Consider the following 104,031-nt stretch of genomic DNA (forward strand, 5'->3'; position numbering starts at 1 on the left):
ATTAACCCCTAGCGGTTCGATAAACCCCTCCCTTGGTCCGCGGATGACCTGCTCTGTGGCAGGCTGATCAATTGACCGCTTATCGATGCTGCGGGTATCAATGACAAAAGCTTCATCCAAGCCTTCGACCACGACAACAGATTGTCCACGGAGAATTCCCTTTATCATTTCAGAAAATTGACTTTCCATGGAACCCTCGCTGTGGTAAAGAGCATCACCGTAAAGAATCGATTTCAAATTTTTCAGGTCGATCTTCTCATCTTCAAGCTGAGGAGGCTTGTACATAAACGGCTTAAGAATATCCTCGTTGACAATGGTTTGATCAACCATTTGAGAAAAATGAAATAAAACGGCAGGAAATTGGCCGAATACATTAAACTTCCTAATAACAAAATCATCATTGTCACCTAAAATGCTCTGGATATATTGAATAGTCTCCTCCAGGTCAGGAGATAAGGCCATATCTTGTTGTTCGGTCTGCTGCGGACTTTCCGGTGCAGTCAGCCCTTTGTATTTTTGCTTATGATTTCTCATTAACCAATTAAAGAAGGACACCGGAAAAACACCTCGCTGCTGCTTAAGGATACCTTGCATTAAAATGAACCGTTAATCACGAAAATAACCAAAATAGATTATGCACCCACTCGTTTCTCGTACTTGTTAAGATGAACAATATACAGGAACATTATGCAAATCACTTATTTAAGAAAGTCTGCTTCCTTTGTCCTATAACCAAACTGCACTATTGATGGCTGCATAATAATTTGCTAACTTAGAGAAGCACAGAATGATAACGCTTGCAATGGCGTTCCCTCTGGCATACATTCTTAAGGAGGTAGAGTAGAATAAGATGCTAACTTTATCCGGAAGACAAAAGCTGTCATGGTTTACCGTTTGTCTCATGATCCTCCATTGCTTTCTGCTGGCCGTACCGGCCAGCGCCGATGCTTCAACCGAGGATAGCATTAAAGTGTTGACCTACAACATTAACGTTGGGGTAAGTGCCGATACCAGAGTTTTGGATCTGGAGCGTATTGCGAATACAATTCGCGATTCCGGCGCGGATGTCATTGGCTTGCAGCGTGTGGACAAGCATTACGGAGCTCGCAGTGAATGGAAAGATCAAGCTAAAGAAATTGCTGATCTGCTGGGAATGTATTATGTGTACGGGGCTAACATTGACAATAATCCTGCACAGGAAGGAGAGCCCCGCCGCCAGTATGGGAACGCCATATTAAGCAAATATCCGATCGTTTCCTCAGAGAACCATTTGCTGACTCGCGGCCGCGAACAGCGTGGTATGCTTGCAGCCGAAATCGACTGGAATGGAAAAACGCTATGGTTCAATTCCACGCACTTAGCAGGAATTTCAGCTGAGACTCTAGTTCAAATCCCGGAAATTGTTGCGGCAACTTCGCAGCAGACGGGCTACAAGGTGTTTAGCGGGTCGCTCAACCACTTGCCGGGTGCAGCCGAGCTTGAGCCGCTCAACGACACTTTCTATGATGTACGCACTGGCAGACTAGGCGGGGAAACTACTCCTTCAACCGATCCTCGTTCCCGTACTGACTATGTTTATGCGGATTATCAATTGGAGGTTGTGCATTCTGAAGTCATTCATTCCTTAGCCTCTACAGCTCGTCCTTTCCTGGCCGAATTAAAGGTTGCGGATCCGAGCAAGACTATCCGCAGCTTGTCGTTTGAAAAGCTGGTTGATTTTGCCGTTATCAGCGAGCCAACATCTTTTATACTATATGCTAACCATGCTGACCGCACGGCAACCCCGCTAACCTCTGGCGCTGCCTATTCCAGCTCCGATCCGGACATCGCAACCGTCGATTCAAACGGAATGGTTACCGGTTTAGCGACTGGTACAACCGTCATTACAGCTTCCTACCTTAATTTCATAGCCGAAATGCAGGTCAATGTAGTTGAAAGAATCCCCGGGACTAGCGCTGCTTTAAGCGAAATACGGGTAGACGGGACAGCTCTGGAGAGCTTTGACCCTGAGCAAACCGACTATACTGTTACGCTGCCGACCTTTGCAGCGATTCCGGCTATAACCGCAACACCTGAAGATGCTTACGCTCAGGTTGACGTTGCTCAAGCCGCTGGTCTGCCAGGCACCTCAATCATAACGGTGACATCCGAGGACGGTCTAACTGTCAAACGATATACAGTTAAGCTTGCTTTGACAGTACCTCAGGACCCTGGCAGCAAAACCTTTAAAGCTATGGCCTTTAACATTCATCATGGCGTTAATAATGCCAATGTTTTGGATTTGGAAGGAATAGCCCAAGTGATAGCGGAGCATGACATCGATATTGTTGGCCTTCAGGAAGTAGATAAGCATTACTCCAGCCGGAGCGACTTGAAGGATCAGGCGAAAGAGCTGGCTGATATGCTGGACATGTACTACGTGTTCGGAGCCAACCTGGATCGCGACCCGGTTGAAGGCCCGGAGCGCCGCCAATACGGAACTGCAATTTTAAGCAAGTATCCAATCGTTTCATGGGAAAATTATCACCTTGAAAGCTTTGGTCAGGAGCAAAGAGGCTTGTTAGAGGCGCAGATTGATATTGATGGAGACATCCTGCATTTTTACAGCACCCATCTCGGGCTTTCTACAGAGCAAAGAATCTCCCAGGCAAATGAGATTAAGGAAATTTTGCAGAATCGTACACGGCCGAAAATCGTTACCGGTGACTTTAACGCACAGGCGGGAACTCCTGAAATGGATGTGCTTTTGGGTGACGGAACCTTAATTGATTCCTTCCGGTACATGCCCGATGCACTCACCTTCCCTTCTAGCGGTGCGACTTCACGAATTGATTTTATTCTGTATAGTGATGAAGTTAAGATGTATGACGGTACGGTCGTGCAAACGGAGGCTTCCGACCATTTCCCCTTGTACGGCGTATATTCTATTACAGCGACTCCACAGCCGGCAGCCATGATGCAGCTGCTAGAGCAATTAGCGGATGAAGGGGAGTTTGCCAACCGCGGAGCTGCGCGTTCCTTAATCGCCCAGCTTAACACTGTAATCCGCTTCTACGATAGAGGTGAGCTCGATTTGGCGGAGCGCCACCTTAGCCATAACTTTCTGAGCTTGCTGGAAACGCATAGACAGGGAGAGCGTGTATCTGCCCGGGCCTACGAGGCTCTCACCCGGTATGCCGAAGCTCTGTTGAATGAGTGGCAATCAGTTTGATTAATTCCGCGGCACGAAGCCTGATCCATTGAAGGAAAGGGGCTATTCAGAAGAAGCTATCCAATAAGTTCAAAAAATAAAAAGTCGGGCGGAAAACGGGCACTTCCAGAGTGTTTTCCGTCCAACTTTTTTGTGCGGCTGCTTTTTGGAGAAAAGTAGTGAAGCGGATGCTTGCCGCTTTCAATATATTGTGGACCAATGCTACAAATCCCAAACCCGACATGAACCTAGAATTATCTCTTTGAACTTTCTCGACAGCTCCACTGACACCCCGTTTTTTTGTTGTATGGCAAAAATCAGGTTTAAGCGATATAGCGAATGAAATCAACTTTAAAGGCTAGGTTCTGATTCCTTCCAAAATCGCGTTAAGCACATCCATACTCTGCCGCATGGCTGCAGCAATATCTTCACTTTCTGCAATCCATAATGCGGATTCGTTGAGCGCACCCGAAAGAAAATGAGTTAGTGCATCCAGAGGCATCGGCTTAAGCAATCTCTGCTCCTGCATCATGGCAAGCTGTTCTCGAAGATGGCTCATCGAGTTCTGTTCATCTAATCTGCGCCATGTTTCCCAGCCGAGCACAGCAGGCCCATCAATTAAAACGATTCTCCGGTGATGGGGCTCCACGGCCGCCTCCAAGAACCCCCGGCAGCCCAAATGTAGCTGTTCCCAAGGATCATCGCTTTTCATGGCTTCCTTCTCGACGTGCTGTCCTATTATTACCTGAACGGCCTCGAGCACATGCTGAAAAAGGCCTTTTTTACTGCGGAAATGATGGTAGACCGCACCTCTGGTCATTCCGGCGGCTTGGGCAACTTCCTCCAGCACAACAGCGGAATATCCCCGCTTCGTGAAATGCTGCTGGGCTATCTGAAGCAGCGTGTGGATCGTTTCGTTTGTCTCTTCCCGGGATCTTCTCATCGTTTCAACCTACTCCTATACTATGACATTGATTCTGCATCTTTAAGAAAACTCCAGCTTCACTCTTGTTCAGCATACTATTCTCCGGAAACTGAGGCTAACCAACGCGAAGCGCCAGGGTCTCCTGATTTTATCAAAGTCCTTAACGCGTGACGAGCTACCCACAGTGAATTTTTCTCCTTACCTGTTCCTGTCTTCGTACTATCCGCTGGATTCTCGTTTGGACGAATACGGGCTGCGAGCCAATCCAGTGTGATATCCGGATAATCTTTGCTAAGATCATTCAAATGATTAGCAACAGATTTTCTTACATAGAAAGAAGAATCGTCAAGCAATACATCCAAGAGCGACAAATGTATGTTCGGATCACCGAGAATGACAGGCATACGTTTGGCCCACGGGAGTCTCGGCCTCGTCCCCTCGCTAACCAAACGGCGCACATGGGAATTGTCGTCTTTCGCCCACTGCTGAAGCTTGTTCAGACTCTGCTGGGGGTAAGCCGTCAGGTAAGGGCGTATAGCATACTCGGATGTATGGCGCTTCGTGATTTCGTAAATTGCATGCATGGAGAGCTCAAAGTGGTCTAACCCATAACGTTCAACAAAATAGGCTACTGGCATGAGGAAATAGCCGTTCGTGAACATCCCCTGTTCGCTCTCGTTTTCGGGACCTAGCAGCTTCAAGAGAAGTCTGACTGCTGCCGAGTAGTCTTTAGGAAGAGTACGGCGCAGCTGCTCGGCTATAACCGCAACACGGGCCTTCAGCTCCAGCCCGTCCACCCGGGATTGCACCTCCTGAATAAAATGTTGAGACGGAAAATCAGGTTCGAGCACACTGATCTCCTCAGAAAGCCTTACTGCCAGCTCCTTGCCAAAGTAATATTTGAGCGCCGAAGCCGATCCGCTCATTTATTATCACCTTTAGGAGCTTTTTCTGCGGCCGATGAAGGCGCTCCCTCCTGCCAAATCTGCTCTGCATAGTAGCTGCTTTCCTCCTCCGAAGGCGGGATGATCTGTATGACATCAATAAGAACTCCATTCGGGTCCTTAGTAATGAAGTGTCTCTGGCCAAACTCCTCATCACGCAGCGCCAATTCCAGTGGAAGCTTCTCCTGCACAATTAACCGCTCGTATTCGGCGTCTGCATCCTCGACTTCAAAATTCAGCAGCAAGCCTTGTACTGCGTTCCGAAAAGAAGCCGGGATTGTCGGATGAGAAGCATCCAGCACCGCCAATTCAAAAGGACTTGAGCCGTCTGCTGCCCTCAAACTGACATACCAGTCCGCTTCATACACAACCTCAAACCCGAAATGACGCGTATAAAACTCCCGACTTTCTGTTACTTTGCTGCTCATTAGAACCGGATAAAAGCTATTTATCCTCATCGTACATCTCTCCTTATAATTGTGAATACAAACTGCGAATGCTGTGTTCTGAAACCATTATTTAGCTAGTTTATTATTCTATGATGATTTTATCATACATACAGTATGTATGTAAATATTTTTAAATACAGGAATACAAAAAGCCACGAGCCTCTTCGTGACTTTTTGTTCTTTAGCATCCTTTACCTGGCTTTAAGCTTTGACCACTCTTCCCAGCAGCAGGAGAAATGCTCCCAATAGCATAAATATCCACCAGTCCCACTGTAAGCTCGTTCCCGGGTCCGGCATATAATAGGTGGATAGAAGAATGACAGTAAATACGCCTGCGCCGATTGAGCCCGCCTGCAAAAAGGTTTTAGCCGATGATTTGTTATTTTGGAATAACTCGGATCTAATCACCTTGAACAAAATCAGAACTGCAGCAGCCACCAAAAGGGCGGAAATGATTAATTGCACCAAAAGGGCGCCTGCAGTTAGAGCCGGAGCTGAAATTCCGAGGCTCATCACAATAAGGAGGGCCGTTCCATGTCCAAGTACGATAAACCCAAGAAGCTTAATTAATTGCATCGCAATAAACTGGACTACATTTCTTTTTTGTTCATTGGGCAGCTCATTGATCAGCTCATCTGCATAAACTTTTGGATCATCGCCTATTACTTCCCTTGCTGTTCTACCTTCCTCTTGAGCCTCCAGTAAATGATGCAGCAAATCTAGAAGCAGCTGTTCACTTTCCAGGCTAGCGACGCGCAGGTCTGTACGGATGTAAATTAGAATATCGCTATAAAGCTTCTCATTTTCAGGATTTAGTTGGGGCCGCAGCTCGTTGTTTTGTTCAATTAGCATTTGAGTCTCCGTTTTTCTCTTGGTGCTGATCATGTTGAATTCCTCCTTTAGTCATTAGCAATGAAGAAATAGGCCTTGCCAATTGATTCCACTCTTCAATCATTTCAGCCAACTCTTGTTTTCCTTCTTCTGTTAAATAATAATATTTGCGCTGCGGCCCCCCACTCATTGAAGGCTTCATTTCACTATAAATCAGCTTGTTTTTCTGAAGTCTTAACAAAATTGGATAAATGGTTCCGTCGCTAATATCCGGCAGACCGCTTTCCTTCAGTTTTTGTGCCAGCTCGTAGCCATAAACCGGTTTTTGTTGGATGAGTGCCAGCACACAGGCTTCGAGAATGCCCTTTAACAATTGGCTCCTCATTCTCATAGCCTCACCTCCGTTTATATCGAAGTCCGTGTGAATGACGGCCAACTATATTGCATTACAAGATAGCTGAAAATGAGAAAACCTCTATCGAGGACTTTCGAAGATGAAATCCGTATCTTGCATTACCAACTAGTTGAGCAAATGATAAGTACTTGGCAATGCCATGTACTTATACTAAGCATAATGCTCTCTGTTCAAGCTGTCAAGCGGCTCCTTGTAGATCGCAAGCTTCAATGACGCAGGCGGAATGAATCCATCTCCACCGGCTACGAGTTTCCCCGCTTCTTATCCCGCTTTCTCTATGGCTCCATCCTTAATTTCTTCAGGAACATCTTGTGAGGCACCGGGTACTACACGTGGTGAGTGCTGAATGGTTTCTGATGAGAAGATGGAGACGGTAACCATGCCCCCGTTAACCCACGTACGGATAAGAATAGGTTGATTATAGGGGTTGGAAAACACGAAATCTGGTCCACCCCAGCTAACTGTTGCATCTCTTCCCGGAGGTACGTATGCCACATGCCTGCTGTGTGAATACCGCTCTACGATCTTTAGACCCGCCCTGTCAATGGCATTGAACAAGGTAGAGGAAACTTGACAAATTCCCCCGCCTATTCCTTCGGACAACTCTCCACGAACAATGATCGGCGCCCGAACGTAACCTTTCTCCGCTGTTCGCATTCCTACCGTACCATTGAACGAAAAGCTTTCACCAGGGAACAGTACAGCATTATTGATTGCTTTGGCCGCAAGTACAATATTGTGAGCACGGTTCTTGTTTCGCGAGTTAAAATAGGTGACATAGGACCCGATAGGCTTCTCCATGATCGTTAATAAAAGCTCACTATCCACCTTTGGGTATAGGATAATGATCGGTATCTGAATCTCGGCTGACCCTCGGCTATAAAAGAAAGCCTTAATTTGTTCAGACATCCGTTCTTTGTCTAATCCTTGTCCATTTTCACCAGGCCTCAGCTCCCCGCCGGAGCCAATTGCTGCGTTTATCGGTTCCCGGTATACTTGATCATGAACATGCTGAAGCCACTGCTCTAATTTTTCCTCATCCAGTAAAGGAAAGGCTGTATAAGACAAATCGGATCGAGTTACGCTTGCGATAGTCTCTTCACCCTTTTTCAAGTTTAATCTATCCTCCGAAGAGTCATGATGCAGCATCCCGCCTGCTTGTATAATCAACAGGCCTATACTCAGCCATATTCCTGTTAACGAAATCCATTTCACGCAGCTGTCTCCCCTTATCCGGGCAAATGATGATTACTGAACTTCTTGAAAGTATTCCCAGACTAAGAAAAGCTCATTCCTTGCACTGTTGTGCCGCCTGTATGCTTTGGTTTCTGTCCCCTCTTTGGAAGAAACCCCGCTTTGAAATAGGATTCAATAAATGGAAGGAGCTCACTTGGCGGCCTGCCAATAAATCTGAATAGACAGGTGCAATCCGACCGGATTTAGCTTAAAATCAGAGAGGAAGCTTTAGGGTGCGAGAACATAAATAAAGGAAGAGACAGCGAATGGCATTGACATCGATCCAAACCTTTTTATTGCGTTTGCGAAAGCGGTACAGCATTACTGGCGTATGGTTTGCCTACCTTTTTTTCTGGGCTTCCCTCACCCCTTCGCTTATGCCCAGATCCTGGATTTTGCAGGGAGTGCTTAGCGGAGTGGTCATCGTAGCCGGCTATTTACTAGGGCGGTTAATTTCCGCCGTGGCTCGCAAGCTGGTATCGCGGCAGCTGCCGCAAAGCTGGGGATTAGCCGCATGGATCGTAATTGGCATCGGAGGAATGCTGCTTAGTATCGGGCAGCTCTATCTGAGGATAGAGTGGCAGCGGGAAGCATATACTTTGATGCAGATGGAGCATCCGAGAGACAATTTTATTACCAGCTCCGTATGCATACTGGCTTTGGCCCTTATGATCGCTTATGCACTTAAAATTATTCTCCGTTTTTTCTACAGAGCGAGCCGTAGGGCCTACCGGTATTTGCTTGGACGAAAGTGGCTGACCCGGATGCCCCCCTTCCTGTCACGATTGGCCGCTTTGCTATTAATCGGAGTTGTTGTTTTAACGTTAGTTACAGACCAGCTGCCTTCATACATGCTTTCGATAGCGGACCGGATCTCCCGCAGCTATAACGATACGTTCTCGGATGAATTTGTGCAGCCGGAGAGCCCGCTGCTTTCCGGAAGCAGCGCTTCTCTGGTTACCTGGGAGTCACTTGGCGCCAATGGCAGAGAATTCGTCTCGTCAGGTCCTACAGCAGAGCATATAGCCGACTTCAATATGGTGGATAGCGCACTTGATCCGATCCGGGTATATGTCGGAACGGATTTCTCCAACAATTTATCGGCCCAGGCCCGAATTGCCGTCCGGGAATTAGAGCGGGTAAACGCCTTCGAGCGGGAGGCCGTGCTTGTTGTAATTACAACAGGTTCAGGCTTGGTAGATCTTCAATCTACACGACCGCTTGAATATATGTTTAACGGGGATATTGCCACTGTGGCGATTCAATATTCTTATTTGCCCAGTTGGCTATCCTTTCTTAGCGATCAGGAACGGGCGCAGGAAGCTGCTCTGGAATTGATCAGCCAGGTCACTGCAGCTATCGAGGAAATACCTGAAGGGAACCGCCCTAAATTGTATTTGTTTGCCGAAAGTCTGGGAAGCTTTGGTGCAGAAGCCTCCTTTGAATCCTTGGAAGCACTGCTGGCCGCCAATGATGGCACGCTGCTGATCGGCACACCGGGCTTCAACCCGATTACCCGTGAGATTATCGCTAATCGCGATCCCGGCTCGCCGCAATATTTGCCTGTATACGATCAGGACAACCGAATCGTCAATTCGACCGGTACCGATTGGTCCCTCGATGAACTGATCGCGAAGAAGCCCCAGCTCATCTATCTCCGCAACCCAAGCGATCCGGTAGTTAAATGGAATTGGGAATTGTTCTGGAAGGAACCGCAATGGGTTAGTGAACAAAAACGCGATGGCTTGCTTCCAGATCGGTTTCATTGGTACCCGGCATTGACCTTCTTCCAGCTTTCCGCCGATATGCTGATTGCTAATCAAGTGCCTCCGGGCTACGGACACAACTATGGGACACATGCCATATATGCCTGGGCCGCTTTAACCGGACTCGAAGGATGGACGGAAGGTGAAGTCAAGCGGCTTCAGCGGGAGCTGGAGCGGTGGTAAGCCGGCTGTTGCATGTAATCTTCCTCCGATCAGCAAGCTCCTTATTTGCCGATCAGCAGCGAAAGCAGACCTGCAGCGATTAAAGGTCCGACCGGCACCCCTTTCAGCAGAGCCACTCCAATGATCGTTCCGATAACGAGGCCCGTCACAAGAGTAGGCTGGCTTACCATCAATTGAGCCCCGCGGCCGCCCAGGTAAGCCACTCCGATGCCGATCAGCACAGCAGCAATGGACTTCCAGTGCAGAAAGGACCGGTAGATGTCCTCTATGCTGATCCGTCCGCTGGCTAAGGGTGCCAATATGCCTATCGTTAAAATAACAATTCCTAGTGAGAGCCCATGCTTCTCAAGCCAAGGAAAGGCTTGATGAGCTTGGGTGATCCGCAGCAAAAGCAGGACGACAGCGGCAATCGTAATCGAATTATTTTTACTGATAATCCCCAAAAAAGCAAAGATTAATAACGTGATAGCCGGCATATCGAATTGTGACATTCTTCTCCCCTCCTTTATAGGGTTCATGTTGGCATCATGCCGATGCCTCCCCAGTAATGGGCGTCCCTCGTGAAACATAGATTCAAGGTCGACGCTATATCCGGATTATAGACTATTTTACCAGACTATACACAATTGAAGGTGTTCCTAATGAAGCTGTTAGCCTTTAACATCCGCCACGGCAGAGGGATGGACGGGCTCGTCAACCTGAACAGAATCGCTCAAGTTATTGAAGAAAGCCAAGCCGATGTCGTGGCATTGACAGAGGTTGATCGACATTTTTCACGCAGAAGCTCTTATGAGGATCAGCTTCGCAGGCTTGCCGATCGTTTAGATATGAATGGTGTATTTGGAGCCGCATTAACTTATTGGTCATTTTCGCGGAGAAAGGCGAAAGCAGCACAGTATGGCAACGCCATACTATCCCGCTTCCCTATCGAGGCTCATTATAACCATTTGCTCAATCCTTATCCGCTGACATTAGAAAGACGCGCTTTATTAGAAGCGCGTCTAAGAGTTAATGAGCGTGAGGTTACGGTTTACTGCACTCATTTGAGCCTGCTGCCTTATTATCAAATAAAACAGGCAGGACAGCTGCTGAGCTGCATCCGTAAATGCAACAATCCGCTAGTACTCATGGGAGATTTCAACGCACGGCCTCAATCTAGATTATGGAAATCCCTTACAAGGCACTTGATCGATGCCAGTCAGGCCGCTCCGGTAAATTCGTGCCGAACTTTCCCTTCTTTAAAGCCCGCCGTTCAATTAGATTATATATGGATGAATCCGGCTTGGCATATTCATTCCGTCTCTTCCTGGAATTCCTGCCCGGAAGCTTCTGATCATTTGCCGCTGCTGGCTGAAGCCACTCTCATGGACATCGGCTCGCCTTAACAGCAGGCGGCAGCCTTTGATAACTTAACTGACCCCAGCGCCGCAGGGTTATGTTCAATGAAAACCACTGAACTGATTTTACAAGATTGTCTAGTTACAGTTAACATTTATATTTATTATTGATAACTTTTCTATTCTATCAATCTGTCTGCCCGCCCTATTAAAAAATAATAATGAAGCTCGCACTCCCCTGCTCTGTACAGATCGGAGTAATGGGGGCTCTCAGTCGTTGTTTAGATGGTTTGTCTCTTCCATTACGGCGTATCATCGATCCATTCCAGTTCATTCAGCAAGCTGCTCAATTTTTCCCCGGAAAGCGAGCTTTTACTATCTAGACCAGATCTGTGCGAAAGGTTACTGCGCTGAGAGTGGTCTTGCTGATCATGGTGAGAAGTATGCGTTTCTGTAACCGCAGACCTGTGTGCATCAGTAAGTACGGAACGTGGCCTCGGTGAGGCTATCCTGCTGCTACGCTGCACGATTAATCTTCGGGACTGGCGCCGGCCTCCATTGTTACTGCCGGCCTTTTCTGCAATCAGAGTCGAACGCTTCTCTGTTTTTTGCTGATTCGTGACCGAAGATGATTTTTCCAGCTTTGCCTTGTACACTTTTTTCGGCTTATCCTGTACAGCTCCTGCATCCCATTGCGGTTTGACTATTCTTCTTCTCATTTGGCGTTTTAGAACCAAACCCGGATGTCTGTATACGGTCAAAGGGGCGGACTTGAAATAGGGCATAGAACGCTCCTTCTTGCTCATACGAGTTCCCCCCTCTCGGCTGTAAACTAGTAACGCTTAGTCTGGCTAGGCAATGGGACTAGCCTTTACCCGTGCGGGTTAACAAGAAGTTCAATTCTCTTAAGCCATTATATGGCGGAGTTATGGGAAAGTGAACGGCACAGACCCACGCGGTAAGAATCGGTAAAAAAACCAATAGCATTCCCGCGCTTGCCGGTAATGGATGCTCCTGCTTCCCTCGCAACCCTTTCGCTTTCTTACTACCGGGCATGCTTTTTTAATTTGTGTCTCTGTCTTTTTTAGCTTCCCTTTGCAGCCGTTCCTTCCCCCGGGTCACTTCCATGATAGCTTTTTCAAATGTGCCGCGGATTTGGCTGGTAAGTGATTCTACTTCTTTTACGTCCATGGCGTGAATATATAACGTTTTGTTATTCGAGGATACTTCCAGAGTAAGCGTCCCCGGAGTCAGCGAAATCAGGCAGGACGGCAGCGTGATTTCCCAATTCGTCTTCAGCGAAGTGCTGTATGCAAAAATGCCTGGTCGATTAGTCATGCGTGGCTGAAGGACCTGTTTAATGACAGTCCAGCAAGACAATATTAATTCACGGATAAACAGCAGAAGCAGCTTTAGAGCCGCCCATAGCCGGACCAAATATAGTTCACCCGGCCAAAAACGGCGAAGAATCCAAATGATGCCAATTCCGATTACATAGCCGACAACAAAGGTGGAAGAAGACCAATCATTGTGTAAAAACATCCATGTAAACGCGATAATAAAATTAATCAGTGCCTGTAGTGCCATGTTCAGATCTGCTCCTTGTCTTCTAACTGACTGGAAAATTATAGTGTGTGTGCATCATGCATAATTTATTTCATCCCAAGAGGTACCAAGATATAGAAAAAACTGCTTGATCTCTACACCTGTTGGATTAAAAACTTTACTGGGTCTATGCACAATGCTGATATTATGAATCCATTTTACAAATTTAAAACCGGTTCATGAAATGGATTCGTATAATGAAAAAAACACAAAAAAAGCCTGCAATGGCAGGCTCCTCCAGGTAAAGCTTATTCAATTGTCAGCGCACACGTTCAATAATATTAAATAATATACTGCTATTTTAGTTTCTTGTAAAGCCTTTCAATTTTATTTTTTTGTAAAATCCGGGACGATCGTTTTCCTTCTCCGATCCTCTCACGCTTTTTTGCGCTATTTTGTTCCCGTGATATTGCAGGTCTTTATCGAAAATGAAAGTCTGCATCATAAAGAAAACGGTGTACTCCATGAATTGTTAATGATACTCTTTAGATAACAGTTATAAACGAAAACACCTGGAGGTCTGCCGTATGCAAACCATAGAACATAAATATGCTCAGCTTGGCGAAATCCTAAATTCCATGGGAAAGGTGGTTGTTGCCTTTTCCGGTGGTGTAGATAGCACTTTTCTGTTAAAAGCCGCACTGGAGTTTCTCGGCAAAGACCGGGTGCTCGCTATCACAGCCGATTCTGAAACGTATCCAGAGAGAGAAAAGCATGAAGCGATACAGCTCGCCAAGGAATTGGGGGCTCACCACAGAGTTATTCATACTAGTGAGCTTGCTATTCCCGGCTATGCGGAGAATCCAACCAACCGCTGTTATTTCTGTAAAAATTCGCTGTTTGATCATTTGAAGCCGATCGCCAAGGACAGCGGATACGATCATGTCATCTTCGGTGCGATTGCCGATGATTTGGGGGATCATCGTCCGGGCCTGGTTGCAGCGCATGAGCAAGGAGTTCGGGCACCCTTAATGGAAGCCGGTATAAAAAAGTCTGAGATCAGGCATATGTCACGCCAGCTCGGCCTTCGCACCTGGGATAAACCTTCCTTTGCCTGTTTATCCTCGCGCATTCCCTATGGGGAAGCGATTACCGCCTATAAATTGTCGATGATCGACCAGGCAGAAGACTTCCTCATTCAGCTGGGTTTTCGCCAGGTACGCGTCAGGCAGCATGACCAATTAGCGCGGATTGAGGTTCCTCCTGCCGACCTTCCCGAGATTGTCGCTGTGGCAGAAACCATACATGCCAAGCTAAAAGAGATCGGTTATTCATATGTCACGATGGATTTGCAGGGATACCGCTCAGGCAGCTTGAATGAGGTGCTGACTCCCGAACAGCGAAACGCTTCTGCAATCCGCTCCTAACCAGGCCGATCCTTCTCCTAAGAGGCGCGGGCAGCTCAGGCAGCTCCCCGCGCCTCTTAGGAGTCTTTATAGCAAAGTATGCAGAAGCAATTATATACAAGTCACAAGCCATACACAATTATGCCGTTTATTATGTGATTTAATTCACATTATCAGTTCCCTCCTTCCTCTATACTTAAATTATAGAAGGGAGGATTTTATCATGAAAAAAGAGTGTCTGTTTTACTTCAAGCTGAACAAAGACGGCGAGATAAAGCTGCTGCGAGCCAATTTCATGCTGGATCAAAATGCTGAGCCCACCGTAGCTGACTTTATTCGCTGCTTCCGCCGTCTCGGCTATGACACCGAGCTTAGCGGTCGTCTCAGCTTAACCTTCAGGACAACAAATACCACTCCCGCCTATATCATTGAGGTTACTAAGGTGACAATCCGCGGGGAAACGGAAGAAACCCCTTTTATAGACTGGGAGCGGCAAGCGATCTTAAAAGAACTGCTGCAGCTGAACGCTTAATTTTCCTAATCAGGCATCGTGGAAGGCGAATAATTTATCACGTTATTTATTAATTCCATTAATTATTTCTGATATTAATTACATGCCCTCACCCCTTCCTCCTCCGCCTACAGCCTCCTTTTCACGGCTGCAGGCGTTTTTTTATTTATTCCGTTAGAGGTTCGAGGGATCATTGGCGTTTTCGCAGAAGATTTCGTAAGATAGAAGCATATTTAAAGCCTCGTTGAAGAACGCATTTTTTATTATCATCTAACGCTGAGGAGCTGGGGGTATGAGCCAAAAAACCGCTTTATTGCTTGGGGCTACCGGACTAGTCGGCGGTCATTTGCTGAAGCTTTTGCTGGAAAGCGAGCACTTCGGCCGCGTTGTTGTATTAAGCCGCAAATCTGGCGGAGCTAAGCATGAAAAGCTTCAAGAAATCATACTAGACTTTAACAGCCTGGACTCGGCTAAACCTCATTTTGCCGTTGATGTCCTGTTCTGCTGTCTCGGTACAACAATTAAAAAAGCAAAAACTAGAGAAGCCATGATCCGGGTAGACTACGAGTATCCGCTGGAAGCGGGCCGCCTGGCCAAGGAGATGGGAGTCGGGCATTATGCTGTCGTTAGCTCAATTGGCGCCAACGCGGACTCTCCGAACGCCTATCTGCGGACCAAAGGAAGGCTCGAAGCTGATTTGAAATCACTCGATTTCGCTGCCTTAAGCATCTTCCAGCCCTCACTTCTTCTTGGGAAGCGTCAGGAGTTCCGTTTTGGCGAAGGCCTGGCTTCTAAGCTGCTGCCCCTATTGTCCTTTGCTTTTGCAGGAAAGCTCAAAAAATATAAAGCTGTTGCCGCTTCTGATGTCGCGAAGGCCATGTATTCAGCAGCTTATCAGACTAAACCCGGTACAACGGTCTATCCTACCGATGAAATTATTAAATTGGCCGCTGCCGTCTCCGACTAGATCGTCTTGAAACGACCTAGCCGGAGACGGCCCTTTCATCGGCCTTGATGTTCTTAATGTATCGCAGCCTGTACGTCATGCAGGCGGCTGTATACACCTCCGGCAGAAATCAGCTCTTCATGCTTGCCCTGCTCCACGATCCCATGCTCATTCACAACAACGATTCTATCTGCATTTCTAATCGTGGACAAGCGATGGGCAATCACTAATGTCGTTCTGCCTTCTGAAAGCTCGGCCAGCGATTTCTGGATCGCCGCTTCGGTCTCGGTGTCTAGTGCGGAAGTCGCTTCATCCAGAATGAGGATTGGCGGGTTTTTCAGAAACATGCGGGCAATCGACAGCCTTTGCTTCTGTCCCCCCGACAGCTTAACCCCGCGTTCGCCAATAACCGTATCCATCCCTTCGGGCATGGAGCGAATCAGACCATCCAGCGCTGCTCTTCTTGCCGCCTCCCAAATTTGCTCTTCTGTTGCCTTCAAATTGCCGTAGGCTATATTCTCCCGAATCGTACCGGAAAACAGGAATACGTCCTGCTGTACAATTCCGATATGCTTGCGCAGTGATTGCAGCTTGATCTTGCGGGTATCCTTGCCATCGATCGTTATCCGTCCTTCATCCACCTCGTAAAAGCGGGGGAGCAGACTGCACAGGGTTGTTTTTCCGGCTCCAGATGGGCCAACGAAAGCTACCGTTTCTCCAGGCCGGATGGACAGATTAATGTTGTTCAAAATTTTGCGGTCTTTCTCATAGCCGAAAGATACGCCTTCAAAGCGAATATCCCCTTTTGGAGAAGCTAGATCAACGGCATCCGGGGCATCGGCAATGTCCGGCTCGGTATCGATAATTTCGATATACCGCTTGAATCCGGCGATTCCTTTCGGGTAACTTTCGATAACGGCATTTATTTTCTCAATAGGCCGGAAGAAAATGTTGGATAACAGCACAAACGCCATAAATTCGCCCATCTCGATTTTGCCTTCAATATAAAACCAAGCGCCGCAAATCATGACAAATACGGTAATAAGGCGCATCATCATGTAGCTGATGGAAATACTTTTAGCCATCGTTTTGTAGGCGAGCAGCTTCGTTTCCCGAAATTTCTGGTTTTCGACCGCAAACAGTTTGTTTTCATGCTCCTCATTGGCAAACGACTGGACTACACGGATGCCGCCCACATTGTCTTCAATTCGCGCATTGAAATTTCCGACATTGCCGAACAGTCTGCGGTACGTTCTTGTCATTCGCCGTCCGAAGAAGATCGTTACCCAGGCCATCAAAGGTACGATAACGAAAGTCAGCAGCGCCAGCTCCAGATTGATGTAGGCCATTAGAGTAAAGGAACCGACCAGCGTCATGATGGCAATGAACACATCCTCCGGCCCGTGATGGGCTACCTCACCGATATCGTTCAAATCATTAGTCACTCTGCCGATCAAATGTCCGGTCTTGTGGTTGTCGAAAAAACGAAACGACAGCTTCTGGATGTGATTGAACATTTTGCTTCGCATATCGGTCTCGATATTAATGCCCAGCATATGCCCCCAATAAGTCACCACGTAATTCAGCGCCGTATTCAAAGCGTAAATCGCCAGCAGCCCGAGGCACGCCATAACGATAATCGGCCAGTTCTGGCTGGGCAGCAGGTTGTCAATAAAGCCGCTCACCGCCATTGGAAAAGCAAGCTCAAGCAGTCCGGCAATCACGGCACAGCTGAAATCCAAAATAAATAGCCCCCTATAAGGGCGGTAATAAGAGAAAAAACGCCGCAGCAACCTAATCACTCTCCAAATCCATTCTGTCTGTCCTGGCTCTATGTCCCGGATTTCTGTCCTTTTTCCATATTAACTCATCTTTCGTACAAACAGGTAATAAAAAATACAGTTAACTGATTTTTTCTGTGACTAGGGCGGCCTAGCATTTTGGTAAAAAGCGTAACCTTTTACTGGGATCATGACATTTGTAACTATTAGCCCTTCAGACGCTTTGCCATAATGTTAATAGGCGGATCGGGATAACTCAAGCTGATTTTCGTCTGGATTGCATCCTGCTTTTATTACTGATAAGGTATACTTTCTCACTATTTAGTTAAAGAAATCGAACCTGTCCGTTTAGGAGGTTATAATTTTATGCTTGTTGCACAAATGAATAACATTGTAAAACGCTATGGCTCGCACCTGGCTCTCGATCACGTCGATCTGGACATCCGGGAAGGTGAAATTGTCGGCCTGCTCGGACCGAACGGCGCCGGGAAAACGACTCTGATTCATGCCTTGGCCGGCTTGAATCGGATCGACTCCGGTTCGATCCATTGTTTCGGCAAACCGCAAACGGCAAATCTAATGGAAATCAAGCGCAATCTGGGACTTGTCACCCAGGACATAACGATATTTGAAGATCTGACCGTTTGGGAGAACCTTGCTTTTTTCGGAGGAATTTACGGGTTAAAGGGCAGTGGCCTGAAAAAGAGAATCGAGGAAACACTCGAATTCGTCGGTTTGACCGACTGTGCCAACAAAAGACCGGGCATCTTCTCCGGCGGGATGAAGCGCCGTTTGAATATCGCCTGCGCTCTTACACATAAACCGAAGCTGTTAATTATGGATGAGCCTACCGTAGGCATTGATCCGCAGTCGCGCAACCATATTCTCGAATCGGTACGCGAGCTGCAGCGCTCGGGTACAACGATTCTGTACACAACCCACTATATGGAGGAGGTTCAATCCATCGCTTCCCGCATCGTCATAATGGATCAAGGGCATGTCATTGCCCAGGGCACTCTCGATGATCTGATCGATAATATTCAGCATGAAGAAAAAATCAAGATCGAACTGGTTGAGGTTACCGGGCAATTACTGGAGCAGCTCCGCCAGCTGGCCGGCGTCAAATCCGTCACTCAGGAGGGCAACAAACTTACTATTATTTCCACTGTCGGTTCAGGAAATTTGGACCGGGCGCTGGCCCTTGCCCGCCATGCCGGGGGCATTCGTTCCATTAATGCAGAGAAGCCCACTCTCGAGGATGTGTTTTTTACCTTGACCGGTAAGCAGCTTCGCGACGGAAAGGAGACTTCCTAATATGGCGCGGATGATTTATTTTTCTATTCTGCGAATGCTGCGCGGCTACAGCGCGATTATTCTGCTGTTCGTTGTCCCTCTTGCCATTATTACTTTACTAAGCCTGATCGTTGGCAATGAGTACAGTGTCGAGGGGCTCTCCTCCAGACAGTATATTGCAATGACCATGGTGATTGTATTCCAGCTTTTCAGCGGCAATTACGCCATGTTCTATATTCATGCCGACCTGGTCAAATTAAGGAGGTGGAAAATCCAATCGCTCCCTGTTTCCCTTTTCAAATACTCCGCGGCCATACTGTTCGCCAGCACTTTTTTTAGCACGCTGCAAGGCTTGCTCCTTGTTCTGTACACCCGGTTGCTATTCGGTGTCGAATGGGGCAATTACGCGTGGCTGCTTCTTATTATCGTGACCCTCTCACTGCTGTCGCAGTTTGTACATTTGACGATGGTCTTTTCCACAAGCACGATATCAATGGCCGAACGATTTACAGAAATCTATGGAATCGGGTTTATTCTGCTTGCGGGCATTATTTTTCCGATGCCGGTCTGGCCTGTGATCGAATGGATCAATGGTTTCCTTAATCCAATCACGCTCGCTCAATCAGCATTAATGGGGCCAGTTGCCCAAATCGATTACGGAAATCCTTATGCCAGCCTGCTGCTGCTTATCGTCCAATTGCTGTTGTTTGCCGTGCTTTCCGCAGTACTTGGGAGGAGGAGACTGTCATGACCATTTTCCGCTACTCTTTGTTAAGAAGCGTGCGCAATAAAGGCACTCTGCTGCTGCTAATTGCGGTACCCTTGCTGGCCATCTTTATGCCCTCCATCGATTGGCCTGCACTGCCTCTCGGTTACCACTATTTCGGCGTGTTTCTGCTCTTTGTCGCAGCCAAGCTCGTCCACCTGATGATCGCGGACCGCTCCAGCGGTGTTATTATCCGCATCAGCACGGCGCCTGTAAGCCATCTCTCTTATTTATGGCAAAATCTGCTGGCTTTCTCCATTTTGCTTATCAGTCAGTGCGTCATTGTAGCAGCCAGCGGGCAGTTCGTTCATAGCGGTCAGCTGCCGCCTGTGATTCCATTGCTGCTCGTCTACAGTGTGTTCACCTTCTCTGCCATCGCTTTTTCTCTAGCCTGGTGCTCTTTCTTCCGCAGCAGGGAAACGTCTTTAGCTATCTTGTTCAGCGTTATCCTGCTTTTAGCGATGCTCGGGGGAATCATGTGGCCGACTCAAATCATGCCTCCTGCTTTACAAAAAGCAGCCATGCTGCTGCCTACATACTGGTATATGGAAGCCCTGCAGCTTACTCTGCATAAAGCGCCTCTTTGGGAACTGATTGTTCCCCTGCTGAACTTAATTTTATTTACTCTGGTCTTTCTCCTTCTCGGCAGCCGGCGCAAGCTGTATTGAACCAGTTTTTCTGTGCTTTAGGGCGGCCGCCCGTCCAGGCTCATCCGAGCTATTTGGGAGAAAAATAATTGGCAAAGCCCTGGATTGGACTAGCTACCGGTTTATGATACGATAAAAAAAAGCTTGTGCTTTCACGACAAAAAACAGCTTGTGCTTTTACGATTAAGCATCTTGCATAATGGAAATTCATCCTTAGCGGGTAACAGGCTTTAAAACCAATGGAAACTGTTTTGCTCCATATCTTGCTTGACCGAAAGATCCGCTGGGATTTATGCAAAAGGCTGGATTAAGAACGAGGTTGCTATCGATGACGACTCCCCTTCCTACCAAGCTCGAATCGTCTCCGGCCATGGCAGCGCTGATTTGGCGAATCGGCGCTTTTATTGGTTTGACGATTTTGTGGTTGTCCGGCAGCAGCGAAGCTGCTGGCCTGATGCTCATTCTGGCGCTGGCCGTCCTCGCCTTGGCGCGCTGGCGGATGCCTTTGCCGCCCGGCACGCTGCTGGCCGATCAGCTGCTTTGTCTGGTGGCGGCGGCTTTGGCTTGGCCGGGCGCCTGGTTCAGTCTCGCCCTGCCGCTATTCGAGACCGCGCTGCGCAGAGCATACATATACGCCGTCCCGATTGTCCTGCTATTCGCCGTCTACGCGCCCGCCTCCCCACTGCTCTGGGCCGTCATGCTGCAGGCGGCGTTTGTCGGCTGGGCGATCGGCCAATGGTCAGCGCAGCTGGAACGCTACCGCCGAGAGGCCGATCAGGAGCGGCGTGAACGCTATGAGCTGGAGCGGCTGAAGGAAGGGTGGCAGCTGGCCAATATTAGAGCCGCCCGCTTAGCCGAGCTCAGCGAACGCACGCGGATGGCCCACAAGCTGCACGATCATGTCGGCCATGAAATTGCGGCCGCGATGCTGGCAATGCAAGCTTTCGAGCGGCTGTGGCAAGAAAACGATCCGCGGGCGGCTGAACTATTCAGGCAAGCGCAGCAGCGGTTGGACAACAGCGCCCTGCAGCTGCGGGAAACGGTGCTTGACATGACCCCGGTAGAGCTGACCGGTGTGGATCGCTTGCAGGACATTTGCCAGCAGTTTGCGGCTTTATCGATACGGCTGCAAGTATACGGCGACAGCGGCAAAGTCCCTGTTCATTTGTGGACAGTGCTGGAGCCCTGCCTAAAAGAAGCATTAACGAATGCCGCCCGTCATTCGAACGCGAGTCATGTCGAGGTAACGCTCGATATAAGCAGCGCCATTGTCAGGCTCAGCGTACAAGACAACGGAACAGCGGCAAGCGAAGGCGAAAACCCGCCAGGGACCGGTCTGCGCAATTTGCGCCGCCGCGCCCAAGCAGTAGGCGGCACCGTAACTGCTCATTGGGATAACGGCTTCCAGCTCATCTGTGTGCTGCCGTTAGGAGAGGAGATTATCTGATGTTAAGAAGGGAGATTGTCTGATGCCCCGAAAAAGCGTGCTGATCGTCGATGACGATCCGCTCATCTGCCAAAGCCTGCAGGTCTTGCTGTCGCGGGAGCAGGATCTGTACGTTAGCGGTACGGCGAATAACGGGCAGGAAGCGATCGACTGCTGTAAAAAGCTGCCGCCGGATCTGATCCTCATGGACATACGCATGCCGGGAATGGACGGCATTCAAGCTACCAGGGAAATTAAACAGCAATGGCCCCATATTCAAATTATGATGCTGACCACCTTTCAGGATGAACAAAACATCCGCTCCGCCCTGCAAGCTGGAGCTGCCGGCTACATGCTGAAGTCGACGAAGGTGTCCGGTATGGCCGAACAGCTGCGCGCCCTCGGTTCGGGAAGCACCGTGCTCGATTCTGAAGTCATCAAGCATCTCGTTCCCCCAACGAACAGCGAGCTCGATCAGCTGACGCCAAGAGAACGGGACATCGTAGAGCGAATTGCCCAAGGCTGCAGCAACCGCGAAATTGCCGGCCAGCTGTTCATAAGCGAAGGCACCGTGCGCAATACGCTGTCTACCATATTGGAGAAGCTGCAGCTGCGGGATCGCACCCAGCTGGCCATCTATTATTGGAAGCGCCGATAAAATCGATTAGTGCCTGCAATGCATTACTTGTTAAATCGATTATAAAGAACATGAACATGGAGTCGTGAACCCATGACCTACTACATGGAATTTCAGCCTCACCCGCTGACCTGCCCGGAATCTCATTCCCGTCCGCTTGCCTGCTCGGAATCTCAGCCCCATCCGCTGATCTACATGGAATATCAGCCCCACCCGCTGCTGGAGGGGATAATCGATAACTATTGGATTAAGCGGACAGGCGCCACGATGACTCCGCACGAAAGTGAAAATTGGATCACCGACCTCAGTATGGAGCTTATTTTTCATTATGGCGCCCCTCTGCTCTGCGATCTCAGCCGTTCGCGTACAGAGATTGCGGCAGGAAGCCATCTCATTGGCATGCGCAAACAATCGATGAGCTTGCAGCGCACTGGGCCGATTGAGCTTATCGCTGTGCGCTTCAGGCCGGGCGGCTTCACTCGTCTTTTTGGTATGCCAGCAGCCGGGTTTACAAACCGCATAGCAAGCGCCGGGGAAATTTGGGGCGCAGAAGCCCGGGAACTGACTCGCCAGCTGTACAGGCTGGAATCGGACCAAGCCCGGATTGCTCTCCTGGATGATCGTTTGCTGCAATTATTTGACCGCGGCGGACCATCAGCATTCTATCGAGACCATCCACTGCTCCAGACCGCGATCAGACGTATCTATGAGACGGAGGGAACCCTGCCCGTTCAAACGATTTGTGAAGAGCTTAATACCGGCTACAAAAAGTTTCAGCGGCTCTTTCACCTCCATATCGGCATTACCCCCAAGCTGTTTTGCCGCATTATCCGCTTTCATTACGCCATGAATAAGCTCTTGGGCACTTCTTCTCATGCAAATGAGGAACAGCCGGCAGAGATCGACCCGTTTTACGACCAATCTCATTTTATTAAAGAGTTCCAGCATTTTACCGGATTAACTCCCCGTCAATTAGTAACCCATCGAGCGAAACTTTCTGTACAATTGGCGAATTCGGAGCGATTGTCCAATTTTTACAATACGAAGACGGCACCCCCCGGTATGATGATAAGGAACTTTAATAACAAGGAGATGAATTGTATGGAGAAACTAACCCCGTATATTTATTGTGAAGATGCCAGGAAACAGGCGGATTTTTACGCAAAAGCATTGGGAGGACAGATCGCAAGCGTGCAGACGTATGGAGATATGCCCAATGCCACGGAGGAAACGAAGGACAAAGTCATCCATCTCGTCCTGAAATTCGGTGAGCTGCAGCTGTTCCTAGCTGACTACAGCCCCCTTCAGTCCGGCAATCAAATGGATCTGGCGGTTGAGTTTAAGACAGAGGAACAAGCACAAGCGGCATTTAACGGCATTTCTAAAGGCGGCAAAGTCATCTTTCCGCTGGAAAAAATGGCCTGGGGATCGATGCTGGGGCGGGTGGAAGATCAATTCGGCATCCGCTGGCAAATCGCCACGGTGTAGTCATTGAGCTGAGCTTGCGCCGCGCTGCGCAGCCGTTCCGGATTCTAACGTTCACAATTTAGGGTGTCGATTAACTGTGAATAACAGTTTGCAGGGGGCAGTAAGGGACGTTTGCCGCCTGCTTTCAAATTCTAACGCTCGCCGTGGTCCTTATTTGTGCAAAATCAGGGACGAGCGAGGATGAGCGTTAGCGCTCGGACACCTGTTGGTCGTTGCCAGGACTTTACTAGATTCCGCTACACCAATGCAGCACACTCGCTGCTCACCTGCAGCACATTCGCTGCCTACTCGCGGCACACCGCACTACCCCAGGATGCCTGTTGGTCGATGATGAGCACCAGGCATGAAATCGAGCCTCAATATCATGACTGTTACCCTCCGATTGTGTCAGGGAAGCAAAGATTGTGTCAACAAGCAAAAAAACAACAAGCTCCGGGAGTAACAAAGCCCGGAGCTTGCGTTTTTCATATAGTCACGCGATCACACTGAAGATCAGGTACAGCGAAGTTCGGTCGCACTAAAGATCCGACATGCTGAACGTTCAACCGCACCAAGCGTTCAGACGCACCAGCGATCTGCCATTCGGATCTAACCGCACCGAACCTCCAATTGCACGAATCTCATCCGCACCGAACGTTCCCCTCACAGGCGATCAGTTATACTGGGCAAGAATCCGATCCGCTTCCGACTTCAAGCGGTCCAATGTAGCCTGGATATCTTCGCTATCATACATGATGGCCTGGATTGCAGAGAAGAACTCCTGCTCTACTTCCTGCCATGCAATATGCATGTTTGTGTCGATCGCATGCTCTAATTGGTCATAAGCTACTTTACGGTTAGGCTCCCGTTCCCAAAGCTCCTTAATGGCATCCGACTCGACCATGGCATGAGTAAATGGCAGATATCCGGACTCTACAATGAATTCTTCTGCTCCCTCAGGAGAAGTCATCAACCAGTGGACGAATTCCCACGCTGCTTCTTTTTTATCCGAATCTTCCAGCATAACCAGATTCGCACCGCCAGTCGGGTTCGCATAAACTTCATCCGCAGGCAGGAATGCTGTTACATAGTCAAATTCAACCGACTCCAGCAATCCGCCAATGGAACCTGTGGATTGGTAAATCATGCCCACTTTTTCTCCAACGAACATTTGGTTAACAATGTTGCCAGAGTCTTGGGCTGGCGGATAAAACAAAGCGCCCGAGTTTTGGTTTTCTTTCAGGTACTCAAATACTTTCAGGCCAACCCCGTTATCATAGAACCCGATGGAAGTCCCTTCTTCATTAAAGAATCTGCCTCCAGCCTGGGTAATCATGGCTATCGGATACCAGGTATCATATACCATAGAGTAACCGTAGACTTGATTTTCTCCGCTGCCCTCAGCCAGAGCTGTGGCTACTTCTCTAAGCTCCTGCCAGTTTGCAGGCACTTCCAGACCGGCTTCATCCAGCATGGATTTATTAACATGCAGAATGGGAGTGGAGCGGTTTAACGGCAGGGAAACGATCTTGTCATCGAATACCGAGTGGCCCAACAAACCTTCCGTGAAATCATCCAGGCTTAATCCGGTAGAATCCATAAAAGGGGTCATATCGGCAAGCACTTCCGAATCGGAGAAGAACTGCACATAAGCTCTTTCCAGCATCGACAGGTCAGGAGCTGTACCGGCGGATACCGACTGCTGAAGCTTCGTAACGGTTTCGGCGTAACCGCCTTGATAAGTACCGACCACCTCTACGGAATCCTGGGAGCTGTTAAAGCGGCTGATCATCTCATCAATCAATTCGCCATTACGGCCGCCCAGGGAATGCCAGAACTCAATCGTAGTTTTTCCGCCGCTCCCATCAGCTGCCGGCGGATTGCTGCCTGAAGGGGATTCGCTAGGAGTTGCCCCGCCTCCGCCTCCATTGGATGAGGAACATGCTGCCATAACTAATGACAAAGATAACAGTAATGCGGCTGACCCTTTGTTTTTAAGATTCATTAATATCTTCCTCCAATAAAAAATTTAAATAGCGAATCAATTTCATACACGACTTCAATCTCGCAGGTACAAAATAGAGATCCTTTTAAACCGTTTTAAACTATATGATTCTATATTCTGTGGATTAAACACTGCGAGATGGCATTATGAAAATGATTCAAGTTGTTACAATTGTGGCTCGAATCCAAAAACCGTGCTTGTGACTAGCAAGCCACGATGCTCCGGGATCAGAGGGTTCAGCAATTTCCCCCTTGCCCTGCAAGCAATTGCTTTTAGTTTAGAGCCACATTTATCTGGAATTTCTTTGTAACCGACTGGAATTTAAACCATTATTTTATACCGGAGTAAACAAAAGCTTTAACTATTTGTTTGGAAGCAAACAAATACACAATGAGTATAGGTACTACCAGCACTACGTTACCTGCCATGATGATATGCCAATTGCTGATTCCCTCTGTCTGCCGCAGCATTGCAATTCCCAAGGTTAATGGCCTGACGGCTGTCGAATCGGTCATGACAAGCGGCCAGAAATAATCGTTCCAGTGACTGACAAAACTGAACAGAGCAATAGTAGCCAGCGCCGGTTTGGACATTGGTGTCATAATCTTCAGCATAATCTTCCATTCACTGGCGTTATCCAGTCTCGCCGACTCTATAATTTCCTCAGGTATCTGCATGAAATACTGCCTCAGCAGGAAGATCCCAAAAGCATTCGTCATAAACGGAATGATTTGCGGCCACAACGTTTTGATCAATCCCCACTCTGCCATCATGAGATATATAGGGATAAAAGTTACCTGACCAGGAATCATGAAGGCCAGCAAAACAAAGCTGAACAGTAACGTTTTTCCTCTGAATCTATATTTCGCGAATGCATAAGCAGCCGGAATCATAACAAGCAGCTGGATGACGATAATAGTCAAGGTTACGATAATAGAGTTCCGCGCATAGATATGAAACGGTCCTGCCTTCATCGCGTCGACGAAGTTAATCCATTGCGGCACAGCCGGAATAAGGGTAGGCGGAAACGTCATAGTTTCCCTGAATGTCTGAAGTGAAGTCGAGATCATCCATAGAAACGGAAAGATAAATACCATCACTGCAGCAATTTTCAGCAAGTAGTTAAGCCCCGTCCCGATGTGCCTCCATATTGATGGTGTATTCAAAGCCGGTCCTCCTTTCTTCATTTCTTAGGCGATCACTGATAATGGACTCTCTTAGCCAACAGCCGGAAATAGATCAAGGTCAAGATCCCGATAATAATCATCAGGACAACCCCGGTTGCCGATGCATAACCAATGTTTGTCGTTCTGTAGTTATAAATGTAATAAACTAACGTATTGGTTGCGTTGTTCGGTCCACCACCAGTCATAATCCGGACCGTATCGAATACTTTGAACGAACCGATCGTCATAATAATCAGAATGAAAAATAATTGCGGCGAAATTAACGGAAACGTAATCTTGTAGAACACCTGCCATTTATTGGCGTTATCCAGCTCTGCCGCTTCGTATATGCTCGGATTGATCCCCTGTAATGCAGCGACAATAATTAACGAGTAGTAGCCGATGCTACCCCAGACGGAAACGATAATAATCGAGATCATCGCAGTCGATGAGCTTTGCAGCCACTGTGAAGGCGGAAGCCCTACACTCGTTAACACATAGTTAAGGAATCCGAGATTCGGCTCCATCAGCCATAACCACACCAAAGCTATCGAAACGATGGAAATGATGTGCGGGGTGAAAATACCCGCTTGCACGAATGCGTTGAACTTGGTTTTCTTTTTCAACCATAAAGCGATCAAAAGCGAAATCGCCATGGTCAGAACAACGACGCCGAATGTATAAATCGCCGTATTCCACAGCACCTTGTAAAAATCAGGCCGTGATAAGATCTGGAGATAGTTATCCAGACCGATGAAACGGCTTCTCGCCTTATTCATCAGATTATAGTTGTAGAAACTAAGGTAGATCAGATAGCCCATCGGATACAGCACAAACACAAAGATGCCGACCATTGCGGGTCCTATCATGACATAAGGACGCAACCTTTCCCACCTATTTTTTATTGTCCATTTAATAACCCCTCAGTGCCTCAATATAGTCTTGATAGCTGGCATCATCCTTCGCAATTCGATCGCCATTGGCGTCAAAGAAATACATTTTGGACGCGGGGACTTCCATAAACACCTCTTCATCTACCGAGAAATGATCATCGAGTGATTTGATCATAAAGGCGGCATCCTTGTATTTGATTTGATATAAGGTCTCGGATCCCAGCATTTCGCGAGTGGATATCGTACCTTTCACCGAGAATGGAGCTTCCCCCTTGCCATCCTTCAGTTCAACGCTCTCCGGGCGGAAGCCGAAGTGAATGTTGGCGCTCTCAAGACGCGCGATGTTCATCGGCGGCACCCCTATGAATTGAGCTGCAAACATGTTGCTCGGCTCACGATACATTACCTCCGGCGGAGCTTCCTGCTGAATGAGGCCGTTGTTCATCAAAACAATCGTGTCGGCCATCGACATGGCTTCCACCTGATCATGTGTTACATAGACAAAAGTAGTACCGAGCTTCTTGTGCAGCTCAATCAGCTCAATGCGCATCTGTGCTCTCAATTTGGCATCCAGATTGGACAATGGCTCATCCATCAGAAAGACGGAAGGTTTCTTAACCATGGCGCGTGCCAAGGCAACACGCTGTCTCTGTCCGCCGGATAGCGTTGATGGCATGCGGTCCAAATACGGACTCAAGCCTACCGTAGCGCTGATGCTTTCCACGAGTTGAGTGCGCTCTTCTTTGCCGACCTTGTTATTTTTCAATCCGAATTCTATATTTTCCCGGACTGACATGGTCGGATAGATGGCATAGTTTTGGAAAACCATGGCCACCCCCCTTTTACCTGGAGCGATATTGCTTACATCTTTGCCATTAATCAAGACCTTGCCTGAGGTTTGCGGGCCGATACCGGCTATCATTCGCAACAGAGTGGTTTTCCCGCAGCCTGAAGGCCCGACAAGAACGGTAAACTTGCCGTCTTCAATGGTCAGGTCCAGGTCCTTGATGATGACATTTTTTTCAAACTCTTTCGTTACTTTTACAAACTCTATCGATGCCAAGTTCAATCCTCCTCCACTTCATCTTTGACTACTCCACATTAGTGAACGGAAATCCCCATGTTGACTGCTGCGTAACGTCAAAACATAAGCGTTCTCTTGGAAGCCCTTTCATAATAGCGCCTAAACGTTAGGCCGGAAGCTGCTTCTGTCCTTTGAAGTTCATGTAGAGTTTGTATTGTTCACATATGAGCACAAACGAATTGTTTTTGTGCTCATATGTGTGAAACTTGTGTTTTATTATACACAAACAAACGTTTACACTCAATAGGAGCTTCCCTGCAAAGTTAGGTTTTTACAAAAAAAATATAATATTCGCTCATTTATGTGTATATTTCGCTCATAAATGAGCTTGTTTTTGCGAAAATATTAATGATTTGTATAAATCTTCGCCCAAGATTCCAATTCATCTGTGCAAATAAGGACTGATTGCCATTGTTTATATCTCTTCATTTCCTCTTCCTGATTAATCGTATAGGGAATGAGAATCACCTGTTCCTGTTCACATTGTGTAAGGAGAGAATCCGTAATATAGCGGTGGTTAATAGATATGTAATTGGCGCGCAGCTCTTTAGCGAGAGCAAAGAGAGCTGGAGAGGCTCCGGAGTTAATAATCCCGAGGTCAATCTTGGCATTCATGCTTCTCACCCGCTCCAAGGCATAATGGTCGAAAGAGGCGATGAAGGACTGCTCCAGCATGTCGTTGTCCTTAACCGCCTGGAGCACTATTTTTTCCAATCCGGGATACAAATCCCCCATCTGTTTAAGCTCAATATCTACAATAATCCGATCTTTCAAAAGCTCTAGCGCTTCCTGCAAAGTGGGAATCTGCTCACCATTCTTTAGCCGAAGTTCTTTCAGCTCGGCCAAGGTATAGTCCTTAACTCTTCCGCTGCCTGCACTAACTCTGTCCAGCGTAGTATCATGCAGAATGACCGGAACCTCATCCCGGGTCAATTGCACATCTAATTCGAGATGAGTGTAGTTCAAGTCAAGTGCCGCTTGAAATGCGGGGAGGGTGTTCTCTGTATGATGCTTCGCATAACCTCTATGGGCAATCCCTTTAATTTTCATGTATCGTCCACCTCATGACCGTTTTATTCTTTAATAAAAACAAACTTATTCATCGCCTCTACGACTCCGTCTCCATAACCTTCCTGGCACACGTAGGTCGCTTTTTGCTTCAAATCCGGGTGACTGTTCGCAACCGCTACCCCAATCCCTGATCGCTCGAGCATATCCACGTCATTAAGCTGGTTTCCTATGCTCATCACCTGGTCTGGTGTAACCTGCATGACCTTCATCAGCTTCTGCAGCGCTGTTCCTTTGCTTTGATTCGGAGGCAAAATTTCAAAAAAATCATTCTCTGACTGGGCTGTGGCGTATGTCAGTCTGAATGTCCCTTGATATTTCCTCCATAATGCGTGGATTTCATTCATATCCCCAATCAGCAGCACCTTCTGTACAACGGTGTCATCACCGCCCCAGATGCCGGACTGCGGGTCAATGCATTCACATTGCACGCTTTCCTTAAGCTCGAACTTGCGCACTTCCTCAGTATGTCTCATCGTACGGATCCCTTTCTCGTTAAAGAACATGACGGTTAACCCGTTTTGATCCGCTTCTTTCAGGAGAGGAGCCAATTCCTCCAGAGAAAGTGTGGCCATCTCCCAAATTTTGTGACGGTCAGCCAGCACAGAACCATTGCAAAGAATAAAAGGGATTTCGATATCCAGCTCCTCTACTATGGAACGGGTGCTGGGTCCGAATCTGCCCGTAGCAAATGTAAACCATCCTCCCGCTTCGCGAAACCGCCGGATGGACCGTTTAACAGCATCGGACAGCTGATGGTCTTCCGACAGCAGCGTGCCATCCAGATCACTAACGATTAATCGGATTTCATTCATAGCTTTACCTGCCTTAAACATAATGGTAGTTAATGTTCAAAAAAGAAAGAGCATTTTGCATGATTCCATTTCATCCGCCTGCTATTTCTTATCAGCGACCGCCTCAGTGAATGCAGACAGGATGTAGAAAGCGGACGCCGCACCGGGATCAATATGTCCGACCGAACGCTCACCAAGCCGGCTCGAACGCCCTAACCGTGAAACAAGCTGGCTGGTCGATTTCATGCCCTCCTCGCTTGCTGCGGCTGCCTGCTGCAAGCAGGCTTGCAAATCCCGGCCTTCGTCTCTTGCCTGCAGCATCGATTGCATCGCAGGAACCCAGGCGTCTATCATCGTTTTATCACCGATCTGAGCTTTCCCCCTTTCCTGGATGCCTTCAATCGCTGCTTTCCAAAATTGGATGACATCATCTTCTGTCAATTCGCTCTTCCCTTGCAGAGCAGCTGCGCCTCTTATGAAAGCGGTAGCATACAGGGGACCAACAGACGAACCGACAGCATTTAGAAAAGCCATTGCCGTTTCTTTACATACAGCGCTGCAATCCTCGTGCTCGCGGCTGTCCAGCTTTTCAACAACAGCCCTCCAGCCGATCGACATCGTCACTCCATGGTCTCCGTCACCTACGGCACGGTCCAGCTCGGATAAATAATCTTTTTTTCTTCGATCCGTTTGCCAATTGCTCTTAGAGCGTCTTTCCAGTCCTTAATAGTTAGTTTCATGCTCGCTCCCCTTTCTGCTCTATCCGCTAAGGAATCAATACAACTTTTAGTGAATTGGTACCCTGATTGACCAGTTCAAAGCCTTCTGCAAAACGATCCAAGGGCAGCTTATGAGTAACCACCCCTTCAGTAGGAAAGCTGCCATCGGCAATGCCCTCAATAACTAATGGATAGCAGTATGGCCCAAGATGAGAACCTAGCACATCCAGCTCCTTGCGGTCACTGATAATGCTCCAATCCACCGTTACGGGGTCTTTAAATACGCTAAACTCGACGAATCTTCCCAGCTTCCGAATCATCGCCAAGCCCTGCTCCACTGATTTGGGATGTCCCGTTGCTTCAATATAAATGTCACATCCGTAGCCATCCGTCATAGCTTTCACTTCCGCTACAACATCAGTCTTTCGCGGATTGAGTACAAGATCGGCTCCGAATTGCTTCGCAAGCTCCAGCCGGTCGTCAAATAAATCCAGTACAATGAGCTTGCCGGCACCGGATTTCTTCGCGGCTCCCACCATTCCCAGGCCCAGCGTCCCCGCCCCCGCAAGAACAACGACGTCGCCCAATTGTATTTGCGCCCTTTGTACCGCATGCAAAGAACAGGCATAAGGCTCGATTAAAATAGCCTGCTCCATCGGCATGTCATCCGGAACCTTATAATTTATCGCTTCCTTGGTGAACTTCATATATTCAGCCATCGCGCCATTCACATTGTTCTGGAACCCGTACAAATCATGCTTTTCACACATCCAGTACTGACCGCGCTGACAAAATCGGCAGGCCCAGCAGGGAACAATTTGCTCTGAGATTACCCGGTCTCCAAGCTCAAAATCTGATACCCCTTCTCCCAGCTCCACCACATGTCCGATAAATTCATGCCCGGGTATCACTGGAGCTTTAATATAAGCCGGTTGAGTATCATCCCCCCAAAAGCTCGGTGCGCCTCCATAAGCTTTAATATCACCCGCACAAATTCCGCAAGCTTCTACTTTAATCACGATTTCACCCGGGCCCGCTTGAGGAACATCAACCGTCTCCAAACGATAATCTCCTGGTGCATACGCTACAACCGCTTTCATTTGTTTAGGAATATTGTTGATTTGCATTCAACTAACCTCCATTTAATTTCACAAATAAGGATTAGAGCTATTTGCATGGTGCGGCATAACTTACAGATGGATAGCAAATAAAAGACAAAAAGACCGCTATGATCTACAGCCTGTTTGGTCTAGAGAGCACGTCGTATTTATGCAAAATGGCAAATGAAAGACGCTTGTAGCAGGCTGCTTAAAGTTACCCCCATTCTTGCACCATGTCATGTTTTTGTCAACAAATTTTTGCGTTATTTAATTGTTATCATTATTTATAACTAATTATTATTGTTGTTTATTGTTGTTTTTCTTTTTCTATATTTTTGTTATCCATTGTAATTGTGCTGACTTTTGTTCGTTTTCTGGTGCAAAACTATACGAAAAGAAAGGAAATAACCGCCAGCAAGCACATCATCCAGCTTGTAGCGGTTGTCAAAGCACAAACAGATCGTGCGTTGGGCGCAAGGATGCGCTTTGCACTAAGCTTACTCTGTTCAAGACAGCTGCGGAACGGACTTCCAATCCTGCAGAAACTTCTCAATTCCAGCATCCGTGAGCGGATGCTTCCACATGGCGGGCAGCAGTGAACCCGGTACAGTCGCGATATCAGCTCCCGCCGCGGCGGCCTGCTGCAGGTGGCCTACATGGCGAATGCTTGCTGCTATAATTTCGGTAGCAAATCCATATTCCCGCATAATTTTCCTCAGATCCGTTACCAGTTGCATTCCGTTAACTCCAGTATCATCCAGCCGGCCAACAAAGGGACTAATATACGTAGCGCCGGCCTTGGCCGCCATCAAGCCCTGAGCCGCGGAAAAAATCAGCGTCACATTCGTTTTGATCCCCTGTCCGGATAAGCGATAAGCAGCTTCCAAGCCCGCTTCGGTAAGAGGAAGCTTAATGACTACGTTAGGCGCCCAGCCTGCTAGCTCCTCCGCTTCCTGTATCATCTCCTCCACAGTCAATCCGATCACCTCAGCACTAACCGGGCCGGAAACCGTCTTGCAAATAGCCGTAATGACTTCTTTAAAGGGCTTGCCTTCCTTGGCAATCAAGCTTGGGTTAGTGGTAACTCCATCTACCAGGCCAAGCTTATGAATGCGTTTGATTTCCTCCAGATTTCCACTATCGATAAAAAATTTCATCAGCTTGCGTGAAGGATCTTCTTCCCCCACTTCCTCCATTTCCTGTAGTGGTGTTATTGAAGACATAGAACTGCAGCTTAATATCCGGTCACCTTTTCTCACTGTCAACAATTGGAGCCATGCTTTTCCCCTTATTGCTGCCCGGCTGGCGGCGCTGAAGCTGTCTGCGAACAGGTGCTGGAACCGGGCTGCTTACTTCCATTCAGGTAACGAGCCTCACCCTCCATAATTTTCCGCACCTTGCGTTCGGAGTTGCCGCCGTCGAATTCGGAGCGGATCCAGGCAAGCACTACCTGTTTGGCTAGTTCCGGGCCAATCACTCTTGCACCCATAGTCAGGACCTGCGCGTTGTTGCTTTTGCGTGCTCTTTCTGCTGAATAAGTATCATGGCATAGGGCAGCCCGGATCCCGGGGACTTTATCAGCCGTGATAGTCATGCCAATTCCTGTGCCGCAGATCAAAATCCCCCTGTCAAAATGGCCGTCTGCGATTTCGGCAGCTACAGTAAAGCCGATATCGGGGTAATCGACTTGATCCGTACCGTTCTCAGGGCCGTAATCTGCACATTCGACACCCAACTCCGAAAGGTACTGCTTGATCTGTTCCTTCAACGTATAGCCGGCCTCGTCTGCTCCGATTGCAATTTTCATAGATAAAGCGCCTCCTTCAAGCGATATTTACATTTGCGTGTACATGGGCGTATCTACCGGATAATCGATCAGCTCGGCCAGTTCATCATCCAGCTTAAGAACGGATACAGATAGTCCGCCCATTTCAAGAGAAGTTACAAATTCTCCTACGAAAGAGCGATAAATCGTTACTCCCGCTTCCTCCAGCTTACGGGCTGCCCGTCGATATATAATAAATTGCTCCATATAAGTGGTCGCTCCGAGCCCATTCACCAACACGGCAGCACGATCACCTGCTCCAAGAGGCATATCTTCTAGAATAACCGAGAGCAGCTTATCGGCTACCTCATCCGCACTTTGCAGCTTGCCGCGCTCCATCCCTGGCTCACCGTGAATGCCCAGCCCAATTTCCATCTCATCCTCACCCAGCATAAAGCTGGGCTTCCCGGTTTGAGGAACAGCACAAGGAGATAATGCGACGCCCATCGTTCGCACCTGCTCGTTCGTCTTCCGCGCGATGCGTACGACCTCATCCAGTGAGCAGCCTTTATCTGCGGCAGCGCCTGCTGCCTTGAAAACAAAAAAACCACCGGCGATTCCACGTCTGCGGCCGGTTTGCTCCGGCGGTGCGGAGGCAGCATCATCCGTCACAAGCACCGTTTCTACACGAATATCCTCCATCATAGCCATTTCCGCTGCCATATCGAAGTTCATGCAATCACCGGCATAGTTCCCATACATATAGAGCACTCCGGAGCCATTATTCACTGCCCGGGTGACCTCAAGAATAGGATCCGGCGGCGGGGAGGCAAATACGTTGCCGACAGGAACGCCATCGGCAAACCCTCTGCCAATCAATCCCATAAATGCAGGCTCATGCCCCGCTCCACCGCCAATGACAATGCCTACCTTCCCTTCGCGTACCGGAAAGCTGCGCACAACAGAACGCTGATTTTGCGGCAACACCCTGACATGCTTTGGATAGGCGGCCGCATAACCGGCAATCATCTCGTCTACAGCCTGATCCGGATTGTTGAGCAATTTTTTCATGGAAATCCTCCTAGTTTATAGCAATAATGAAACCGATTTCATTTTGGCGTGCTTACAAAGCCTTTGCTTGTTCTTGCGTACCCTAAATTTCAAAGCACATATGATTCAAAGCACATCTGACTCAGTCATCTCTATTCTTCTTAAGGCGTCCCCCCATTTCTTCAATTCAAAAACAAATCATCAAACGAAAATTGTTTTTAATTGACGTTTTTCGTTGTTTGTTATCATTTTTGCATCTATAACATCGTTTGTCAATGATTCAATTGTAATGCTTCGCGGGTTAATCGTTTGCTAATTGCGGGATAGGCTAGACAGCTCAAAAAAAAATAAGGTAAAATGCAGATTGAGCAGCCGAGATTTTTGCGCGATTAAGCATATATTGTTTTTTATAGCGGTTTTCAAGCAATTTTTATAATGGTTTTTGTTAGAGTTTGTTGATATCCGTTGATTCACCTATACGGGTTTGTTATAATGAAAGCAATTTCATTTAAGGTGACGGGCTTTGTTAAATTTGATCGAAATAGGAGTGGCCACCATGTTAGCTCCCGAACGCAGAAATCACATCATGCAATTACTGAATCAGCAAAAACAGGTTTTGGTTAAGGAGCTTTCCGAGAAATTGCAAGTTTCTGAGGGAACCTTACGAAACGATCTGAAAATTTTGGAAAAAGACGGTTTGTTGGAGCGGACTCATGGCGGGGCCGTTCTTCCTGCTCCTCCAAGTCATGAGCATACCTTCCGCTCCCGAAGTCAAATTAATCAAGCGGAGAAAGCGGCAATTGGAACGAAAGCTCTTGAATTTGTGAAGAACGGGCAATGTATCATTCTCGATGCCAGCTCTACTGCCCTTGAGCTAGCTAAGCGTCTGGGTCAGTTCGACCACCTGACCGTTGTAACCAACGGACTTACGACGGCGCAGGAGCTGAATAGGCATCCCCGGCTCAATGTCATTGTCATTGGCGGAGTGCTTCGTCCAGGTTCCAGTTCATTGGAAGGATTGCTGAGCAAAGGCCTGTTATCTCAAGTTCATGCAGATCTATTCTTCACCTCAGCACACGGGCTGACCGCAGCTGAAGGCCTTACCGAGTTTAGCTTGTATGAAGCAGAATTGAAAAAGGTAATCGTTTCGAATGTCAATAAAGTTATAGCTTTACTGGATCATACGAAGCTAAATCGCCGCTCAATAGCGACTTTTGCCGAAACATCCGATATTGATATACTCATTACTGATAGTCAAGCGGACCGAGCCTTCCTGGAATCCCTGGAGGGGGTCCAAACCGTCATCGCAGACTGAGGCTGAGCTAAATAAGGGCTCACCGGGGGGAAACATATGCGGAAGATCGCATAAATGAACCGGCACCAGGGGGGTACCGGCGAACTTTTTTTGAGGATTTATTGGACCAGCCACGCCCCGTTTTTGTTTATATTGGCAAAAATCAGGATGCGGCTTAAGTCCATTTACCTTGTTAACAGCGGCCTCATTGAATCAATGACTTCTTGAAGCTGCTTGGAGCACTGCTCATACATCGATTTTGCGGTTGCCTTGTCTGTCGATAATCCGAACATTTCCAGATCCGCTTCACATTTTTTCAGCTGCGCGAATAGCGTCGCTTTTTTTTGAGGAATCGGCACCTTGATCTGATCATCGAACAAATCTACATACAATTGTCCAAACGCATCGATCTGCCCCAAAAAAACATTTTCCAGCGTCACGCCAATCTTTTCAAGCTCCGTATCGAGCCATTGCCGGCTGTAACCGAGATCGGCAAGCGGTTTATCCAGTCTTGTCCCATCCATAATAACGGTCTGCGGTTCTCTTTCCGGAGCTACTTTAATACCCAGGAGCTTGGGCGTGATCGGCTGGTTTTCTTTTTTCAGCATTACGCTTAATTTTCCGTTAGGCTCCATAATCGCAAACTCCACATCCGCTGCCCTAAACACGTTTTTTTGCCGCAGCTGATCCAGCAGTTCTTCCGAATTGATCCGTTCTTTCTTCAAATTATCCTCGAGAATTTTCCCATCCCTAATCATGACTCTGGCTTGCCCGTCAATTATGTTTCGAGCCACCTTGCTTTTCAATTGCAGCAGTTCAATGAGCAAGGAAACGACAACCCAGACTGTCAAAGAAACGATACCCAGGTACCATTTGGCCTCAAGGTCTAAAGAAATATAAGCCGCCAAGCTGCCAATTGTAATTCCGGTTATGTATTCGAAGACCGATAATTGGGTTACTTGTCTTTTTCCCAGCAATTTTGTCATCAAGAACAGGACGAGCACAGCTACTAACGTACGGTAAGTTATCTCCAACCATTCTGGCATGTTGTCACCTCTTGAGCTCCTTCTTACATTTTGAGTTTCCACTTACATTATATTCCTTAACTATGCCCTGATCTTCACTTTCTTATGCTCAAAAAAGAACGGCAGAATCCGCGGTTTCTTGCAGTATTCGTAATGTCTCGTACAGAGTGCTTTCAAGCTAATGGCCCGGGTAGCGGCGGAAAACGAGCAGCACAAGCAGAATTAAGCCCAGGTAACCGAAGTAGGTGTACAAATGCACCATTAGCGAGCTGAATCCGAATTGGCTAATAATCAGGCACAGCAATAAAATAAACAGGACCAGCCAGTTGCCAGGAATCGGCTGCAGCCTTCTAAATGTATTAGTGTTGCTTAACTGGCGGATAAGCCCGAATACATTGCCGACCAATGTTGTAAAGATTTCTCCATAAATAACGATTAGAAACAAAATATGTATCCATGGACCAAAGTTGCGGATCACTTCACCCATCGGAATAGCATACTGGGAGATGAGCGGCATTTTAGCAAGCAAAGCAAAATGAACGATCATGAGCATGATCCCGACTCCGATTCCCCCCCATAATCCACCCCAACGCAGCACTTTTTCATCATTAATTTCACTTCCTAGAGGAACCAGCACTGCCTGTACAAGCGCCATATTGAGAGCTGCGTAGGAAAAAGCGCTTAACAGCCACCCATTGCCAGCCGTAGTATACATAGCTGCCGGTCCGGGTGTGAAATCGCCTGCCGATATCAGGCTGCCCGCTACTATAAGAAGGAATATTAGCATAGCCGGCATCACTAACGAATTGACTAATAAAATACCCGCCATTCCTCTTCTGATGACCACAAACGACAACACCACAGTGGCGATTATCCCCCACTGATACGGATAACCAAGCTGTTCCTCGACAATGGAGCCTGTCCCCGCGAGCATGACGGCCGAGGAGCCAAGCAGAACAATCAGAGTGAACCCATTAGCCACCCTGCCGAAGAATTGTCCGAATAAATAAGTATTCAGCTCGCGATAGGAATAGGCTTTGATTCGATGGGCCAGCAGCATCATTTTGCTTCCCAGCCATATGAAAAGTAATGTGCACATCCATATCCCGATGATGCCAACCGCACCATACCCGGTAAAGAACTGCAGGATTCCCTGACCGGAAGCAAAGCCGGCTCCTACGACCGTACCAATGTAGGTCGCTGCTACTTGAATGATTTTCACCGGATTTGGTTTCATACAAGCCCCCACTTTTTCCCTTAAAAAGGAAGTTTATAATATGTATGGCTTGACCGCTAAAGATATGATTGATGCAGCCTGAGGCGGTAATAAAATCTGTGAAATTGTATGAACGCTGCTAATCAAGCGGTCTTCTGCGGCGGCGACTTGGCTTGCCTTGACCGGAATTTCATCAGCAGATTACGCGCGCTGTCGGAAAAAGCACAGCACAAAAAACCCGCTGTCCGCGGGTTACTAATACGATGCTGGTTTACGATACTGGGCGCTCTTTATTACATGCAGTCTAGCCGGGCTCCAGTGCAATCACTTCCGCAGCTGCTGATCTTTGCTTCTATACTGCCGAACGATCTTGCGGAAACACAAAAGCAGAAATAAGATGAAGATTAGCCCGATAAATGAAAAGCCGGTGCTCAACTTAGAAGAAATCGCCTGACCTTGCAGGGATGAAAAGACCGCTTCAGTGTAAAGGGAGTCTGTCTGCTTCTCCGCAGCTTCTTCGTCAGCCAGTTCTGTTTGCGGCTGAGTGATTATGAGCGGCTCTATGTGTACCGTTTCACCTTCCTGGTTGGTCACCTTCAATTCATGGCTGGTTTCGTCCAATGTAGTCGTGAACGTGTCATTTACTTTGCCTGTAAAAACGAGCTTGTCCGGAAATCGATAACGGCCGGAAAAAGCCGAGAACTCATCTGCTTTTATATCCACATGATGTGTGCGGAAATGCTCGAAGCCATAATCGAATAAGGTCGTCGTATCCTCATAAGCAAGCTCAGCAGAATCTGCTTTTAAAGTAACCGTGATCCATTCGGTATTGCCCCGCTTGGCTGAAGATACGAGGGTATTTCCCGACTGACTGACATACCCGTTCTTGACCCCAGTAGTGCCTTCATAGCGTTTCAACAGCAAATTATGATTATGGAGCGTAGTCTCCCAGCCTTCCCCAATCCACTCCAGTTCTTCGGTGCCGACTATCGAACGAAACTGTTCATTGTTCATGGCATACTGAGTGATCAGGGCCATATCGTAGGCTGTAGTTTGGTGCTCCGGATCAAATAAGCCATGGGGATTGCGAAACGTTGTATCCTGTACCCCAATCGTCTCCCTGACAAAATGGTTCATCCGTTCCGCAAAGCGGCTTTCACTGCCATCCATGTGCTCGGCAATCGCGATCCCCGCGTCGTTTCCCGAATTGATAAGCAAGCCCTGTACGAGCTTCAAGAGCGGGACTTCTTCGCCTTCCAGGAGATATACCCGGGTGCCATCGGCTTCCCGGGCATTTTTGCTTACCGTAACGATATCGTCCAAATTCCCCTGCTCAATCGCAATGATGCCGGTTACGATCTTCGTAATGCTTGCCGGGTACATTAAGCGCTTACTGTTTTTCTCATACAACACCTTGCCGGTTGCAGCATCCATCAAGATAGCAGCTTCGCTGTTCAAGCCGAAGCGGTCTGCCGGAAGCTCGCTTCTTTCCTCTGGCTCCAGGGCATGGACCACCCCGGACCATGAGTTAGAGACTATAAGCACAAAAACTACGGCAAAAGCTGCGAAGGTTCGCCAAAGCGTCACCTGAGCGCAGAATTTGTTTAATGTCTTGCCTTTCATTACACCAGCCCCAACTTCTTCAGCTTTTTATAGGCTTCCTCAGACGAAATGCGGCCGCACGATACCAAAGAATAAGAATAACTCTGCCTAAGCCGGCAGCAGATTTTGCCTTCGTGTATTTGCCTATTTCATTAATTTATTGACAGTTGTAAGCAGCTCATCAATAACTTCTTCATCGCCTTCTTGGATGCGTTCGATTACACAGCTTTTCATGTGATGCTCAAGCAGCAGCTTGCCTACTCCGTTCAGAGCCGATTGGATAGAGGAAATCTGATTCAACACATCATCGCAATAGGTGTCCTTCTCAATCAATCCCTTAACCCCGCGAATCTGCCCTTCGATCCGGTTAAGGCGGTGAATGAGACTTTTTTTCGCTTTTTCGGAATGGTGGCTTTTTCGCTCCGTTGAACAGCATTCTTCGCGGCTTTCCGTCTGCTGGACAGCGGCTTCTGTTAGGTTGTTTTCGGTATTCGCGGTATTATAGCCGCCTAGTTCGTGTGTCATCTTCATCCCTCCTGTTCTCCATTTTACTATGTCCGGCCTGCCCTGTGCAAAAGTTTGCCGATAATTGCCAGGAGACTGCCGCAAGAGCCGGGTCCGCGGTTAAAACTGTCCGTAATTCGCTAGCTGTACTGATCTTGAAGGCTGAAACGCCGGATATGATCCCATAATCGTTCCTCCTGCAGTATTTCGAGCTGCTTCGGACCGATCAGATCAAAATGCGGATATTCAGAGCGAAGATGTATATAGCGGGGATTCAACCCGTATCGCATACACCACTGGATTAGCTTGTCAGGCTTCGAGCAGCCTACTTTTGTTACAGATGTAATCCCCGGAAAACGAGGATCGAGCCAATAATGAGTTAAATAGGCGATATTGCCTGCAGCCACCTGCTGCTTCCAGCGATTCAGTTCTTCACGTGTCACTCCAAAAGCCATTCTGCCTGCTCCTTGTTCTTGTTTTACCGGCAACAGATCCCATTATTTGCGTAGCGGTCATCCATGGTCATCTATATCTAGACTAATCAGCATTATGTTTATGGATAATTCCAGCATATCATATTGCTGCACCCTATTGCAGCTACAGGAAAGAAAGCCCTGTCGGCTTGGGCCTCCTGCTCGAAATGAGCATTGCCTGCCAGCTTGAAAAAAGAAAAAACGGCAGGCACCTAAGTAGGATGCTTAACCGTTTTAACCTCGTACATGTTAACAGTGGTGCTTATAAGATAATCCGGCTTTTCCTGGCTGTTCTTGTTGCGATGGCCTGCAATATGCTCGGGGCTCTTCTCCCAAGCCTTCCACGCTTCTTCCGACTCCCATCGAACCAGGATCAATACCTCCTCTTCCTCGGCATCTCTCTTACGCAGTTTCTTAACCGCGACGCTCAAATCAATGAATCCGGGAATCTTCGTCATCGGACCGCCGGGCTGGCTGAAGCGTTCAATCACTTCTTCCGTATGTCCGGCCTTTACTATAATCGTTCTAGTTTGGATCAGCAATGCCATTCTCCTCTCATTACTCATGAAAATCTAATAAAGCAAAAGGTTAAAAGCTCAGCTTATGAGGTCCCTAATCACATCAATAGAAAAGCTAAAGCATGACCTGCCGCGAGACGGCCAGCTTGCAGCCCTTTTTCTTTATTGATTATATTGTATTTGATAACGATTCTCATTGTCAATCCAAAACAGCCCGCATTTTAGTTGACAACCCATTAGCAGCAAGGTTAAATATGATAGGAATGGCTTGGCTGATGTTCCTGATGAAAATTATCCGCATAAGGAAAAAAGGCTCTCTATAATAATTAGAGGTTGACAGTATAAGATAGCAGAAGCGGAGGGGAAAAGGGAGTCCAAGCTTTCCGAAGGAAAGCAGCTTCGGGAGCATATGCTAACAGTGATCGGAGGTCCCCTCATTCCCCGTTGTGATTTCCTCCTTTGTTGTCAACCACTAGTTTAAGTTTTGAGCCGGAAAAATGAATGGTTTTTCAGCAAATGGCGGCAGCATGTTATACAAATTGGAGAATAAGGTGAGCGGATGATAAAGCAAATAGTCGATAATAAAAGGCAATTTATGAAATTGCTGCTGCTAGCTGATGAGCAGGAAAACATGATTGAGCGCTATCTAGAGCGCGGGGAGCTGTTCGTCTTAGAGGAGGAGGAAGAAGTCAAGGCCGTCTGTGTCGTAACGGATGAAGGCGGGGGAGTTTTTGAGATAAAAAATTTAGCCACAGCACCCGAACATCAGCGCAAAGGCTACGGCAAAGCAATGGTACAGTTTGTCAGCAATCATTACCGGGATCAAGGACATACTTTGCTGGTCGGTACCGGTGACAGTCCTTTAACACTCCCTTTTTATGAGGCATGCGGGTTTGTCATTTCCCATCAAATTGATAATTTTTTTACAGACCACTACGATCATCCGATTTATGAAGGCGGCAAACAGTTAATTCATATGATTGTATTGAAAAAGGCTCTCTCTGAATAGCTTAGGAATCGGGCTTCTTGCATACACTCGAACGGTTTCGTAGCAGCAGCGAGATATAGGTTCAAACGAGTTGGGCTTGATCTATATCCCGCTGAGTTCTCCTGCCCGGATTTATGGCAAAATGCTAAACTTAAAAACGCTTGGCCAATTGCTCTACTTCACGCAATCCGTTTTCTATAATCTGCCCGGCCATTTCCGGATTTTGATTATGGCCTTCAATAACGACCTCATGAGGATTAGTAATTCCCCAGAATGCAACGGAGTTTTTGACAAGCGACAGGGCCATTTCCAAAGATTTCATTCCTTCATCAGAGTAGATTCCGCCACGCGCGCACAAGAGCGCGACAGCTTTGTCCCCTACGAGGCCAACCGGACCCTCCGGAGTATATTTAAAAGTTTTTCCCGCCTGCATCAAATAAGTAATATAGGTGACCAATGGCGCCGGAACGGTAAAATTCCATAACGGAAAAGCAAATACCACCTTATCAGCAGCAAGGAACTGATTCAAATAACGTTCCGCAATATCCGCAGCCTGTTTCTCTTTCGCTGACGGCTCAATCCCTTGTCTTAGTTTAAACTGGCCGCTAATGGCGTCATGACCATAATAAGGGAGCTCTTCTCCATACAAATCCAGCTCGATGATCTCGTCTCCCTCATTTTCTGTACGATAGGCTTGTAAAAACCGCTCATACATGCGAACGCTGACCGCTTGATCCGCCGGCCGGTCATTCGCTTTAATAAACAATACAGTTCCCATCCGATAACTTCCTCTCTTTTTGTTGTTTCTAACCGCTTAACTGAGCTTAATTATGCACAGTAAAAACGAAAAATAAATTACAGCGATGTTTTGAAGTCATCAACTGTAACTTATTTAGTTGTATTATAAATGAAAGTCTTGATAAAGGCAATACTAGCTTTATGCGGTATCCTCAAGGCCTTTCTCTTGCGGATGATCGCATTCATGAACAGCGCAGCAATGACTGTTCCTACAATCATGACCCGGAGGTGTGTGTAATGAACGAGGACAAGATCTGGCTCGCACTCGAAGAAGTGATCGACCCGGAAATTGGCATAAACATCGTGGATTTGGGGCTGGTATATGACATCGAGATCCAGGATGATCGCGCCAAAATCGAAATGACCCTGACGATACCCGAATGTCCGCTCGCTGACGAAATTACAGCTAATGTCGAAGAAGCTGCCCAGAAGGTAGAAGGAATAAGTGAAGTAGAGGTGAAACTCGTTTGGGAGCCGAAATGGACGCCAGCCCGCATGAGCGAAGAGGCACTTGAGGAAATACGCGCTAGACAAATGGCGCATCCCTAGTTCTTTATTCGCAAAATGATGCGCCAATAAGGTCAAGCTCCTGGCCGCTTTTCAGTAACGCCATTGCCGTAGACAGAGAGCCCCGCTGTTATTTGCCGGCAGGCTCTCTGTTTCATTTCCTTTCATTAACATATAGTCCAGCAACAATATGACACTTGTCATCCTCTCCCTTTGACAGTTGTGACTACCTAACCCTCCCCCGCTCCTTTACAATAATGACAAGGGGCTAAGACAGGAACGATTGCATCTTAGCCAAATGAAACAAACAACTTGAGGAGGAGCCCCATGACCCAATCCAAAATGGCCCAATTGAAAAAGTCAGTCGTCCCCTATGAACGGCCTGATTCCCGCTCGAGCACCCGGCAAATTCTAAATACTCTGCTTCCTCTTTTCATCCTATGGTTTCTGTCCTACCAGAGCTTATCCATTTCCTACTGGTTAACTGTGCCGCTCCTTATGCTGGCAGCTGCATTTTTAGTCCGGACGTTCATCATTTTTCATGACTGCTGTCATCAATCGTTTTTCAAAAGCCGCAAAGCCAACGATTGGCTCGGCACTTTTACCGGCATACTGACGCTTGTTCCGTACAAACAGTGGAGATACAGCCACTCGGTCCATCACGCCTCCAGCAGCAACCTGGATAAAAGAGGCGTTGGTGATATATGGATTCTTACCGTTGAGGAGTATGTTGCCGCACCGTTATGGAAGAAAATTAGCTATCGTTTGTACCGCAATCCGCTAATCATGTTTGGATTGGGACCGATCTATACGTTTATGCTGCAATATCGGTTCAATCGCCGGGGAGCTAAACGGGCTGAGAGGATGAATACGTATCTTACCAATCTGGGGATCGCTGTACTTTATTCCCTGCTCATTTGGGCTGTTGGCTGGCAAAGCTTCCTTCTCATCCAGCTGCCGATTATTTGGTTTTCCGGCTTGCTGGGCATCTGGCTATTCTATGTACAGCATCAATTCGAAGACACCTACTTCGAGCACGAGGATGAGTGGGACTACGTAAAAGCAGCGGTTGAAGGAAGCTCATATTACCAGCTTCCTAAAGTTCTGCAGTGGCTGACAGGTAATATCGGCTTTCATCATGTGCATCATCTGAGTCCAAGAGTGCCTAATTATTTGCTCGAAAAGGTACACAACGAAACTGTGCCGCTGCAAAAGGCAACAACGATTTCATTGACAACCAGCTTGAAAGCCCTCCGCTTCAGGCTGTGGGATGAGACGCAAATGCGGTTTGTCAGCTTCAGAGATATCAAACCGCTGCTGGTTAAGCGGCTGCCTAAGCTGCCTCCAATGCCAACCGCCCATCCCCGTATGACCGAAAATAAATAAACTTACCTGATTAGCGGACATCCCGGCTTCAAGCGGTAACAGGCTTTCGCTTGTGTTACAATAACAGCGGACAGCTTAATTCATGTAGGGGGTTCCCATGCGTAAATGGTATCAGGTTTTTCCGAAGAGTACCGGATTAAGCCCCTATGTATGGCTCGTATTCGGTATTCTTCCTTTTTATTTTATTTTTCGTTCTTCCGATCTGTACAAGATCGTCATTGGCATCGTTCTGATTTCGCTCTTTTTCTTTTGCTACCGGCTGACATTCGTCTCTAAAGGCTGGCCTGTCTATGTGGGGACCAGTGTGCAAATTATTATCTCGATTACAATGTCCATCCTATACGGATACATTTACTTTTCTTTTTTCCTTGCCTTCTTCATTGGCAATGTTCAGAACAAAGCCGGGTTTTTCACCTTATACACGATCCATCTCGTCAGTGTCGTAACAGCCGTTAATATCGGATTCGTCTCCCAGAACCGTTTTTTTCTTACGCAAACGCCGTTTATTCTGATCTGCCTGATCGGTGCTATCCTGCTGCCGTTAAGCAGCTATAACCGCAACAAGCAGGAGCAATTGGAGGATCAGCTGCATGACGCGAATCTGAAAATAGCCGATATGGTTAAGCTGGAGGAGCGCCAGCGGATTGCTCGGGATTTGCATGACACTCTGGGTCAGAAGCTTTCCCTAATCGGCCTAAAGAGCGACCTCGCGGGAAAGCTGATTTATACAGCTCCGGAACGGGCCCGCTCCGAAATTAAAGAAATCCAGCAAACGGCAAGAACAGCTCTGAAGGAAGTACGGGAAATGGTTTCGCAAATGAGGGGGACCCGTTTAAAGGACGAACTGAGACGGGTCAAGCAAATTTTGCATGCCGCCCAGATTGAGTTTCATCTGGAGGGCAGCCCTGTGCTTGCCCATACCTCCCTTCTGGTAGAGAACGTGTTAAGCATGTGCTTGAAGGAAGCCGTTAACAATATTATTAAGCACAGTAATGCAACAGCCTGTACGATGCAGATCACGGAAACAAGCTCGCAGCTGGTCATGAAAGTTTCCGATAACGGCAATGGTTTCCATGCACAATCGGCCTTTTATGAAGGGCACGGACTGCAGGGCATGAAGGAACGGCTGGAATTTGTGAACGGAAGCTTAGACATTGACTCCCGCAAAGGAACCACGTTAACGATTCAAGTTCCGTTGTTGCAGACGGACAGTGCGAAAGGATGATTTCACGTTGATTAGAATCCTGTTGGCTGAAGACCAGCGCATGCTGTTAGGCGCCCTTGGCTCTTTGCTTGATCTGGAGGACGATATGACCGTTGTCGGCATGGCTGGTAATGGAGAAGAAGCCTTGACGCTGGTTAAGCAGCTGCAGCCGGATATTTGCATTATGGACATCGAAATGCCGCTGCTCAGCGGGCTTGACGTGGCTGAACGGCTTAAGGATCATCCGTGTAAAATTATTATGCTCACCACTTTTGCCCGGCCCGGCTACTTTGAAAGGGCACTAAAGGCGGGTGTGAGCGGCTATATGCTCAAGGACAGTCCGAGTGAGGAATTGGCCAACTCTATTCGCTCAGTTATGAAAGGCAAACGAATCTATGCTCCCGAGTTGATAGACGAGGCCTATGGTGTAGAAAACCCTTTATCCGAACGGGAAAAAGAAATATTGGAGCTGATAGCCGCGGGAAGAACAACAAAGGAAATTGCTGATCAGCTGTTCTTAACAACAGGAACCGTCCGTAACTATATTTCCGTCATCCTTGACAAGCTGGGAGTGGGCAATCGTATCGAAGCTATTTCTTATGTGAAAGAAAAGGGCTGGTTTAATTAACTCCCGCCATGCCGTGCACCTGTTTCAATCCGCTATTCATTGGTTAAAAAAAGATGATTCCGCTGCGGCGCATCACGCACTACCGGAATCATCTTTTCATTTTGTCTTAAGACTCAAGAACAGTGGGTTCTTCCACATGAACCCGCAGCCAGCATAGGGGAAGCTTCGATAGCTAACGGGAGTTCATCTTCACACAAGCCTTCTGACACCTCTTGCGGATGAATCATTCTTGTCTTGAAGTCTTGTTTGTCGTCTGAAGCTTGCTCTTCTTCATAGGCAGACCACAGGGAACGAACCTTGCCGTTGAACATAAGCTCCAATGCCTCGGCCTCTCCCAAATCGGCCGGTGTGGTGAGAGCTGAGTTTTTATCCAGCAGCTTATAGCCTACTTGCTCGAACAGCCAAGCAATGAACTGGGAGCAAAAGAACGCCCTTTTCCGTTGAATCTGCTTATTCAGCATCACACCGAACAGGCCGATTATATTAAATTTGTATAGATGGGATTCCCTGCTGAACCTGGAGATGATCGATTTCAGTTGGGAGTACTGTTTTTCACTCACTTCGCAGCGATAAACTGCACAGGTGGCTGAGCGAAACAGCGGACCCTGCAAATCCTCCTTAATAAAGCCGCCAAGCAAAGGATTTTCGGTACGTTTCCTGCCAAAGCTGTAAACTTCTTTAAGATCCGGATCTAATGCAATCGATGCGTGATTGTAGGGGGCCTTCGTGTAAAGCCTAACAATACGTGTAAACCATGTTCCGGTATCAGATAAAATAATGAATACCTGATTCGTCTTTCTCTCCATTCTAAGTTCCACCTCCCCATGTGCAACCCCTGGTACGATTAGAAAGAGCGGGCATCCGCAAATGTGTTGACCGGATCGAGCAATTTCTAGTATCTTCCACTACTCTAACTATATGTCCCCTTGTGTGCTTGGCATAACTACCCGTTCAAGGTTTATTAATCCTTTTCACAGTTCTTATTTTAGCATGTTTTGTTATAAGATTTTGTTTTTTTTGCACAGTTTCTTGTCGAAATTTTGTGCTTTTTCCCTGCTTGCCTCGCCATTTGCGCAAGATTACCACTCCCAGGAGCAAACTTACTCCCACGAGCAGCACCCACATATATTTTTCCGCCCAGGAAAAAGCAGCTTGCCACTGCTCGCCAAAGCCGTACCCGACTCCCATGAAGAGTGAGACCCATAGCAAAGCCCCACAGTAGCCATACAAAGCAAAGGTGCGATACGGTACTTTTATAATCCCGAGAACGTAGCCTATAAATTGGCGGATGCCTGGCAGAAAGAAGCTGATCAGCAGAATCCAGTTTCCATATTTCTCGTAATAGCTTTTTGTTTTTTCTAGCTTAGCCGGTGTCAAACCAATCCAGTGTCCGTATTTACCTACTAGCGGCGAGCCCAGTCTGAAGCCAATCCAGTAGGTAGCGGTAATCCCTGCTGCCGCTCCAATGAGTGCAGCAGGCACAGCAAGCCAGCCGTTCATGTGCCCGCTGTAAATAAGATAACCGGTGTACGTCAAGGTAGTATTTCCCGGAGGGATCGGCAGAGCGATCGCATCCAGAGGAAGCCCAATGAGTAGTACCCAGTAGCCATATTGTGAAAATAAGCGTTCTATAAGTTCTAGCAAATTCATTCCGCTGCTTCTACTCCTGTCCGTAACTAATGATATCTCTCAGGCTGCTGGTCCAATAAGAAGGAGAATAATACCAAGCCCGGTATCCTGCGAGCTTGTCCTTCGATACGATCATAACTTTAAATCCTCTATCAAGTATAAAAATGAATTCTTATTAAAACCTAATCTGAATTCTTAAGATTCCCTTAACCTGCCTCTTTTTGCAAAAGGAGCAGAAAATCTTTCCGAAATTAGCTTGTTTTCTGGTTCGAACAGCCGCCTGAGTCAAGCGGGCAATCATGGCTCCGCCCGCTTGGCCCCAAGTGCAAACCCTTGTCCCTTCAAGGCGGGAGTCACCTTCTGTGCATAAGGAAGATATCCTTCACTGTAAAACATAGCTGTGCGTTCAGTCCAGCGGCTCGAAGCAGCACCGTTCGACCGGGTTCTAGTATATTCTGCGATTTGCGCGTCATATTCTTCCAGAAGATTCTCGTAGGAAGGATTGTACCTGCCCTTATGATATACGGCCTGCAACGGGAGCCTGGGCTTCAAGCCAGGATCCTCATCAGGGTAGCCGATCACAAGACCGGCTATAGGAAACACAAATTCGGGCAGCTCCAATAGCGAGATTACCCGTCCCGGATCTCGTCTGATGCCGCCTATCGGCACAATGCCAAGCCCCATCGATTCGGCCGCCGTGATGGCATTGCCCATAGCCAGACCGACATCCGTACTGCCAATCAGAACCGCTTCAATATCCTCCACTACGCCCAGCTCTACTCCTTGTTTGTCCGCAGCAAGCTTGGCCCGGCGAAAATCCATACAAAATATGAGCAGGACCGGTGCTTCCTTTACATGCTTCTGGTCGCCTGCAGCAGCAGCTACCTCCGCTTTATCCTGGGCATCAAGCACCTCCACCACCGTTACCTGCTGACCGTTAATCCAATTTGCCTGGGCCATCGCAGCGCGTACAATGGTCTCTACCTGCTCCTCGCTTACCGCCTGTCCCGTAAAGCGCCGGATTGAGCGGTGCTGACTCAGTGTATCGATTACCGGATTCATATTTATCCACTCCCCTTTACCTGTTTCAGTCCATTTTCCCGTTACTTTTTCCCGCGGTGAACTTGCGACAGCAGCTCAAACGATTTCAGCCTTGCTTCGTGAGAATAAATATTCGCCGTTACCATCAGCTCATCAGCACCGGTTTCGTCCAGCAGCTTATCCAGCTTTTGGCGAATAGCAGCAGGGTCTCCCACCAGTGTATAGGTCATCTTCTGTAAAATGGAGGCCTTCTCTATCGGTGACCACAGCTCGTCCATATTAGCGACCGGAGGCTGCAGAGGCTTGAACAGGCCACGCGCGAGGTTGAGAAAGGTTTGGTAAATACTGCTCGCCAGAAATTCAGCTTCTTCATTGGTGTCCGCACAAATCACATTAATCCCCAGCATTACATAAGGCGCCCTGCAATCCTCGGAGGGTTGAAAGTTCTGGCGATATACATCCAAGGCGGCAAACAGGCTGTCTGGGGCAAAATGGCTGGCAAACGAAAAAGGCAGCCCGCGGACGGCGGCCAGCTGGGCGCTAAAGGTACTGGAGCCAAGGAGCCATATCGGGATGGAGAGGCCTTCCCCGGGAACAGCCCGGACTCTAGGATGTTCACTTTTGGGCTGAAAATAATTGACAAGCTCCTCTACCTGATCCGGAAAATCATGAGCGGCTGAACGGGGGTCCCGTCTCAAGGCAAGCGTAGTCCAAGAATCGCTTCCCGGGGCCCGGCCTAGGCCGAGATCAATTCTTCCCGGATACAGCGATTCGAGAGTGCCAAATTGCTCAGCAATGACCAATGGCGCATGATTCGGCAGCATAACGCCTCCCGAGCCTACCCGTATGGTCGATGTGCCGCCTGCTATGTAGCCGATCAGGACAGAAGTTGCAGAGCTGGCAATGCCGACCATATTGTGATGCTCAGCAAGCCAGTAGCGGTGGTAGCCCCACTGCTCAGCCTTTCGGGCTAGCTCCAGACTGTTTCTGAAGGAATCCGCAGGTGTCTGCCCGGCCAATACCGGCGCCAGATCCAGAATCGAAAGCGGAATTTGTGATAACGTTTTTGAAGGCTGCTTAGTTTCGCTCATAGCTGACATCCTTTCCTGTTAAGTTAGTGATTTCGTGAGACTGTATAAGCTCACGCAAACTATAGAGTATGCTTCAGCATTGACGTAAACGCCTGTATCTGCTTTTCATTTCTTCGATAATACGTCCATTGTCCTATTCGCTTTGATTCCAAAAGACCTGCTCTTTGCAGGGTGTTTAAATAACCGGAAACGACTGATTGAGCCAAGCCCACTTTTTCCTGGATGCTGCCCACACACACTCCTCCGCGAAAATCTCGCTCAATCAGCTCCTTGTGCATTTCCGGCGCAGCAGGAAAGTTGGTCTCCACATCTTTAAGCAGTTCCATAATCGTATAACGGGTTTCATTGGACAATGCCTTCAAAATCATTAAAGTATCCATAAAAGCTATCGTATATCTAAATTTATAGAAATGCAAATAAGCATATAGAAAGAAAGTAGCGGCGAAGCGTCATCCTTAAACAAACTATACTTATAGGTTTAATAAATTTTAATGGCCCGTATATTGTAAGTGCAGCGTATTTTAGGTATAATTTAGTCGGCTAAATACCTATAGAAGGAGTTCGATTATGGAGAAAACGCTCATTTTCGGGCATAAAAATCCCGATACCGACTCGATTTGTTCCGCCATTGCTTATGCTGACCTAAAAACAAAATTAGGCCAAGCGGTCGAAGCGGTCCGCCTGGGCGAGGTCAATGGAGAAACCCAATACGCCCTGGATCATTTCCAAGCTGAAGCTCCTCGCCTCGTATCTACTGTGGCTAATGAAACGAAAACGGTTATACTCGTAGATCATAATGAACGCCAGCAAAGCGCAGCGGATATTGATCAGGTGCAGGTTACAGAAGTCATTGACCACCATAGAATCGCCAACTTTGAAACAGCAAGCCCGCTTTATTACCGCGCAGAACCAGTTGGCTGTACCGCTACTATTCTTAATAAGCTGTATAAGGAAAATCAAATCGAAATCAGCCCGCCCATTGCCGGCTTAATGCTGTCCGCTATTATTTCCGATTCTTTATTGTTTAAATCTCCGACTTGTACGGACCAAGATGCAGCCGCCGCCAAGGAATTAGCTGCTATCGCAGGCGTGGACGCCGAAACTTACGGCCTAGCGATGCTGAAAGCCGGCGCTGATTTAAGTGATAAATCGATTTCCGACCTGCTTACTCTTGATGCTAAAGAATTCCAGATGGGCTCAGCGAAGGTGGAGATTGCTCAGGTCAATGCGGTCGATCCTCAAGATGTTCTTAGTCGTCAGTCCGAACTCACCGCTGCTCTTAACGAAATCGTAGAGTCCAAAGGTCTGAATCTATTCCTGTTTGTTGTAACTGACATCTTGAACAGCGATTCCGTTGCACTGGCCATCGGCGCGGGCGCTGACGCTGTCGAAGAAGCGTACAATGTGAAACTGGAAAACCATTCTGCTGTATTAAAAGGGGTCGTCTCCCGCAAATCGCAAATAGTTCCGGTGCTAACGGAAGTATTCAGCAAACGTTAATTTTTCAGTTTCTATCGGCTAATTATGAAGAGCAGCGGATGACGCTGCTCTTTTTTCCTTTTAATAATGAGAGAAATCTACGTCTTTACAGAATGAGCGATATAGCCTATACTGGGACGATCATCCAATTTACACCTATGTATAAGCAGTAGCTATACTATGCCGGTATAATAAAAAAGTGAGTGAAGCAGCATCATGTATCATGCGGAAAACTGGAAACAAAAGCTAATCCTGTTTTTACATGTATTATGGCCGATCTTGGTCGTGCAGGTAGGCTATATGGCGATGAATTTAGTGGACACGATGATGTCCGGACGCGCCGGAACCGACGATCTTGCCGGCGTGGCTATAGGTTCCAGCTTGTGGATGCCAATTTCTATAGGATTGAACGGCATCATGCTTGCTGTTACCCCGATCGTTGCTCAATTGTATGGTAAAGGTGATCGCAGCCGGATCACCTTTAGCGTTACGCAAGCTCTCTATCTAGCCGTTGTAATATCGCTAATCATTATCGGAATAGGTTCGCAGACACTGGAAAACATCCTGCAGATTATGGGACTGGCGCCCGAGGTCCATTATATTGCCAAGCATTATTTAATCGGTCTTAGTATAGGCATTGTGCCGTTGTTTATGGCCAATGTGCTGAGATATTTCTTTGATGCGCAAGGCTTGACCAAAATCACCATGGTTATCCTGTTGATGGCAATCCCGTTTAACATGTTGTTAAATTACTTGCTCATTTTCGGTAAGCTCGGATTCCCCCGGTTAGGCGGAATAGGGGCCGGCTATACAACCGGTTTTACGTATTGGGTTATATTATTCTTCTCCATATGGATGACGTTCAAGCTGGATGCTATTCGTCCCTACCGGCTGTTTACGACTTGGATCACCCCCTCCTGGAAAGCCTGGAAGAAGCAGTTGGCCATTGGTGTGCCTATGGGCCTGTCTATTTTCTTCGAAGCAAGTATTTTCTCTGCAGTAACCCTTCTGATGGGCAAACTGTTTGACACGACAACCATTGCTGCACATCAGGCAGCTTCCACGTTCACCAATTTGCTTTTCATGGTTCCACTGAGCATTTCGATGGCGCTAACGATTTTCGTAGCTTATGAGCTTGGAAGCGGCAGAAGGACTGCCGCTCTTCACTACACCCGGTTAGGCGTCGGCGGAGCTTTAGCGATCATGACTATTTGCGCTGTTGCCCTATACTTCGTACGTGAACCTGTTGCCTGGATTTACACGGATGATCCGGCTGTCGTCACGCTGATTAAGAGTTTTCTTATATTTGCCATGATCTATCAGCTGTCCGATGCTTCCCAAGCAGCCCTGCAGGGTGTGCTTAGGGGCTATAAAGACACTACCATTCCGTTTATTATCGCTTTAATCTCTTATTGGGCGATCGGCATTCCAAGCGGCTTCTGGCTAGCCGTTAACACCCGGTTAGGCCCTTACGGCTTCTGGGTCGGCATTACGCTTGGCTTGACCTGTGCAGCTCTCGGTTTTGCCGTCCGCTTGTTGCAGGTTCAGCGAAAATTCCGTTCAAAGACGATAAAGGCAGCCTCTTGATGACCGGGATGGCGGCCTTTCTTTTTAACTTATTTAGATACAAAAAAACTCCTCCGGCGCTATATACCGGAGGAGGTATCATTTAATTGAGCTTCAAATATATGAGTGCGTATTGATGGTGCTCCAGCAATTATTCCAAAAAATCTTTCAACCTTCTGCTTCTGCTGGGATGTCTTAGCTTTCTCAGCGCTTTGGCTTCAATCTGGCGGATCCTCTCCCGAGTTACGCCAAACACCTTGCCTACTTCCTCCAGAGTCCGCGGGTTTCCATCCTCAAGGCCAAATCGCAGACGGAGTACATTCTCCTCGCGATCAGTCAGCGTATCTAGCACATCCTCCAGCTGCTCCTTCAGTAACGTATATGCAGCAGAGTCCGATGGCGCCATAACATCATGGTCCTCTATGAAATCACCGAGCTTCGATTCGCTCTCCTCGCCCACAGGCGTCTCCAGAGAAACCGGCTCCTGCGAGATCTTCATTATCTCTCTGACTTTGTCAAGACTTAGCTCCATTTCCTTGGCTATCTCTTCGGGAGTTGGCTCCCGCCCCATCTCCTGGAGAAGCTGCCTGGAGACCCGGGTGAATTTGTTCATGGTTTCCACCATGTGAACAGGAATTCTAATGGTTCTGGCCTGGTCGGCAATTGAGCGCGTTATCGCCTGTCTGATCCACCAGGTTGCATAAGTGCTGAACTTAAAGCCTTTGGTGTAATCAAATTTCTCGACAGCCTTAATAAGGCCCATATTCCCTTCCTGGATCAAATCCAGCAGCAGCATCCCGCGACCGGCATAGCGTCTGGCAATGCTGACTACAAGACGCAGGTTTGCCTCAGCAAGTCTTTTCTTCGCCGCGGCATCCCCTTCCACAATTCTCTGAGCCAGCTCAATCTCTTCATCTGCGGAAAGAAGCCCGACCCGGCCAATTTCCTTCAAATACATGCGAACGGAATCGTTAGTGTTCTTCCCGAGAGTAAAGCTCAAATCTGCAGGGTTAGGAAGATTATCATCCTGCTCTGCGGAAGAATACTCTTCATCAGGCTCCATTTCTTCCTCCCGTTCTTCCTCATGCACTTCAATTCCCATAGCAGACAGCTGTTCGAGAAACTCGTTGATCTGTTCAGGATCAAGATCGAACGGGGCCAGTTTATCACTCATTTCTTTCAGGGTTAGCGAAGAGGTTGATCGGCTTTGTTCAATAATCTGCTCTTTCGCCTGCTCCAATGTTAGCTCGGTCTCGCGTGACTGATGTTGATCGCTAGTCAAATTGCACTCCCCCTCCATCCTGCATAACAATATCCAACGGAATTTTCCGGTGGAAATATTTATTCTCACATTGACATGTTATAGGGAACATGGTAGAATAAAATGTGAAATATCTTTTTTTGATTTAGCTATTATATCATAATACTTATTCCGATACAATAGGATTGATGACCACTGCCTTTCTGTTCTTTGTTGACAGAGGGTTTTTTCTATTTAGACACCCTGTCATTCTTACCACCTGCCTATGCATCACATCCCCACCTTTCCTTTCCAAGTTCGCAGGGCAGGATGCAGCTCCCACACTGCAATTTGATCCCATGCCAGGGATGAATGTCTCGCCCGTGCAGGTTCATTTGTTGAATTGTAAAATGCTCCATTACTTATTCGTCAATGAGATAACAATACCCTCCTATATAAATGGAACTTAAAGAAGATAAGCTTCAGAGTAAAGGGATAGGATTCTGGCTACCTTTCACATTGACTTCCTTATTCGCTTAATTGATTAGTTCAAACTATTCTAATAATGAAAATAACCCCACTTAAGTGGGGCTTGCTCTTGCTTTAGGTATTTTCTTAACACAGATAGAAGCTGCATATCGGCATCCACATCGGCAGTTTAATGGTGAAGAATCCCAAAGTAGTAACCGATCGTAATAAATGTTATGCACCAGACCAAAGCTCCGCTTGCCGCAAACAGCAGATATCTTGGCGTCTTGACGCCGGTGATTCCGGCCATGTAGCAGGTCAAATGCCGGATACCGGGGATATAATAGCCGAAGACGACTGTCCATAAGCCGTATTTATTGAACCAGCGATCGATTTTATTCAGCTTGGCCGGCGTCAGTTTAACCCATTTACCGTATTTCAAAAGTAATGGCTTGCCGAGCTTCTTTCCTAATGTATAGCTGATGGTCATTCCCGTCATAGTCCCGCTAAAAGCAATTAACAGTGACCAGCTGTAGCGTAATATGTTTATGGAGCAGAAATAGCCCACGATTGTCATTAAAATTTCATCCGGCACCGGAAGACCTACAATCCCCAGCGCAAGTAGAATATAAATGGCCCAATAACCATATTGAGATATAATATCCTGCAAATGCTCCAAGGTGTTCTTGCCCCGTTCTACAAAAAGTTCAGCTAGGAAGTAATATCCAACGCTTGCCGGCAGACGCAGGTTGTGCAAAGTCTACTTTCCTAGAATACAAGTTACGAAGACAAAACTCAACCTTTATTTTAACGCTGCCCAGTCAACCGCTGTCCTGATTGGGGTTCTAATTTTTCCCAATCCAAAGTCACCCTCTCCCCGGCTCCGCTCTTCAATTTGCCGAGTATAAAGCTTCCAGCTTTGCAATGGTTCTAAGCACATAGTCCATCTGCTCATCCGTACCTATCGAAATTCTTAGTTTAGTGTGTAACGGCGGAGCTGTAAAATAACGCACATAAATGTGATGTTCCTGCAAGAGCCGGTGAATTCGTTGAGCCGTTAGCCATGGGGAGAAAGCTGATGGTTCACACAGAACAAAATTGGTTTCTGATGGGAGTACCTGAAAACCTAAATTCTTCAAAGAACTGCTGAACAGATCACGTGTCTGCTTTGTTTTTCTAACGTTCATCTTCATATAGTCTTGGTCATCCAATGCCGCCAGAGCGAGCTGCTGGCTAACAGCACCTAGATTATAGAGTTCCTTCACTTTTCCCAATCCTTCAATGACCGCTGCTGAAGCAAAAACGCTGCCCACCCTGATTCCGCTCAAGGCATAGGCTTTAGAAAAAGTTCGCAGTACAACAACATTGGAAAAGCTCTGCAAAAGCGGCAGCATCGATTCTCTTTCCCCATCTACATATTCCATATACGCTTCATCCACAATGACAAGCCCGCGAAAGCTCGAGGCGAGTTCTTCAAGCTCTGCTCTTTCAGTCAAAATCCCGGTTGGGGCATTGGGATTTACTACGACAAGCGCATCAGCCCCCGATGCTGCCATCGCTCCAATATCAAGGGTATTATCTTCACGCAGTGGAATTTTTACGCAATGGGCCCCTGCTAACTGTGCCGCCAAAGGATACAGAGCAAAAGATGGATCAGCTGCTGCCACCGTACCTGTGCCTATACATGCGCGAAATAGCAGAGTGATTAATTCGCTTGTTCCATTGCCGCACAAAATTTGTTCAGGCGGAATCCCGTGTATCTCTGCAAGCCGATTTCTTAACAGTATAGCGGAAGGATCGGGATAGTGTCTTATACGATTCTCTGCCATATTGGATAATACCTCTAGTACTTTGGGGGACGGCGGATAAGGACTCTCATTCTGGTCAAGCTTGAGAACCACACCATCTTCGGGAATACGTTCACTCTTTGGATATGGAGTAATCCGGTTAACATAGGGTAATAAATAGGTCATCCTCTATACCTCCACTCTACCTCTGCATAGATGTTTTGTCGCTTGCTCTTATTGCAGCGAAAGCCCAAAAAAGAGACTAGAGGGCACATCTTTTCCGGGTAAAATAGAGTATAAGCCGAAGCCGCCTGCCCGCAAATGGCCAGATTGCCAAATTTACAGATGACAGCATCTGTTGCTGCCATTACTGAAATAAAACACCCAAGAATGTCTGGTTCTACAGCATTCTCGGGTGTTGACTTTTTTAAGATGTCATACTAAAATGCCAGCTTCTTTTGGGACAGGCTCCTGTTTTTGTATGCAATCATTCACATAGTAAGAGCCGGTGCCGGGAGGCCCGCTAAACTTCACAGTCCTGCTGCCGCTCGAGCAGCTGGTTATTTGAATTTTTTCCAATTCAGGTTGCTGGTTTTTAAAAGATGCTCAAAGTCATTTTCCAATCGCTTAAGCTCAGCTTTTCGCGCTTCGGCTGCCTGCCTTTTCCTCTCCCGTTCCTGCGCTTCCTCCTGCTCCTTCAAATCCGCAGCCTTAGCCTTCAATTGTTGGATCACACCCGGGTCCAAGCGATCTTTCAAAGTGGGTTGATCTTCTGCTGTTCGCTTCTCGGGTCTGGCGCCTGAAACCGACCTGCCTTGGGCAGCTTTGTTGTTAGGCATGGCTAATCCCTCCTTGTTCATGTCAGCTTTCAGGATATCCTTACCTTTAGCTTACACTACTCTGAACGAAAACCCAATGCCTGCAGCTGCTATACTAGCAAAGATTTTGCGTTTTCTCTATCCGCTCGATCTCCGCTTAGACGACCTCGAGCTGCGGCTTGTCGAAACGGCTCTCCTCACCATTGACTGGCTCCCTATCCTTTTCCTGCTGGATCCCCTTTTCTGAATCGGGACTGTTGACATAAAGCTGATAAGCATCTGCAGCCATAATCCATTCCTCATTGGTTGGAATCACCATAACTTTTATCGGGGAGTAAGGACTGCTGATAAAGCCTTCACTGCGCATATTTCGGTTAGCCTCCGGATCCAGGATGACACCTGCAAATTCGAGACCGTTACAAATTTTTTGCCTTACTTCCGCATGATTTTCCCCGATTCCAGCAGTGAAAATAATACCATCCACTCCGTTCAAGATAGCCAGATACAGCCCGATATAGCTGTGCAAACGGCTGGTGAACATTTGCAAAGCAAGCTGACACCTTTCAATCCCAGCTTTCGCGCCAGCGGTCACCTCGCGCAAATCGCTAGATACGCCGGAGATACCGAGCAGCCCGCTGTTTTTGTTTAAAATTTCGATAGCGCCGGCCGAATCGGTTCCTTCAATCTCCTCTATATAAGGGATAATCGCGGGATCAATATTTCCGCTTCTCGTTCCCATAGCGAGACCGGCTAACGGCGTCATGCCCATCGAGGTATCAATCGATTCCCCGTACCGGATCGCCGTTACGCTGACCCCGCTGCCTATATGGCAGCTGATGAGGCGCAGCTTCTCCTTCGGCGTTTCCATTATTTGCTCCGCACGATTCATTACATAACGGTGTGAGCTGCCATGAAATCCGTATTTACGTATTCCGTACTGCTCGTAATATTTGTAGGGCAAGGCGTAAAGAAACGAGGAAGGCGGCATAGTTTGGTGAAATGCCGTATCGAACACTGCCACATGCATGGCCTCGGGCAGAATTTTTTCTGAAATTTCAATGGCCAGCAAATTGATCGGGTTGTGCAGGGGAGCAAAGCGGCTGTACTCTTTAATTTTTTGCTTAACCTGTTCGTCGACAATGACCGAGCCTTTGAATGCTTCTCCCCCGTGCACCACGCGGTGGGAAACGATCGAAATCGCGTAGGATGAATAACGGTCAACAATAGATTGGAGGACCGTTTCGTACTCGCTGCTTTTTACATTTTGTATCGTTTCTTTAGCGATCAGCCGTGCCGTAGGCATCTCATAAAGGCGATACTTCACCGAAGAGCTTCCGCAATTAAGCACAAGCACAAGCTGCTTTTCCTGCTTGCGCAGCTTTTCATAAGAAATGGCCTGCTCCTTCTCGTCCTCGGGGATGATGACTTCAAGCTCCATCCCATTGCGCAGCCCGGCGGCATTCGCTTCATCAGTGTCAATATGAAATTCCAGGCGGTAGTCTTTATGCACCCGGCAAAGCACGTTTTCCAATACGAGCGAGCGGGCTCCTTCGACCTCTACACATACAAGCTGCTTGTCTTTGACGCCGAACCTTTCAGCATCCTCATTAGAAAAATGGATGTGGCGAAATGCCAGAATAACCCCTTCATCCAGATTCACTTCACCGTAGGGACCGACAACCGTGAGCCCTGCGCTTCCCCTTAAATCTCCCGAATCCCTAATGGGAGGATCTATGCCTAGAAGATAACTGTCGGTTCTGGAAACCTCTACTTGCGTTTGGTTACGGACAGGTCCCAGCACCCGGACGTTATTTATTTTCCCTTTGGGTCCGATCAAGGTCACCGTCTCTTCTGCGGCGTATTGCCCCACCTGCTTCAGATCCCTTAATTTAGTCAATTGATGAAATGGTCCAAACAGCTCCTTGAGATGCTGCTCGGATAAGTGAATGTGGCGATTGGATATTCCTACAGGCACTCTCATGTCCACTCACATCCTTCATATATTCATAGTCTACTGCTAGTCTTAACGAAGCCGGATTAAAAACGCCGACCCCAGTGAAGGAACTGCAGCTTGCCAAGCCTCATATATGCAGCTTCATGGCGGTGTTATGTGACCTGCTTGCTGCTTCCCTTCTACTTTTATTAAACCGGATCAAGCCAGTTATGTATAGGGATAATGGGGTTTTGTGAAAAATTGTTCAAAGTTTTCTGACGATTTTTAGACATATTTGGCTGCCTGTATAAATTCCGCGAAACTATAGCTAGCAAAGCCGCAGCTGTAAGCGGTTAATTGTATTACAGCCCGTTCCATTACAGTATGATGATGCAGGATGTCTCACTATATTTTTTAAACCTGCCGATTGTTTGAGAAGGAAAATTGTGCTACACTACGGTTCAATATGTTAACCAATTATAAATAATTAACGGTTAACAATTAACATACCCTCAAAATGGAAAGGAGTTTATCTATGTCAACCTACCCTCATACCCCCACCTCCAACCGTGATGGACTCAGTCCATGGCTCTCTATGGCTTATCAAGTATTAGCCGGGAAGCCGTTAAGCGATAATCAAGCGCTCTCCATTCTGGAAGCCCATGACGACGAATTGCTTGAAGTCCTGCAGGGAGCTTTTATTCTTCGCAAGCGCTATTTTGGAAGGAAGGTGAAGCTTAACCGAATACTGAATGCAAAAAGCGGACTTTGTCCCGAGGACTGCGGCTACTGCTCACAATCCGCCGTTTCGACTGCTGCTATAGCCAAATACTCTCTATTGGACAAAGAGACAATTGTTAATGAAGCTAAACTCACCTTGAAGCAGCAAATTGGCACCTTTTGCATAGTTGCTAGCGGAAGAGGCCCGAGCAGACGGGAAGTAGAGCAGGTCGCGGCGGCAGTGAGGGAAATCAAGCAAAGCATGCCGTTGAAAATTTGTGCCTGTCTTGGCATTTTAAGCGCCGAACAAGCCCAGCTTCTGAAGGAAGCTGGTGTCGACCGCTATAATCATAATCTGAACACGCCCAGGGAGCATTTCTCGCAGATCACTACCACCCATACTTATAACGACCGGGTTTCAACCGTCAACCAAGCCAAGCTAGCGGGACTGTCCCCCTGTTCCGGCTGTATTGTCGGCATGGGAGAAACGAAGCAGGAATTGATACAGCTTGCCAGAGAGCTTCATGAGCTGGACGTCGACTCGATCCCGGTCAATTTCCTGATGCGGATTGCAGGCACCCCCCTGGCTCAGCAGCCTGCTGCTCTTACACCCCGTTATGCGCTGAAGGTGCTCGCCTTGTTCCGCTATATTTGCCCAAGCAAAGAAATCCGGATTTCCGGGGGACGCGAGCTCCATTTGCGTTCTTTGCAGGCTCTTGGACTTTATGCCGCTAATTCTATATTTGTGGGAGATTACTTAACTGAGGAGGGACAGAGTTCTTCCCAGGATCATCAAATGATAGAGGATTTGGGGTTTGAGATTGAGGTGTGCGCATTATAATCGGATTCATCCGAATAACGGACGGAATGCAGACAGGGGAATTCAAGCAAAAAAGGCCGCGGTCGCCATGACCGGGCCTTATATACACAATCAATTAGATACGGGGACAACACCGTAATATTCTTCCAGCGTCCAATCGTTTGCCTGCAATTCTGTTGCCAATTCAATACCAACATACCGTAAATGCCAAGGCTCGTATTGATAGCCTGTGATGTGCTCCTTGCCCTCGGGATAACGGATAATGAATCCATGCTCATGCGCATGCTCAGCAAGCCACAAAGCTTCAGGCGTGCCGCCAAAGCAATCCTGCACCGCACAACTGCCATCACTAGAGGTTACGTCTATAGCGAGGCCGGTTTCATGCTCGCTGTGGCCTGGAACGGCGCTATAGGTTTTCGCTTTTTCCTCGCCATCCCGATCCACGTACCTTTTAAACAAAGCAGCCTGAGTAGAATGGGAGCGATAAGCGGAGACTCCTGCCAAATAGATGCCATCCTGCTCGGCGGCTGCGAACAAGACTTCCAGTGCGTCAGCTGCCTCCTGCCGGAGCATTCGTTTTTCAATTTTCTCTGAAAAAGTAAACCTTACGTCCGGATAAACCAAATCCGTAGGAGCATAATCTTCCGGTAGCCCATACTCCTTGTTGACCATTACTGTCACACTGTGGGGATCTGTATCTACAGGCACCGCCTCTGGAGTTACGCGGCCGCCCTCAGCTTCTCCAAGAGAGCCATCCCCCTCATCCCCTGCCTCATTGTCCCCGCCGCCGGGCTGCTCATTGGACTCATCTTGTCCCGGAGAAGGAGGGGCTGGAGATTGTGTGCCCGGGGCTGAAGTTTGCGTGCCCGGGGTCGGACTCGCAGACGGAACAGTATCTGCTGGCGTGCTGGCTCCGCAGCCGCTTAATACAATTAGACTTAGCAAAAAAATAATACCTGATTTAACCAACCTTAAGACTTCCTTTCATCTGCTCTACAGCTTTGCAAAACCATAATATAGAGCGTTTGTTATCATTTCAATAAATTATGAAGGCCTATATGCTTATTCATGCGTATAACGCTCAGATTTTATAGGCTTGGAATGTCCCCTGCGGAAGCTTTTATAATGTAAGGCGACAAACAGCAGGGTTAGAACAATACAGAATAATATGTAGGAATAAATAAGCAGCTGGATATTCGTATCCGGAAAAACAATGGACGAGCTAATGATTCCAAAAAGCCAAATATGGGACAGATTACCCAGAAAGGAAGAAGCCAAATATGCCTTTATACTAATTGGGGACATAGCCGACATAAAGGAAATTAAATTATTAGGCATAATCGGCAGAGTACGGAGAAAAATAATGGTCCACACTCCGTACAAAGACATATAGCGCTGCCACTTCTCGTACTTCATTAACCGCTCATTCCATTTTTTATTTAACCGGCCGAAAAACAGATGACGGCAGCATAAAAAAACGATAATCGCGGCCGCTGTTCCAGTCATCCAGCTCGATAATAACCCGCCTTTAATGCCCAGCACCGAGATGTGGAGCATAATCAGCGTTGCGAATGGAAACAAACCTAGGAATCCCTGGATTACCGCCAGCGGAAGCGTGATAAATATGATGGCATAACCATCCAACTGGGTTAGCTCAAGCAGCCAGTCTATAGCTTGCTGAATAATCTCATCCACAACGTCCCGACTCCTATCGCCTTAGCGGCAGTATTCTTTTATACTAAGTCATTCCGGGGTAAAATGCAAAGTAAATCAACCATTTATTGGTACTTGTCATACTTCTGACTCATTATGTTCTCCATTTATTAATAGGAATCAAGAGTAACGCAAAAAAACCGCCTACCTAAGCGGCGTAGCGGTTTTCCAGTTCCTTCTTAGAGATCGCAATAATCTTGGGGGTCAGTAGCTCGGACCGGCTTTTCAGACGCTCTGTCCCTTGGGGATGGATAACATAGAGCAAAAACCTTAAATAATAATGCGTCAGCTTGGAAAAAAAGCCCTCTGGCAGATCCAGAACCGTAAACCCGAGCTGCCTGGTGCCCCGATGGATAATACTAATGCCGTAAAGCCCCTTGACATCCCGGTATTGCGGATCGTTCTGCATTAGCAGCAGCAGCTGCGGAAGTAAAACTTCTGTACGGCGGATTAGTTGGATGGCCAAGTGTACGGAGTTTCGTGAGCTCGAGCCTAGACGATAGAGCAGCTTATTATCGAGATGCAGTTCAGCGATCCGGTCCCCTTTGCAGATCTGCTCCCCGTCTTCAAGCTGAATCGGCTGGCTTCCCCGGTATTCTCTCACCCTTACTTTTAGCAGAGGATTGCTTTGATCAACCGGAATGATATTAAAGAAAGTGGCAAAGCAGCGTTCCCACAGCATCCAGAAAGCCAACAGCAAACGTCTGCTATTGTGAGCAGGTGTGGCAGCTGCCGTCATCAATTCATCTATTCGAACGGTTGCCCAGCTCTGCCTTTGAAGCTCTTCAAGCACTTCCTCCAGAGCTTGCAGCATGTAACGGGGTGCATCGCGATTCGCTCCCAAGGTGTCTCCGCTATCATGAAGAAGCACAATTGCTCCATCCTTCAAGCCTTCGAGCATTGAATTTTTCAAGCGCTTCTCGGCAACTTTGCTCCGCCAATCGCCTGTCATCACAGACCACAGGACAATAGTGTAATCTTTCAGCAAAAATAAATCGGTTAAATTAAGCATCCCCCACGGAGGACGGTAGCAGGTTGGGCGACACCCTGTTATGCGCTCGATAATGTCGGCTGACCGGTCCACCTGCCGGCGCTTCACATTCCAAGGCAGCATGAGCCAATTGCTCTTGTGATCGTAATTATGCACTCCAATTTGATGGCCCTCTTCATGCATTCTTAGCAGGAGCTCGGGATACTGCTCGGCCCTGGAGGCAAGCACAAAAAAAGTAGCTTTCATATTATGCTTCTTCAACAAGTCCAACAGCTGAGGAGTATACTCCGGGTGTGGCCCATCGTCAAATGTCAGTGCCAATTGGCGATTGCCTTGAAAGCGGCGGACGACCCCGATCCCCATTATCCGCGTAATTATCCAAGGCAGCAGCATATATAAGCTGGTAAAAATTAATACAATCAAAAAAATCCTTTTCTCCATCCCTGTTCCTCCCGGTATTTCCCTTTCCGCTTTCGGCTCTCTAGACATTTGGATGAAATGTGCCGGAACCTTCGTCTCCATACTATTATATTCAAAACATCCTATGATTGAAATATATTCTGCCCCGATAGTAAACAAGTCATGTCTGGCTTTTTTAATTTTATGGTGTTGAAATAGCAATGCCGGTCATGGATGAATTCCATTTACGCGAATGCTCATGCAAATAGCCTGACTGCAGATATTTATCCGCTGCCAGGCTATCAAATTTATGGTAAAAGTGGATTGGACCGGGAGGCCTATCGGATTCGGATGCCCACTACTTCAGCAAAACGGGAACCGTTAGTCGATTTGACCACCAGCCGCAGTCGTTCCGTTGTGCAATCGTGCTCCAAAGTATGAACCGCTTTTCTTTTGCGATTATTGTTTCCTTCTGCAATCATTCTCCACATCCCATCGACCCACGCCTGCCATTCATAATTCTGCACCAGCTCCGGAATTACGTCAAACGGGGTGCGCTTATAATGAAGATTGACTAAATCCTCATTCACATCATCATTAAAGATCACTTCCAGGCGGCTGAAGGTCGCCGGCGCTTCCCACTGTAATTCAAGCCACTCATCGGCTCCATCCTGCATAGGATTCGAGAGCCACATATGAGGGGAGCCGTATGGCCGGAAGAACCCGTTAATGACATTATCCGGCCGGTAGGCCTCTGTCTCCGTGAGCAGCTTGAAGCAGAACGGCTTGCGCACAAAAGGCTTCATGCTCCACTGTACCACCGGCTGATCGTTGTCTATGGCCGTTAACAAGCTGGAGATGTTCGCTTTCTTTTCACGGATAAAGGAAAGCACGCCCGTCATCGGAACGTCAGATTGATGAAGTGAAATTTGCTGGTTTTCCCTTACAATAACGAATGCGTTTTGAGGCTGTTCAGGGTTCCACGGAAGTCGGACGCGAATCCATTGCCTGTCTCCTTTGCTCACCCGGACCGTATCTTTGACCTGCAAAGTATGCGGTATATAGTTCTCCGGTCTTCCGGTGTCCCATAATTCAACCACCATCTCTGTATCCTCATGTGCATCCAGCAGAATCTCCAGCTCATTCACATGGGGATTTACCGGGAAGAGAAATGCCACGTCATTTTCCATGTGGAATTTCGCGGCGGGCTTTGCAACCTCCAAGCATTTAAGCTGACTGGATGCGCTTACGTGAGCCAGGCTCGCAAGATCTTCCGGATCTTCGTATTTCAGACCGATGATCGCCGCATCATTGCGCAGCAGAGTCTGCTGCAGCTCTTTGATATGATTTTGGTACAGCTGCCTTGGAGTGACGGATTTGTCGACACAAAGCGCAGCGGCTGCCCCGGCTGCCTCGCCCATAACGGAACAGGTGGCCATAACCCGCGTAGCTCCAAAAGCAACATGAGTCGCACTAATGTTTCTTCCTGCAAACAGTAAATTGTCTACATTGACCGAGTACAGACTGCGGAATGGTATTTGAAAAACACCGTCGACACAAAACAGCTTGGAAACATAGTCGGAGGCGTACATCCCCTCCGGCGGATGAAGATCGATGGACCAGCCTCCAAAACCGATGTAATCCTCGAAGTTGGCTTGCTTTTCCAGGTCGTTTTGCGTGAGCACATAATCGCCAATAAAGCGGCGGTATTCCCTTTTGCCCGGTACGCTGCCCACCCATTCCAACGTCATATTCTCAGCATCGAATTTACCGGAATTTTTTATGTAGTCCCAGATTCCATAAATGACGGACCACAGCTCATCGCGGATTTTTTCGTTGTCATAGAGAGTATCGATATGAGCTTCTCCGCCCCACTCGATCCACCAGTAATGGCAGCCTGAATCTCCGCTTTTGAACACCCGTTTCATCGGAATCGCGGTCTTCGTAATGTCCTGGGCGAAGCTTGGAGGAATAAACTTGACAGGATGGCCAGCATCCTTGGTGTAGAAAAACATCGTGCTGCCAAGTGATATATTATCAGACTCCTCGGGCGCCCACTTCTCCTGATATTCCCTATAGGCTTCACGGCCGATGCGGTATTTGGCCCCGGCGAGAAATCCTACAAGGCCATCGCCTGTGCAGTCAAGAAACAGAGGACTGGTGAAGGTAATTTTTCTTTCCGATCCCATCATCCAGCCTGTAACCGAACGAATCTTACGGCTTGATTCATTCCCGTCCGCTTCGACTTCATGGACATTTGTATTTAAGAAAAGGGAAATATTTTTCTCTTTCAATACCATTTCGAGCATAACCAGATCCCAATAGTAAGGGTTCCCGTCCGGATTCAGGTACTGATTCTCCAGCAGCATCTCGCCTATAATTCCGGTTTCCCTGGCGTAGCGGTTGACACCCAGTCCGGTAGCGCCCAGCACCCAAACTCTAATCTCGCTGCTCGAATTTCCCCCAAGTACAGGACGATTCTGAATCAACGCGACTTTTTTTCCCGAGCCGCGCGGCCGATATGGCAGCACAAACCCCTGCCAAACCACCGCCAACCACGGTAACATCCGATTGCACAAGTTCTTCTCTCATCGTATTCTCTCCCTGCCTTTATTGGATTGATGCTGCCGCTTTTCCACGCTAATGGCCCATGGTCTTCGCTTCACCCAAAAAAATCGGCAGACAGCGAAATTCATTTATGGACATGGTATACTAAACACATATAGAAATAAGAGCGCCACAGCAAAACGGCAAACCTGACGACACCTGTTACCGGTACTCTATTGCATCATAATCAAAAGCCAGTCTACTTGAACATGCAATAAAAATGCATAAAGCATATACTTTATTTCATTTCAAATCCGAGGTGCACTTCATGAGCATGTCAAACCTTTGGGAAAAAAAATTACATTTGTTATCCCATACCTATTGGGAACGCAAGGATCAGTTCAAGATGTTCTCGGACAGCTACCCTATGTGGGTAGCCTTTGCCGTCGAGTCAGGTGAATTCCGTTACCGTATTGGCTCGGAGAGCGGCCTGGCGGGGCCGGGAGAGCTGGTGTTCTGCCCTCCGGAGCAGCCTTTCGAACGGGAAGCTCTTGCCCCCCTGTCTCTCCACTTTCTCGGCTTCGCCTTTGATAACGAAGAATTAAATCTGCCTAATTGTGGTGATACCCGGCCAAATCTCATGGATCCCAGCCGCAAGGAAGCCAGCCAGTTACTTGACACCTGGAAGGCTCATCCTGTGGATGGCAAACGCCTCGCATCCAACCTCGCCTACCTGCGCAAGCTGCATCTATCCGTTGATGAGCGCAGCTTTGAGCGCAAGCAATGGGTGCTGAACGACATTTGGCTGCTTGCCTGTGACGGCTGGGATGCCGGAACTCACCATGATCTGCTCGATGATTATATTCATTCAGATGATGAACAAATGAACAAAGCGATGCAGTGGCTGCACGAAAATGCCTATACCCCATTTAGCATGCGCACCTTGTCCGATCTGCTTGATTTCAGTCCTTCTCAGCTCACAAGAAGGTTTCAGAAAGAATTCCATATGTCACCGTCCGAGCTCGTTCGTTCCTTAAGAATACGCAGGGCCGCAGGACTTCTGTTAGATACGGAGCTGACCCTGGATCAAATCGCCGAGCAGTGCGGTTATGACAACGGTTTTTATCTGAGCCGCATTTTCACCCGCAGCATGGGCATTAATCCGTCCCAATACCGCAAGCAAAATCGGGTATAAATGCGGAAGCGGCGTACTAGCCTTTCACGGCGGATCCGGCAATCCCCTGGATGATAAATTTCTGGCCTGCAAAGAAAAGCAGGATCATGGGCAGAATCGCCGCTGCTGAAGCCGCCATCATCTAAACGTGTACAAGCCGCCCTGAACCATCTTCTGACTTGAATGTAAAAAAAGTAATAAACCTAGGTTTTTGCCACGGTCATATTACTATTGTAATTGTTATGTCTCTGAAAAAAGTGACTTCACATTACTATTGAATACGCTTTATTGATGGTATAATGAAATAGTACGGAAATAAAGAGCTAATGGAAGCAGGCTTTATTGACTGTATAGACAAGTGTGGGGGGTTAGCCTGTTTTGCTACAGAACATTCTGGATTTTTTGATGGACTTCGGCCCGCTGGGGTTGTTTATCCATTCCTTTATTGACGCCATTATTTTCCCAATACCCGCGTTTTTCCTCCAAGTATCCTTAAGTCTGCTGAATCCTTCCTCAGCCATATGGTTGGCGACTCTAGGATTTATCGCTTGCTTGCTTGGAACACCTTTTGGTTATTTAATAGGCAAGTTCTTGGGAACCTCTTTTTTATACAAGATCTTAAAGAAAGAATGGATCGACTCCGCCCAACAGCTTTTTAACCGCAACGGGGAAGCGGCAATTCTTATCGGCGCTTTTACACCAGTCCCGTTTAAAGTATTTACTATTCTGTCCGGCTGTCTTAACTTCTCCATTTGGAAGCTGCTTGGTTATGCAGCTATCGGCCGTGCGGCCAAATTTTATGTTGTCGGCATTCTGTTCTACTTTTACGGACGTGCAGCTGAGAATATGATCAACAGTTATTTAACCTACATCTTTCTGGGCGTAGCCGCTGTTCTGACAATCATCCTCCTCATCAAACGCAAGCTGCAAAAGAAAAAACAGCAAAACCTGCCTGCCGAAGAAAATACAGATGCTTAATCTGGCCTAAAATGGCAAAGTTCCTATGATTAGGCATCCTGCAGCAGTTAATCTAACTCCCGCAAAGTCAAGCATGCTTCGTCCAATCATTTAGCTGCTTTGCGGGGATTTGCGGGTGGCGATACGGGGTGTTACCGTCTTTACTAACTGCATACAGCTATAATTTTTTTACACCCTATTTTAGGTAGTACCTAATTTTTCTAGGCAATACTTTACTGTTGAACTTCAGCATTAACTTTTTTTCTAGCGTCATTTTGTATTACGTTTCGCACAAAAATTACTTTATAATTGGGAGGTTGTATCTATCTATGCTCACTTGGATGCTTAGGCAGGTGATGGCCGAACGGGGAATTTGGAGCGGTGCCGCATTAGGAAGACTTTTGAAAACAAAAGCAGGATATGAATTGTCAGCTCCTTCCATCAGCGCACTGCTCAAAACACAGCCCAAGCAGATGAAGGCCGAAACTTTGGATGCACTGTGCACAGTTTTGGAGTGTACACCGAGCGATCTGTGGGTCCACACTCCATCCACGAATAAAGGTGCTTGAACAGAAGGGAAGGAAGCTTATGAACGCCAAAATGATTGTTCCATTCGGTGATCCTGTGCTGAGAAAGAAATCTCGCCCGGTCGAAGCTGTTACCGGCAAGGTCCTGGGTTGGCTGGATCAGCTTGGAAGCACACTGTATGCCGAGGAAGGCCGCGCTGGTCTTGCCGCGCCGCAAATCGGGGTTTTACGCAGAATATTCGTTATGGATTGCGGCGATGGCTTAACGGAATGGATTAATCCTGTCATCACAGAAGCCAGCGGCCAACAGGAAGGACCCGAGGCCTGTCTTTCTTATCCCGGTTATGCTGGTATAGTAAGAAGAGCTCAGAAGATTACGGTAGAAACCTTGAATCGCCAAGGGGAAAAGGTTACGCTGGAAGCGGAAGGCTATACGGCCCGCTGTATTCAGCACGAAATCGATCATTTGGACGGGATCTTGTATATCGACCGGATCGTGGATGATCAGTTCTATAATGAGCGGACTGGGAAGAAGGCTGATCTTCTTCACGTTTTACGAATTGCGAATGGGTAATCTCATACTTGGATGCTTGTGCTTAATATAGGTTAGGTTGAGGTGAACGAATTGAATGTCATTAAATTAAAGGACCGTCAGGAGCTGGACAAAAAAGTCCCTTCCATGCCCTGGTACATCGAGAAGTTCATTAACTACAAGCTGCCGGATCTCTCTCCCTCTTCCCTGCTTGAATATGTAAGGGACTATGAAACCTTTTTATCTTGGCTGCTTGCCGAAGGCCTAAGCACCGCAACTGATATGAAGGACATCCCGCTTGAAGACCTGGAGCGGCTTCATATCGACAGCATCGACAATTACCGGATGTTTCTGGCCACCCATAAGCAGAAAACAAACAGCCGGACAACGATTTCCCGCAAGCTTTCCTCCCTGCGTTCTCTATTTCATTATTTGAGCCAAATTGCAGAGGATGAGCATTTCTATCCCTTATTGAAAAGAAATGTGATGGCCAAGATTGAAATTAAACGGACACATAAACCGAAGGATACTGCCGCCAAGCTGGAAGGAAAGCTATTGCAGGAGAATGAGATCTTCGAATTCCTGAAGTACATCCGTTCCGGTTATGGGGAGGACATAGCCAAGAACAAGCAAGCTATGTATTTCTATCAATTGAATCGCATACGCGACTTATGCATCGTCAGCCTCATTCTTCATTCCGGCCTGCGTGTTTCCGAGGTGGTCAATTTGAATACGGACGATGTGGATTTGAAGAAGAAGGTGCTCTATGTACTGCGAAAGGGTAAAAACGACGACACCTTTAAAACCCCGGTTTACTTCCGATACGAGGCTGTGGAGGAGATAACCGAGTATTTGCGAATTCGAGCGGACAGCTACAAGCCTGCCAAACGGGAAAAGGCGATGTTTTTGGCTTTAGCTAACGGCAAGCAGGAAGGCTCGAGAATGACCAAACGCGCGATTCAGGAAATGGTGATCAAATACGCCAAGCGATTCGGCAAGCCGTATTTGTCAGTACATAAGCTGAGACATTCCTTCGCCACAGACTACTATTTACAGAATGATCTTTATAAAACTCAAGAGCAGTTAGGTCATTCCTCTCCGGATACGACCCAGATCTACGCCCACCTGACTGATAAAACAATGGCAGAAGCGATCGACCGCCGCAATGCGGAGAATGAGGATAACTGATGCTTTATATTTGAACAAAGAATAAAGACGATGGCAAGCCAAAGCGACATGCGCGGCTTCCCGGCAGAAAAGAGGAAACCATGAAAAGATCGGCATTATTTATTCTCTCGATCGCAATGCTAACTTTGACTTGCCTCTGCAGTCTCTGCCTACCCCCCATTTCGGCGCTGGCTAACGGTGGTCCGCAAAAAATCTACCCACGCGGCCATGGACCTCTCCAGTTTACCAAGGACTCAGGCATTCAGCTTGTGGAAGAGGAAGTAAAATTTCGCCTGCCTCCCCTTCGCGCGGATTATTATCCGCATGGCGGGGAGGCAGAAGTGATCATTCGCTACAAACTTAGCAATCTTAAGGATGAAGCTGTTGATATAGCGGTGCTGTTCGTTACTCCTCAAATTAATATTGAATCTTTTTCTATTATGGAAGAGGAAAGCGTTATTGAGCTTGAGTGGTACATAGACCCGGTCATGAAGGACTGGCAGCCCGAAGCGCAAACTATTTACGAGCCTGTTAGCGGTACGGCCTTTTCCCAGAGCGGCAGCGGCACGCTGCTGGTACCCGAAATCCAAGGAGCCTCCTTTCACTTGACCTTCCAGCCAATGGAGGACAAATGGCTCACAATCCGCTACCTGGATCCTGGCGGGAGGCATGAAGCCGGAGTTCTTACGCCTGTGTTCTCTTATGTATATTTCCTTACCCCTGCATTATCCTGGGAAGGTGACAGTCAAGTGAGGCTTCTGCTGGAGCTGGCAGAAAGCCAGGCGGCAGTCCATTCCAACCTGCCGCTAACGCCTGTCACCGACACCGAATTCGCATGGAGTTCTTCATCCCTCCCTGCAGAGGAGTGGAGCTTTTCCGTTACGTCCGCTAAACGACTATTCTGGGGAACTAATTGGTCAGGAGAGCATTGGAATTGGACGCTGATTAGTGCAGGTGCGGTTCATGCGGTTCTGCTGGCTCTTTCCTACTACCGCAGAAAAGCCTTACTCAGGTACGCGGCTTACCTGGCGGCCATCCTCTGGATAGGTGCCCACGCTATAGTTTACCTCCCTACCCTGAATGTATGGGAATGGGTGCACGCCGGCTTTAAAAGCACTGTATATTTTGCCGTCATCGGGCTTATTCATCTTCTTTTAATAAGAATTTCCAATGTAAACAAGCCGGCAGTCCGTCCGGATTAGATCGGTTCTTTTCCCGTAAACAGCAGTCTGAGACCTAAAAAGGCAAACAATCCAGCCTTTAGCTTACTAATAATTAAGCTGGCCTGCCCGCTTTTACTTTTCAAAGCCTGCCCCATCGTGCCTGCCAGCCAAGAAACGATCGCAAATACAACTAGCGCCTGTATTAGAAAGATCATTCCAAGAATGGTCATCTGCCAAGCCGGACTGGAACCGTTAGGAACGACAAATTGAGGAAGCAAAGCTAGAAAGAACAAGGCGACTTTCGGATTGAGCACGTTCATCAATATGCCTCTGCGGAATAACGCGGCAGGCTTCAGTCGGGGAACCTCCGGTCCTGATTCTTCGCTGCCGTTCTTCTTTCTGCCCTCTCTCAACGCTTGCCACGCTAAATACAACAAATAACAGGCTCCGGCCGCTTTCACCACTTGAAAGGCAACACCTGATTTGTACAAAATAGCGGATACGCCAAATGAAGCTGCACTAATATGTACCAATAACCCGCTGCAGAGTCCTAGCGCTGTAGCCATCCCTGCCTTGAAACCATACGAGACGCTTTGCGCTGTGACAAACAGCAAATCCGGACCTGGAGCAATCGTCAGCAGCAGCGCTGCGGCGAGAAATCCGGCATAAAGCGATAGATCCATGCTACACCTCTCCACTGATTTATTATCAACTAATACTCTAAGAGAAATCGAGCTGCCCCTGGCCTGCCAGGGGCTTTTACTTATTTTATCTCATTTATGAAGCTGTTGAAACTCTTCTGCACATCACTTGCATAATCGGGCGGGCGTTCGCTCATACTTGAAGAGAATGATATCGAAAGGAAAATAAGTCCATGAATATGAGTCGCCGATTCGGGAAATTGATGAGAAGGATATTATTGGCAGACACTAACCGCAATCAGGAGAGCGGCAATAAGCGGGACTTAGGTGCGGAATCTGAAACTGAACAGCTGTACGCGAGTGTAACCCAGAACGAGAACCAGCTTCGCTTCATTTATAACAACTGCTCAGATGTTATTTATCGTTCTTTTCTCATTGGAGGGAAGCTTCGCGCGTTACTCGTCTATATTGACGGATTAACTGATACCGAGGGACTCGACCGCGATGTATTAGCCCCCCTTATGCGTGAGGAATCAGCAGCTCAAGACCTTGAACAGCTGATCGACGGTCAGTTATCTGTCTCTCAGGTGGATCCAGTCTCGACATTTGCTCAGTGCATGGAGTATCTCTCCGAAGGCTCTGCGATATTGTTGTGTGATAATAAAACGACCGGTTTTTCTTTAGGAATGGCCAAATGGGAAAAACGTGCGATCGAAGAACCACAGGCAGAGATTGGAATCAAGGGGCCGCGGGAAGGCTTTACCGAAACATTGCGGATCAGCACTTCCCAATTAAGAAGGATTATCAAAAGCCCGCTGCTAAAAATGGAAACTATGCGAATAGGCCAATATACGCGAACCAATGTAGTGGTCACTTATATAGAAGGGCTCGCGGATGATTCTCTTGTTGCAGAAGTGAAAACTCGCTTGAGCCGAATTCGGATCGACGGGATATTGGAAAGCAATTACTTGGAGGAGATGATCGAAGAAAATAATTCCTCCCCTTTTCCGCAAACGCTGAGCACCGAACGGCCTGATGTGGTGAGCAGCTGTTTGCTGGAGGGAAGAGTGGCCATTCTGGTCGAAGGGTCCCCGTTCGCGATTGTGGTTCCTGTTACGTTTATCTCCTTGATTCAATCCCAGGAGGATTATTACCAGCGGTCTACGGTGTCCTCGATCATTCGTTGGCTGCGATACAGCTTTATTTTACTCGCGCTCTTGCTTCCATCTGTTTATGTAGCGGTTTTAACATACCATCAGGAAATGGTGCCGGGGCCATTGCTGATTAGTATGGCAAGCTCGCGGGAACAGGTGCCTTTCCCAGCTCTAATTGAAGCACTCATGATGGAGATCGTTATCGAAGTGCTGCGGGAAGCAGGGGTACGGCTGCCCAAACAGGTTGGCGCCGCTGTCAGCATTGTCGGTGCGCTTGTTATCGGCCAGGCGTCCGTTCAAGCTGGTCTTGTGTCCGCACCGATGGTTATTGTTGTTGCGATCACAGGTATCGCCTCATTCATGATACCACGATATGCTACAGGCATCGCCATCAGATTAATGCGCTTTCCGCTAATCTTTCTTGGAGGAACGTTGGGGCTGGTTGGCGTTATGATGGGAGTGATCGCTCTCTTTCTCCATCTCGGTCATTTACGCTCGTTCGGCGTCCCTTACCTCTCTGATATCGCGAGCCCAAAGCTGAACAATTGGAAAGATGTTCTTGATAGGGCACCGTGGCCAAAGATGAATACCCGTCCGCAATATGCGGATTTGCATCATTTGCGGCGTCAGCCTCCCCCTTCGGCGTCGGGACAGGAACGGAAGGATGACAATTAAAGATGACACAAACAGGATCAAGACCGAGAGCTTTGCTGTACCTTATTCCTTTCCTACTATTGCTTGGAGGATGCTGGGATAGGACGGAGCTCAATGATTTGGCAATTATAACTGCATTAGCCCTCGATGTTGCCGAGGATGGAAATATCCGAACGACTGTGCAGATCATCATTGCGCAAAACCAGGGAGGCGGCGGCCAACAGCTGGGAACTAACAGCAGTGGTGGTGGAAAACGAACCGTAGTGCGATCAGCAACTGGAGCCGATATCGCCGATGCCCTGTCCAAGCTGCAGCGCTTAAGCCCTCGAAGACTGTTTTGGGGACAAAGCAAGATATTCATTTTCAGTGAAGCCGTAGCTCGGACTGGAATTCAGAAGCATCTCGATTTTTTGCTTCGATTTCCCAAGTCAAGAGAACAGGGCTATGTGTTTGTCAGTAAAGGCAAAGCAATGGATGTGCTCGATCTGTTTCCTCAAATCGAGCGGTCAACTTCAGAGGTGCTGAGAGAATTGAATGACCTTGAGGTCGGGATGCGTGTCACGCTGCAGCAGCTGTCCGGCATGTTAACCGGCGAAGCCCGTTCTGCTGGGCTGCCTATCATTTACATCCTTCCTAAAGGAAAATCTGCAGAGCCATTTCAAACGATCCCCTATCTGGTTGGAACGGCTGTATTCAAGGAAGACAAAATGATAGGCTCCATTTCTGAAAAAACTACCCGCGGCCTTATGTGGCTTCGCAATGAGATCGAAGAATATACGGTCGTTTTTAAAGTTCCTGGTACGGAGGGGATTGTCTCTTTAAGGCCGATTAAAGCGGACATAAAGCTCATTCCTTCAATCGACAATGAGAAATGGACGATGACGGTCAAGGTGAAAACGCAAGGTGACATCGTTCAGAACGGAACCAGACTGAATCCTGTAGATCCAGAGGTTATCAAAATAATGGATAAGGCATTCGGCAAGGAGGTAGAAGAGCGTATTCACATGGCGCTGCAGGAAGTTCAAACCCGCTTGAAGGCAGACCTATTCGGTTTTGCCACAGAGTTTCACCGGAAATATCCCAAGCAATGGGACCTAGTCAAAGAGAATTGGGAACAAAAATTTCCAGAGATTAAAGTGAACATAGACATTCAAGCGCAGATCCAAAGAACAGGATCAATCAATTTTCCAGGCGGCTTGCCTGATGAGGGGGGACATGAAGAATGAGATGGGGTCTATTCTGGTGGGTTACACTCGCTGTTGTCCTTATTTTCGCTCGACAATGGCCAAGCGTTAAGAAGAAGCCTTATTGGGACAAGGTGGTCTTCGTGTGTCTAACGTCCGTAGTCTGGGCGTTGTCTATGCTCGATTTGCCGCATACTCCGGGACCGACCACCGTTCTCCAGTTAATCTTTAAGCCTCTTGAAGGACTGACAAAACCGTGATACGGGAATTTGTGACGATGCTAACTGCAAATAAAAGGGGAATAAATGGATGTTGGATCAAGGCAGAATCTCTGCTTTTCAATTGGGACTGATGATGTACCCCGCCGTGCTGGTCTCCGGCTTTCTGGTTCTGCCTTCTGCTACCTTCCAGCTCGCGAAAAACGACCTTTGGCTTACAGGACTGCCGGGCCTGCTCGTCGGTCTGATTGCAGTTTATACAGCAACCCGTTTGCATGAGCTGTATCCTAAACAAAATGTAGTTCAATACGGTGAGCGAATTCTCGGCAAAATCCCTGGCAAGCTTCTAGGACTTGTTTATATCACCTATAATTTGCATGCTGCCGGAGGCATTACGCGCCAATATGCTGATTTTGTCGTCGGCAATTTTCTGTTGAAAACACCTATGATTCTAATAATGGCATCTATGCTGCTGCTATGCGCTTTTGCGGTATACGGAGGGGCAGAGCTAATTGCGCGGGGAACCATTATATTTTTCCGGTAATAATATTACCGGTTTTTTCCTGCTTCTGTTGATGCCTGAATTGGATATAAGAAATATCCACCCCATCATGAGTGAGGGCATTGCTCCTGTTGCCAAAGGGTCCTTGCAGATGATGGGATGGTGCAGTGAGCTGTTTATCATGACTTTTTTCCTTCCCTATGTATCCGATCCGCAAAAAGTGAGAAAGTACGGATTTCTTTCAGCGCTGGGCATTGCTGCATTTTTCACTTATGTCAATCTGATAGCACTGTTGTTATTAGGTCAGGATCTTGGGAACAAAATTTATCCTTTGCTGATTGCCTTCCGGTATGTCAATGTCGGGTTCTTCCTCGAAAATTTAGAGGCAATTGTTTTGAGCATGTGGGTAATTGGCCATTTCCTGCAAGTGGGCATCTTTTTTTATGCCGGAACTCTGTCTTTTGCCCATTGCTTTCAATTGTCGGATTATCGTCCATTTGTGTTTCCGATTGGTCTTCTCTGCCTGGCCGCTGGTTTATGGGATTTACCTAATTATTCCGTTTTTATCTCCATGGTGCAAACTGCTGTTCCGTTTCACATATTGTCGGTATACTTTATCATTCCACTTCTCTTACTAATCATTGCGTTGATTCGCAAACGAAAAACATCCGGAACGGAAAAGGTGTAGCACGGGCTGCCCAGAAAGTTTGAGAAAACTAACGTGGACGTCTGAAAACAAGATGATCGCTTCGTCTGATTCATAATCACGCTAAGAAAATTTATGTCCAATCTTCTCCATCTCTTGGTTAACCATTTCGTTCCGATATTCGGTTGGAGAACACCCGTTCAGTTTCCGGAATGTCTTGGCAAAGTGGGGATAATTCTCAAAACCTACCGAGTGGCCGATCTCGTTCACTTTGATGGAGGGTTTCTGTAAGTACCTTTTGGCCTGCTCTATTCTCAGCCTGGTCAAATAGCGGACGAATGATTCCCCGGTCACTTTTTTGAAAAGGGTGCCCAAATAATTCGGGGTAATCCCGAAATCGTCAGCTACCTCGCCCAGTGAAAATTTCGGATCAGAGTACCTGAGTGCCATTACCGAGAGGACTTCCTTTATCATCGGATGATTATGCTCTCTCATCGTCTGCAGCGCAAGAACAGGCTCGATGGTGGACGGACGGCTCAGCCTCTTATTCTTCAACTGCTGAAGCATAGCTACAAAATAATCAGGGTCTATCGGCTTGAGGATGTAGTCAGCTGCCCCTAAACGAAGGGCAGTCTGAGCATAGTGAAACTCCCCATATCCGGACAGAACGACAAAGTCCGTCTGAATCTCGCGCCGGATCACTTCCTGCATAAAGGAAAGACCGCTCATGCCCGGCATGCGTATATCGGTAATGACGACATCCGGGGTGTAAAACTCGATAGCCTGCAGCGCTTCTGCCCCGTCACTTGTTTCAGCGACAATCCGCACTCCTTCTATTTCCGTCTCTATCAATGTGCGAATCGTTCTCTTAACGACTCGTTCATCATCAACCAGCATAACATTAAGCATGTCTTACTCACCTCTGATAAAGGTTAAAGCTGTTATGACTAAGGACGAGCTCCCCGGTTTATTCTTTTAGAGAACCAAGCATAGCCCCTTTGACGAAATGCTTCTGCAAGAACGGATACACCAGCAAGATCGGCAGTGTCGTAAAAATAATCGCTCCCGCCTTAATCATCTCCGGTGTTTGCAGCACATCCGTATCAAACATGTTGCTGTCGAAGCCCGAATCAAAACCGCTGTTCTGTACCATGCTGCGAAGCTTCAATTGCAGCGGAAACAAGTGCTCGGAGCGAATGTAAATGAGTGCGCCAAAGTAGGAATTCCACTGTCCTACCGCATGGAACAAAGCTATTGTAGCCAGAACCGCCTTGGACAGCGGCAGGACGATGCGCGCGAACACTGCGAACTCCCCGCAGCCGTCCATTTTTGCCGCTTCGATCAACTCTTTGGAAATCCCGAAAAAGAAGGTCCTCATAATAATAATATAATAAGCGCCGAGTGCGCCAGGGATAATTAATGACCATAGAGTATTAACCATCCCCAGCGAATTGACCAGCAGGAAGCTCGGAATCAACGGCGCCGGAAAAATAAAGGAGATCAGGATCAGTCCTACTATCCATTTGCGCGCAGGCATTTTGGGCCTGGTCAAGGTATAAGCCAAGGACGATGTCAGCAAGAGACATAACAATGTCCCGGCCAAAGTGATATAAATGCTAACCCCCATGGCCCGCCACATATCTACCATGCCGAACAAGTTGTGGTATACGTCAAGGAAGAACCCTTTTGGCCACAGATAAACGAGCTTGGCCTCAGCATATACCGGGTCGCTCAAGGAAACAGCCAGCAAGTGGATCATCGGAGCTATCATGGAAAGACTGATCAGGAGGATAACGGCACCGTTAGTCCATTGAAACAACTTATCCGAACGATCCTTATTCATAGTAGTTCCTCCATTCTAATAAATAGTTTCTCCTGTTGTCTTCTTGCTCAGCCTGTTCAATGAGACGACCAGAACGATGCTGACTACCGCTTTAAAAATACCGATAGCCGTTGTATAGCTATAGAGTCCTCCCATCAACCCTACCCGATATACATAAGTATCGAACACTTCCCCTACTTCTCTTACGAGCGGGTTCAGGAAGAACAGCACTTGTTCCACATTGGCATCCATCAGATGACCAATGCGCAGCAGGAATAGAATCATGATCGTAGGCAGCAGTGAAGGAAGTGTAATGCTCCACATTCTTCTCCAGCGTCCAGCCCCGTCCACCATAGCCGCTTCGTACAAATTTGGATTGATGGAGGTCAGCGCAGCCAGATAAATGATCATCGACCAGCCAACTTCCTTCCATATTCCTGCGCCGATGACTACACTGAGGAAATAGCTGGGATCAGTCAGGAAGGATACCGGCTCGAAACCGAGCCGTCCCAGGATCGTATTGATGATCCCCTCACTGGCCAAAATTTCCACAAAAATGCCTCCAACTATAATCCACGACAGAAAATGAGGCAGATAAAGCAAGGTCTGCATCGTCCGTTTGAACCACTCCAGGCGAATTTCATTCAATAACAGCGCCAAAATGAGAGGAGCCGGAAAACCGAATAAGATCGAATATAGACCGAACCTCAACGTATTTCTCAAGACTATGAAAAATTCCGGGTAATTAAACATATAGATGAAATGCTTTAATCCTGCCCATTTGCTATGCCAAATGCCCTGGAACATATTGTAGTCTTGAAAGGCAATAATGTTACCCGCCATTGGAATGTATTTAAAAACGAGTAAATGAAGCAATCCCGGCAGTGCGATCAGAAACAGGACAACGGAATCCGTCCATTTAATATTCCGAAGCAAGGGTACGTCTCCTTTCGTGATGAGATCAAAAATAATGTTCCAGACGCCATACCTTATTGTTCCTGCCTGAAGGAATTGTACCATTCGGTCGCTTCCTGGATCATTTGATTCCCGCCGCGGCTCTTCCATTCCTCCACAAAATTGTCGAAGCCTTCATCCAGATCTTCCATCCCTACAACCAATTTCACAAAAGTATCATAGAATAAGCTTCCGGCCCACAGGTCCGGTGCAAGCTCCGGGTGTCCTACCATAGAATCCAGAAGAGGCATTCCCAGAGAATCATGCGGATAGACGGCTTTTGCTGCATCTTCATATCCTTTCATGATATGCTCTTCTTCCGGCAGATACTTAACCACGGCAGACCGGCTGGAGCCCCGCACATTAAGGGTGCTGCGATGAAATCCGCTCGCCTGATTGTCAACGTTGACCGGAGCTTCAGCATCGTATTTGATTTCCCCGTTCTCCTCCTTATAATTGTAACCTTCTATTCCGAAGGCAAAGAACTTCTCCGCTTCCGGAGTTCCCCAAGCCCAGTCTAAAAACTTAATTACTTCTTCAGGATTTTCGGTATTGGACGGAATAACCCATATGGAATCAATTTCTTCGGATTGCGCCTCGAAATAAGCCTCTCCACGCGGACCTCGCGGTGGAATCATCATCGTTGTTTTTGCGTCCGGCTGATTAATATACTTGGTAATATCGCTGAAGGTGCCATATTGGTTAGCCCCAGCCCCATAGGAGCCTACATAACCATTGAAGATCTCGGTGATGCGGTCCGCCTGCTTTTTAGTTACAAAATCTTTATGAATGTAACCGTTGTCATACAGCTTCTTGTAAAAAGCGATCGCTTCCTTCATTTCCGGTTGTATCATGTCCGGTTCCATCTGGCCGTTGCGCATCTGCCAAGCTCCCGGACGCACCCCGAAGGATCCGCTGAAAACATCGCTCCACCCGATATTGTCTGTTATGGCCAGGGCATATTCATTATTCGGATTACCATCGCCATTCATGTCGTTCTGCTTCACACCTTCGGCAAATTGAAGAAATTCATCGAGAGTCGTGGGCACGTCCATGCCCAGCTTATCCAGCCAATCCTGTCGGATGAACATCATTCGAGTAGCCGGAGCTGCAGCAACTTTTGGAATGCCATACGTTTTCCCGTCTTTCATAACACGAGGGCTTTTCCAGGCGACATCAGGAATATTTTTCTTAATATTGGGCCCGTATTTTTCCAACAGCTCGTCAAGCTCCAGAAAAACCCCCTGATCAACGGCTCCGGCGTGTACATTCGAATTAATGTCGTTCGTCATCACCAGATCACCCAAGTCTCTGGAAGCAAAGCGTAGAGCTAACTGCTGATTGTAATCCGCTCCGCCTCCCCAAGTCATCAATTCATACTCCAAATCATAGCCCGACAACCGGCGCACTTCTTCGATATATTTTTCCTTCTCACTCGTTGGCGCCTGCGCAGCAAACATTCCTCCACCATCCGTAGTCAGAATGTGAAGCTTGACTGGCTTTGTCTCCTGTTCCGGATTTTGCCCCTGTGTTTGTTCAGCACCGTTCCCACAAGCTGGCAATGTAAGCGCTGCGGCAAGAATGCATACGGAACCTATCGCTTTTGACCGTCTTTTCATATGCGGTCTACCTCCCTTTTCTATGCTTGCCACCGATTATAGCAACGGGTAAGTGTTCTTGATATGTTCTAACTAAGGAAATTATGGTCAATTTCTCACTCCATGCTTTAATTAATGATCTCTTCCGTCGTCTGGAGCATAGGGAAGCCGAAGTTCAATACAGGTTCCCGTTTCATCGGAATGCAAGATGTGCAATCCATATGGAGAGCCAAAAGCTAACCGCAGCCGGCTATGCACATTCCATAGACCGATATGCCGGGTAGTCCTGCCTGCACCTTCCACATCTTCAGAAGCAAAGTACGAATTATATTGGGCTAAAGTGACCGGGTCCATCCCCTTTCCCTTGTCCCTCACTTGCAGCTTGTAGATGTTGTCTGCCGCTTGTCCTGTAATGTGTACATAGCCAGGATGAAGCCCGTGATTCTCGTAAGCGTGGATAATCACATTTTCCACAATAGGCTGCAGGAGCAGCCTGAACAGCCGAACTTGATCCAGGTCATGTTCCCCTATCTTAATGTCGAAGCGTAAATGCTCATAACGTTCCTGCTGTATGCTCAAATAATTGCGAATATGGTGGATTTCCTCGCGAAGCGGTACCAGATGCTGGGGATCACTCGCGCTATATCGAAACGTATCAGCCAACATAACCGTCATTTTACTGATCGGTCTGATCCTAGCTTCAACAGCATAGGAATTAATAATTTCCAGACTATTGTACAAAAAATGCGGATTGATCTGAGATTGCAACGCTTGAAGACGGGCTTCTCTCTGTTTTAACTCCATGTCTTTGTGTTCGATACGCGAACGATGGATAATTTCAACCAGTCTTTTTACTTCCAACAAAATTTTATTAAAAGTGATGAAGGCGAGAGCGAGAATGACCAGCCCGACAATCACGGTAATCATTCGCAAATTGGGTAGATTGCCGACGAGATGGTTCATCGGAACCTCCGATAGAAGCGTCATGCCGGTTGCTCTAGAGGTTTCATAGACGATAATCCTATGCTCTTCCGATGAACGATCAATAAAATAACCGTTAGTTCCCTTAAGCTGATTCCTCCAGACAGCAGGGACCTCTCCCCCCCATTTGGCAAAATCGGAATGATACAGAAATTGGCGATTAGCCGAATCCAGAATTGCGATGTGATCATCTTCTCCCGGATTTTGGCCGCCATCCATATCAAGCAGCCGGTCCAGCGAGAAAGCATAAATCATCACACCGGCAAAACCATAAGTGACGTTGTCAAAGATGCTGCGCTGCACCATAACTACCGGAACTCCGCCTACTCTCTGGATGCCCATAACCTTAAAGCCTTCATCCGGATCGACCGAATCCCAAAAATCGCCGTCCAATCGGTTCGCAATCTGATCGCCAAGCACTACTCCTTTGAGCGAGTATATATAAAACCCGACAAATTCATTATTGCCATAAGCGATTTTCGGATAAATCTCTTGGCTGATTTGCGACTTAAGCAAATACAAGTCATAGGCGTTGCTCGGATCGTATTTGACAAACTGCTGTATCCTTGGGTCCCCCGGCAGCGTTTGGGTATCCAGCTTGATTCTGTTGAAATGCTCATCCAAACGCTTATTCAGCTGCTTAATCCACTGCGTATTGTAATAGACCACGCTGTTCTCGATCGTTTGGGTCGTTTTGTTGTACCATATCACCCCGATAATCAGAAAAGGGATGCAGAAAAAAACGAGGAAAAACAAAGTCAGCTTCTTCTTAATCGATAGCGGGCGGATCCAGTTCATCAAAAGTCCCTTCTTCCTTCTTTAAAAGTTCAATAGCAGATGTCTAGCATTTTACCCGGCAACTCCTCTTTTAGTAAAGGAAGTCTTGTTATATTAAGCGAACATGTGCTTTTCACAACGCAAAAAAACCGCACGCCAACTAACGTACGGTAACAATGGGGAAACGGCTAATAGTAACATAACTAATCATAACTATTCTTATTGAATTGACTTATGTCTGAATAACGCCTGCAGCCGAAAACCTTTCCGCATCGCGCGAGCTCCGGCACATGCGGCCGGGATCACCCGGTTAGCGGCTAGCCTCTGGATGAACGTCTGCGAGACAAGCTCTGATTCTCCGCATCATAGCGGTTTTTTTCCGTTCGCTCGATTTGTACAATCCGGCCTTCGTGTACAACTATTTGCACCGCCCCAAACTCCATGCCTTCCAAATTTGCTTTGATCCGCTCCAGCCATTGTTCGTCCAAAACCAGTTTTGCCATAGTGTGTCCCTCCATTATGAGTAGTCATCGATAGTATGTGATATGAGATATAGTAAATTATTACCTGCTGCTGTGACGGGTACTTTAGTCAAAACGGGACGCCTCTTGATTGTCATCTGCAAACATTCGTAATGATTCGTACGAGCTCTCATCGCCGATCACGATTTAACAATAGGACCAAGTATCCTGCCAGGATCCTGGAGTTTATCCTGACAGGTGCAAGACGTTCTAAAGTGTTTAAGATCGCCTGCAAGGTGATCTCCGGGATGTGCTGCGAGATGTCCTGCAAAATGTTCTGCAAGATGTCCTGCGGGATGTGCTGCCGCCGCGCTAATGCTCGCCCTAGCTCTTATTTAGCCAAAAAAGCAGGGATTTTATTTCTAACGTTCATCCTCGCTCTTATTTGTGACAATTAGGCGGAAAAACCGCATTCTGAAGCACCGTAAGGACGATGGCAAGCGTTAGAAGCCGAAGCAGGCTGCAAACGACATTACTGCTAGGCTGCTCAGCTGTTATTCACAGTTAATCGCCGGCCTAACTGTAATCGTTAGAATCCCAATCGGATTCTAACGGGCTACAGACCGCAAACAAAACCAATAACCTCTCTCAGCTATCTTGCGCCCCCTTGAACAGCCAGTATGTTCGCTTGAGAGTTCTTTTTGTTCTGGTTTTCCACCAGACGAGTTGTTTCTCCCTCACATAGATGCAGCCTGTGAATTAGCAGATTAACATCATCGCCAGGCTGCAGCTCCGGAAGCTCCAGAGAACGGTTGGCGAGTATCTTCTGCCCTGCAGCCTCTACCTCAATTTGGTAATGATTTCCGCGAAAATAAACCTGCCGGACTTTAGCCTTCTCGGAAGCTGCTGACGGCGGCAGCTCGGTAATGAGCCCAATATCTACAAATTCCGGTCTAACGATGGCTTGGTCTGCGCTGGCATAAGCTTGAAACCCTTTCAAGCCTCCAGGCCGGATGAATTGAGTCTCGCCAAAAAACGAGGCTACAAAAGGCGTCTGCGGATAATGATAGATCTCTAGCGGAGTTCCTTTCTGCTCCAGCTTTCCTTGATGAATGACCATTATTTCATCGGCTACTTCTACCGCTTCCTCCTGATCATGGGTAACGAAAACCGTTGTGATTCCGACACGGTTAATCGTTTCCTTTAACCACGATCTAAGCTCGCGTCTCACCTTCGCGTCCAAAGCCGCAAATGGCTCATCCAGCAGCAGCAGCTCAGGCTCTGGAGCCAGAGCACGGGCAAAGGCGACTCTTTGACGCTGCCCGCCGGAGAGCTGGTGGGGATAACGCTTCTCCATTCCGCTGAGCCCAACGAGCTCCAGCAGATGCTGTACCCTGCTCTTAATCTCGGCCTTGCTCTTTTTACGAAGCTTCAGCCCGAAAGCAATGTTATCCCAGGCCGTCATGTGCCTGAATAGCGCGTAATTTTGAAATACAAATCCAATGTTTCTTTGCTGCGGAGGGATATTGTTTACCCGTTTTCCATTAAAATAAATATCTCCGGAGTCGGGGTATTCCAGTCCGGCGAGCATCCGTAATATGGTTGTCTTCCCCCCTCCGCTCGGACCGAGCAAACCAAACAGCTTTCCTTGTTCAAGCTCAAAGCTGACTTCTTTACAAGCTTCAAATGCACCGAATGATTTTTGTAACTTAGAAACGGTCAGTTGCAATCGGGATCACTCCTTTAATTACCGGCTTGGGCTTGATGTTTCCATTCCACCAGACTCTTGACCACTAACGTCACAATCGCCAATAAAGCAAGTAAGCAGGCAACAGCAAAAGAGGCTGAGAATTGATATTCATTGTATAAAATTTCCACATGGAGCGGAATCGTGTTGGTCTGGCCGCGAATATGGCCGGAGACGACGGATACAGCGCCGAATTCTCCCATAGCCCGGGCATTACATAGAATTAATCCGTACAAGAGCCCCCATTTGATGTTCGGAAGCGTAATCTTCCAAAACATCGTCCAGCCATTCGCTCCAAGACTTGCAGCTGCCTCTTCTTCCTTTGTTCCCTGGCTCTGCATCAATGGAATCAGCTCTCGGGCAACTAACGGAAAAGTGACAAAAATCGTCGCGATAACAATGCCGGGCAGAGCAAACAGAATTTTAATATCATAGGCAGCCAGCAGCGGCGCAAACAGGCCTGCAGAACCAAACAACAGTACAAAGACCAGGCCGGCGATGACCGGAGAAACCGCAAAAGGAAGGTCGATTAGAGTTAACAGCACGTTTCTCCCTCTAAACGAAAACTTCGTAATAGACCAAGCAGCGGCCAATCCAAACAAAGTATTGAGCGGAACCGCAATAGCTGCGGTAAGCAGAGTAAGGCGAATTGCGGATAAAGCATCCTTCTCTGTTATGGCAGCAAGAAATACTCCTGCACCTCTTTGAAAAGCCTGAACAAATACAAGCACCAGCGGAAGCAGTAAAACTAAAGCGAGAAAAAGCAGCGCCGCTCCAATCCACAGCCATCGGACTTTAGCCGACTCGGTTAAATGAAGAGGCCTCTCGCCCATCTTCTTGTTGACCGTTGAGGCGATAACGCCAGCCATTGAGCATCCTCCTTGACCCAGATCATAGATTCATTATTCTGATATGATTCGACGGCTGGAACGCCACTGCAAATAATTGATAAATAGCAGAATTGCAAAGCAGAGCACGAGCATCACAAGTGCAATAGCTGTTGCACCCGCGTAATCATATTGCTCTAATTTTGTCATAATTAACAGCGGTGCAATTTCCGTTTTCATCGGCATATTACCCGAAATAAATACAACAGAGCCATATTCGCCTAAACCGCGGGCGAAGGCAAGTGCAAACCCGGTGAGCAGCGAAGGCAGAAGACTGGGAAAGATAACGCTGCGAAAAATACGCCAGCGGCTGGCTCCAAGAGATAATGCCGCCTCCTCTACTTCCTGCTCCATATCCTGGAGCACCGGCTGCACAGTACGAACGACAAAGGGCAAACCGATAAAAACTAATGCGATCGTAATCCCGAGGGGGGTAAAGGCTGCTTGAATCCCAACCGATTCCAGCCAGCGACCTACCCATCCGTTAGGCGCATAGAGTGTCGTAAGAGCAATCCCCGCGACCGCCGTAGGCAGGGCGAACGGAAGATCCACCAGCCCGTCGATGATGCGCTTGCCAGGAAAGGTATAACGAACAAGCACCCAGGCTACCAATAAACCAAACACTCCGTTTATCAGTGCTGCAAAGAAGGCTGTGCCAAAGCTGATTCGATAGGCCGCCAACACACGCGGATTCAAGATAATATCTGCAAATTGCTGCCAGCTAAGCGAAGCGCTGTTGATCACGATCATAGATAACGGGAAAAGCACAATCAGACTCAAATAAAGCAGCGTAAACCCGGTCGACAGACCGAAGCCGGGAATCACGCTTCGTCTTCTCATAGCTCGAATCATAAGCAGCAGGTCACTCCTGTCTACCTTACCTCAACTGAATTAAGGAACATAAATTTGGTCAAACACTCCACCATCCGCAAAATGAGTCGATTGCGCATTGGCCCAGCCGCCAAAGTCATCGTCAATGGTGAGCAGCTCGATTTGCGGAAATTGGTTATCAAACTGACGGGCAACTTCCTCCAGACGGGGACGATAATAATGCTTCGCTGCTATCTCCTGACCCTCTTTCGTATAAAGAAACTTCAAATAAGCTTCAGCGACCTCCCTTGTTCCCCGTTTCTCTACAACTTTGTCCACGATGGCAACAGGAGGTTCAGCTAAAATGCTGATCGAGGGAACAATAATTTCAAATTTGTCCTCGCCAAATTCGTCAATAGACAAAAAAGCCTCATTCTCCCAAGCGATTAAGACATCCCCGATACCCTGCTGAACAAAGGTATTAGTAGAGCCTCTCGCACCGGAGTCCAGCACCGGCACATTTTTGAATAATTGCGTAATAAATTCACGCGCCTTCTCTTCATCCCCGCCATACTGTTTAAGAGCATAACCGTAGGCTGCAAGATAGTTCCAACGAGCTCCTCCCGATGTTTTCGGGTTAGGTGTAATGACGGATACATCTGGCTGAATTAGATCATCCCAATCCTGGATGTTCTTCGGATTCCCTTTGTTAACGAGAAAGACGATTGTGGAAGTATAAGGCGAGCTGTTCAACTCAAGCTCTTGCTGCCAGCCCTCTTCGATCAAGCCGGCATTCTGAATCTCATCAATATCGTAGGCGAGAGCCAAGGTAACAACATCCGCCTCAAGGCCGTCAATAACAGAGCGGCCCTGCTTTCCGGATCCCCCATGAGACTGATTAATCGTGACCTTTTGTCCGTTCGTTTGTTCCCAGTATGCAGAAAAAGCCTTATTGAATTCCTCATACAATTCGCGGGTTGGATCGTAAGACACGTTCAAGATTTCAATAGTGTCCGAGCCTGTTCCGTTGGACGTTGAATTTCCCTGACCGTTTGCGCAAGCGGTAAGAGCGGTCGCAAGCACGGCTGCTAGAATCCCCTTGGTCAATTTCCAATTCATTGGCAGACACCCCTCCAGTTTTTATCCAGGAAATCCGTTATATGGGAGTTATATACGATATTGTTTCCCTATTATAACGGGTATGTCGCCGGTGGTCCGGTAGTCCAATAATTCCTACATTCTTACTTGGTTTTACCGTAATATACCATCTCCGTTTTTTGCTGTCAATAGTCTAATTTTTTCATCTCCCATCACCTATCTTATTTTGCAAAACCGGTATATTCACCCATCAGCTTTTAGTTTTTACTTTATTCCCGTGATAAGAAAAAGGTGCTACGTTTTACAAAAAACGGTATGGACTTAAAGTAAAAAAGGGCCTGCCCTCAAGTTTCAATTTCAATGAAACCTTCCTGGCAAACCCCTGTTTTTGTATGATTGTTATGCATGTTATTGGAAATAGGACTGAATCCCGGCTGTGATAGCGTCAGCTACTGTGTTTTGATACTCCGCTGATATAATTTTCTCCTCCTCCAACGGGTTGGAGAGGAAGCCCAGCTCTAGCAGAATGGCTGGAGCCGGATTTCCCCGCAGCACAGCATAATTTCCATAGCGGCTGCCCCCGTCCACCATTCCGGTAGATAATATTAGTTCATGCTGAAGAACACTAGCTAGTGGCTTGTCTTTTGTCTGAGAGTGATAAAAGCTGATAATTCCGGAAGAAGTGCTTTTCCCCGAATTATGGTGAATGCTGACGAATAAATCGGCATTCGTTTGCTGAGCTTTGGATACACGGTCTGCAAGTTCAATAAAGACGTCTTCTTCCCGTGTTAAGTATACCTCTGCTCCATGACTGCGCAGCTTGTCCGCCAATAAAAGGGAAAGGGACAAGTTAATGGTTTTCTCCGGTGTACCAAGCTTAACTCCTGTTGTCCCGCTGTCTTTTCCGCCATGGCCCGGATCAATCACAATTCGCTTCCCTCTTAATGAAGTGCTCCGAGGCTCTGCAGGAATATCAGACTGCGAATCGGTGGCCTCGGCTTTTTGGCCCTCCAAAGCTATATACTGCTTGGCCACCCAGCCGTCCTGACCTTCGGGGGTGGTGACCTGCAGCCAATCCCCCGCTTCGTTGTTAACCTTTACAACTGTCGATTCTGCCAGCAAAGTAATAATCTTTGCCTCTAAGTTTGGCTCCTGGCGCAGGCGCAGACCGTTAGCGCTTACTATTCCAGCCTTGGATTGAAGATCCGCGGCTGCTTCATTGTCGTTTGACGGGTCGTCTGCTGGCGGAGCCTCCGGCTCTCCATTATTCTGAGAATCCGGCGGGTCTGCTGGTCTGGGCTCGTTCCCCTCTGCTTGATTCCCAGCTTCAGAGGAAGGCATAGTGTTGTCTGCGGATTTGATTAAATAATAGGCCGCTACCCACCCTTTTTGCGATTGATGCTCGATTTCCGCCCAGCCGAATTCATCCTCGCGCAGAACGTTAATTTGCGTCCCCTTAGGCAGAGATCCCAGCGGGTTCCCCTTCCGTTCAGGGGTTTCCCGAATTATTAGCGAGCTTGCCGAAACAGTGGCGGTATAGGCCGATTCGGCCTGCGCCTGGCGCACTCCGGCAACACTGCCGATGATAACGATTACTAAGACCAGCAGGGCTAAGTAAAGCTTGGCAGACCCTGCACCAATTCTATTGTATAAAAAAATGTTCATTTGCAGCCTACCTTTCTGGTATGTATTGTTCCCAGGAAGCCAGTGGGGTTGCTCTATGTAAACTTGATAGATGAAAAATGCTAGGTAATGACGCCAAATGATCGCAACTGAAATAAGCCAGGCATATGAGCTGCTGAAATCCCCATCCGGCAAGGATCAAGAATAATATGGAAATATAGCTTTAGTTTCTATTATGTCATTTTTCCTCCCTATCTGACAAGGAAAACATTGGCTAAAGTAGTAATATGGCGAATTATGCTCGTTAGGAACGAAAATTTGGTGCTTGCACGTAACAGCCCAACGAGTCGCAGCAAAAAGCGCAAATATCTAGGTCTAGTCAACCTTAGAAATTTGCGCCTGTCATTCTATAAGCCTGAACTGGATCCATAGAGCCTTCGCGCAATCGTTCCAAAGCGGTTTGCGAAAGGCTGCTCTAACAAACCTAATAACCGACCTCTACTGAGGCGTTGACGATATAAATCAGATCATTCTTGTCATGTTTATCGGGAAGTAATATACCGCTGGAAGTCAGCATTCCTCCCTCAATCACTTCAATTGTAACGACACCATAAGGCAAAGCGGCTTTAACTTCTTCTTCCCTTAGCTTGTCATGATCGCAGGGCAAAGCCAAACGGACATGAACCTTCATATTCTCCAGGCTATTTTCCGGCAATACTGAGCGAAGACCAGGCATAGAATTATGATGAATAGCTTGTTTAACCGCTCTCACTGCCGCCGTGGTGACATCTTGACCGTGCAAGTCGACTCCCATACCAAGCTGAATAAAAAATGTTTTCTCCATCGATATCCCTCCTGAGTGATCTTTTTGTAAAAGCGTTAGCGGAGATATTCTCCTATACACTTCTATTGTTCTAACCTTCCTATAAACTAGTGAAACAAAAAACCCGATATCATACAGCTTATGGTAAGTATAACGGTTTTTAGAGCAGCAGTGCAGCATTTTCCGCAAAAAATGAGAGACAAAAGACGAAGTCCATAAATCCTCGGTAAACTTTCAAGCCGGCTCAAACCGCAACACTAATATCTTGAATAATGGCAAACGCAAAAAAACAGCCTTCACGCGAGACGGCCAGCTCTCTTCTATCAAGTCTGTATCTTGCATAAATCCATCCAGACTGGCAGATATAAGAGCTTGCTCGCCTTACGGAAGACTGCACTGTTTTAATAAATTCAGCTGTTACCAGCCACGCTCCTGCATGCGGTCTGCAGGCTGCAATGTGGCAATATCGAGCCCGGGCATGGCTCCGCCCAAGTTTTTGGACAGCTCAGCAATTAAAGCGTAATCTTCATAATGAATCGTCGCTTCTACGATCGCTTTCGCGAATTTGGCCGGATTCTCGGATTTGAAAATGCCGGAGCCGACGAATACTCCGTCCGAACCGAGATGCATCATCAAAGCAGCATCCGCTGGCGTAGCAACGCCACCGGCAGCAAAGTTAACGACAGGCAGCTTGCCAGTCTCATGAATGGACAGCAGCAATTCGTAAGGAGCTCCCAGTTCCTTGGCTTCTGTCATCAATTCGTCTCTGGACATGTTCTGAACTTTACGGATTTGGCTTTGCATCATGCGCATATGACGAACCGCTTCCACAATATTGCCGGTTCCGGGCTCTCCCTTAGTTCTCAGCATGGAGGCTCCCTCACCGACCCTCCTCAAAGCTTCTCCGAGGTTGCGGGCACCGCAAACGAAGGGAACGGTAAATTGTGACTTGTCAATATGAAACACTTCATCTGCAGGAGTCAGCACCTCGCTTTCATCAATGTAATCAACGCCCATTGCCTCCAATACACGCGCTTCTACCACATGACCTATTCTTGCTTTAGCCATAACAGGTATGGAGACGGCCTTCATAACCTCTTCCACAATGGTAGGGTCAGCCATACGTGCCACACCGCCCGCTTTGCGAATGTCAGCAGGCACTCTTTCCAAAGCCATGACCGCTACCGCTCCGGCTTCTTCAGCGATCTTGGCCTGTTCCGCATTAACCACGTCCATAATAACGCCGTCTTTTTGCATTTCAGCCATACCGCGCTTTACTCTGTCCGTCCCGATTACATTTTCTTTTGCACTCATCTCTTACGCCTCCATCGTTTTAAGTTTCTACAGAACAATTCCGCAGCTTTGTGGGCTTTCCCACGGCTCCTCTGGAGATCCTGCTGCTTAATTCAATTTGTCGATGTGATTTTACTTGTGTTATGATGTAACAGTCAATATCACACTGTAACAGTTGTTAAACCCAGGAGGCTGAGCGATTGAAACTGACTATTAACCGGAACTCGCCGATTCCGCTCGTCGAACAGATTCATAACGGCATTGCCGACCGAATACTCAGCGGGTATTTTGCCAAAGGCGCCAGACTGCCTTCCGTGCGGCAGTTGAGCAAGCAGCTGCAAGTAAGCCCCGTTACCGTTGTCCATGCACTGGAGCTGCTCGAAGCGGAAAAGCTGATTAACCGGATACAGGGGAAGGGCACCTTCGTCTATGATGCGCCGGAGAATGCCGGTCTGGATACGAATGCTCCGGAAGAAGGCGGCCGCCATAAGGGAAAAAGCCGACAGAACATTCATTCACAAGGATCAGGCCCCGTCCCGTTAGACATGCCGGATTACTTGCATCGTTCCCAGTATTTGTATTACAATCAGAAGCCTGCCGAAATTAATTTTTCCTTATCGGCTGTAGCCCCCCAGCTGCTGCCTACCGAGGAGCTGGCCAAAAGCCTCTTGTCCTTGGCACAGCAGCAGCCGGAAATTCTGGCTCACTACGGAGAAATCCAAGGAGATTTACAGCTCAGACAAGCTTTGTCCAACTATTTCGCCAGGGAGAAAATTCAAGCCGGCCCCCAGGAAATACTTGTGACTAACGGCTCCCAGCAAGGGATCGATCTCGTTGCGAGAACCTTTATCGGTCCGGGGGATCTGGTCATTACGGAAGAGCCGACCTACGCCGCCGCCATTGATGTATTCCGCAGCCGCGGAGCCACAATCGTATCCATACCAATGGACGAGGAAGGCATGCGGATAGACAAGCTTTATGAATGGGTAGACCGGCAAACTCCGAAGCTGATCTATACTATTCCCAGCTTTCAGAGTCCGACCGGCAAAGTAATGAGTGCCCGCAGACGGCGGCAGCTGCTGGAGCTGGCCAATGATGTGAACTGTTATATTCTTGAGGATGACCCATGGAGTGAAATCTATTATGAAGAAGCCCCTCCTCCCCACATCAAATCATTGGATGCGGACGGACGGGTGATTTATTTGAAGGGGCTTAGCAAAATGCTTTCACCCGGCTGCCGAATCGGCTTTATGATCGCATCCGTACCTTTGCTTAATCGTCTGATTACAGCAAAAACGAACGCCGACCTCGGGAATCCGCTGCTTAATCAAAAAGTTATTTTGCCCATTTTTGAGAGCGAGCACATCCATAAGCTTCTTGCCAGGCTGCGCCCGGCATTAAGAAGCCGGCGCGATCTATGCTTGTCTCTGTTAGGCGAGCACGCTCCACCCGGACTTGTCTGGAACCGGCCTAAAGGCGGATTCAATTTGTGGCTGTCTCTACCTGAAGGGGCGAATACGAATGATCTGCTTATGGAATCAGAGCGGCAGGGTATCACGTTCCTCCCAGGCTCCTCCTGTTTTCCCAATCACTTGGCCTGGCATCACCTGCGCATTTGCTTTGCCCATGTGGATGAGCCTCTGCTGCGCCAAGGAATCATCAAGCTTTTGGAGCTGATTAAGCAATATCTCGAAGACCATCATCGAAACAAAGGACGCACACCTGTTTTTTAAGCCTGCTTGTCCGTGCATGCAGGCTGACAGTTCTTTTACTTATGTCCCCATTTCGACATGGGGATTTTTTTGTTACAATGGACTATAGTTTGTTTGGAAATACATCCATGCTCAAGAGATGTTTGAATAGATGGATGCAAATTAATTTCTGGAGGTTAGGAAATGAAATTAATGTCTGATTATTTACATGAAGATAGCGAAGGTATCTGGCTTACAGAGAAGGAGCGCGATAATTTAAGGATAAGCTACCGAATCAAAGAGATTGTATTCCAGCATCAATCTCCCTTTCAGCATGTTATGATACTGGATTCTTTCGATTTTGGCCGCATGCTCGTTTTAGACGGAGTAGTACAAACGACTTCTATGGATGGACATATTTATAACGAGATGATTTCACATATTCCCCTTACGCTGCATCCAGATCCGCAAAAAGTGCTAATTATCGGGGGCGGAGATTGCGGTGTGGCGAGAGAAGCGAGCAAATATGAGAATGTGAACCAGATTGATATGGTAGAAATCGATGAAACTGTTGTTAAAGCTTGCTTGGAGCATCTGCCTGCCGTCTCGGGAGGGCTGGCCGATCCGCGGGTTAATTTCATATTTGGCGATGGGGTTGAGTTTGCTCGCCGCTCTCATGAAAAATATGATGTCATTATTGTCGATTCATCAGACCCTGTCGGTCCTGCCAAACAGTTATTTGAGCTGTCCTTTTATGAAAATCTGTTCCAGGCCTTGAAGCACGGTGGAATTCTTGTCTGTCAAAGCCAATCGCCAATATTTCATGCTGACGTCATGAACGAAACGTACCAACGCATGTCCAGTTTATTCCCGCATACGAATCTTTACAGCGCGGTTGTGCCAACCTATCCCGGAGGTATGTGGAGCTTTACACTCGGCTCCAAAGCGGAAATAGACTGGCAAAGGACAGAAATGTTCCAAAAATCTGCCGTTTATGTGAACAAGGGGATATTGCAGCGCTGCTTCCAGCTTCCCCAGTTTGTAAAAGACAACCTCAAGGGGAATTAACAGCGTGCAGCGTGCGCTGATGGCTGATTAACCCATCGTTTAAATGGATTAAATATACAGTAGGATGGAAAGCTAATCAGTATCAGCAATTTGCAATCTATTTTAACGATGAGGTGTCGCTTATGGTCAGCCAAATGACGGAAGAACAATGGGTGGAGCAATTAATAAAAACGCTTGATCATGGCGATCAACCGGCATTTCAAGAAACAATTGATGAGCTTCAGCCTTATGACTGGGGCGTTATGTATCAGGAGCTTCCCGAATCGCACCGCGCCAAATTTTTAAGCTATATGACCCTGGAACAGACGGCTTTGCTGCTGCAGGAGCTGGATAGCAAAAGTCAGCTTCAGGTGCTACAAAAGCTCGGGATTGAAAAGTCTTCAGCTATCATGGATCTCATGCAAAATGATGATCTTGCTGACTTGCTGAGCCAGCTATCGGATGAGGAAATTGAGGAATTCCTCGGTCTGATGAAGGAAGAGGAAAAACAGACGGTTCAAAATTTAATGACCTACCCGCCGGAGTCTGCCGGGGGGATAATGACAAACCGCTATGTCTGGATCCGCAGGCACTATACGGTGAAAGAAACGATTGAAAAGCTTAAAGCGTTCGCCGAGCTTGCAGAAAACTTGTATTATCTATATGTGCTGGATGAGGAAAAGAAGCTTGTAGGGGTTGTATCTTATCGAGATCTTTTACTTGCGGAAGCTGAGGACGTAGTCGAGTCGTTTATGTACACCAGGGTCATATCTGTCAATGCCCACGAGGATCAGGAAGCAGTAGCGCGCATTATAGAACGGTACGACTTTCTTTCAGTTCCGGTCGTTGACGACGAGCAAAAGCTGATCGGGATTATTACTGTTGATGATATTATCGATGTCTTTATCCAAGAGGCCAACGAGGATATCGGCCGTTTATCCGCGTCAGGTAAAACGATCGACTTCGATACGGGCGCTTTCACGGCTTCCTTCCGCCGCCTGCCCTGGCTTATCCTGCTCCTTTTCCTGGGGCTCATATCCGGCAGCATCATTAGCGGCTTCGAGGAAACATTGGCGCAGGTCGTCGCTCTCACGTTCTTCATGCCAATGATTGCCGGAATGACCGGGAATACCGGCACCCAATCGCTCGCCGTTGTTGTCCGCGGCTTAGTATCCCATGATCTGGATAAAAAGGTCGTGACCAAGCTTGTACTGCGGGAATCCGGAGTTGGTCTTATAATCGGAACGACATGCGGGGTTCTGATAGCAGCTATCGCATATCTTTGGCTGGGTAGCCCGGTGCTTGGCCTGGTCGTTGGGCTGTCGTTGTTCCTTACCCTCATTATCGGAACTTTGGCAGGAACGGTGATCCCCTTGCTTTTATACCGCTTGAAGGTGGATCCGGCAGTCGCTTCAGGCCCTTTGATTACTACGCTAAATGATATATTCTCTTTGACCGTCTACTTCGGAACCGCTACTATGTTCCTCTCGTATTTGACCTAGTACATACATCAATACTTCTTGCTGCGCAACAAGCATAGAAACTCTGCTCTTAACAATCATTCCAAAGCCGGTGGCTGCGTCAGGCATGCCCGAATGCAGAGTCACTGTTTTGAATCAGTGGCTCTTTCGGGCGTTCCCTTGGAAAAATGCCCCAACCGTTTTTGATCTACTTCCTGTTTGCTTACGAGCTTCACTGAATTATGCATAAAACAAGCATAAAATCCTTGTATGAGCAGGTCGATATAACTAGAGTACGCCTTTTTTTGCACGCGAAGGAATTCCAAGCTGCAGCCGGGCAGCTTACAGCTGATGCACCCTGCCCCGCCTGGCAAGTCTAACGAAGCTTACGCAAGGAGTCGCTCTTGTTATTTCAAAAGATGCAGGTTAACCGGAGGATCAGAATGTTATGGACAGCATGCCGCATATTATTGTAGTTGATGATGAGGACCGCTTAGCTGAATGGCTGGATATTGAGATGAACAGCGGAGAGTATACTGTCACTTATGTGCATAAAGGAAGGTCTGCGCTAGAAGCTGTGAGGGAATTGTCCCCAGTCCTCATTATGCTGGAACGCCAGCTTACCGATGCAGATAGCTACGACCTTTGTCGGGCTATGCGGGCAATAACGTCAGCACCGATCCTGTTTACCGGTTATCAATGGATTGAAGCAGATAAAACAGCGGTTTTAGAAGCCGGTGGCGATGACTTTGTAGCCAAGCCGCTTAATGCTGGTTTACTCCTGGCAAGAATAAAAGCCCATCTCCAAAGGCATCTGTTGAGACAGCAGACGGAAGAACGTGAATTGGGAGGAAGGCTCGACTTTCAGGAGCTTTCTATTGATCTGCTTCATCATTCGCTGACGATTTACGGCACAACAATACCTCTCTCCGGCAAAGAATTCGAACTTTTGCTCATGATGGCCAAAGAAACCGGCAAAGTGTTCAGTATCGAAGAGTTGTACAGCAAGGTTTGGGGAACGGACAGCCTTGGCGACACCCGTACGGTGCTGGTTCATATTAGCAACCTGCGAAAAAAAATCGAGCGGAATCCGGCTCAGCCCGATTTCATCATTACCCGCCGCGGGGAGGGATATTTGTTTAACGCCACTCCCGTCCGGAAATTTTAAAAAAGCTGCCATATCGGATGTACAGCAGGGGCCAGCTCGGCTAAGAGCTGGCATTCATTTTAGCAGATAGCCGTCTTTCCACAAAGGCATCAAACGCTGTTTTCAAAATAGCGAATACGGGAACAGAAATGATCATCCCCATCACCCCGAAGGTTCCTCCCCCTATCAAAATCGCAAGGATTACCCAAAGCGGACTGATGCCTACCTTGCTTCCGTATATTTTGGGACCCATATAATGCCCGTCAAATTGCTGCAGAAGAAACACGAACAGAAAGGCCCAGAGAGCTTGTCCCGGGGAAACGAACAAAGTAATCAAAGTAACAAATACCATGCCGACGAACGGCCCGAAATAAGGAATTACATTGCTTACCCCTACAACCACACTGGCCAGGAGCGCATTCGGCGTATTCAACAGCATGAGTCCGCAGAAGCAGATCAAGCCGATGAGCAGCGAGTCGAATATAATGCCGGCAAAATACTTAGAGAAAACCGAATCGATATCACGGATATAGGTTATTGCCCTCTCCGCCCGCTCTTTCGGTAAAAAAGCATACAGCAGCCGTTTTCCCCCCTCGGCCAGCTTCTCCTTATCCTTCAGCATATATATGGAAATTACGGTACCCAGCACTACATTTATAAGAGTAGAGGTCAGATTAATAAATAGCGAAGCCAGATTGTTTAAGACGAAGGTGGTCATCTCGCTGATCTGCGAGGACATTGACAGAATAAATTCCTCAGCCTGGCCGCTAATATCGAATCTTTCCGCCCATTCGCTTTGCAAAATATGTACGGTGATCCACTCGTTCAATTCTGTAAAATAGAACGGTATACCGGTCAGCAGCAGCATGATGCTTTCGTATACTCTAGGCGTGACGTAGATAAAGGAAATCAAGATAAAGCCTATTACGCCGACATATACAATTACAATGCTGATCAGCCGTTTGAATCGGCGCAGCTTAAGCTTGCCTTCAATAAAATTGATAATCGGCCTTAGCAGGTAAGCAATGACAAAGGCGAGAAAAAAGGGAGACAGAATAGACAAGAACGAGGATACAACACTCATAACGGTTCCAAGTTCGCTTACCAGCTTATAGAGAAGCAGTGTAATGATGATGACCGAAAACAGATAAATCGTCTTTTTGTACTTAAGCAACCATGCTCCTCCTTCATCTATCTCGTTCTTTTGGTGACTGTTCACAGCCATTTCTTGTGTAAAACTATACCGGATTTCCACTGCTGCTTCAAGCTGACGGCGGAGAGAGCGCTGATCGCTGATTCGGCAGAACGATTCAAAATCAAAAGCCGTGCAGGTGAGTGACCCGCACGGCTTATTAGATTGTGAACTGCAATCAGCCGCAGCTGCAGTTGAGAACCGGCTTGCGAGCAGCCATGGTCTCATCCAGCCGCTGCACCACAGTTGTATAAGGAGCGTTTTTGACAAGCTCCGGATCGGCTTCCGCTTCACCTGCGATCTGTATCATAGTGTCTATAAACCGATCCAGCGTCTCCTTGCTCTCCGTCTCCGTCGGCTCAATCATGATGCACTCTTCAACGTTAAGCGGGAAGTATATGGTAGGCGGATGGAAGCCGAAATCGAGCAGCCGCTTCGCAATATCCAAAGTACGGACGCCTAACTTCTTCTGGCGGTTGCCGGACAACACAAACTCATGCTTGCAAAAGCGCGGATATGGCACATCAAAATGGGACGACAATCTTTTGAGCATATAGTTGGCATTAAGCACCGCTGTTTCGGATACCTGACGCAGCCCTTCACCGCCATACGTGCAAATGTAAGTGTAGGCTCTTAACAGAATGCCAAAGTTGCCGTAAAAGCTTTTTACCCGGCCTATTGATTGCGGACGTTCATAGTCCAAGTAATAAACGCCCTCCTCCCGTTCAGCCACAACCGGTACCGGCAGGAAAGGGATCAGCTTCTTCTTAACCCCTACTGGTCCTGCTCCCGGACCGCCTCCACCATGCGGCGTACTCATTGTTTTGTGCAGATTCAGATGAACGACATCAAATCCCATATCTCCAGGGCGGGCAATTCCCATGATGGCATTGGCATTCGCTCCGTCATAGTAGAGCAGCCCCCCTGCTTCATGAACAATAGCCGCTATTTCCTGAATATTCTCTTCGAACAGCCCTAACGTATTTGGATTCGTTAGCATTAGCGCGGCAACATCCGGACCGACTGCTGCTCTTAAGGCATCCAGATCGACCAGTCCGCGTTCATCAGACGGAATCGTAACCGTCTGCAGCCCGGCCACGGTAGCGCTAGCCGGGTTGGTGCCGTGCGCAGAGTCCGGAACGATTACTTTGGTCCGCTTTTCCCCGCGGCTTTCGTGATAGGCGCGGATCATCATCAGCCCGGTCCATTCACCATGGGCGCCAGCCGCCGGCTGCAGCGTTACCTGATCCATGCCAGTGATTTCCTGTAAATCCTGCTGCAGACGGTATAGCACCTCCAGCGCACCCTGTATGGACTCTTCAGGCTGATAAGGATGGATTTTGGAAAAGCCCGTAAGCCGTGCAACATCCTCATTTATTTTCGGATTGTATTTCATCGTACATGAGCCAAGCGGATAAAATCCGTTATCAATACCGAAATTTCTGCGGGACAAAGCCGTGTAGTGACGAATCACATCCACTTCATATACTTCCGGCAGTTCAGCCGGCTTGCTCCGCATGAACGAGGCAGGCAGCATGGCGTCAAGCTCCACCTCGGGAACATCGCATTCCGGCAGGGAATAAGCGGTTCTTCCCTCACGGCTGATTTCAAAGATTAACGCTTGATCATGCTCATCGGCAGTTGAAGTCGAATGGATCCATTTATTCTCGCTCATAGCAATTCCCCCAAACTGGCTGCGAACTGTTCGATTTCAGCCCTCGTTCTTTGTTCGGTCACAGCGATCAGCAGATGTCCGCCTAGCTCTGGATAGTCCCTGCCCAAGTCATATCCGCCAATAAAGCCCTTGTCCAGAAGCTGGCGGTTTAGCTGAGCGATATCGGTTCCATCTGCTAGCTTCAACACAAACTCATTAAAGAAAGGTGCAGTAAACGCCTGCTCTACTCCATTCAGCTGACTTAGCTGCTTTGCAGCATAATGGGCTTTTTGAACATTTAAACGGGCCACATCCTGCAGACCCTGCTTGCCCATCGTTGTTAAATACACCGAAGCGCATAGAGCGAGCAGCGCCTGGTTGGAGCATATATTGCTGGTAGCTTTTTCTCTCCTAATATGCTGTTCACGCGCCTGCAGCGTTAACACAAAACCTCGTTTTCCTTGTTTGTCCACCGTTTGGCCAACAATCCGGCCGGGCATTTTTCGCATCCATTTTTCCGAAGCGGAGAAATATCCGCAAGTGGGTCCTCCGAGCGCCGAAGGAATGCCAAGCGGCTGGGCGTCTCCAACTACGAGATCAGCGCCAAGCTTGCCCGGCGCTTGCAGCAGCCCGAGCGCCAATGGATTGCTGCTGACTACAAGCAGCCCTCCCGCTGCATGAATGATCGGCTCTACTGCTGCTAAATCCTCAACACACCCGAAAAAGTTAGGAGACTGGATAAGCACGGCCGCCGTCTGATCATTCACCGCTGCAGCCAAATCTGCAAGATCGGTTGTGCCCCCATCTGTCTTAATTTCCTTGACTTTCAGCCCCAAGCCTTTCGCATAAGTGTGCACTATTTGTCTTGCTTCAGGGTGTATCGCTCTGGAAACGATCAGCTGCCTTCTGCGGGTAGCCATCGCTGACAGAGAGCCGGCTTCCGCCAAGGCTGTCGCTCCATCGTACATCGAAGCATTGGCTACAGCCATGCCGGTCAATTCGCAAATGTAGGATTGAAATTCAAAGATGGCCTGCAGTTCTCCCTGGCTGATTTCCGGCTGATAGGGAGTATAGGCCGTATAAAATTCTGAACGCGAGATCACATGCTGAATCGTCACCGGAATGTGATGATCGTACAGACCTGCTCCCAGGAAGCTGGTGTATTGATCGGTGTCTGCGTTCTTGGCGGCCAGCCGCCTCATCGTTTTCAGCAATTCAGGCTCACTTTGCGCTGGCGAAACCTGCAGAGTGCCTTTAAAGCGAATTGACTCCGGCACATCGGCGAACAGCTCTTCCACAGAATCAATGCCGATCGTCTCCAGCATTTCTTTACGGTCCTGTTCAGTAACCGGCAAGTAACGGTGCTTCATGGATGAAAAAACTCCTTTATCATGAATTTACTTTCGCTTGTAAAATGGGGTGGGAATCACCTTGGCCAGCAGCTGTTTGCCGCGGATTTCCACATATACTTCGGTGCCAAGCTTACTGTACCGGCTGTCAATCATTGCCAGGCCGATATTTTGCTTTAAGGTAGGCGACTGGGTCCCGCTGGTCACAGTGCCGATCTTTTGGCCGTCCGCAAGAACAGCATATCCGGTGCGGGGAATCCCCCTCTCCAGCATTTGCAGCCCGACCAGCTTGCGCTCCAATCCTTGCTGCTTCTGCCGCTGCAGGGCGTCACGACCAATAAAAGGCCCTTTGTCCAGCTTGACAAACCAGCCCAAGCCGGCCTCCAAGGGAGTGATGTCAGCGGACAATTCTTGTCCGTATAGCGGCAGCCTGGCCTCAAAGCGCAGCGTATCCCGGGCGCCTAAGCCGGCTGGCACTAATCCGGCTGGCTGCCCTTCCTGCAGCAGCTTTTGCCATAGGGAAGGCGCATCCTTGGAAGCCAGATATAGCTCAAAACCGTCCTCGCCCGTATAGCCTGTACGCGAAAGGATCACGGGAAAGCCGGCAACCCTGGCGTCATGAATATGGTGAAAAGGCTTAAGCTCAGACAATGGAGCATCTGTCAATCGGCTCAATATTTCCTCAGACAAAGGTCCCTGCAGCGCAAGCAGAGCCGTGTTATCCGACAGGTCGGTTACCGTAACGTCTGCTTCCCCGATATGGCTTTGCAGCCATGCCAAATCTTTACTGATGTTCGCTGCATTTAGGACAAGCATGTACTGTCCAGGGTTTAATTGATACACAAGCAAATCATCGACCACTCCGCCATTTTCATAGCACATGAAGCTGTAGTGTGAGCGGCCGGGGGATAATCGGGACACATCATTGGTCGTTAAATTTTGCAAGAAATCAAGCGCACCCTTGCCTTCTACAAACACTTCCCCCATATGGGACACATCAAACAGCCCGGCCTTCTCGCGGACAGCATGATGCTCAGCCTGAATACCGGAAAATTGAACCGGAAGCTCCCATCCGCCAAAATCAATTACTCTTGCCCCGTGCTGCTCGTATAGCGGAAATAACGGTGTTCTTTTAAGCATTATGGCATATTCACCTCAATCGCAGGTTATCTTTCAATTCACAGACTCCGGGCCGTATTGGCCTATAGACTGTTTGGTTTTTGGTTTTTGGTTTTTGGTTTTTGGTTTTTGGTTTTTGGTTTGGCTCTTGGGTTTTTGGCTTTAAGCTCGCTGGCTCTTTGCTCTTTACACGTGACTCTTAGTTTGGCCGGACTTTCACTTGGCAGCGTAACCATCACGGTAAAGCAT

95 protein-coding genes and 3 pseudogenes (1 of these 98 cut by a window edge) are annotated in these 104,031 nt (G+C 47.8%); 36 read left to right on the plus strand and 62 right to left on the minus strand.

Annotated features, from left to right (window positions below; translation table 11 throughout):
• Positions 1-555: the 5' end (the start) of a spore germination protein gene (locus tag PSHG_RS12325; RefSeq protein WP_010273178.1), read on the minus strand. Its footprint begins 1,068 nt before the window's first position; only the first 555 of its 1,623 coding nucleotides appear in the window; it begins with the start codon at positions 553-555; the stop codon falls past the left edge of the window.
• A 295-nt stretch (positions 556-850) separates the two neighbouring features.
• Between PSHG_RS12325 and PSHG_RS29365 the strand changes: the two genes are divergently transcribed.
• A complete protein-coding gene (locus tag PSHG_RS29365; RefSeq protein WP_010273181.1) occupies positions 851-3,211 on the plus strand; it encodes an endonuclease/exonuclease/phosphatase family protein in 2,361 nt (786 codons plus the stop codon).
• A gap of 337 nt (positions 3,212-3,548) precedes the next feature.
• On the opposite strand, the gene PSHG_RS12345 is transcribed toward PSHG_RS29365, so the two are convergent.
• From PSHG_RS12345 to PSHG_RS12370, 6 genes are all read right to left on the minus strand, one after another.
• Positions 3,549-4,133, minus strand: a complete 585-nt coding sequence (locus PSHG_RS12345) for a TetR/AcrR family transcriptional regulator (RefSeq protein ID WP_010273183.1) — start codon at positions 4,131-4,133, stop codon at positions 3,549-3,551.
• 77 nt (positions 4,134-4,210) lie between these two features.
• On the minus strand, positions 4,211-5,041 hold the full coding sequence (locus tag PSHG_RS12350) for a DNA alkylation repair protein (protein WP_010273185.1): 831 nt from the start codon (positions 5,039-5,041) through the stop codon (positions 4,211-4,213).
• On the minus strand, positions 5,038-5,517 hold the full coding sequence (locus PSHG_RS12355) for a VOC family protein (RefSeq protein ID WP_010273188.1): 480 nt from the start codon (positions 5,515-5,517) through the stop codon (positions 5,038-5,040). The genes PSHG_RS12350 and PSHG_RS12355 overlap by 4 nt, the downstream gene beginning before the upstream one ends.
• Before the next feature lie 192 nt (positions 5,518-5,709).
• Positions 5,710-6,393, minus strand: coding sequence for a DUF1129 family protein (locus tag PSHG_RS12360; protein WP_010273191.1), 684 nt, complete (start codon positions 6,391-6,393; stop codon positions 5,710-5,712).
• Positions 6,350-6,730: a PadR family transcriptional regulator gene (locus PSHG_RS12365; RefSeq protein WP_010273194.1), complete on the minus strand. Its 381-nt coding sequence runs from the start codon at positions 6,728-6,730 to the stop codon at positions 6,350-6,352. The genes PSHG_RS12360 and PSHG_RS12365 overlap by 44 nt, the downstream gene beginning before the upstream one ends.
• Before the next feature lie 285 nt (positions 6,731-7,015).
• Positions 7,016-7,969, minus strand: a complete 954-nt coding sequence (locus tag PSHG_RS12370; RefSeq protein WP_010273198.1) for a VanW family protein — start codon at positions 7,967-7,969, stop codon at positions 7,016-7,018.
• A gap of 287 nt (positions 7,970-8,256) precedes the next feature.
• On the opposite strand from PSHG_RS12370, the gene PSHG_RS12375 reads away from it, so the two are divergent.
• Positions 8,257-9,939 (plus strand): alpha/beta hydrolase, encoded by a 1,683-nt coding sequence (locus PSHG_RS12375; RefSeq protein ID WP_010273200.1) that lies wholly within the window; start codon positions 8,257-8,259, stop codon positions 9,937-9,939.
• Positions 9,940-9,980: 41 nt separating this feature from the next.
• Here the strand turns inward: PSHG_RS12375 and PSHG_RS12380 are convergent, their stop codons facing one another.
• On the minus strand, positions 9,981-10,430 hold the full coding sequence (locus PSHG_RS12380) for a DUF441 domain-containing protein (RefSeq protein ID WP_010273201.1): 450 nt from the start codon (positions 10,428-10,430) through the stop codon (positions 9,981-9,983).
• Positions 10,431-10,580: 150 nt separating this feature from the next.
• On the opposite strand from PSHG_RS12380, the gene PSHG_RS12385 reads away from it, so the two are divergent.
• Complete coding sequence (locus tag PSHG_RS12385) at positions 10,581-11,324, plus strand: endonuclease/exonuclease/phosphatase family protein (RefSeq protein WP_010273203.1); 744 nt, start codon at positions 10,581-10,583, stop codon at positions 11,322-11,324.
• 254 nt (positions 11,325-11,578) lie between these two features.
• Here PSHG_RS12385 and PSHG_RS12390 read toward each other — a convergent pair whose 3' ends face one another.
• Both PSHG_RS12390 and PSHG_RS12395 read right to left on the minus strand, forming a co-directional pair.
• On the minus strand, positions 11,579-12,082 hold the full coding sequence (locus PSHG_RS12390; RefSeq protein ID WP_010273205.1) for a hypothetical protein: 504 nt from the start codon (positions 12,080-12,082) through the stop codon (positions 11,579-11,581).
• A gap of 256 nt (positions 12,083-12,338) precedes the next feature.
• Positions 12,339-12,863, minus strand: coding sequence for a Na+/H+ antiporter subunit E (locus PSHG_RS12395; protein WP_010273207.1), 525 nt, complete (start codon positions 12,861-12,863; stop codon positions 12,339-12,341).
• 545 nt (positions 12,864-13,408) lie between these two features.
• Between PSHG_RS12395 and larE the strand changes: the two genes are divergently transcribed.
• From larE to PSHG_RS12415, 3 genes are all read left to right on the plus strand, one after another.
• Entirely contained in the window at positions 13,409-14,248 is an 840-nt protein-coding gene (gene larE, locus PSHG_RS12405) for an ATP-dependent sacrificial sulfur transferase LarE (protein ID WP_010273209.1), read from the plus strand.
• Between the two features lie 202 nt (positions 14,249-14,450).
• The gene (locus tag PSHG_RS27495) at positions 14,451-14,759 is read left to right on the plus strand and encodes a hypothetical protein (protein ID WP_010273211.1); all 309 of its coding nucleotides are present in this window, start codon (positions 14,451-14,453) and stop codon (positions 14,757-14,759) included.
• Positions 14,760-15,030: 271 nt separating this feature from the next.
• Positions 15,031-15,705 (plus strand): oxidoreductase, encoded by a 675-nt coding sequence (locus tag PSHG_RS12415; protein ID WP_010273213.1) that lies wholly within the window; start codon positions 15,031-15,033, stop codon positions 15,703-15,705.
• Positions 15,706-15,758: 53 nt separating this feature from the next.
• Here the strand turns inward: PSHG_RS12415 and PSHG_RS12420 are convergent, their stop codons facing one another.
• Entirely contained in the window at positions 15,759-17,477 is a 1,719-nt protein-coding gene (locus tag PSHG_RS12420; protein WP_010273214.1) for an ABC transporter ATP-binding protein, read from the minus strand.
• Positions 17,478-17,831: 354 nt separating this feature from the next.
• On the opposite strand from PSHG_RS12420, the gene PSHG_RS12425 reads away from it, so the two are divergent.
• The 6 genes from PSHG_RS12425 to PSHG_RS29990 all read left to right on the plus strand — a co-directional run bounded on the left by PSHG_RS12425 (position 17,832) and on the right by PSHG_RS29990 (position 23,722).
• Positions 17,832-18,779 (plus strand): ABC transporter ATP-binding protein, encoded by a 948-nt coding sequence (locus PSHG_RS12425; RefSeq protein WP_010273216.1) that lies wholly within the window; start codon positions 17,832-17,834, stop codon positions 18,777-18,779.
• 1 nt (position 18,780) lies between these two features.
• A complete protein-coding gene (locus tag PSHG_RS12430) occupies positions 18,781-19,509 on the plus strand; it encodes an ABC transporter permease (RefSeq protein ID WP_010273218.1) in 729 nt (242 codons plus the stop codon).
• The gene (locus PSHG_RS12435; RefSeq protein ID WP_010273220.1) at positions 19,506-20,192 is read left to right on the plus strand and encodes an ABC transporter permease; all 687 of its coding nucleotides are present in this window, start codon (positions 19,506-19,508) and stop codon (positions 20,190-20,192) included. Before PSHG_RS12430 ends, PSHG_RS12435 begins: the two co-directional genes overlap by 4 nt.
• A 307-nt stretch (positions 20,193-20,499) precedes the next feature.
• Positions 20,500-21,618 (plus strand): sensor histidine kinase, encoded by a 1,119-nt coding sequence (locus PSHG_RS12440; protein WP_010273221.1) that lies wholly within the window; start codon positions 20,500-20,502, stop codon positions 21,616-21,618.
• Between the two features lie 22 nt (positions 21,619-21,640).
• On the plus strand, positions 21,641-22,255 hold the full coding sequence (locus PSHG_RS12445; RefSeq protein ID WP_010273222.1) for a response regulator: 615 nt from the start codon (positions 21,641-21,643) through the stop codon (positions 22,253-22,255).
• A gap of 72 nt (positions 22,256-22,327) precedes the next feature.
• Positions 22,328-23,722, plus strand: a complete 1,395-nt coding sequence (locus PSHG_RS29990; protein WP_010273223.1) for a DUF6597 domain-containing transcriptional factor — start codon at positions 22,328-22,330, stop codon at positions 23,720-23,722.
• Between the two features lie 652 nt (positions 23,723-24,374).
• Here PSHG_RS29990 and PSHG_RS12455 read toward each other — a convergent pair.
• From PSHG_RS12455 to PSHG_RS12505, 11 genes are all read right to left on the minus strand, one after another.
• Complete coding sequence (locus PSHG_RS12455; protein WP_010273224.1) at positions 24,375-25,706, minus strand: ABC transporter substrate-binding protein; 1,332 nt, start codon at positions 25,704-25,706, stop codon at positions 24,375-24,377.
• A gap of 329 nt (positions 25,707-26,035) precedes the next feature.
• Positions 26,036-26,803, minus strand: a complete 768-nt coding sequence (locus PSHG_RS12460) for a carbohydrate ABC transporter permease (RefSeq protein ID WP_235782062.1) — start codon at positions 26,801-26,803, stop codon at positions 26,036-26,038.
• Between the two features lie 101 nt (positions 26,804-26,904).
• Positions 26,905-27,741, minus strand: coding sequence for a carbohydrate ABC transporter permease (locus tag PSHG_RS12465; RefSeq protein ID WP_042121996.1), 837 nt, complete (start codon positions 27,739-27,741; stop codon positions 26,905-26,907).
• Between the two features lie 43 nt (positions 27,742-27,784).
• A complete protein-coding gene (locus PSHG_RS12470; protein WP_010273232.1) occupies positions 27,785-28,828 on the minus strand; it encodes an ABC transporter ATP-binding protein in 1,044 nt (347 codons plus the stop codon).
• A 366-nt stretch (positions 28,829-29,194) separates the two neighbouring features.
• Positions 29,195-29,899, minus strand: a complete 705-nt coding sequence (locus PSHG_RS12475; RefSeq protein ID WP_010273234.1) for a glycerophosphodiester phosphodiesterase — start codon at positions 29,897-29,899, stop codon at positions 29,195-29,197.
• A 23-nt stretch (positions 29,900-29,922) separates the two neighbouring features.
• Positions 29,923-30,732, minus strand: a complete 810-nt coding sequence (locus PSHG_RS12480) for a Cof-type HAD-IIB family hydrolase (protein ID WP_010273235.1) — start codon at positions 30,730-30,732, stop codon at positions 29,923-29,925.
• Between the two features lie 81 nt (positions 30,733-30,813).
• Positions 30,814-31,335 (minus strand): dihydroxyacetone kinase subunit DhaL, encoded by a 522-nt coding sequence (gene dhaL, locus PSHG_RS27500; protein WP_316244840.1) that lies wholly within the window; start codon positions 31,333-31,335, stop codon positions 30,814-30,816.
• Positions 31,336-31,477: 142 nt separating this feature from the next.
• Positions 31,478-32,557 carry an erythritol/L-threitol dehydrogenase gene (locus tag PSHG_RS12490; RefSeq protein WP_010273237.1) on the minus strand — a complete coding sequence of 360 codons (1,080 nt, stop codon included), beginning with the start codon at positions 32,555-32,557 and terminating at the stop codon, positions 31,478-31,480.
• Between the two features lie 479 nt (positions 32,558-33,036).
• Positions 33,037-33,687, minus strand: coding sequence for a fructose-6-phosphate aldolase (gene fsa / locus PSHG_RS12495; RefSeq protein ID WP_010273239.1), 651 nt, complete (start codon positions 33,685-33,687; stop codon positions 33,037-33,039).
• A 131-nt stretch (positions 33,688-33,818) separates the two neighbouring features.
• Complete coding sequence (gene rpiB, locus PSHG_RS12500) at positions 33,819-34,337, minus strand: ribose 5-phosphate isomerase B (protein WP_010273240.1); 519 nt, start codon at positions 34,335-34,337, stop codon at positions 33,819-33,821.
• A gap of 27 nt (positions 34,338-34,364) precedes the next feature.
• Positions 34,365-35,366: a dihydroxyacetone kinase subunit DhaK gene (locus PSHG_RS12505; RefSeq protein WP_010273242.1), complete on the minus strand. Its 1,002-nt coding sequence runs from the start codon at positions 35,364-35,366 to the stop codon at positions 34,365-34,367.
• Between the two features lie 535 nt (positions 35,367-35,901).
• On the opposite strand from PSHG_RS12505, the gene PSHG_RS12510 reads away from it, so the two are divergent.
• On the plus strand, positions 35,902-36,660 hold the full coding sequence (locus PSHG_RS12510) for a DeoR/GlpR family DNA-binding transcription regulator (RefSeq protein WP_010273244.1): 759 nt from the start codon (positions 35,902-35,904) through the stop codon (positions 36,658-36,660).
• A 164-nt stretch (positions 36,661-36,824) separates the two neighbouring features.
• On the opposite strand, the gene PSHG_RS12515 is transcribed toward PSHG_RS12510, so the two are convergent.
• The 6 genes from PSHG_RS12515 to PSHG_RS12540 form a co-directional block, all read right to left on the minus strand.
• Entirely contained in the window at positions 36,825-37,685 is an 861-nt protein-coding gene (locus tag PSHG_RS12515; protein WP_010273246.1) for a DUF421 domain-containing protein, read from the minus strand.
• A gap of 157 nt (positions 37,686-37,842) precedes the next feature.
• Entirely contained in the window at positions 37,843-38,901 is a 1,059-nt protein-coding gene (locus tag PSHG_RS12520) for a YkvI family membrane protein (protein ID WP_010273250.1), read from the minus strand.
• 303 nt (positions 38,902-39,204) lie between these two features.
• Positions 39,205-40,503, minus strand: coding sequence for a D-alanyl-D-alanine carboxypeptidase family protein (locus PSHG_RS12525; protein ID WP_010273252.1), 1,299 nt, complete (start codon positions 40,501-40,503; stop codon positions 39,205-39,207).
• A 123-nt stretch (positions 40,504-40,626) separates the two neighbouring features.
• A complete protein-coding gene (locus PSHG_RS27505) occupies positions 40,627-41,007 on the minus strand; it encodes a metal-sensitive transcriptional regulator (protein ID WP_010273254.1) in 381 nt (126 codons plus the stop codon).
• A gap of 119 nt (positions 41,008-41,126) precedes the next feature.
• A complete protein-coding gene (locus PSHG_RS12535; RefSeq protein WP_010273256.1) occupies positions 41,127-41,441 on the minus strand; it encodes a hypothetical protein in 315 nt (104 codons plus the stop codon).
• 230 nt (positions 41,442-41,671) lie between these two features.
• Positions 41,672-42,001 carry an antibiotic biosynthesis monooxygenase family protein gene (locus tag PSHG_RS12540; protein WP_010273259.1) on the minus strand — a complete coding sequence of 110 codons (330 nt, stop codon included), beginning with the start codon at positions 41,999-42,001 and terminating at the stop codon, positions 41,672-41,674.
• 535 nt (positions 42,002-42,536) lie between these two features.
• On the opposite strand from PSHG_RS12540, the gene PSHG_RS12550 reads away from it, so the two are divergent.
• Entirely contained in the window at positions 42,537-42,986 is a 450-nt protein-coding gene (locus PSHG_RS12550; protein ID WP_010273262.1) for a GNAT family N-acetyltransferase, read from the plus strand.
• Positions 42,987-43,116: 130 nt separating this feature from the next.
• On the opposite strand, the gene PSHG_RS12555 is transcribed toward PSHG_RS12550, so the two are convergent.
• Positions 43,117-43,743, minus strand: coding sequence for an FMN-dependent NADH-azoreductase (locus PSHG_RS12555; protein WP_010273270.1), 627 nt, complete (start codon positions 43,741-43,743; stop codon positions 43,117-43,119).
• A gap of 257 nt (positions 43,744-44,000) precedes the next feature.
• Between PSHG_RS12555 and PSHG_RS12560 the strand changes: the two genes are divergently transcribed.
• The 4 genes from PSHG_RS12560 (at position 44,001) to PSHG_RS12575 (ending at position 47,488) form a co-directional block, all read left to right on the plus strand.
• A complete protein-coding gene (locus tag PSHG_RS12560; protein WP_010273272.1) occupies positions 44,001-44,312 on the plus strand; it encodes a metal-sulfur cluster assembly factor in 312 nt (103 codons plus the stop codon).
• 285 nt (positions 44,313-44,597) lie between these two features.
• The gene (locus PSHG_RS12565; RefSeq protein ID WP_010273274.1) at positions 44,598-45,656 is read left to right on the plus strand and encodes a fatty acid desaturase; all 1,059 of its coding nucleotides are present in this window, start codon (positions 44,598-44,600) and stop codon (positions 45,654-45,656) included.
• Between the two features lie 97 nt (positions 45,657-45,753).
• Entirely contained in the window at positions 45,754-46,881 is a 1,128-nt protein-coding gene (locus PSHG_RS12570) for a sensor histidine kinase (protein ID WP_010273276.1), read from the plus strand.
• Between the two features lie 7 nt (positions 46,882-46,888).
• Complete coding sequence (locus PSHG_RS12575) at positions 46,889-47,488, plus strand: response regulator transcription factor (protein WP_010273279.1); 600 nt, start codon at positions 46,889-46,891, stop codon at positions 47,486-47,488.
• Positions 47,489-47,601: 113 nt separating this feature from the next.
• Here PSHG_RS12575 and PSHG_RS27510 read toward each other — a convergent pair whose 3' ends face one another.
• The 5 genes from PSHG_RS27510 to PSHG_RS12605 all read right to left on the minus strand — a co-directional run bounded on the left by PSHG_RS27510 (position 47,602) and on the right by PSHG_RS12605 (position 51,629).
• Positions 47,602-48,294 carry a hypothetical protein gene (locus tag PSHG_RS27510; RefSeq protein ID WP_010273282.1) on the minus strand — a complete coding sequence of 231 codons (693 nt, stop codon included), beginning with the start codon at positions 48,292-48,294 and terminating at the stop codon, positions 47,602-47,604.
• Positions 48,295-48,439: 145 nt separating this feature from the next.
• The gene (locus PSHG_RS12585; RefSeq protein WP_010273284.1) at positions 48,440-49,138 is read right to left on the minus strand and encodes a DedA family protein; all 699 of its coding nucleotides are present in this window, start codon (positions 49,136-49,138) and stop codon (positions 48,440-48,442) included.
• A gap of 276 nt (positions 49,139-49,414) precedes the next feature.
• A complete protein-coding gene (locus PSHG_RS12595) occupies positions 49,415-50,179 on the minus strand; it encodes an NADPH-dependent oxidoreductase (protein ID WP_010273286.1) in 765 nt (254 codons plus the stop codon).
• A gap of 41 nt (positions 50,180-50,220) precedes the next feature.
• A complete protein-coding gene (locus tag PSHG_RS12600; RefSeq protein ID WP_010273287.1) occupies positions 50,221-51,249 on the minus strand; it encodes an LLM class flavin-dependent oxidoreductase in 1,029 nt (342 codons plus the stop codon).
• Between the two features lie 59 nt (positions 51,250-51,308).
• A complete protein-coding gene (locus PSHG_RS12605; protein WP_026021349.1) occupies positions 51,309-51,629 on the minus strand; it encodes an ArsR/SmtB family transcription factor in 321 nt (106 codons plus the stop codon).
• A gap of 187 nt (positions 51,630-51,816) precedes the next feature.
• Here PSHG_RS12605 and PSHG_RS12610 point away from each other — a divergent pair, with 187 nt between their 5' ends.
• Positions 51,817-52,749, plus strand: coding sequence for a manganese-dependent inorganic pyrophosphatase (locus PSHG_RS12610; protein ID WP_010273290.1), 933 nt, complete (start codon positions 51,817-51,819; stop codon positions 52,747-52,749).
• Positions 52,750-52,944: 195 nt separating this feature from the next.
• Positions 52,945-54,315: an MATE family efflux transporter gene (locus PSHG_RS12615; protein WP_010273293.1), complete on the plus strand. Its 1,371-nt coding sequence runs from the start codon at positions 52,945-52,947 to the stop codon at positions 54,313-54,315.
• Positions 54,316-54,445: 130 nt separating this feature from the next.
• On the opposite strand, the gene rpoD is transcribed toward PSHG_RS12615, so the two are convergent.
• From rpoD to PSHG_RS31985, 6 genes and pseudogenes are all read right to left on the minus strand, one after another.
• Positions 54,446-55,576 (minus strand): RNA polymerase sigma factor RpoD, encoded by a 1,131-nt coding sequence (gene rpoD, locus PSHG_RS12620; protein WP_010273295.1) that lies wholly within the window; start codon positions 55,574-55,576, stop codon positions 54,446-54,448.
• 616 nt (positions 55,577-56,192) lie between these two features.
• Positions 56,193-56,681, minus strand: coding sequence for a DedA family protein (locus tag PSHG_RS12625; RefSeq protein WP_026021350.1), 489 nt, complete (start codon positions 56,679-56,681; stop codon positions 56,193-56,195).
• A 211-nt stretch (positions 56,682-56,892) separates the two neighbouring features.
• Positions 56,893-57,975 carry a histidinol-phosphate transaminase gene (hisC, locus tag PSHG_RS12630; RefSeq protein ID WP_010273299.1) on the minus strand — a complete coding sequence of 361 codons (1,083 nt, stop codon included), beginning with the start codon at positions 57,973-57,975 and terminating at the stop codon, positions 56,893-56,895.
• 374 nt (positions 57,976-58,349) lie between these two features.
• Positions 58,350-58,628, minus strand: a complete 279-nt coding sequence (locus PSHG_RS27515; protein ID WP_010273301.1) for a YqkE family protein — start codon at positions 58,626-58,628, stop codon at positions 58,350-58,352.
• Between the two features lie 244 nt (positions 58,629-58,872).
• A pseudogene (locus PSHG_RS31980) lies at positions 58,873-59,910 on the minus strand (acetate/propionate family kinase); the annotation flags it as partial.
• 180 nt (positions 59,911-60,090) lie between these two features.
• Positions 60,091-60,588 (minus strand): annotated as a pseudogene (locus tag PSHG_RS31985) (phosphate propanoyltransferase); the annotation flags it as partial.
• A 487-nt stretch (positions 60,589-61,075) separates the two neighbouring features.
• On the opposite strand from PSHG_RS31985, the gene bioB reads away from it, so the two are divergent.
• Positions 61,076-62,101, plus strand: a complete 1,026-nt coding sequence (bioB, locus tag PSHG_RS12645) for a biotin synthase BioB (RefSeq protein ID WP_010273305.1) — start codon at positions 61,076-61,078, stop codon at positions 62,099-62,101.
• A gap of 90 nt (positions 62,102-62,191) precedes the next feature.
• Here the strand turns inward: bioB and PSHG_RS12650 are convergent, their stop codons facing one another.
• From PSHG_RS12650 to PSHG_RS27520, 4 genes and pseudogenes are all read right to left on the minus strand, one after another.
• Positions 62,192-63,049, minus strand: a complete 858-nt coding sequence (locus PSHG_RS12650; protein ID WP_010273307.1) for a M15 family metallopeptidase — start codon at positions 63,047-63,049, stop codon at positions 62,192-62,194.
• A gap of 93 nt (positions 63,050-63,142) precedes the next feature.
• On the minus strand, positions 63,143-63,775 hold the full coding sequence (locus PSHG_RS12655) for a TVP38/TMEM64 family protein (RefSeq protein ID WP_010273308.1): 633 nt from the start codon (positions 63,773-63,775) through the stop codon (positions 63,143-63,145).
• A 166-nt stretch (positions 63,776-63,941) separates the two neighbouring features.
• Positions 63,942-65,225, minus strand: coding sequence for a polysaccharide deacetylase family protein (locus PSHG_RS12660; RefSeq protein ID WP_042122009.1), 1,284 nt, complete (start codon positions 65,223-65,225; stop codon positions 63,942-63,944).
• Between the two features lie 296 nt (positions 65,226-65,521).
• Positions 65,522-67,775: pseudogene (locus PSHG_RS27520) on the minus strand (FAD-dependent oxidoreductase).
• Positions 67,776-68,058: 283 nt separating this feature from the next.
• Here PSHG_RS27520 and PSHG_RS29370 point away from each other — a divergent pair.
• The 6 genes from PSHG_RS29370 to PSHG_RS12700 all read left to right on the plus strand — a co-directional run bounded on the left by PSHG_RS29370 (position 68,059) and on the right by PSHG_RS12700 (position 73,289).
• Positions 68,059-68,925, plus strand: coding sequence for a helix-turn-helix domain-containing protein (locus tag PSHG_RS29370; RefSeq protein WP_157213453.1), 867 nt, complete (start codon positions 68,059-68,061; stop codon positions 68,923-68,925).
• A gap of 357 nt (positions 68,926-69,282) precedes the next feature.
• Entirely contained in the window at positions 69,283-69,882 is a 600-nt protein-coding gene (locus PSHG_RS12680) for a YqaA family protein (RefSeq protein WP_010273318.1), read from the plus strand.
• Between the two features lie 308 nt (positions 69,883-70,190).
• Positions 70,191-70,430 (plus strand): helix-turn-helix domain-containing protein, encoded by a 240-nt coding sequence (locus PSHG_RS12685; protein WP_010273320.1) that lies wholly within the window; start codon positions 70,191-70,193, stop codon positions 70,428-70,430.
• 19 nt (positions 70,431-70,449) lie between these two features.
• Positions 70,450-70,962, plus strand: a complete 513-nt coding sequence (gene def / locus PSHG_RS12690) for a peptide deformylase (protein ID WP_010273322.1) — start codon at positions 70,450-70,452, stop codon at positions 70,960-70,962.
• Between the two features lie 51 nt (positions 70,963-71,013).
• Positions 71,014-72,108 carry a tyrosine recombinase XerS gene (gene xerS / locus PSHG_RS12695; RefSeq protein WP_010273325.1) on the plus strand — a complete coding sequence of 365 codons (1,095 nt, stop codon included), beginning with the start codon at positions 71,014-71,016 and terminating at the stop codon, positions 72,106-72,108.
• A gap of 80 nt (positions 72,109-72,188) precedes the next feature.
• Complete coding sequence (locus tag PSHG_RS12700) at positions 72,189-73,289, plus strand: hypothetical protein (RefSeq protein ID WP_010273328.1); 1,101 nt, start codon at positions 72,189-72,191, stop codon at positions 73,287-73,289.
• Here the strand turns inward: PSHG_RS12700 and PSHG_RS12705 are convergent.
• The gene (locus PSHG_RS12705; protein WP_010273329.1) at positions 73,286-73,933 is read right to left on the minus strand and encodes a LysE family translocator; all 648 of its coding nucleotides are present in this window, start codon (positions 73,931-73,933) and stop codon (positions 73,286-73,288) included. The two genes, PSHG_RS12700 and PSHG_RS12705, sit on opposite strands and share 4 nt — an antisense overlap.
• Positions 73,934-74,124: 191 nt before the next feature.
• Between PSHG_RS12705 and PSHG_RS12710 the strand changes: the two genes are divergently transcribed.
• Genes PSHG_RS12710 through PSHG_RS31725 form a run of 5 tightly spaced genes read left to right on the plus strand, consistent with a single transcriptional unit; the run spans position 74,125 to position 78,291 of the window.
• Entirely contained in the window at positions 74,125-75,720 is a 1,596-nt protein-coding gene (locus PSHG_RS12710; RefSeq protein ID WP_010273331.1) for a spore germination protein, read from the plus strand.
• A 2-nt stretch (positions 75,721-75,722) separates the two neighbouring features.
• Positions 75,723-76,925 carry a Ger(x)C family spore germination protein gene (locus PSHG_RS12715; RefSeq protein ID WP_010273333.1) on the plus strand — a complete coding sequence of 401 codons (1,203 nt, stop codon included), beginning with the start codon at positions 75,723-75,725 and terminating at the stop codon, positions 76,923-76,925.
• Complete coding sequence (locus PSHG_RS12720; protein ID WP_010273335.1) at positions 76,922-77,143, plus strand: hypothetical protein; 222 nt, start codon at positions 76,922-76,924, stop codon at positions 77,141-77,143. Before PSHG_RS12715 ends, PSHG_RS12720 begins: the two co-directional genes overlap by 4 nt.
• A gap of 49 nt (positions 77,144-77,192) precedes the next feature.
• Positions 77,193-77,645 carry a GerAB/ArcD/ProY family transporter gene (locus tag PSHG_RS31720; protein WP_052310062.1) on the plus strand — a complete coding sequence of 151 codons (453 nt, stop codon included), beginning with the start codon at positions 77,193-77,195 and terminating at the stop codon, positions 77,643-77,645.
• Positions 77,614-78,291: a GerAB/ArcD/ProY family transporter gene (locus PSHG_RS31725; protein WP_052310063.1), complete on the plus strand. Its 678-nt coding sequence runs from the start codon at positions 77,614-77,616 to the stop codon at positions 78,289-78,291. Before PSHG_RS31720 ends, PSHG_RS31725 begins: the two co-directional genes overlap by 32 nt.
• Before the next feature lie 81 nt (positions 78,292-78,372).
• On the opposite strand, the gene PSHG_RS12730 is transcribed toward PSHG_RS31725, so the two are convergent.
• The 13 genes from PSHG_RS12730 to pdxS form a co-directional block, all read right to left on the minus strand.
• The gene (locus PSHG_RS12730) at positions 78,373-79,158 is read right to left on the minus strand and encodes a response regulator transcription factor (protein WP_010273337.1); all 786 of its coding nucleotides are present in this window, start codon (positions 79,156-79,158) and stop codon (positions 78,373-78,375) included.
• Positions 79,159-79,216: 58 nt separating this feature from the next.
• Positions 79,217-80,092: a carbohydrate ABC transporter permease gene (locus PSHG_RS12735; RefSeq protein ID WP_010273341.1), complete on the minus strand. Its 876-nt coding sequence runs from the start codon at positions 80,090-80,092 to the stop codon at positions 79,217-79,219.
• Positions 80,093-80,107: 15 nt separating this feature from the next.
• Positions 80,108-81,091 (minus strand): ABC transporter permease, encoded by a 984-nt coding sequence (locus PSHG_RS12740; protein ID WP_010273344.1) that lies wholly within the window; start codon positions 81,089-81,091, stop codon positions 80,108-80,110.
• On the minus strand, positions 81,061-82,644 hold the full coding sequence (locus PSHG_RS12745; protein ID WP_010273346.1) for an extracellular solute-binding protein: 1,584 nt from the start codon (positions 82,642-82,644) through the stop codon (positions 81,061-81,063). Before PSHG_RS12745 ends, PSHG_RS12740 begins: the two co-directional genes overlap by 31 nt.
• A 111-nt stretch (positions 82,645-82,755) precedes the next feature.
• Positions 82,756-84,402, minus strand: coding sequence for a sensor histidine kinase (locus PSHG_RS29385; protein WP_010273348.1), 1,647 nt, complete (start codon positions 84,400-84,402; stop codon positions 82,756-82,758).
• Between the two features lie 296 nt (positions 84,403-84,698).
• The gene (locus tag PSHG_RS12755) at positions 84,699-84,884 is read right to left on the minus strand and encodes a YezD family protein (protein WP_010273351.1); all 186 of its coding nucleotides are present in this window, start codon (positions 84,882-84,884) and stop codon (positions 84,699-84,701) included.
• Positions 84,885-85,494: 610 nt separating this feature from the next.
• On the minus strand, positions 85,495-86,571 hold the full coding sequence (locus PSHG_RS12760; protein WP_010273353.1) for an ABC transporter ATP-binding protein: 1,077 nt from the start codon (positions 86,569-86,571) through the stop codon (positions 85,495-85,497).
• A 14-nt stretch (positions 86,572-86,585) separates the two neighbouring features.
• A complete protein-coding gene (cysW, locus tag PSHG_RS12765; RefSeq protein ID WP_010273355.1) occupies positions 86,586-87,458 on the minus strand; it encodes a sulfate ABC transporter permease subunit CysW in 873 nt (290 codons plus the stop codon).
• A 33-nt stretch (positions 87,459-87,491) separates the two neighbouring features.
• Positions 87,492-88,328, minus strand: coding sequence for a sulfate ABC transporter permease subunit CysT (gene cysT / locus PSHG_RS12770; RefSeq protein WP_026021353.1), 837 nt, complete (start codon positions 88,326-88,328; stop codon positions 87,492-87,494).
• Positions 88,329-88,367: 39 nt separating this feature from the next.
• On the minus strand, positions 88,368-89,405 hold the full coding sequence (locus tag PSHG_RS12775; protein WP_010273363.1) for a sulfate ABC transporter substrate-binding protein: 1,038 nt from the start codon (positions 89,403-89,405) through the stop codon (positions 88,368-88,370).
• A 387-nt stretch (positions 89,406-89,792) separates the two neighbouring features.
• The gene (locus PSHG_RS12780; RefSeq protein WP_010273366.1) at positions 89,793-91,049 is read right to left on the minus strand and encodes an N-acetylmuramoyl-L-alanine amidase; all 1,257 of its coding nucleotides are present in this window, start codon (positions 91,047-91,049) and stop codon (positions 89,793-89,795) included.
• A 442-nt stretch (positions 91,050-91,491) separates the two neighbouring features.
• Positions 91,492-91,851 (minus strand): Lin0512 family protein, encoded by a 360-nt coding sequence (locus PSHG_RS12785; protein ID WP_010273368.1) that lies wholly within the window; start codon positions 91,849-91,851, stop codon positions 91,492-91,494.
• A 396-nt stretch (positions 91,852-92,247) separates the two neighbouring features.
• Positions 92,248-93,144, minus strand: coding sequence for a pyridoxal 5'-phosphate synthase lyase subunit PdxS (gene pdxS / locus PSHG_RS12790; protein WP_010273370.1), 897 nt, complete (start codon positions 93,142-93,144; stop codon positions 92,248-92,250).
• A gap of 179 nt (positions 93,145-93,323) precedes the next feature.
• Here pdxS and pdxR point away from each other — a divergent pair, with 179 nt between their 5' ends.
• The 4 genes from pdxR to PSHG_RS12810 all read left to right on the plus strand — a co-directional run bounded on the left by pdxR (position 93,324) and on the right by PSHG_RS12810 (position 98,489).
• Positions 93,324-94,856 (plus strand): MocR-like pyridoxine biosynthesis transcription factor PdxR, encoded by a 1,533-nt coding sequence (gene pdxR, locus PSHG_RS12795; protein ID WP_010273371.1) that lies wholly within the window; start codon positions 93,324-93,326, stop codon positions 94,854-94,856.
• A gap of 162 nt (positions 94,857-95,018) precedes the next feature.
• Entirely contained in the window at positions 95,019-95,882 is an 864-nt protein-coding gene (speE, locus tag PSHG_RS12800; RefSeq protein ID WP_010273372.1) for a polyamine aminopropyltransferase, read from the plus strand.
• Positions 95,883-96,004: 122 nt separating this feature from the next.
• Entirely contained in the window at positions 96,005-97,363 is a 1,359-nt protein-coding gene (gene mgtE, locus PSHG_RS12805) for a magnesium transporter (RefSeq protein WP_010273374.1), read from the plus strand.
• A gap of 406 nt (positions 97,364-97,769) precedes the next feature.
• Positions 97,770-98,489, plus strand: coding sequence for a response regulator transcription factor (locus tag PSHG_RS12810; RefSeq protein WP_010273376.1), 720 nt, complete (start codon positions 97,770-97,772; stop codon positions 98,487-98,489).
• 40 nt (positions 98,490-98,529) lie between these two features.
• Here PSHG_RS12810 and PSHG_RS12815 read toward each other — a convergent pair whose 3' ends face one another.
• The 4 genes from PSHG_RS12815 to gcvT form a co-directional block, all read right to left on the minus strand.
• The gene (locus tag PSHG_RS12815; protein WP_010273379.1) at positions 98,530-99,642 is read right to left on the minus strand and encodes an AI-2E family transporter; all 1,113 of its coding nucleotides are present in this window, start codon (positions 99,640-99,642) and stop codon (positions 98,530-98,532) included.
• Between the two features lie 196 nt (positions 99,643-99,838).
• Positions 99,839-101,335 (minus strand): aminomethyl-transferring glycine dehydrogenase subunit GcvPB, encoded by a 1,497-nt coding sequence (gene gcvPB, locus PSHG_RS12820; RefSeq protein ID WP_010273381.1) that lies wholly within the window; start codon positions 101,333-101,335, stop codon positions 99,839-99,841.
• Positions 101,332-102,684 (minus strand): aminomethyl-transferring glycine dehydrogenase subunit GcvPA, encoded by a 1,353-nt coding sequence (gcvPA, locus tag PSHG_RS12825; protein ID WP_010273382.1) that lies wholly within the window; start codon positions 102,682-102,684, stop codon positions 101,332-101,334. The genes gcvPB and gcvPA overlap by 4 nt, the downstream gene beginning before the upstream one ends.
• Before the next feature lie 27 nt (positions 102,685-102,711).
• A complete protein-coding gene (gene gcvT / locus PSHG_RS12830) occupies positions 102,712-103,803 on the minus strand; it encodes a glycine cleavage system aminomethyltransferase GcvT (RefSeq protein WP_010273383.1) in 1,092 nt (363 codons plus the stop codon).
• Between the last annotated feature and the right edge of the window lie 228 nt (positions 103,804-104,031).

Source organism: Paenibacillus senegalensis JC66, from assembly GCF_000285515.1.
GTDB lineage: Bacteria > Bacillota > Bacilli > Paenibacillales > NBRC-103111 > Paenibacillus_L > Paenibacillus_L senegalensis.

Coding starts and splice junctions, on each gene's coding strand:
- PSHG_RS29365 (WP_010273181.1), top strand. CDS start 851: ATGCTAACTTTATCCGGAAGACAAAAGCTGTCATGGTTTACCGTTTGT.
- PSHG_RS12345 (WP_010273183.1), bottom strand. CDS start 4,133: ATGAGAAGATCCCGGGAAGAGACAAACGAAACGATCCACACGCTGCTT.
- PSHG_RS12350 (WP_010273185.1), bottom strand. CDS start 5,041: ATGAGCGGATCGGCTTCGGCGCTCAAATATTACTTTGGCAAGGAGCTG.
- PSHG_RS12355 (WP_010273188.1), bottom strand. CDS start 5,517: ATGAGGATAAATAGCTTTTATCCGGTTCTAATGAGCAGCAAAGTAACA.
- PSHG_RS12360 (WP_010273191.1), bottom strand. CDS start 6,393: ATGATCAGCACCAAGAGAAAAACGGAGACTCAAATGCTAATTGAACAA.
- PSHG_RS12365 (WP_010273194.1), bottom strand. CDS start 6,730: ATGAGAATGAGGAGCCAATTGTTAAAGGGCATTCTCGAAGCCTGTGTG.
- PSHG_RS12375 (WP_010273200.1), top strand. CDS start 8,257: ATGGCATTGACATCGATCCAAACCTTTTTATTGCGTTTGCGAAAGCGG.
- PSHG_RS12380 (WP_010273201.1), bottom strand. CDS start 10,430: ATGTCACAATTCGATATGCCGGCTATCACGTTATTAATCTTTGCTTTT.
- PSHG_RS12385 (WP_010273203.1), top strand. CDS start 10,581: ATGAAGCTGTTAGCCTTTAACATCCGCCACGGCAGAGGGATGGACGGG.
- PSHG_RS12390 (WP_010273205.1), bottom strand. CDS start 12,082: ATGAGCAAGAAGGAGCGTTCTATGCCCTATTTCAAGTCCGCCCCTTTG.
- PSHG_RS12395 (WP_010273207.1), bottom strand. CDS start 12,863: ATGGCACTACAGGCACTGATTAATTTTATTATCGCGTTTACATGGATG.
- larE (WP_010273209.1), top strand. CDS start 13,409: ATGCAAACCATAGAACATAAATATGCTCAGCTTGGCGAAATCCTAAAT.
- PSHG_RS27495 (WP_010273211.1), top strand. CDS start 14,451: ATGAAAAAAGAGTGTCTGTTTTACTTCAAGCTGAACAAAGACGGCGAG.
- PSHG_RS12415 (WP_010273213.1), top strand. CDS start 15,031: ATGAGCCAAAAAACCGCTTTATTGCTTGGGGCTACCGGACTAGTCGGC.
- PSHG_RS12425 (WP_010273216.1), top strand. CDS start 17,832: ATGCTTGTTGCACAAATGAATAACATTGTAAAACGCTATGGCTCGCAC.
- PSHG_RS12430 (WP_010273218.1), top strand. CDS start 18,781: ATGGCGCGGATGATTTATTTTTCTATTCTGCGAATGCTGCGCGGCTAC.
- PSHG_RS12435 (WP_010273220.1), top strand. CDS start 19,506: ATGACCATTTTCCGCTACTCTTTGTTAAGAAGCGTGCGCAATAAAGGC.
- PSHG_RS12440 (WP_010273221.1), top strand. CDS start 20,500: ATGACGACTCCCCTTCCTACCAAGCTCGAATCGTCTCCGGCCATGGCA.
- PSHG_RS12445 (WP_010273222.1), top strand. CDS start 21,641: ATGCCCCGAAAAAGCGTGCTGATCGTCGATGACGATCCGCTCATCTGC.
- PSHG_RS29990 (WP_010273223.1), top strand. CDS start 22,328: ATGACCTACTACATGGAATTTCAGCCTCACCCGCTGACCTGCCCGGAA.
- PSHG_RS12455 (WP_010273224.1), bottom strand. CDS start 25,706: ATGAATCTTAAAAACAAAGGGTCAGCCGCATTACTGTTATCTTTGTCA.
- PSHG_RS12460 (WP_235782062.1), bottom strand. CDS start 26,803: ATGGTATTTATCTTTCCGTTTCTATGGATGATCTCGACTTCACTTCAG.
- PSHG_RS12465 (WP_042121996.1), bottom strand. CDS start 27,741: ATGATAGGACCCGCAATGGTCGGCATCTTTGTGTTTGTGCTGTATCCG.
- PSHG_RS12475 (WP_010273234.1), bottom strand. CDS start 29,899: ATGAAAATTAAAGGGATTGCCCATAGAGGTTATGCGAAGCATCATACA.
- PSHG_RS12480 (WP_010273235.1), bottom strand. CDS start 30,732: ATGAATGAAATCCGATTAATCGTTAGTGATCTGGATGGCACGCTGCTG.
- PSHG_RS12490 (WP_010273237.1), bottom strand. CDS start 32,557: ATGCAAATCAACAATATTCCTAAACAAATGAAAGCGGTTGTAGCGTAT.
- fsa (WP_010273239.1), bottom strand. CDS start 33,687: ATGAAATTTTTTATCGATAGTGGAAATCTGGAGGAAATCAAACGCATT.
- rpiB (WP_010273240.1), bottom strand. CDS start 34,337: ATGAAAATTGCAATCGGAGCAGACGAGGCCGGCTATACGTTGAAGGAA.
- PSHG_RS12505 (WP_010273242.1), bottom strand. CDS start 35,366: ATGAAAAAATTGCTCAACAATCCGGATCAGGCTGTAGACGAGATGATT.
- PSHG_RS12510 (WP_010273244.1), top strand. CDS start 35,902: ATGTTAGCTCCCGAACGCAGAAATCACATCATGCAATTACTGAATCAG.
- PSHG_RS12515 (WP_010273246.1), bottom strand. CDS start 37,685: ATGCCAGAATGGTTGGAGATAACTTACCGTACGTTAGTAGCTGTGCTC.
- PSHG_RS12520 (WP_010273250.1), bottom strand. CDS start 38,901: ATGAAACCAAATCCGGTGAAAATCATTCAAGTAGCAGCGACCTACATT.
- PSHG_RS12525 (WP_010273252.1), bottom strand. CDS start 40,503: ATGAAAGGCAAGACATTAAACAAATTCTGCGCTCAGGTGACGCTTTGG.
- PSHG_RS27505 (WP_010273254.1), bottom strand. CDS start 41,007: ATGACACACGAACTAGGCGGCTATAATACCGCGAATACCGAAAACAAC.
- PSHG_RS12535 (WP_010273256.1), bottom strand. CDS start 41,441: ATGGCTTTTGGAGTGACACGTGAAGAACTGAATCGCTGGAAGCAGCAG.
- PSHG_RS12550 (WP_010273262.1), top strand. CDS start 42,537: ATGATAAAGCAAATAGTCGATAATAAAAGGCAATTTATGAAATTGCTG.
- PSHG_RS12555 (WP_010273270.1), bottom strand. CDS start 43,743: ATGGGAACTGTATTGTTTATTAAAGCGAATGACCGGCCGGCGGATCAA.
- PSHG_RS12560 (WP_010273272.1), top strand. CDS start 44,001: ATGAACGAGGACAAGATCTGGCTCGCACTCGAAGAAGTGATCGACCCG.
- PSHG_RS12565 (WP_010273274.1), top strand. CDS start 44,598: ATGACCCAATCCAAAATGGCCCAATTGAAAAAGTCAGTCGTCCCCTAT.
- PSHG_RS12570 (WP_010273276.1), top strand. CDS start 45,754: ATGCGTAAATGGTATCAGGTTTTTCCGAAGAGTACCGGATTAAGCCCC.
- PSHG_RS27510 (WP_010273282.1), bottom strand. CDS start 48,294: ATGGAGAGAAAGACGAATCAGGTATTCATTATTTTATCTGATACCGGA.
- PSHG_RS12585 (WP_010273284.1), bottom strand. CDS start 49,138: ATGAATTTGCTAGAACTTATAGAACGCTTATTTTCACAATATGGCTAC.
- PSHG_RS12595 (WP_010273286.1), bottom strand. CDS start 50,179: ATGAATCCGGTAATCGATACACTGAGTCAGCACCGCTCAATCCGGCGC.
- PSHG_RS12600 (WP_010273287.1), bottom strand. CDS start 51,249: ATGAGCGAAACTAAGCAGCCTTCAAAAACGTTATCACAAATTCCGCTT.
- PSHG_RS12605 (WP_026021349.1), bottom strand. CDS start 51,629: ATGGATACTTTAATGATTTTGAAGGCATTGTCCAATGAAACCCGTTAT.
- PSHG_RS12610 (WP_010273290.1), top strand. CDS start 51,817: ATGGAGAAAACGCTCATTTTCGGGCATAAAAATCCCGATACCGACTCG.
- PSHG_RS12615 (WP_010273293.1), top strand. CDS start 52,945: ATGTATCATGCGGAAAACTGGAAACAAAAGCTAATCCTGTTTTTACAT.
- hisC (WP_010273299.1), bottom strand. CDS start 57,975: ATGACCTATTTATTACCCTATGTTAACCGGATTACTCCATATCCAAAG.
- PSHG_RS27515 (WP_010273301.1), bottom strand. CDS start 58,628: ATGCCTAACAACAAAGCTGCCCAAGGCAGGTCGGTTTCAGGCGCCAGA.
- bioB (WP_010273305.1), top strand. CDS start 61,076: ATGTCAACCTACCCTCATACCCCCACCTCCAACCGTGATGGACTCAGT.
- PSHG_RS12660 (WP_042122009.1), bottom strand. CDS start 65,225: ATGGAGAAAAGGATTTTTTTGATTGTATTAATTTTTACCAGCTTATAT.
- PSHG_RS29370 (WP_157213453.1), top strand. CDS start 68,059: ATGAGCATGTCAAACCTTTGGGAAAAAAAATTACATTTGTTATCCCAT.
- PSHG_RS12685 (WP_010273320.1), top strand. CDS start 70,191: ATGCTCACTTGGATGCTTAGGCAGGTGATGGCCGAACGGGGAATTTGG.
- def (WP_010273322.1), top strand. CDS start 70,450: ATGAACGCCAAAATGATTGTTCCATTCGGTGATCCTGTGCTGAGAAAG.
- PSHG_RS12700 (WP_010273328.1), top strand. CDS start 72,189: ATGAAAAGATCGGCATTATTTATTCTCTCGATCGCAATGCTAACTTTG.
- PSHG_RS12705 (WP_010273329.1), bottom strand. CDS start 73,933: ATGGATCTATCGCTTTATGCCGGATTTCTCGCCGCAGCGCTGCTGCTG.
- PSHG_RS12710 (WP_010273331.1), top strand. CDS start 74,125: ATGAATATGAGTCGCCGATTCGGGAAATTGATGAGAAGGATATTATTG.
- PSHG_RS12715 (WP_010273333.1), top strand. CDS start 75,723: ATGACACAAACAGGATCAAGACCGAGAGCTTTGCTGTACCTTATTCCT.
- PSHG_RS12720 (WP_010273335.1), top strand. CDS start 76,922: ATGAGATGGGGTCTATTCTGGTGGGTTACACTCGCTGTTGTCCTTATT.
- PSHG_RS31720 (WP_052310062.1), top strand. CDS start 77,193: ATGTTGGATCAAGGCAGAATCTCTGCTTTTCAATTGGGACTGATGATG.
- PSHG_RS12730 (WP_010273337.1), bottom strand. CDS start 79,158: ATGCTTAATGTTATGCTGGTTGATGATGAACGAGTCGTTAAGAGAACG.
- PSHG_RS12735 (WP_010273341.1), bottom strand. CDS start 80,092: ATGAATAAGGATCGTTCGGATAAGTTGTTTCAATGGACTAACGGTGCC.
- PSHG_RS12740 (WP_010273344.1), bottom strand. CDS start 81,091: ATGGTACAATTCCTTCAGGCAGGAACAATAAGGTATGGCGTCTGGAAC.
- PSHG_RS12745 (WP_010273346.1), bottom strand. CDS start 82,644: ATGAAAAGACGGTCAAAAGCGATAGGTTCCGTATGCATTCTTGCCGCA.
- PSHG_RS29385 (WP_010273348.1), bottom strand. CDS start 84,402: ATGAACTGGATCCGCCCGCTATCGATTAAGAAGAAGCTGACTTTGTTT.
- PSHG_RS12755 (WP_010273351.1), bottom strand. CDS start 84,884: ATGGCAAAACTGGTTTTGGACGAACAATGGCTGGAGCGGATCAAAGCA.
- cysW (WP_010273355.1), bottom strand. CDS start 87,458: ATGGCTGGCGTTATCGCCTCAACGGTCAACAAGAAGATGGGCGAGAGG.
- cysT (WP_026021353.1), bottom strand. CDS start 88,328: ATGATTCGAGCTATGAGAAGACGAAGCGTGATTCCCGGCTTCGGTCTG.
- PSHG_RS12775 (WP_010273363.1), bottom strand. CDS start 89,405: ATGAATTGGAAATTGACCAAGGGGATTCTAGCAGCCGTGCTTGCGACC.
- PSHG_RS12780 (WP_010273366.1), bottom strand. CDS start 91,049: ATGAACATTTTTTTATACAATAGAATTGGTGCAGGGTCTGCCAAGCTT.
- PSHG_RS12785 (WP_010273368.1), bottom strand. CDS start 91,851: ATGGAGAAAACATTTTTTATTCAGCTTGGTATGGGAGTCGACTTGCAC.
- pdxS (WP_010273370.1), bottom strand. CDS start 93,144: ATGAGTGCAAAAGAAAATGTAATCGGGACGGACAGAGTAAAGCGCGGT.
- speE (WP_010273372.1), top strand. CDS start 95,019: ATGAAATTAATGTCTGATTATTTACATGAAGATAGCGAAGGTATCTGG.
- mgtE (WP_010273374.1), top strand. CDS start 96,005: ATGGTCAGCCAAATGACGGAAGAACAATGGGTGGAGCAATTAATAAAA.
- PSHG_RS12810 (WP_010273376.1), top strand. CDS start 97,770: ATGGACAGCATGCCGCATATTATTGTAGTTGATGATGAGGACCGCTTA.
- gcvPB (WP_010273381.1), bottom strand. CDS start 101,335: ATGAGCGAGAATAAATGGATCCATTCGACTTCAACTGCCGATGAGCAT.
- gcvPA (WP_010273382.1), bottom strand. CDS start 102,684: ATGAAGCACCGTTACTTGCCGGTTACTGAACAGGACCGTAAAGAAATG.
- gcvT (WP_010273383.1), bottom strand. CDS start 103,803: ATGCTTAAAAGAACACCGTTATTTCCGCTATACGAGCAGCACGGGGCA.